Origin of the sequence: Streptomyces sp. NPDC090127 (assembly GCF_044746945.1) — a bacterium.
Classification (GTDB): domain Bacteria; phylum Actinomycetota; class Actinomycetes; order Streptomycetales; family Streptomycetaceae; genus Streptomyces.
Genome location: NZ_JBIVDE010000002.1, coordinates 757,556 through 872,898, shown reverse-complemented (window position 1 = coordinate 872,898; position 115,343 = coordinate 757,556). Strand labels below are relative to the sequence as shown.

The 115,343-nt window shown below is 73.6% G+C and carries 75 protein-coding genes, 1 tRNA gene, 3 pseudogenes and 1 riboswitch (1 of these 80 cut by a window edge); of the genes and pseudogenes, 46 read left to right on the top strand and 33 right to left on the bottom strand.

Annotated features, from left to right (window positions below; all coding sequences use genetic code 11):
- From scpA to ACIPPS_RS09390, 5 genes and pseudogenes are all read right to left on the bottom strand, one after another.
- Positions 1–1,829, bottom strand: partial view of a methylmalonyl-CoA mutase gene (scpA, locus tag ACIPPS_RS09410; protein WP_401428809.1) — the 5' portion only. It extends 346 nt beyond the left edge of the window; the window shows 1,829 of its 2,175 coding nt (coding positions 1–1,829); it begins with the start codon at positions 1,827–1,829; its stop codon lies off the left edge, out of view.
- A complete protein-coding gene (locus tag ACIPPS_RS09405) occupies positions 1,829–3,637 on the bottom strand; it encodes a methylmalonyl-CoA mutase family protein (RefSeq protein WP_401428806.1) in 1,809 nt (602 codons plus the stop codon). Before ACIPPS_RS09405 ends, scpA begins: the two co-directional genes overlap by 1 nt.
- A 185-nt stretch (positions 3,638–3,822) precedes the next feature.
- A riboswitch (cobalamin riboswitch) is annotated at positions 3,823–3,947 on the top strand.
- 150 nt (positions 3,948–4,097) lie between these two features.
- Positions 4,098–5,348: a cation:proton antiporter gene (locus tag ACIPPS_RS09400; RefSeq protein WP_401428803.1), complete on the bottom strand. Its 1,251-nt coding sequence runs from the start codon at positions 5,346–5,348 to the stop codon at positions 4,098–4,100.
- Positions 5,349–5,353: 5 nt separating this feature from the next.
- Complete coding sequence (locus ACIPPS_RS09395) at positions 5,354–5,839, bottom strand: cation:proton antiporter regulatory subunit (RefSeq protein WP_401429556.1); 486 nt, start codon at positions 5,837–5,839, stop codon at positions 5,354–5,356.
- Between the two features lie 96 nt (positions 5,840–5,935).
- A pseudogene (locus tag ACIPPS_RS09390) lies at positions 5,936–6,166 on the bottom strand (TetR-like C-terminal domain-containing protein); the annotation flags it as partial.
- A gap of 44 nt (positions 6,167–6,210) precedes the next feature.
- Between ACIPPS_RS09390 and ACIPPS_RS09385 the strand changes: the two are divergent.
- Complete coding sequence (locus tag ACIPPS_RS09385; protein WP_401428800.1) at positions 6,211–6,627, top strand: nuclear transport factor 2 family protein; 417 nt, start codon at positions 6,211–6,213, stop codon at positions 6,625–6,627.
- A gap of 102 nt (positions 6,628–6,729) precedes the next feature.
- Here ACIPPS_RS09385 and ACIPPS_RS09380 read toward each other — a convergent pair whose 3' ends face one another.
- The 4 genes from ACIPPS_RS09380 to ACIPPS_RS09365 form a co-directional block, all read right to left on the bottom strand.
- Positions 6,730–8,358 (bottom strand): MFS transporter, encoded by a 1,629-nt coding sequence (locus tag ACIPPS_RS09380; RefSeq protein WP_401428798.1) that lies wholly within the window; start codon positions 8,356–8,358, stop codon positions 6,730–6,732.
- A 76-nt stretch (positions 8,359–8,434) separates the two neighbouring features.
- A complete protein-coding gene (locus tag ACIPPS_RS09375) occupies positions 8,435–9,526 on the bottom strand; it encodes a trypsin-like serine peptidase (protein ID WP_401428796.1) in 1,092 nt (363 codons plus the stop codon).
- Between the two features lie 54 nt (positions 9,527–9,580).
- On the bottom strand, positions 9,581–14,995 hold the full coding sequence (locus tag ACIPPS_RS09370) for a trypsin-like peptidase domain-containing protein (RefSeq protein ID WP_401428794.1): 5,415 nt from the start codon (positions 14,993–14,995) through the stop codon (positions 9,581–9,583).
- Between the two features lie 117 nt (positions 14,996–15,112).
- Positions 15,113–16,009, bottom strand: a complete 897-nt coding sequence (locus ACIPPS_RS09365) for a DNA/RNA non-specific endonuclease (RefSeq protein ID WP_401428791.1) — start codon at positions 16,007–16,009, stop codon at positions 15,113–15,115.
- Positions 16,010–16,114: 105 nt separating this feature from the next.
- Here ACIPPS_RS09365 and ACIPPS_RS09360 point away from each other — a divergent pair, with 105 nt between their 5' ends.
- Positions 16,115–16,927, top strand: coding sequence for a caspase family protein (locus tag ACIPPS_RS09360; protein ID WP_401428788.1), 813 nt, complete (start codon positions 16,115–16,117; stop codon positions 16,925–16,927).
- A 29-nt stretch (positions 16,928–16,956) separates the two neighbouring features.
- Here the strand turns inward: ACIPPS_RS09360 and ACIPPS_RS09355 are convergent, their stop codons facing one another.
- From ACIPPS_RS09355 to ACIPPS_RS09320, 8 genes are all read right to left on the bottom strand, one after another.
- Complete coding sequence (locus ACIPPS_RS09355; RefSeq protein WP_401428786.1) at positions 16,957–20,169, bottom strand: LuxR C-terminal-related transcriptional regulator; 3,213 nt, start codon at positions 20,167–20,169, stop codon at positions 16,957–16,959.
- Between the two features lie 207 nt (positions 20,170–20,376).
- Entirely contained in the window at positions 20,377–22,074 is a 1,698-nt protein-coding gene (locus ACIPPS_RS09350; RefSeq protein WP_401429553.1) for a S8 family peptidase, read from the bottom strand.
- A 541-nt stretch (positions 22,075–22,615) separates the two neighbouring features.
- A complete protein-coding gene (locus tag ACIPPS_RS09345; protein ID WP_401428784.1) occupies positions 22,616–23,617 on the bottom strand; it encodes a GNAT family N-acetyltransferase in 1,002 nt (333 codons plus the stop codon).
- A 339-nt stretch (positions 23,618–23,956) separates the two neighbouring features.
- The gene (locus ACIPPS_RS09340) at positions 23,957–24,865 is read right to left on the bottom strand and encodes a hypothetical protein (protein ID WP_401428782.1); all 909 of its coding nucleotides are present in this window, start codon (positions 24,863–24,865) and stop codon (positions 23,957–23,959) included.
- Entirely contained in the window at positions 24,862–25,869 is a 1,008-nt protein-coding gene (locus ACIPPS_RS09335) for an SPFH domain-containing protein (RefSeq protein WP_401428780.1), read from the bottom strand. The genes ACIPPS_RS09340 and ACIPPS_RS09335 overlap by 4 nt, the downstream gene beginning before the upstream one ends.
- Positions 25,870–25,919: 50 nt before the next feature.
- A complete protein-coding gene (locus ACIPPS_RS09330; RefSeq protein ID WP_401428778.1) occupies positions 25,920–26,594 on the bottom strand; it encodes a MerR family transcriptional regulator in 675 nt (224 codons plus the stop codon).
- 279 nt (positions 26,595–26,873) lie between these two features.
- The gene (locus ACIPPS_RS09325) at positions 26,874–27,956 is read right to left on the bottom strand and encodes a DMT family transporter (RefSeq protein ID WP_401428776.1); all 1,083 of its coding nucleotides are present in this window, start codon (positions 27,954–27,956) and stop codon (positions 26,874–26,876) included.
- A complete protein-coding gene (locus ACIPPS_RS09320; RefSeq protein WP_401428774.1) occupies positions 27,953–28,783 on the bottom strand; it encodes a phosphatase PAP2 family protein in 831 nt (276 codons plus the stop codon). The genes ACIPPS_RS09325 and ACIPPS_RS09320 overlap by 4 nt, the downstream gene beginning before the upstream one ends.
- A gap of 146 nt (positions 28,784–28,929) precedes the next feature.
- Here ACIPPS_RS09320 and ACIPPS_RS09315 point away from each other — a divergent pair, with 146 nt between their 5' ends.
- Both ACIPPS_RS09315 and ACIPPS_RS09310 read left to right on the top strand, forming a co-directional pair.
- Entirely contained in the window at positions 28,930–29,547 is a 618-nt protein-coding gene (locus tag ACIPPS_RS09315; RefSeq protein WP_401428771.1) for a TetR/AcrR family transcriptional regulator, read from the top strand.
- 118 nt (positions 29,548–29,665) lie between these two features.
- Positions 29,666–30,064, top strand: coding sequence for a DUF488 domain-containing protein (locus tag ACIPPS_RS09310; RefSeq protein WP_401428769.1), 399 nt, complete (start codon positions 29,666–29,668; stop codon positions 30,062–30,064).
- A gap of 480 nt (positions 30,065–30,544) precedes the next feature.
- On the opposite strand, the gene ACIPPS_RS09305 is transcribed toward ACIPPS_RS09310, so the two are convergent.
- The gene (locus tag ACIPPS_RS09305; protein WP_401428767.1) at positions 30,545–30,892 is read right to left on the bottom strand and encodes a DUF309 domain-containing protein; all 348 of its coding nucleotides are present in this window, start codon (positions 30,890–30,892) and stop codon (positions 30,545–30,547) included.
- A gap of 262 nt (positions 30,893–31,154) precedes the next feature.
- On the opposite strand from ACIPPS_RS09305, the gene ACIPPS_RS09300 reads away from it, so the two are divergent.
- Positions 31,155–31,231 (top strand) — tRNA-Pro (locus tag ACIPPS_RS09300).
- 73 nt (positions 31,232–31,304) lie between these two features.
- Here the strand turns inward: ACIPPS_RS09300 and ACIPPS_RS09295 are convergent.
- Positions 31,305–32,462, bottom strand: coding sequence for an agmatine/peptidylarginine deiminase (locus ACIPPS_RS09295; protein WP_401428764.1), 1,158 nt, complete (start codon positions 32,460–32,462; stop codon positions 31,305–31,307).
- Between the two features lie 298 nt (positions 32,463–32,760).
- Between ACIPPS_RS09295 and ACIPPS_RS09290 the strand changes: the two genes are divergently transcribed.
- From ACIPPS_RS09290 to ACIPPS_RS09280, 3 genes are all read left to right on the top strand, one after another.
- Positions 32,761–33,342, top strand: coding sequence for a TetR/AcrR family transcriptional regulator (locus tag ACIPPS_RS09290; RefSeq protein ID WP_401428762.1), 582 nt, complete (start codon positions 32,761–32,763; stop codon positions 33,340–33,342).
- 529 nt (positions 33,343–33,871) lie between these two features.
- On the top strand, positions 33,872–35,041 hold the full coding sequence (locus tag ACIPPS_RS09285) for a mechanosensitive ion channel family protein (protein ID WP_401428760.1): 1,170 nt from the start codon (positions 33,872–33,874) through the stop codon (positions 35,039–35,041).
- Between the two features lie 96 nt (positions 35,042–35,137).
- Positions 35,138–35,914 carry a beta-glucanase gene (locus ACIPPS_RS09280; RefSeq protein ID WP_401428758.1) on the top strand — a complete coding sequence of 259 codons (777 nt, stop codon included), beginning with the start codon at positions 35,138–35,140 and terminating at the stop codon, positions 35,912–35,914.
- Positions 35,915–35,917: 3 nt separating this feature from the next.
- Here ACIPPS_RS09280 and ACIPPS_RS09275 read toward each other — a convergent pair whose 3' ends face one another.
- The gene (locus ACIPPS_RS09275; RefSeq protein ID WP_401428756.1) at positions 35,918–37,231 is read right to left on the bottom strand and encodes an ROK family protein; all 1,314 of its coding nucleotides are present in this window, start codon (positions 37,229–37,231) and stop codon (positions 35,918–35,920) included.
- Between the two features lie 190 nt (positions 37,232–37,421).
- On the opposite strand from ACIPPS_RS09275, the gene ACIPPS_RS09270 reads away from it, so the two are divergent.
- From ACIPPS_RS09270 to ACIPPS_RS09255, 4 genes are read left to right on the top strand one after another with little or no spacing between them, the layout of a single operon-like run.
- Entirely contained in the window at positions 37,422–38,738 is a 1,317-nt protein-coding gene (locus tag ACIPPS_RS09270; RefSeq protein ID WP_401428753.1) for an ABC transporter substrate-binding protein, read from the top strand.
- A 25-nt stretch (positions 38,739–38,763) separates the two neighbouring features.
- Entirely contained in the window at positions 38,764–39,762 is a 999-nt protein-coding gene (locus ACIPPS_RS09265) for a carbohydrate ABC transporter permease (protein ID WP_401428751.1), read from the top strand.
- A gap of 43 nt (positions 39,763–39,805) precedes the next feature.
- Positions 39,806–40,645, top strand: a complete 840-nt coding sequence (locus ACIPPS_RS09260) for a carbohydrate ABC transporter permease (protein ID WP_401429551.1) — start codon at positions 39,806–39,808, stop codon at positions 40,643–40,645.
- Between the two features lie 17 nt (positions 40,646–40,662).
- The gene (locus ACIPPS_RS09255; protein WP_401428749.1) at positions 40,663–42,051 is read left to right on the top strand and encodes a GH1 family beta-glucosidase; all 1,389 of its coding nucleotides are present in this window, start codon (positions 40,663–40,665) and stop codon (positions 42,049–42,051) included.
- Between the two features lie 140 nt (positions 42,052–42,191).
- On the opposite strand, the gene ACIPPS_RS09250 is transcribed toward ACIPPS_RS09255, so the two are convergent.
- Positions 42,192–43,211 (bottom strand): LacI family DNA-binding transcriptional regulator, encoded by a 1,020-nt coding sequence (locus tag ACIPPS_RS09250; protein WP_401428747.1) that lies wholly within the window; start codon positions 43,209–43,211, stop codon positions 42,192–42,194.
- A gap of 230 nt (positions 43,212–43,441) precedes the next feature.
- Here ACIPPS_RS09250 and ACIPPS_RS09245 point away from each other — a divergent pair, with 230 nt between their 5' ends.
- From ACIPPS_RS09245 to ACIPPS_RS09230, 4 genes are all read left to right on the top strand, one after another.
- Complete coding sequence (locus ACIPPS_RS09245) at positions 43,442–45,631, top strand: discoidin domain-containing protein (RefSeq protein ID WP_401428745.1); 2,190 nt, start codon at positions 43,442–43,444, stop codon at positions 45,629–45,631.
- Positions 45,632–45,738: 107 nt separating this feature from the next.
- Positions 45,739–47,925 (top strand): discoidin domain-containing protein, encoded by a 2,187-nt coding sequence (locus tag ACIPPS_RS09240; protein ID WP_401428743.1) that lies wholly within the window; start codon positions 45,739–45,741, stop codon positions 47,923–47,925.
- Positions 47,926–47,961: 36 nt separating this feature from the next.
- On the top strand, positions 47,962–49,047 hold the full coding sequence (locus ACIPPS_RS09235; protein WP_401428741.1) for a DUF1996 domain-containing protein: 1,086 nt from the start codon (positions 47,962–47,964) through the stop codon (positions 49,045–49,047).
- A gap of 64 nt (positions 49,048–49,111) precedes the next feature.
- The gene (locus ACIPPS_RS09230; RefSeq protein WP_401428739.1) at positions 49,112–51,550 is read left to right on the top strand and encodes a glycoside hydrolase family 3 C-terminal domain-containing protein; all 2,439 of its coding nucleotides are present in this window, start codon (positions 49,112–49,114) and stop codon (positions 51,548–51,550) included.
- Positions 51,551–51,564: 14 nt separating this feature from the next.
- Here ACIPPS_RS09230 and ACIPPS_RS09225 read toward each other — a convergent pair whose 3' ends face one another.
- From ACIPPS_RS09225 to ACIPPS_RS09215, 3 genes are all read right to left on the bottom strand, one after another.
- The gene (locus ACIPPS_RS09225) at positions 51,565–56,544 is read right to left on the bottom strand and encodes a hypothetical protein (protein ID WP_401428737.1); all 4,980 of its coding nucleotides are present in this window, start codon (positions 56,542–56,544) and stop codon (positions 51,565–51,567) included.
- A 75-nt stretch (positions 56,545–56,619) separates the two neighbouring features.
- Positions 56,620–59,709, bottom strand: coding sequence for a caspase family protein (locus ACIPPS_RS09220; protein ID WP_401428735.1), 3,090 nt, complete (start codon positions 59,707–59,709; stop codon positions 56,620–56,622).
- A gap of 38 nt (positions 59,710–59,747) precedes the next feature.
- Positions 59,748–60,617 carry an alpha/beta fold hydrolase gene (locus ACIPPS_RS09215; RefSeq protein ID WP_401428733.1) on the bottom strand — a complete coding sequence of 290 codons (870 nt, stop codon included), beginning with the start codon at positions 60,615–60,617 and terminating at the stop codon, positions 59,748–59,750.
- 207 nt (positions 60,618–60,824) lie between these two features.
- Here ACIPPS_RS09215 and ACIPPS_RS09210 point away from each other — a divergent pair.
- From ACIPPS_RS09210 to ACIPPS_RS09155, 12 genes and pseudogenes are all read left to right on the top strand, one after another.
- Positions 60,825–62,644: pseudogene (locus ACIPPS_RS09210) on the top strand (ABC transporter ATP-binding protein).
- A gap of 451 nt (positions 62,645–63,095) precedes the next feature.
- Positions 63,096–63,404: a hypothetical protein gene (locus ACIPPS_RS09205; RefSeq protein ID WP_401428731.1), complete on the top strand. Its 309-nt coding sequence runs from the start codon at positions 63,096–63,098 to the stop codon at positions 63,402–63,404.
- 6 nt (positions 63,405–63,410) lie between these two features.
- Entirely contained in the window at positions 63,411–65,519 is a 2,109-nt protein-coding gene (locus ACIPPS_RS09200) for a BTAD domain-containing putative transcriptional regulator (RefSeq protein WP_401428729.1), read from the top strand.
- A 5-nt stretch (positions 65,520–65,524) separates the two neighbouring features.
- Entirely contained in the window at positions 65,525–68,077 is a 2,553-nt protein-coding gene (locus ACIPPS_RS09195) for a TOMM precursor leader peptide-binding protein (RefSeq protein WP_401428727.1), read from the top strand.
- A 115-nt stretch (positions 68,078–68,192) separates the two neighbouring features.
- The gene (locus tag ACIPPS_RS09190) at positions 68,193–70,082 is read left to right on the top strand and encodes a TOMM precursor leader peptide-binding protein (protein ID WP_401429549.1); all 1,890 of its coding nucleotides are present in this window, start codon (positions 68,193–68,195) and stop codon (positions 70,080–70,082) included.
- A gap of 257 nt (positions 70,083–70,339) precedes the next feature.
- A complete protein-coding gene (locus ACIPPS_RS09185; protein ID WP_401428725.1) occupies positions 70,340–71,929 on the top strand; it encodes a SagB family peptide dehydrogenase in 1,590 nt (529 codons plus the stop codon).
- A gap of 13 nt (positions 71,930–71,942) precedes the next feature.
- Positions 71,943–75,077 carry a lantibiotic dehydratase gene (locus ACIPPS_RS09180; protein ID WP_401428723.1) on the top strand — a complete coding sequence of 1,045 codons (3,135 nt, stop codon included), beginning with the start codon at positions 71,943–71,945 and terminating at the stop codon, positions 75,075–75,077.
- Entirely contained in the window at positions 75,074–76,141 is a 1,068-nt protein-coding gene (locus ACIPPS_RS09175; RefSeq protein WP_401428721.1) for a lantibiotic dehydratase C-terminal domain-containing protein, read from the top strand. The genes ACIPPS_RS09180 and ACIPPS_RS09175 overlap by 4 nt, the downstream gene beginning before the upstream one ends.
- Positions 76,138–77,262: a metalloprotease gene (locus ACIPPS_RS09170; protein ID WP_401428719.1), complete on the top strand. Its 1,125-nt coding sequence runs from the start codon at positions 76,138–76,140 to the stop codon at positions 77,260–77,262. The genes ACIPPS_RS09175 and ACIPPS_RS09170 overlap by 4 nt, the downstream gene beginning before the upstream one ends.
- A 14-nt stretch (positions 77,263–77,276) precedes the next feature.
- Positions 77,277–78,260 carry an ABC transporter ATP-binding protein gene (locus ACIPPS_RS09165; RefSeq protein WP_401428718.1) on the top strand — a complete coding sequence of 328 codons (984 nt, stop codon included), beginning with the start codon at positions 77,277–77,279 and terminating at the stop codon, positions 78,258–78,260.
- A gap of 69 nt (positions 78,261–78,329) precedes the next feature.
- Positions 78,330–79,085, top strand: a complete 756-nt coding sequence (locus tag ACIPPS_RS09160) for an ABC transporter permease (protein WP_401428717.1) — start codon at positions 78,330–78,332, stop codon at positions 79,083–79,085.
- The gene (locus ACIPPS_RS09155) at positions 79,082–81,157 is read left to right on the top strand and encodes a TOMM precursor leader peptide-binding protein (protein WP_401428714.1); all 2,076 of its coding nucleotides are present in this window, start codon (positions 79,082–79,084) and stop codon (positions 81,155–81,157) included. Before ACIPPS_RS09160 ends, ACIPPS_RS09155 begins: the two co-directional genes overlap by 4 nt.
- Positions 81,158–81,249: 92 nt before the next feature.
- Here the strand turns inward: ACIPPS_RS09155 and ACIPPS_RS09150 are convergent, their stop codons facing one another.
- On the bottom strand, positions 81,250–81,426 hold the full coding sequence (locus ACIPPS_RS09150; RefSeq protein ID WP_015609023.1) for a thiazolylpeptide-type bacteriocin: 177 nt from the start codon (positions 81,424–81,426) through the stop codon (positions 81,250–81,252).
- Between the two features lie 219 nt (positions 81,427–81,645).
- Here ACIPPS_RS09150 and ACIPPS_RS09145 point away from each other — a divergent pair, with 219 nt between their 5' ends.
- A complete protein-coding gene (locus ACIPPS_RS09145; protein ID WP_401428712.1) occupies positions 81,646–82,881 on the top strand; it encodes an amidohydrolase in 1,236 nt (411 codons plus the stop codon).
- Complete coding sequence (locus tag ACIPPS_RS09140) at positions 82,878–83,153, top strand: hypothetical protein (RefSeq protein ID WP_401428709.1); 276 nt, start codon at positions 82,878–82,880, stop codon at positions 83,151–83,153. Before ACIPPS_RS09145 ends, ACIPPS_RS09140 begins: the two co-directional genes overlap by 4 nt.
- 234 nt (positions 83,154–83,387) lie before the next feature.
- Here ACIPPS_RS09140 and ACIPPS_RS09135 read toward each other — a convergent pair whose 3' ends face one another.
- On the bottom strand, positions 83,388–84,389 hold the full coding sequence (locus ACIPPS_RS09135) for a LuxR C-terminal-related transcriptional regulator (protein ID WP_401428707.1): 1,002 nt from the start codon (positions 84,387–84,389) through the stop codon (positions 83,388–83,390).
- A 530-nt stretch (positions 84,390–84,919) separates the two neighbouring features.
- Here ACIPPS_RS09135 and ACIPPS_RS09130 point away from each other — a divergent pair.
- From ACIPPS_RS09130 to ACIPPS_RS09120, 3 genes are all read left to right on the top strand, one after another.
- A complete protein-coding gene (locus tag ACIPPS_RS09130; RefSeq protein ID WP_401428705.1) occupies positions 84,920–85,786 on the top strand; it encodes an alpha/beta hydrolase family protein in 867 nt (288 codons plus the stop codon).
- A gap of 142 nt (positions 85,787–85,928) precedes the next feature.
- Complete coding sequence (locus tag ACIPPS_RS09125; protein WP_401428703.1) at positions 85,929–89,045, top strand: LuxR C-terminal-related transcriptional regulator; 3,117 nt, start codon at positions 85,929–85,931, stop codon at positions 89,043–89,045.
- 342 nt (positions 89,046–89,387) lie between these two features.
- Positions 89,388–89,960, top strand: coding sequence for an antibiotic biosynthesis monooxygenase (locus tag ACIPPS_RS09120; RefSeq protein ID WP_401428701.1), 573 nt, complete (start codon positions 89,388–89,390; stop codon positions 89,958–89,960).
- Between the two features lie 32 nt (positions 89,961–89,992).
- Here ACIPPS_RS09120 and ACIPPS_RS09115 read toward each other — a convergent pair whose 3' ends face one another.
- Complete coding sequence (locus ACIPPS_RS09115) at positions 89,993–90,916, bottom strand: ketopantoate reductase family protein (RefSeq protein WP_401428699.1); 924 nt, start codon at positions 90,914–90,916, stop codon at positions 89,993–89,995.
- A gap of 208 nt (positions 90,917–91,124) precedes the next feature.
- Here ACIPPS_RS09115 and ACIPPS_RS09110 point away from each other — a divergent pair, with 208 nt between their 5' ends.
- The 4 genes from ACIPPS_RS09110 to ACIPPS_RS09095 all read left to right on the top strand — a co-directional run bounded on the left by ACIPPS_RS09110 (position 91,125) and on the right by ACIPPS_RS09095 (position 96,218).
- Positions 91,125–92,528 (top strand): ROK family protein, encoded by a 1,404-nt coding sequence (locus tag ACIPPS_RS09110; RefSeq protein ID WP_401428697.1) that lies wholly within the window; start codon positions 91,125–91,127, stop codon positions 92,526–92,528.
- Positions 92,529–93,087: 559 nt separating this feature from the next.
- Positions 93,088–94,581: an ABC transporter permease gene (locus ACIPPS_RS09105; protein WP_401428694.1), complete on the top strand. Its 1,494-nt coding sequence runs from the start codon at positions 93,088–93,090 to the stop codon at positions 94,579–94,581.
- Positions 94,582–94,638: 57 nt separating this feature from the next.
- The gene (locus ACIPPS_RS09100) at positions 94,639–95,337 is read left to right on the top strand and encodes an ABC transporter ATP-binding protein (RefSeq protein WP_401428692.1); all 699 of its coding nucleotides are present in this window, start codon (positions 94,639–94,641) and stop codon (positions 95,335–95,337) included.
- Between the two features lie 152 nt (positions 95,338–95,489).
- Positions 95,490–96,218, top strand: coding sequence for a CDP-alcohol phosphatidyltransferase family protein (locus ACIPPS_RS09095; RefSeq protein ID WP_401428690.1), 729 nt, complete (start codon positions 95,490–95,492; stop codon positions 96,216–96,218).
- Here ACIPPS_RS09095 and ACIPPS_RS09090 read toward each other — a convergent pair.
- On the bottom strand, positions 96,199–96,702 hold the full coding sequence (locus ACIPPS_RS09090; protein ID WP_401428688.1) for an adenylyltransferase/cytidyltransferase family protein: 504 nt from the start codon (positions 96,700–96,702) through the stop codon (positions 96,199–96,201). The genes ACIPPS_RS09095 and ACIPPS_RS09090 overlap by 20 nt on opposite strands.
- 195 nt (positions 96,703–96,897) lie before the next feature.
- Between ACIPPS_RS09090 and ACIPPS_RS09085 the strand changes: the two genes are divergently transcribed.
- The 3 genes from ACIPPS_RS09085 to ACIPPS_RS09075 are packed head-to-tail and all read left to right on the top strand — an operon-like array spanning position 96,898 to position 101,137.
- Positions 96,898–98,103, top strand: a complete 1,206-nt coding sequence (locus ACIPPS_RS09085; RefSeq protein WP_401429547.1) for a glycosyltransferase family 4 protein — start codon at positions 96,898–96,900, stop codon at positions 98,101–98,103.
- Positions 98,100–99,836, top strand: coding sequence for a lipopolysaccharide biosynthesis protein (locus tag ACIPPS_RS09080; protein WP_401428686.1), 1,737 nt, complete (start codon positions 98,100–98,102; stop codon positions 99,834–99,836). Before ACIPPS_RS09085 ends, ACIPPS_RS09080 begins: the two co-directional genes overlap by 4 nt.
- Positions 99,833–101,137 carry a hypothetical protein gene (locus ACIPPS_RS09075; RefSeq protein ID WP_401428683.1) on the top strand — a complete coding sequence of 435 codons (1,305 nt, stop codon included), beginning with the start codon at positions 99,833–99,835 and terminating at the stop codon, positions 101,135–101,137. Before ACIPPS_RS09080 ends, ACIPPS_RS09075 begins: the two co-directional genes overlap by 4 nt.
- On the opposite strand, the gene ACIPPS_RS09070 is transcribed toward ACIPPS_RS09075, so the two are convergent.
- Positions 101,110–102,615, bottom strand: a complete 1,506-nt coding sequence (locus ACIPPS_RS09070; protein ID WP_401428681.1) for a hypothetical protein — start codon at positions 102,613–102,615, stop codon at positions 101,110–101,112. The genes ACIPPS_RS09075 and ACIPPS_RS09070 overlap by 28 nt on opposite strands.
- A gap of 159 nt (positions 102,616–102,774) precedes the next feature.
- Between ACIPPS_RS09070 and ACIPPS_RS09065 the strand changes: the two genes are divergently transcribed.
- Complete coding sequence (locus ACIPPS_RS09065; RefSeq protein WP_401428678.1) at positions 102,775–103,311, top strand: WcaF family extracellular polysaccharide biosynthesis acetyltransferase; 537 nt, start codon at positions 102,775–102,777, stop codon at positions 103,309–103,311.
- The gene (locus ACIPPS_RS09060; protein ID WP_401428676.1) at positions 103,308–104,447 is read left to right on the top strand and encodes a glycosyltransferase; all 1,140 of its coding nucleotides are present in this window, start codon (positions 103,308–103,310) and stop codon (positions 104,445–104,447) included. Before ACIPPS_RS09065 ends, ACIPPS_RS09060 begins: the two co-directional genes overlap by 4 nt.
- A 16-nt stretch (positions 104,448–104,463) precedes the next feature.
- On the opposite strand, the gene ACIPPS_RS09055 is transcribed toward ACIPPS_RS09060, so the two are convergent.
- The 3 genes from ACIPPS_RS09055 to gmd form a co-directional block, all read right to left on the bottom strand.
- The gene (locus ACIPPS_RS09055) at positions 104,464–105,156 is read right to left on the bottom strand and encodes a hypothetical protein (RefSeq protein WP_401428673.1); all 693 of its coding nucleotides are present in this window, start codon (positions 105,154–105,156) and stop codon (positions 104,464–104,466) included.
- Positions 105,157–105,235: 79 nt separating this feature from the next.
- Entirely contained in the window at positions 105,236–107,947 is a 2,712-nt protein-coding gene (locus tag ACIPPS_RS09050) for a DNRLRE domain-containing protein (RefSeq protein WP_401428670.1), read from the bottom strand.
- Between the two features lie 186 nt (positions 107,948–108,133).
- Positions 108,134–109,147: a GDP-mannose 4,6-dehydratase gene (gene gmd, locus ACIPPS_RS09045; RefSeq protein WP_401428668.1), complete on the bottom strand. Its 1,014-nt coding sequence runs from the start codon at positions 109,145–109,147 to the stop codon at positions 108,134–108,136.
- Between the two features lie 125 nt (positions 109,148–109,272).
- On the opposite strand from gmd, the gene ACIPPS_RS09040 reads away from it, so the two are divergent.
- Positions 109,273–110,241, top strand: a complete 969-nt coding sequence (locus tag ACIPPS_RS09040; protein ID WP_401428666.1) for a GDP-L-fucose synthase family protein — start codon at positions 109,273–109,275, stop codon at positions 110,239–110,241.
- 22 nt (positions 110,242–110,263) lie between these two features.
- Here ACIPPS_RS09040 and ACIPPS_RS09035 read toward each other — a convergent pair whose 3' ends face one another.
- On the bottom strand, positions 110,264–111,754 hold the full coding sequence (locus ACIPPS_RS09035) for a sugar transferase (protein ID WP_401428663.1): 1,491 nt from the start codon (positions 111,752–111,754) through the stop codon (positions 110,264–110,266).
- A gap of 300 nt (positions 111,755–112,054) precedes the next feature.
- On the opposite strand from ACIPPS_RS09035, the gene ACIPPS_RS09030 reads away from it, so the two are divergent.
- From ACIPPS_RS09030 to ACIPPS_RS09020, 3 genes and pseudogenes are all read left to right on the top strand, one after another.
- Positions 112,055–113,053, top strand: a complete 999-nt coding sequence (locus ACIPPS_RS09030; RefSeq protein WP_401428661.1) for an LCP family protein — start codon at positions 112,055–112,057, stop codon at positions 113,051–113,053.
- A 135-nt stretch (positions 113,054–113,188) separates the two neighbouring features.
- A complete protein-coding gene (locus ACIPPS_RS09025; protein ID WP_401428659.1) occupies positions 113,189–114,721 on the top strand; it encodes a glycoside hydrolase family 71 protein in 1,533 nt (510 codons plus the stop codon).
- Between the two features lie 43 nt (positions 114,722–114,764).
- Positions 114,765–115,250: pseudogene (locus tag ACIPPS_RS09020) on the top strand (hypothetical protein); the annotation flags it as partial.
- Positions 115,251–115,343: the final 93 nt, after the last annotated feature.

Below are 115,343 nucleotides of genomic sequence, written 5' to 3'. Positions count from 1 at the left end.
ACCTTCTGGCCGCGGTCGTGGCCGTCCTGGCCCATCTTGGCGACCAGGATGCGCGGCCGTCGGCCCTCGGCCTCCGCGAAGGCGTCGACCAGGGTGCGGGTGCGTTCGACGGACGGGGACTGCCCGGCTTCGTTGCGGTACACACCGGAGATCGTACGGATCTGGCTCGCGTGCCGCCCGTACACCTTCTCCAGGGCGTCGGAGATCTCACCGACCGTCGCCTTGGCGCGCGCCGCCCGCACGGCCAGCTCCAGCAGGTTGCCCTCGCCGCCCGCCGCCCGGGTGAGCGCCTCCAGCGCGTCCCGGCACCCCGTCTCGTCCCGCTCCTCGCGCAGCCGGCGCAACTTGGCGATCTGCCGGCTGCGTACGGAGGAGTTGTCGACCTTGAGCACGTCGATCTGCTCGTCGGAGTCCACCCGGTACTTGTTGACGCCGATCACGGGCTGGCGCCCGGAGTCGATGCGCGCCTGGGTGCGGGCCGCCGCCTCCTCGACGCGCAGCTTGGGGATGCCGGCGTCGATGGCCTGCGCCATGCCGCCCGCCCGCTCGACCTCCTCGATGTGCTTCCAGGCGCGGCGGGCCAGGTCGTACGTCAGCTTCTCCACGTACGCGCTGCCGCCCCAGGGGTCGATGACCCTCGTCGTACCGGACTCCTGCTGGATGAGCAGCTGGGTGTTGCGGGCGATCCGCGCGGAGAAGTCGGTGGGCAACGCGAGCGCCTCGTCGAGGGCGTTGGTGTGCAGCGACTGGGTGTGCCCCTGGGTCGCCGCCATCGCCTCGACGCAGGTCCGCGTCACGTTGTTGAAGACGTCCTGGGCGGTCAGCGACCAGCCCGAGGTCTGCGAATGGGTGCGCAGCGAGAGCGACTTGGCGTTCTGCGGATCGAACTGCCGGACCAGCTTGGCCCACAGCAGCCGGGCCGCCCGCATCTTGGCGATCTCCATGAAGAAGTTCATGCCGATGGCCCAGAAGAACGACAGCCGAGGCGCGAACGCGTCCACGTCCAGGCCCGCTTCGCGGCCGGCCCGGATGTACTCCACGCCGTCGGCAAGCGTGTAGGCCAGCTCCAGGTCGGCCGTCGCGCCCGCCTCCTGGATGTGATAGCCGGAGATGGAGATCGAGTTGTAGCGCGGCATCCGCTGCGAGGTGTACGCGAAGATGTCGGAGATGATCCGCATCGACGGCTTCGGCGGATAGATGTAGGTGTTGCGGACCATGAACTCCTTGAGGATGTCGTTCTGGATGGTCCCGGCCAACTTCTCGGGCGGCACGCCCTGTTCCTCCGCCGCGACGATGTACAGCGCGAGGACCGGCAGCACCGCGCCGTTCATCGTCATCGACACCGTCATCCGGTCCAGCGGGATGCCGTCGAAGAGCTGGCGCATGTCGTAGATCGAGTCGATCGCGACGCCCGCCATGCCGACGTCACCGGTGACGCGCGGGTGGTCGCTGTCGTAACCCCGGTGGGTGGGCAGGTCGAAGGCGACCGAGAGGCCCTTCTGACCGGCCGCCAGGTTGCGCCGGTAGAAGGCGTTGGACTCCTCGGCCGTGGAGAAACCGGCGTACTGACGGATCGTCCAGGGCTGGTTGACGTACATCGTCGGGTACGGGCCGCGCAGGTACGGCGCCATGCCCGGGTACGTGCCCAGGAAGTCGAGGCCCTCCAGGTCCTGACCGGTGTACAGCGGCTTGACCGCGATGCCCTCCGGGGTCTCCCAGAGCAGGTCGTCACCACCGGCGGCCTTCTTGACGGCCGCACGCCATTCGTCGGCGCTGCCGTCGGCGGCCGGGGTACCCAGCTCGATGCCGGAGAAGTCGGGGACGGACATCAGGACACTCCCATCCGGTCAAGGGTGGCGGCGAGCACGGCGACCGCGTCGCAGCCCGCGAAGACATAGCCGTCGACGCCGGCGTACTGCCCGGGCCGGCCGGCGAGGAACACCTGGCTCGCGCCCTCGGCGGCGAGCTCCCGCGCGCGTTCCTCCGCCTGTTCCTCGTAGAGCGCGTCGCTGGAGCAGAGGCAGGCCTCGCTCGCCCCGCTCTGCGCGAAGGTGCCCTCGGCGACGGCCTCGATGCCGCCCGCCTGGAAGAGGTTGGCGGCGAAGGCGGCCCGGGCGGTGTGCGCGGAGGCGGGGCCGAGGGTCGCGAGGAAGATCCGGGGCCGGGCGCCGGTCGCGGCGAGGTGTGCGTCGGAGCGGGCCCGCAGCGCCTCGAACGCGTCGTCGCGCCGGACCCGGGGGAGCCCGCCGGCCGGCGGCTCGGGGGCGGGCTCGCGGACGACCGGGTTCTCGGCGAGGTTCGGGAACTCGCTGACGCCGGTGACCGGTTCGCGCCGCTTGGCGAGCTTCGCGCTGCGGGCCGACCAGGTCTCCGCGAGGCGTTCGCCGACCGTCCCGGACCGCAGCGCGGCGGCCATGCCGCCCGCACGCTCGATCGTACGGAAGAACTCCCAGCCCGCGTGGGCGAGTTCGTCCGTCAGCCGCTCCACGTACCAGGAGCCGCCCGCCGGGTCGATGACCCGCGCGAGGTGCGACTCCTCGATGAGGATGGTCGAGGTGTTACGGGCGATGCGCCGCGCGAAGCCGTCCGGCAGGCCCAGCGCGTGGTCGAAGGGGAGCACGGTGACGGCATCCGCGCCGCCCACCCCCGCGGCCAGCGTGGCCACGGTCGTCCGGAGCATGTTCACCCAGGGGTCCCGGCGGGACATCATCACCGGGGAGGTCACCGCGTGCTGCCGCTGCGCCCCCGCGCCGCTCGCCCCGCTGGCCTCGGCCACCCGGGCCCAGAGCCTGCGCGCGGCACGGAACTTGGCGACCGTGAGGAACTGGTCGGCGGTGGCCGCGTACCGGAACTCCAGCTGACCGAGGGCCTGTTCGACGCTCAGGCCCGCTTCCGTGAGCCCGCGCAGGTAGCTGACGCCGGTCGCCAGGGAGCACCCCAGCTCCTGCGCCGCCGAGCCGCCGGCCTCGTGGTACGGCAGCGCGTCCACGGTCAGCGCGCGCAGGCCCGGGTACTCCTCGGCGCAGCGCCGCGCGAGCGCGACCGCGGGGGAGACGTCGTACGGACGGCCCGTTCGGGCCTCCAGGCCGAGCGGGTCCGCGCCCAGGTTGCCGCGCGCCGCCTCGGGGGCGACGCCCCGCTCCTCGTACAGCCGCAGCAGCTCCCGCGCGGCCTCCTCCACGTCCCGGCCCGCGTCGAGGACGACAGGGGCGAGGTCGAGGTAGACGCCGTCGAGGACCTGGCCGAGGCGCCCGAGCGGGATGCCGCCCTCGCCGACGACCAGCCAGAGCGAGGTGACGCCGTTCTCCAGGTCGGTGAGGACCGTCGCGGAGTCGGCGACGGTGTGCCGCTGGCGCACGTCCCAGCCGTCGACGGTGTTCCCCTCGGCGCGGCCGGACCGTACGAAGGGCGCGAAGCCGGGGAGGCCCGGCTCGGGGGCGGTGTCCTCGGCGGCGTAGAGAGGACGGACGCGGAGCGCGTCCTCCAGGGTGGTGGAGAGGGCGTCCTCGGCCGCCGGGCCCTCGACGTCCTTGCCCGACTTGCGCAGCACACCGGCTACCAGGTGCTGCCACTGTTCACGGGACGCGTCGGGGAATTCGGCGGCTAGGGCGAGCCCGTCGTCGGGAAGGACTGTCATGCTCGGATGTTAGGGCAGCTCAACAAAGGTGCAGCAGTCCACACCGCTGTGACCTTGCCCATTGCGGGAAGGTCTTGAAGCGCCGACGGAATCCGTTCTAGGGATGAGTCCGGCGGTGATCGCCTCGCGTCCGGATTTACTAGGGCGTCCAACTATATGGTCGCGGAGAAGGCCCGCGACGCGGGGAAGGCGGTGCGATTCCGGCGCGGTCCGGCCCCTGTGACCGGGGAGTACGCCGTCGAGCGGCACACCACTGCCGAGTCGGATGTCGGTGAGGCGGACGGCGCGCGCTGATCCCGGAGTCAGGACAACGACCCCGGGACGGCGGGCTTTCGCCTCTCGACGAGCCCGCCCCGGAGCCCGTCGGGAGGCCGACCGCGAGAACCGTCGGGTAATCCGTCGGGTCATCCGCCGGGAACCACCCCTCCCTCGCCCGTCCCTCCGCACCTGACGGACGGGCTCACGACCTCCCGGCCGAGCCGTCGTCCACGGGCTCCAGGGCCTCCTCCGGCGGGGCTCCGACGGTCGCCGCCGTGGCGGCGGGGGTGCGGCGGAGCCGGCCGGCGAGGAGGGTGGCCACCGGTTCGGTGTAGCGGGCGGTGAGTGGACCGAGGACGACCAGGACCAGGACGTAGGCCGTGGCCAGTGGGCCGAGCGCGGGTTCGATGCCGGCGGTGACGGCGAGGCCGGCGATGACGATGGAGAACTCGCCCCGGGCGACCAGCGTGCCACCGGCCCGCCAGCGGCCCTTGACGGAGATCCCGGCCCGCCGGGCGGCCCAGTAGCCGGTGGCGATCTTCGTCGCCGCCGTGACCACGGCGAGCGCCAGCGCGGGCAGGATCACCGGCGGGATGCTGGCCGGATCGGTGTGCAGGCCGAAGAAGACGAAGAACACGGCGGCGAACAGGTCCCGCAGCGGGCTGAGCAGATGGTGCGCGCCCTCGGCGACCTCCCCCGAGAGCGCGATGCCGACGAGGAAGGCGCCGACGGCGGCGGAGACCTGGAGCTGCTGGGCGATGCCGGCGACCAGCAGGGTCAGACCGAGGACGACGAGGAGGAGCTTCTCCGGGTCGTCGCTGGAGACGAAGCGGGAGATGACCCGGCCGTACCGGACGGCGACGAAGAGGACCGTGCCCGCGACGCCGAGGGCGATGGCGAGGGTGAGGCTGCCGGCGGCCAGGCTCACGCCGGCGAGCAGGGCGGTGACGATCGGCAGGTAGACCGCCATGGCGAGGTCTTCCAGAACCAGGATGCTGAGGATGGCCGGGGTCTCGCGGTTGCCGAGTCGGCCGAGGTCGCCCATCACCTTGGCGATGACGCCGGAGGACGATATCCAGGTGACGCCGGCCAGGACGACGGCGGCGACCGGCCCCCATCCGAGCAGCAGCGCCATCCCCGCGCCGGGCAGGGCGTTGAAGGCGAAGTCGACTACCCCCGCCGGGTATTGGGTCTTGAGGTTGGTCACCAGGTCGGTGGCGGTGTACTCGAGCCCGAGCATCAACAGCAGGAGGATCACGCCGATCTCGGCGCCGATCGCGACGAACTCCTCGCTGGTGCCGAGCGGGAGCAGGCCGCCCTCGCCGAACGCGAGGCCCGCCAGCAGGTAGAGGGGTATCGGGGAGAACTGGAACCGGCCGGCGAGGCGGCCGAGGAGACCGAGCGCGAGGATGATCGCGCCGAACTCGATCAGGAAGACGGCGGAGGAGTGCATGGCGCTCACTCCCGGCCGAGGATCGCGGCGGCCGCCTCGACGCCCTCACGGGTGCCGATCACGATGAGGGTGTCCCCGCCGGCCAGCCGGAAGTCCGGGGCGGGCGAGGGGATCGCGTCGGCCCGTCGCAGGACCGCGACGATCGACACGCCCGTCTCGGTGCGGGTCCGGGTCTCGCCGAGTGCCCGCCCGTTCCAGTGCGAGTGCGCCGACAGCTCGATCCGTTCGGCGACCAGGCCCAGGTCCGTGGTGGAGAGCAGGTTGGGGCTGTGGTGCGAGGGCATCAGCGCGTCGATCAGCGCCTCCGCCTCCTTCGAGGTCAGCTTCGCCGACAGCGCGCATGCGTCCGGGTCGTCGCGGCGGTAGGCGTTCAGCGTCCGGCTGCCGTCCCGGTGGGCTATCACCGACAGTCGGCGGTGCTCCCGGGTGGTGAGGTCGTAGCGGACCCCGATGCCGGGGAGCGGCGTGTTGCTCATGCGTGGAACGGGCACGGGAAACCCCCATGGACGTGCTGGCGCCGGACAGGGGTACGAGAGGCGACCCCGGAACGTCAGCCTATCGAGGGGCCCCGGCATCAGCGTCGCGATCTCGTTCTCGAACAGGGTCTGCGGAACCACGTCCTCCATCCCCGCGAAGTGGCCCGCGAGTTCGAGCGAGAGCACGCCGTGGAGCCGGGTCCAGAACGCCATCGCCGTGGCGAACGGGTCGGCCGCGCCTCCCGACTCGCCTGCCCGGAGCAGCGCCCGCATGATCTCGTCGGCGATGCCCGTGATCTCGGCGACTGTCCTCGTCGCTGGACAGCGCGCCGGGGCGGCCATACCCTCGACCCACCTATTCAACTAGTTGAGTAATGCGAGGGCGCATGCACCCGTTCCGCGAGGCCGTCGAGAACCGCGACGCGGCCGCCATCGAGGCCCTGCTCGCCGACGACGTCGTCTTCACGAGCCCCGTGGCCTTCAAGCCGTACACCGGCAAGGCGATCACCGCCGCGATCCTCCGGGGCGTGATGCGCGTCTTCGAGGACTTCGTCTACGTCCGCGAGATCGAGAACGCCGACGGCCGCGACCACGCCCTCGTCTTCACCGCGACGGTGAACGGCCGCCGGATCCAGGGCTGCGACTTCCTCCACGTCGACGAGGAGGGGCGGATCGACGACTTCACCGTCATGGTCCGGCCGCTGTCCGCCGCCCAGGCGCTCGCCGAGGCGATGGGCGCCCAGTTCGACCGGATCGGGCGGGAGGCGGCGGGGGAGACGGGCGCGCGGACACCCGGGGAGTGACGTGACGGGTGCGGGCCCCACGGAACCGCCCCCGTCCCTCACCCCGCCGCCCCTCCGCCGGTACCCGTACGGCCCCGAACCCAGTCCGGGCGCGTCCCGGACTCATCCGGTCGGCGCGCCGGGTTGCGCCTCCGGGACGCGGCCGGTGAAGAACAGGGCCAGGACGGAGGTGAGTGCGAGGACGGCGAGCGCGGCACGCAGTCCGTCGAGGCGGGCGTCCTCGTTCGCGTCCAGCGCGGCCTGCTTCACCTCCGGGGCCGCTCCGGCCTCGTCGAGTGCGGTGGTGAGCTGGGCGTCGGAGAGGAAGGGCACCCCGCTCTCCAGGCTGACCGTAGCCTGGCTCTTGACCTCCGCCGGGACCGCCGGGTTGTCCTGGACACTCGTCAGGAACGAGGTCGTGAGCGAGGCGATCATGATCGAGCCGGCGAGCGCCGTGCCGATCGACGCGCCGAGGTTGGTGACGGCGTTCTGCAGTCCGCCGACCTCCGCCGTCTGCCGGTCCGGGACGGCGGACACGGTCACCGCGCCCAGTTGCGAGGCCAGCGCTCCCACCCCGAGCCCGACCAGCACCAGCGGCACGGTCACGACCTCCGCCCCCGCGTCCGCGTCCAGGGCCGCCATCAGGACCACCGCGCCCGCGAGCAGCGCCAGGACCCCGAGCCGTACCACCCGTCGCGGCGACACCTCCGGCAACAGCCGGGGAATCAGGACGGCGGCGGCCAGCAGGGCCAGGGAGAGCGGCAGCAGCCGCGCGCCCGTGGCCAGCGCCGAGAGCCCCAGGGCGACGGAGAGGTACAGCGGTACGACGAAGAACATCCCCATCTGGACCAGGTACTGGAAGAAGAACATCGTCAGGCCGCCCGTGAGCTGCCGGTTCTCCAGCAGGACGGGCGGGACGAGGGGCTCGCGGTTCCGCTTGACCAGACGGACCTCCCACCGCAGGAAGAGCCAGATGAGGAAGAGGCCCGCCAGCATCAGCCAGACCACCGGAGAGAGGGAGAACCAGGCGGGCGCGTCGGGCTTCGGCCGGAACCAGCCCCACTCGCCCGAGCGCAGCACGCCGAAGACGAAGACCCCGAGCCCCAGGGCCGAGAGGGCCGCCCCGACGAGGTCGATCCTGGGGTGCTCCCCCGTCGGGGCGTCGGCGACGCGGCGGGCGAGGGCCAGGATGGCGAGGACGATGAGGACCTCGCCGGCGAAGACCCAGCGCCAGGAGAAGTACGTGGTCGCGACGCCGCCGATCAGCGGCCCGACGGCGACCGCGACGGCGCTCGCGGCGGCGACGAGACCGTACGCGGCGGGGCGGCGCTCCGCGGGGAAGTTGCCCGCCACGAGGCCGACGATCGCGGGCAGGATGAGCGAGGCGCCGATGCCTTCGAGGAAGGCCCAGCCGACCAGCAGCACGGGCAGGTTCGGCGCGAGCGCGGTCGTCAGCGAACCGCATCCGTAGATCACGCAGCCGATCATGAACGCGCGTCTGCGGCCGATCAGCACCCCCACCTTGCCGCCGGGGATCATGAACATCGCCATCACGAGGGTGTACGCCGTGATCGCCCCCTGGATGCCGGTCACGGTCGTGCCCACGTCCTCGGCGACCGTCGCGATCGAGACGTTCATGACGGAGCTGTCGAGCGCCATCAGGAACTGCCCGGACGCGAGCGTCAGGAGGACGAGTCCGGCCGCTGCCGGAGCCTTCGGTGTGCCCAGGGCCGAGTCTGCGCGTGCTGCCATGCGCCCATCGTCGCCACGGCCGCGGCCCGGAAGGCCCGCGACGCGCCGCAGTGAGCCGCCGCCGCGCGCGCGTCCTTCAGACCCAGTTGACCTCCGCCCGCCCGAGCAGGGGGTCCTCCAGCAGCTCCCACAGCGGGACGGCGAAGTTGCCGAGACGGTAGCGGCCGCCGAAGTGCAGGCCGAGGACGCGGTGGTCCGTGAGGTCGAAGACCGGGGAGCCGCTGTTCCCGCCGAGGGTCGAGCAGTCGTGCTTCATCACCAGTCCACCGGGGGTGAACTCCGTGGCCGTGCCCGGCTGGAGGCGCTTGACGTTGTAGACGTCCATGAAGATCCGCCGCATCGACTCCGGCTCGTTGCGCCGCCCGTCCCAGGCCGGGTAGCCGACCACGTACACCGGCCGCCCCGGCAGGTCGGCGGGGGCGTCGGCGGCCACCGCGAGCGGGGTGGGCAGGGGCGCGCCGTCGGGGGGCGCGATCCGCAACAGCGCCATGTCGACGTCCGGATGGATGCCGATCACCTCGGTCACCTCGTACGGGAGCGGTCCGGCGGGCGTCACCGGCGCCCCGTCGCCGCCGGCGCCCCCGGTCAGCTCCTCGCCCGGGTCGACGCGCGCGGACATGCCCTGCTGGAATGACCAGCCCGCGTCCTCGGCCCGGCTGAACTCCACCGCCACGTGCCGGTTGGTCATCACCGTGCGCGGGCCCACCAGGAAGGCCGTGCCGACCCAGTCCAGGCTCGGATGGCCGGTCACCTCGACCCGGCCCACGCGTGCGATCGACTCGCGGATCGCGGCCCGCCCGGCATCCAGGACGGACCAGTCGCCGTCCTGCGCGGCGAAGTCCTGGCCCTGCACGAGGATCGCCGGCCTGCCCTCCAGGAGGACGATCGCCTCCACTCCGAAGTACTCGTCCTCGTCGATCTCGTCGGCGCGATGCGCGGCCAGCTTCTCGAGACCGGCCACCCCGGCCTCCAGGACCCGGGCCCGTTCCTCCTGCGCGAAGCGCGAGATCTGGCCCGCCGGCGCCTGGTCCGACGGCAGCTCCTCCACCGACTCGGCGATCTCCGCCTCCAGCTGCCGGCGCACCCGCGCGGCGACGCCCGACAGGTCGCCGAATACCTGGTCGGGGTCGGTCGCGACCGGTGATCCGTACGCGTGCATCGTCTCCATCTGCGGTCACCTCCGTCTTCCTCGCTCGCTCCTGCTCGTCCCCGGCCCCCACGGTCACGCGGCCCACAGATGGGTCTCGGGACCCGGCACCGACTGCGCGCCGGCGATCTCCTCGTACAACTCCGGTACGGTCTCCCGCAGATGGGCCAGGATCCGGCTCATCTGGGTGCCGACGTTCACAAAAGCCGTCGTCCTGCCCTGGTAATGGACCTCGTCGACCCGGCGGGTGCCCCGGTGGAGCGCCACCACCGTCCAGTCGTCCGTGAAGACCGGCGAACCGGACGAGCCGCTGCGGGTGTCGGTGAAGTAGCGCAGGTCCCGCTCGTCCGCCTCGAAGACCAGGTTGTTGCGCAGCGCCACCCGCTTGGGCTGCCCGCCCGGGTGCTGGATGATGTTCACCGCCACCGGTTCGGAACCGTTCAGGAGCAGCGGGGCGGTCGCGACCCGGAGCACCGGGCGGGCCGGCAGTCCGGCGGAGAGCCGCATCAGCGCGAAGTCGAGGGTCTCGTCCCAGGCGACGAGGGCGCCCGCCGTGGCCTCCGTCGTCTCCGCCTCGTCGGCGCCGTAGTCGAAGCGCGAACGGGAGCTGCGGACCTGGAGCTGCAGGTCGTCGTCGGCGACCCGGAGCCGCACCCCCGGCGAGCGGGTACGGGCGTTCACCACATGGTGGTTGGTGATCAGCAGCTCGGGCGTGATGAGCCAGCCCGTGCCCGCGTGCGGGTAGGCAGGCTGGAGCGGCCGGCCGCCCTCGAACGGCGGGACCTTCAGCCGGGCCACCGACGCGCCGGCGAGGACGCCGCCGTGCAGGAACTCGAACGGCACGGTGTCGTCCCGGAAGATGATCTCCTCCTTGGTCTCCGCGGGCAGCGTCCCCGGCGGCAGGTCCGGCTCCCCGGCGGCGTCCCGTGCGACGTCGTCCAGCGCACGCTGGAGCACCGCGAGCGGAGCCGCGTCGACGGTCTGGGCGATCGCGTTGTGCAGCCAGACCTCCAGCGGAACCGTCCCGTCGATGAGCCGCTCCACCTGGTTCATCACGTCCAGGTCGGAGTGCATCTGCCGCAGGGGGGTGTCCATCGCCGGCAGGCTCGCCCGGAAGTGCGCGCTCGTGCCCGCGAACAGCAGCCGCCGCAGCCCGTTCTCGGCGAGCCCCGCGTCCAGGGCCGCGTTGCGGACCCGGACGAGATCCTCGGCGGAGAGGTACGGGACCGTCCGGACCGCGCCCTCGGCCGCGTCGGGCGGTGGCTGCGACCAGATGCCCCTGCTGTCACCGCCGGCCGTGGGCTCCGCGGTGGCCGGGCCGCGGGCCGGGGTGTCCGCGTCCATGGCGGCGGCGACGCCCTCGACCAGATCGCCGCTGCCGTCGCGGAGCATGAGCGCCCGCCAGGCGACGCTGTCCAGCGTCCCGCGCTCGCGCGCCTGGCGCAGGGCGTGCTCCACCTCGGCGCGCGTCATCCTGGCCGCGCCCGCGGCGGGATGGCCGTCGACCGCTGTCCCCGCGCCGCTCACGGCCGCTGCCGCCGTCCCCGCGCCGTTCGCTGCCGCTGCCGCCGTCCCCGTTCCGCTCGCTCCCCAGGCCGCCGTCCTCGCTCCGTTCGCTGCCGCGTGCGCCGGTCCCGCTCCGTCCGCGGCCCAGGTCGCCGTCGCGGTCCCGGGCGTCCGCATCGCAGCCGGGTCCGCAGGGGGCGAGCCGGCCGCCGAGCGGAGGATCCGGGCCAGCGGCTCGCGCAGCTGCGGTTCGTCGGTCATCGCGGTGTCGATCCAGCGGGCGAGGGCGTCGATGACGGCCTCGTCGTCCGCCGGCAGCCCGACCAGCCGCAGCGTGTGCTCGAGGAGCTGAGGATCGGCCCGCGAGGCCGTGGCGGCCGCCGCCCGCGCCAGGGCGGGCTGCCGGGCCAGCTCCTCGTCCGGCATGCCCCGCAACGTACGGGCGAGACGGGCGTCCATCTCCGTCGAGCCCTCGTCCGAGAGGGCCGCCAGGCGCGAGCGGGCCACCAGGACGCCCATCGACTCGTGCGCCAGGCCGAGCCCGGCCGCGACGTCCTCCGCCTCCTGGAGGTCGTGGTCGGCGTCCGTGAAGTCACCCTCGTCCTGGGCGAGCCGGGCGGAGAGCTGGAGCAGTTCGAGGCGGATCTTCGCGCACCCCGCCTCCGCCGCCAGGTCCACGGCCCGCTCGGCGGTCTCCCGGGCCTCCGCGACCCGTCCCGACCGCGCCAGGGTCTCCACCAGCAGCCCGTGCAGCCTGCTGCACGGGGTCCAGGGCCGACGCTCGGCGAGCCGCTCCACGGCCGCCTCCACGTACCCCTGGGTGAGCAGGTCCTCGACCTCCCGGGCGGCGATCCGCTCCCAGTCCTCCTGGTCGGCATCGGCCATGATCCGGTCCGGCACGTGGCCGCCGAGCTTCCCCAGCAGGAAGGCGGCCGAACGGGGCGGCATGTCACGGTCCGCGCCGGTGAGGAAACCGGCCACGCCGGACTGCCAACGCCGCTCCACCGCGCGGGGGTCCTGACCGAGCCGCAGCCGGTGGTAGAGCTCCTCGGCCCGCGCGGCGGCGCCCTCGCGGGCCGCGTAGAACTCCACCGCGCGCTGGTCGACGGCCCGCATCAGGTCCGTCCGCGCGCTGTCGGAGAGCCGCAGCATGATCGAGCGCAGATCCGCCCGGTGCCGTACGGCCTGCGGCCCGGCCGGCTCCATCAGGTCGAGTCGCGAGACCAGCCGCCCGAAGAGCGAACGCGCCTCCTGCGCCGACCCGATGTCCAGACCGGCCGGCTCGGCCAGGACCTCCTGGACCAGCTCCGGAGTGATCACCCGCAGCGCGAGACCCGCTTGGACGAGCGCGCGGACCGCGTCGTCCGCGATGTGCTTGAGGATACGGTCGTACAGCGTGCCCTGGATCAGCATCTGGTCGACCTGGTGGTGGAAGTACCGGCGGCGCGAGGGCAGCGTGCGCAGCAGGTCGCCGAGCGAGTCGGAGCCGGCGCCCAGCAGCACGGTGGTCCGTGCGGCGAGCTTGAGGCTGAGCGGATGGCCGCCGATCCGGTCGACGAGGTCCCGGGCGACCGCCTCGTCCGTGACCCCGCAGGAGGTCAGCAGGGCCACGGACGCCTCCTTGTCCAGCTCGCCCAGCTCCATGGTGCGCGGCGCGAGCACCTTCGCCGGATGGTCGATGGGCGCGCGCCCGGAGACGAGGAACCGCAGCCGGGGGTACGCGGCGCGCAGGGCCGTCCAGATGGCCCACATCCTCGCGATGACGGGGGAGCCCCGGTACTGGGCCTCCTCGAAGGAGTCGAGGGCGATCACCAGCGGCGGGTCGTCCCCGCCGACCGGTGTGCCGACCGCCCCGGCGACCAACTCCGCCACACTGCGGGCCAGTTCCTGTTCGCGGGCGCTGGCCCGGGAGTGGAACCCCGCCGAGTAGTCGCGGCCGAGGGTCGCGCGGGTGGCGGAGAGTTGGTACAGCTCGTCGAGCTGGTTCCGCTCGCCGCGCTGGGAGGCGGCGGTCTCCTCGCACTCGTCGGCGAGGGCGTCGAACGCGGCGCGCCGGCCGGGGTACTGGACGCCGAGCTGGCGGGCGATCTCGGCGAGCACGGTGGCCGGCTCGTGGATGGAGAGCGTCGGCCGCTCGAAGTCGATGGAGGCGAAGGGGAAACCGGTGGGCGACTCGCGCAGGCTCTCGACGAGGAAGGTCGCGAGCAGGGTGCTCTTGCCGATGCCGCCCACGCCATGGAGGAGGACGGGCGGCTCCGCGGGCTCGGCCGGCAGCGCGATGTAGGCCCGCAGGGCGTCGAGTTCGCGCTGCCGCCCATGGATCGGGCCCGCCATCAGCCGCTCGAGCGGCTGGAGCAACCGGGCCCGCTCCAGCCGGTGTTGCAGCTCGTCGACGTCCGGCAGGCCGGTCGCGCCGGGGATCATGCGCAGCCACAGGACCGCGCGCAGGGTGTCGCACAGCCCCTCGACGCCCAGTCCGTCGAGGCCGGCCGGGGCGCCGGACAGCAGGGCGAGCGCGGCGCGCTCGGTGCCCGGACCGTCGGGGACGGCACCGATGGCCGCCGCCAGGGCGCGCCGGGCGGCCTGCGGGCCCGCGAAAGCGCTCAGCGTCTCGTCACGCACCTCGGGCTTGAGGACCCAGGTCGGTGTGGGGTGCGTGGCCAGCGCGGTGCAGTCGTCGACGAGGGCCAGGACGGCCCGCCCGCTGGGGCCGCTCTCGTCGGGAAGCCGCAGCCGGGCGGGATCGAACTCGTCCAGGAGGCAGGCCGCCTCCCGGTAGGCCCTGCGCAGCTCCGGCAGCGTGGGCGCCGCGGGCTGCGGCTGCGCGGCCGTGCTCCGCATCGCCCGCAGGAGCTGATCGGGGGCGTCGTCGCCGGGGGCGAGCGCGCGGGAGAGCCGTACCGTCTCCTCCACCGCCGTACAGACCCGGCGCATGTGACTGTCCGTGGGATCCGCCGCGTCGACCGCGCGCAGCACTCCGGCCACCGCCACGTCCACCAGGCGCCCGAGCGCCGTCGGGTCCTGCGCGGGCAGTGCCTGGCCGAAGAACTCAGCGAAGAACGTGCGCAGATCGTCCTCGCTCGCCACCAGCGCCGTGTCCCGGCACATGGCGCTCCGTATGTCGTACGGGAGTTGACGCATCGTCGGGGAGTAGCCCAGCAGGACGAGCCGGGGAACGGCGTCCTGCCGTACCGGTGTGTGCTCGTAGACGGCCAGGGCGAGCTTGCCGACGCAGTCCCAGACGTCGGAGGTGGCGTCGAGCTTGTCGCACTCGTCGAGCACCAGCCAGAAGCGCTCCTCGGCCGTCGTCGCCCAGCTCACGATCCGGTGCACGGCGTCGTCGATCGAGGGCAGTGGATCGTTCAACTGCGTGGGATTCAACGGCGACCGCTCCGCTCCGGGGCCCGCCACGAAGTCCGTGAGCCGCTCCACGAGACGGGCCGCCGTCGAGGTCCGCGAGAGCGTGATCCGTACCGGACGGAACCCGCAGTGCTGTCCGAGATGGCGGATCAGGCGGTACGAGTACGAACGTCCGCTGTCCGGCTCGCCGTCCACCACGAGCACCGTCTGCTCCGGGTCGGCGACGAACCCCCTGAGCTTCTCGCGCAGCCCGTCCCGGCCGATGAAGACCTCGGTGCCGTTGGCGAGCACCAGCGTCCGGAACGGGTCACGCGCCGAGCGCAGCAGCTCCTCGTCCTCCCGCAGCCGTCTCAGCAGACTCCGCGCCTCGGCGTTGCCCGCCGCCGTCAGCGCGTCGAGCCCGGTCAGGGCGTCGAGCAGCGCCCGCTGATGGGCGATGTCCCTGCGCGCCGCGCCCACCACCATGCGGGCGTTCGCGTCGCGGTCCGGAGAGAGCACGAGATCCGCGACGAAGTCCGACGAGAGCCCTGCGGCCCGCAACCGGGTGGCGGGGTCCGGGGTGTCGAGAAGGCACTCACGCACCCAACTGGTGACGAGTCCCCATTCCGTCTCGGTGAGCGGCATACCGCACCTGCCCGGCGGTCCCGACTGGCCCCGTCTGTCATCGTTTCACCGGGGGAGGGCGGTGGCAAACGGGCGACGGACCGGGCGGGCGCGGCTCGGCCTCCGCGTGCCCGGCGGTCAGCTCTGCAGGACGATGTCGTCGAAGGACTCCAGCCGTCGCCAGCGGTCCTCCGGCGCCCGGAACGGCGGCATCAGATCGACGTCCGGCAGCGGCCCGAACTCCAGCTCGGTGAGCTCCGCGACGTCCGAGACCGGCACCTGGTACGTCCGGAACGGCCCGAGCGGCGGCGGCGCACCGGCCTTCGCGCCGGACAGCGCCCGCTCCGCGTCGCGGCTCAGGTCCGGACTCTGGTCGAGGACGTACGCGGTCGACGCCAGCGCCCCGTCCTGCATGAACGCCGCCACCTTCCAGAAGCGCAGCGGCACCTGGACACCCCGGTAGGGCGGGTCGGAGTCGTGCAGCACCGGACCGGTGAGCACCGTGAGCCGCCGGTCGAACTGGGCCGCGTGGTCCAGGAGATGGTTCTCCAGACCCTGCCAGAGCTGCTTGCCCTGGTTGAACACGTCGGACTGCGGCGCCGCGTTCGTGTAGTGGAAGGTGTCGGTGTTGGCCCGGGCCGCGACCGCCGCCGTGCCCCACACCGGATCGAGCCGGCGCACCAGGTGGCCCCGGTCCAGGCTGTTGTTCCGGTAGACGTCGTTGCCCGCCTGCTGCTCCTCGGCCAGCCGCGGGTCGAACTCCCAGACGTCGTCCCTGGGCAGGTCCTCGACCAGCTCCCCGCCCTCGATGCAGACGGCGGTCGAGGCGGCCAGCCGCCGGTCGGGCCGGAAGACCACGGTGAAGTGCGTGTACGGCAGGATCACCGTCTCCACCGAGGCGCGCACGGGCAGCGGCAGCGGCACGGTCGGACCCAGGAAGTCCTCCTCGTAGCCGGTGCGGTCGGCGAACGAGTCGCGGCGCTGCCCGCCCGCGCGCGGGTGCGGTGGAGAAGGCGAGGGATCGGTGGGTTCCATACGATGTAAGTACCGCGCCCGAAGGGTCGCGCTCGGCACCGGGCGCAGAGGCCACTCGATCAGCCGCCCCGGTGCTCCTCCCCACCCTGTCCAAGGAGGCACCCCATGCCCGCCGGACTCTCCGTCCACCTCGGACTGAACACGGTCGACCCCGGCCGTTACGAGGGCTGGGACGGCGCCCTCGTGGCCTGCGAGAACGACGCTCGGGACATGGCCGCGCTGGCCCGCGCCGCGGGCTTCGCCGACACCGTCCTGCTCACCCCCGACTGCACCGTCGACCAGGTCACCGCCGCGCTCCAGGAGGCCGCCGGGAGACTCGCCCCGGGCGACGTCCTGCTCTTCACCTACTCGGGCCACGGCGGTCAGGTACCGGACGCCACCGGGGACGACGACGAGCCGGACGCGCTCGACGAGACCCTCGTGCTCTACGACCGGCAGTTCCTCGACGACGAGGTGAACCGGGAGTTCCGGGGCTTCGCGGACGGCGTCCGGATCGTCGCGCTCCTCGACTGCTGCCACAGCGGCAGCGGCATCGAGCTGCCCGGCTCGTACCCGCCGGAACCCCGCGTGCGCATGATGCCCGTCTTCCGCCAGCAGGAGATCTACGCGCGGGACCAGGGCTTCTTCGAGGAACTGCGGCGTTCCCTGGCGAAGGACTCCCCGAACGGAGAGGCGGCCGAGGCGCGGGCGCTGCTGATCTCGGGCTGCCAGGACAACCAGTACTCCGCCGACGGCGACGTCAACGGTGCCTTCACCGCGGCCCTCCTGGAGGTCTGGGACGAAGGCGCCTTCCGCGGCGGCTACCGTTCCTTCCACCGCGCCATCCAGAGCCGACTGCCGGCCACCCAGAGCCCCAACCTCTACACGACGGGCAGCCCCCCGCCCGCGTTCCTGCGCCAGCGGCCCTTCACGATCTGAGGACGGAAGGGGGCGGCGCGGCGGGGCTCTCAGCCGCGCAGGGCCGTCGCCAGCTGCGCCCGGGAGCGGACGTCCAGCTTCTGGTAGATCCGGGTGAGGCGCGCCTCGACCGTCTTCACGCTCAGGTACAACTTGGCCGCCGCCTCCTGGTTGCTGGCGCCCTGCCCCACCAGGTGGGCGAGCCGCAGCTCCGCGTCGGTCAGCGAGGAGAGTGCCGGCAGGGAGTCCTCACCGGCCGGCGTCTCGCGCGTCAGCGCCAGCCAGGGAGCGGCACCGGCCCGCTCGAACACCGCGGCCGCCGCCTGCAGCGCGCTCTGCGCCGCCGAGCGGCGTCTACGTCTGCGCTCCACCCGGGCCAGCGAGACCAGCGCGCGCCCGTGCTCCAGCGGCAGCCCCGCCTCCGAGAACCGCTCGGCCGTGCGCACGAGCAGCTCGGCCGCCTCGTCCGTCCGCCCGCACCCGGCGAGGTGCAGGGCGTACGCCCGGTCGCAGCCCAGGAGTACGGTCGTACGGCCCAGGCTCTCGGCCACCGGACGCACTTCGGCCAGCAGCTCCACCGCCGCCTGCGCGGCGTCGTTGGCGAGCAGCGCCTCCGCCAGCTCCTCGTGCCAGCGCAGCATCGACGGGTCGACCGTCGACTGCGCCCGCTCGTTCGCCTGCACCCGGCGCAGCGTCTCCAGGGCCGAGGCGACGTCCCCGTTGACCAGCTGGACCCGGCCGAGGGCGTAGAGACTGCGGGAGAGGAAGACCCGGTCGCCCTCCTCCTCGGAGGCCTGGACGCTGCGCCGGGCGTAGCTGGCGGCCCGGGCGAAGCTCCCGCCGGCCGTCTCCGCGAGGGCGAGCGTGTACCAGGCGGGCCCGGGGGAGAGGCCCGCCTCCAAGGTCAGCGCGAGCGACTGTCCCGCGTGCACCAGCGCCGCCGGGCAGGCCCCGATCCGCGCCTCGATCGCGGCGAGCGTGGAGAACAACTCGATGGTGTCCTCCACCGAACCGCGTCGCTGGACCAGCGGCAGCAGCGCGTTCACCTGGTCGCGGGCGTCGGCGAGCCGGTCGTCGAAAAGTGCGTGACGGATCGTCAGGATCTGAGCGGCGTTGCGGATTCCGAGCGGACGCTCGGCCATCTCCAGCCCCCGCGCCTGCGCCAGGACCGACTCCGCGTCCGACGCCCCGAGCGCCCGGTCCATCCGCGCCTGTACGGTCAGGGCCTGCGCCGCCGTCCGGGGATCGCCCACCGAGGCCGCCAGCGCGGCCGATTCAACGGCGGCGGACCGTGAGCGCAGCGGATCGCCGTCCGCCAGCACGTATTTGACGGCCAGTCGGAGCAGCACACCCGCCCGCAGCGCGGTGTCGCCCTCGGAGTCCTCCATCGCGTGCACGTACATCTCGTCCAGACCGGTCAGCCCCTGCCCCGCCGTGTCCAGGACGGCGAGCCGGGCCCGGACCCGGTCGGACGGGGCCGCGTCCCGGGCCAGCAGATCGGTCGCGGCCCGCATCGCGAGGTCGGCGCGGGCTGCCCTGGCGGCCTCCTCGGCGGCGTCCACGAGCCGGGTGATCCGCTGCGCCGCGTTCCGGACGGGCGTCGATTCGGCGGCGAGCAGGGCCAGTTCGGCGGCGAGCGCGCTGTTGCCCCGCCGCCGGGCCAGATCGGCCGCCGCGGCGACCTCGGCGGCCAGCGCCTCGTCGGGGACGTCGGTGGCGAGCGCCCGGTGCCGTACCGCCTCGACCGAGTCGTCCACGACCCCGGCGAGCGCCGCGTGCCCGGCGCTGCGCTCCGCCCAGCAGGCGTCGTGCACCAGCGTGGAGGGGAGCAGCCCGGCGGTGAAGGCGACGGTGCCGTCCTCGGCCAGCGACACCAGGTCGGCCCGCTCGGCGGTCGCGAGGTCCGCCTCCGCGTTGGGCCGCCCGGCCCGCCGGATCAGCGCCGCCGTCGGCCGCAGCGCCAGGGCGGCGAGCAGCAGCGTCTCGCGGACGGCGGGCGGCGCGGCGCCGAGCAGCTGCCGCGCCAGATCGCGGGCCCGGCCGGACAGCGTCAGCGCCTCCGCGTGGTGGACGGGGGTGCGCGCGTCGGCCAGCGAGCGGCCCACGGCGAGGGCGAGGCGGGGGTTGCCGCCGCTCGCCTTGTGGATGCGGCCCGCCATCCGGGACGGCAGCCGGTGGTGGATGAGGAGTTCGGCGATCTCGTCGGCGTGCAGCGGCGGGACGAGCAGGATGTCGGCCTCCGACGGCACCCAGAGGCGGGTGTCGTGGCCGTCGTCGGAGCCGTACGCCTCGGGGGTCTCGACCGCGATGACCCGCAGCGCGGGCGGGGCCAGGTGGAGGGCGAAGCGCAGCAGGTCGGCGCTGTCGGCGTCGATGTGCTGCACGCCGTCGACGACGAGGAGGGCGGGGCCGCGGGCCGTCGTCAGGGCCCGCAGGATCTGCGCGATGCCGAGGCGCAGCGCGATCGGGTCCCAGCCGCCGTCGTGCAGCGGCGCCTCCCGGCAGAGCATCGCGACGGCGGTCCGCTGGGGGCCGGGCAGACCGTCGAACACCCCGGACGCCAGGCCGGCGCGCGGGCCCGCCGGCGAAAGCCCCGTGGACGCGGCCTGCCGAGCGGCCGGGTCGGTGGAACCGGCCGCGGACATCGAGCCGATCGGCGCGTGCGAGCCGGCCGGGATCATCGGACCGACCGGGGGCGTCGAACCCGTCGGGGCTGTCGCGCCGGTGGCCGTGGTCGTCGACGCGGGCGTCGTTTTCGCGCCAGTCCCGGCCGAGGAGCCGGTCGCGGTCGTCGAGCCGTTCCCGGTCGACGAGCCGGTCGTGGACTTCGAGCGAGCCGCGGTCTTCGAGCGTGCCGGGGCCTTGCCGCCTGCCTGGCCGGACGAGCCCGCCGACGGCTTCCCGCCGGCCCGGCCTGCCGGACCGCTCGGCGCCGGCGCCGTCGCCTGGGCGGCGAGCCCCGACCAGGTCACCGTCGCCGCTGCCGAGGCCACGAGGGCGGCCGCCACCGCGCCCGGTATCTCGCGGTCGGCCGGCAGGGTCGCCAGCCACAGGACCGTCTCGCCGCGGGCCTCCGCCCGGGCCGCCTCCGCGAGCGCGACCTCGGTCTTGCCGACGCCGGCCGTGCCGGTGAGGAAGGCCCGGCCCCGCGAATTCAGGACACGTTCGAGCCGGGAGAGCAGCTCCTCGCGGCCCACCGGCGCGGGAGAACCGCCCACGCCCACGGGGCGCAGCGGGAGGTGCGGCACTGGTGCGGTCGTCACCTGTCCACCCCTCCCCCTCCGGCACTCGGGCCCGGCCCGTGAGCCCCGTGGGGCAGAGAATACGGAGCGTACCGGCGCAGTCCAGGCCCGTTGTCCGGCATACGGACAACGGACCGCGGCCCCCACGCCAGGACGCGCCCGTGGTGTAGACCACGAGCGCGTCGCTGACCAGCAATGATGCTGTTGTGGGGGGTGGTTCAGGTGGGCCTAGAAGGTCAGGGTCCAGGAGTCGATGTAGCCGGTGTCACCCGTGGCCACATCGCGGACCTGAAGCTTCCAGGCACCGTTGGCGACCTCGCTCGACGCGTCGACCGTGTACGTGGCCACGACGTTGTCGGCGCTGTCGGAGCCGGAGGAGGCCTTCAGATTGCGCACCGTGCCGTCGGGGGCGACCAGGTCGACGACCAGGTCCCCGCGCCAGGTGTGCTTGATGTCCACGCCGACCTTGAGGGCGGCGGGGGCGTTGCCGGTGCGGCCGGTGACGGAGATCGTGGACGACACGGTGGTGTTGTCGGCGATCGTCACATCGGTCGCGTTGGTGAAGACGGTGCCCGTGGGCGGCGTCGTGGTGGTGACGGCGTTCACGGTCTTCGTGGCGTCGGCGATGCCGGTTCCGCAGCCACCGGTGCAGGTGCCGGGCAGCGGGCGGGCGTTGGTCTTGATCGCGGACTCGATCTCGGCCGGGGTGAGGCTCGTCTTCGCCGACTTCAGCAGCGCGGCCAGGCCGGCGATGTGCGGCGCGGCCATCGAGGTGCCCTGGTAGGGGGCGTAGTTCTCCGCCGACTGGGTCGTCGCGCCGGAGTTCAGCGTGGAGAGGATGCCGTTCTGGGGGGTCGTGATGGTCCCCGGCGTGTCGGTCGCGCGGCGGGTCTCGCCGCCCGGCGCGGCCACGTCCACGATGGAGCCGAAGTTCGAGTAGAACGAACGGTTGCCCTCGCGGCTGGTCGACGCCACGGTGATGACGTTCGCGCAGTTCGCGGGGGTGAAGCCGGAGGTGTTGGCGTTGCTGTTGCCCGCGGCGACGACGACGGTGGTACCGCGCGAGACGGCGCCGTTGATCGCGTTCTGGTAGACGCTCGGGCAGGTGGAGCTGGAGCCGCCCAGGCTCAGGTTGATCACCTTCGCCGGGGTCGCGTTGGCGGCGATGCCCGGTACCGAGCCACCGGACGCCCAGGTGATGGCGTCGGCGATGTCGGCGGAGGAACCGCCGCACTTGCCGAGCACCCGCACGGGCTGGATCTTCGCGTTGTACGCGATGCCCGCGATGCCCTTGGTGTTGCTGGTGACCGCACCGATGGTGCCGGCCACGTGCGTGCCGTGCCAGGAGGAGTTGGAGGCCTTGGAGCCGAGCCCGCACTCGTTGTCGGTGGCGTTCCAGTCGCCCTCGTCCTTGGCGTTCGCGTCACGGCCGTTGCCGTCGCGGGCGTCGGCCGAGTCGGAGATGAAGTCGTAGCCGTTGACGACGTTGGCGGCGAGGTCGGTGTGGGCCGCGTAGCCGGTGTCGATCACGGCGACGGTCACACCGGAGCCGGTCGTCTTGTCCCAGGCGGTCGGGACGTTCATGCCGCCGGTGGCCTCGAAGAGGTCCCACTGCTTGGCGTACTCGGTGTCGTTCGGGGTGACCGCCATCGCGTAGGCGCGGATGTCGGGCTCCACCGAGGCGACCTGCGGGTCGGCGCGGAACGCGGCCATGACCTCGGTGACGTCCTGCTTGGTGGCGCTGCCACCCAGGTCGACCAGCGCGGCACCGCCGGCGAGGCGGCGCTCGAAGGCGAGGCGCTCACCGGTCGCGGCGCCCTTGGCGGCCGCGTCGGTCTGCGCGGCGGCGTTGGAGCCGGCCTCCGCGGTCCTGGTCTTGTAGGTGACGATGACCTTCTCGACCGGGGCGCTGGGCAGCGCGGTCATCGTCTGCGCGGCCGGAACCGGCTTCGGGGTGGCAGCGGCCGGAGCGGCGGCGAACGCCCCGGTGGAAGTGGCAGCGGCGCCGATGATCGCGGCGCTCGCGACCACGACGGATATGACTCTCCGCCTGGAACTGTTCAATGTGTTCCCTTTCAAGCACGACGTGGGTGCGGAGCAGTGGCGGCGGCGCGGGAGCCACGGGGCGAAGTGGGGTCGCGATCCGTCGTTCCCTTGGGCTTGGGGAGCCCGTGCGCCGCCACCGGCGACGCGACGGCCCGGGTCAAGGCCGCCACCGGCGGACCCTATCCACCGCTCCACATGGACCTGACAGGTGGGTGGCGCGGAGGATGGTTTCTGCCGGTGCGGCAGACAGTAGGGAACGCCGAGATGAACCCGATACGGGGAAAACCCTTGTCGCCCCCCGAGGGGGTCGGGGAGGGCGTGAGGGTGCGCGGGGGGTTGCGGGGCCGGGGGAGGGGCAGTGCGCGGGGGCGGTCTGCCGCCTCGGGCCGGTCCGAGGGGGGTGGCCGGCGGCGGCGGAGCGTCAGCCGAGTTCGAGGGTGGTGACGCCGAAGACGCGCTCCTGCGCGATCGGCGGGACCGGCGCCGTGTACATCCGCGCAGTCTCGAACGTCGGCTCCAGGCCGCGGTCGCGTGCGAGGCGGGCCGCCGCCGGATTGGCCTCCGGCATGTCGACCGCGATCCGCGCGGAGCCGAACGCGCGGGCCTCGGCGGCCAGCGCGTCGAGGAGGACGGCCGCGTCGGCGGGCGTGTCGGCGAAGAGCGGCCCGATCCGAGCCTCGTCCTCGGCCGGCCGCACCACGCCGTACCCCGTGAGGCGCCCGCCGACGACCCGCGCCAGGGCCCGGTGTCCGGGCGTGGTCAGCCACGGCACGAGGAAGCGCGGGCGCTCCGCGTGGTGACAGGCACTGTCGTACGCGGCGAGGGCGGCGGCGTCGACGTCGTGGACCGGCACGACGGAGGGGTCGGGTGCGCCGGGGAAGCTCAGGGCGGCCGGGGTGCCGGGGGAGCCCGGGGCGGCCGGGGTGCCGGGGGAGCCCGGGGCGGCCGGGGTGCCGGGGGAGCCCGGGGCGGCCGGGGTGCCGGGGGAGCCCGGGGCGCCGGGGGAGCCCGGGGTGCTCGGCTCGCCGACGTACCGTGCCGTGCGGTGGGCGGAGGAGAAGCCGGAGCGGCGGTAGTTGTCCTGCTGGTCCGGCACCCCGTCGAGCCCCACGGCCCGGTCGCCCGCGTGGGCGAGGCCGGCACGCCAGGTCGCGAGCCCGTGGCCGAGGCCCCGGAGGTCGGGGCGGACGAGGTAGAAGCCGAGGAAGGCGTACCGGTCGCTGTAGTTGACCACGGAGACGGCGGAGACGGGCTCTCCGTCGATGCGCCCGAGGAAGAACCCCTCGGGGTCCTGCGCGAAGAACGCCGCCGCGTCCGCCACCCCCGGGTTCCACCCCTCGTCGACGGCCCACCGCCGCACGACCGCCCAGTCCTGGAGCGTCGCGGTGGAGACCTGCAGGGAGCCGGTGGAGGCGAGGGGCATGAGGTTCCTTCGGCGGCCGAGGGACATCAGAAACCGGTCAAAGCGCCCCGAGCATAGCGAGCGCGGGACCCGCCCGAGCACCGCTGCGACGCTTTCCGGCCGCAGGCCAGAGCGAGGGAGACACCCCACGAGGGACCACCCACGGCTCGCCCCGGGCGCCACCTCAGGCCCCGCCGCTCGTGGCGTAGGAGGTGCCGCGCGTGCCACCTCACGCCCCACCGCTCGTGGCGTAGGGGGCGCCCCGCGTGCCACCTCATGCCCCACCGCCCGTGGCGTAGGGGGGGTGCCCCGCGCGCAACCTCACGCCCCACCACCCATGGCGCAGGGGGCGCCCGGCGCTCACCCCACGAGCCGGAGCCTCGTGTCGGCGACGCCCACGCGGATCGTCTGGCCCCACGTCAGGTTCAAGGTGTCCGATTCCATGCCGTCGCCGAAGGCGACCAGGCGGTCCGACTCCACCGTGAGGCGGAGGGACGTGCCGGGCGTCAGGACGCCCTCCACCCGCGTCGTGCCCGTGGTCGGCGAGGGCCAGGCCTCGCGGACGAACCAGGCGAGGCGGCTCGCCGTCGGGCCGGGGAGAGCGAGGGAGCTGGAGCGCTCGTGCCACAGGGAGCGCAGCCATCCCGTCGCCCCGGTGCCCGTACCGACCAGCACGCCCGACGACGCCTGGGGCTCCGGCGCCGCCTCCGGACCGCCCTCGACCGCGAGCGTGTACCGCGCGGTCTGGTGGGTCGGCGGACCCAGATAGACCTCGTTCAGGGCGAGGAGCCGCTGCGCGTCGTCCGTGACCGCCTCCACCATCGTGAGCTCGTCCACCCCGGTCCGGGCGGCCGACGCGGCGGCCGACGTCAGCAGGCGCCCCGCGTCCGCCGCGCGGTGCCGGACGAGGACGCCCGGATTCCGGCCCGGGTCGGTGTCGACGCCGACGACCGGCTGCCCGGACAGGTACTTGGCCGCGTTGGCCACCAGGCCGTCCTGCCCGACCACCACCACGACGTCCTCGGGGCCGAACAGGAACCGGTCGAGGTCCGCCCGTTCCACCCGCGCCTGCCGCCACGACAGCGGCACGGCCGCCGCCACCTCCGCGAGCCCGCGCCGGTTCCGCTCGTACCGCTGTCGTACATCCTCGATGCTCCGGCCCCGGCTCGACAGGAAGAACGCGGCCTGCCCGTGCGTACCGTGCCGGGCGAGCAACTCCTCGTACTCCGTGGTGCGGTGCACGAGCACCGCGCGCGGCGCCAGGCTCACGACGACGCCCCGCCGCCGCCCAGCCTGCCGAGCAGCGCGGTCAGGACGTCCGGGGAGACGGTCACGCTCTCGATCCGCGGCAGGTTCTCCGCCGCCCGGGTCGCCGCGAGGGCGTGCAGGGTGCCCGTCTCGACCTCGCCGTGCACCCGGAGCCACGCCGCCTGGGCCTGCGCCCGTGCCTCGCCGACCTCCCGCGCCGCCTCGGCCTCGGCCCGCGCGAGCCGGACCTTCCGTACCGCCTCCGCCTCCGCGCGTACGGCGTCGGCGGCGGCGCTCTCCTCCGCCTCACGCCGCGCGTTGGTGCCGCGCTGGTCGACGAGCCGTTCCTCCTGCCGGGCGAGTTCGATCTTGCTGGCGAGCTCGTTCTCGGCGATGGTCCGCTCGCGCTCGACGGCCACGGCCCGGCGTTCGTAGGTCGCCCGGTCCGCCTCCTGCTGGATCTGCTCGCGCGCCGGGGTGCGCAGGGCGCGCTCGACCTCCGGCTCCGGACGGATCGCCACCACCCGCACCGCCACCACCTCGATCCCGGTGGCGGGCAGCCGCGGTTCGGCCGCGAGCCCGGCCGCGATCCGGTCCCGTACCGCCGCCACCCCGTCGACGAGCGCCGCCGCCAGCGGGGTGCGGGCGAGGACGTCGAGCGCGTGCTGCTGGGCCGTCTCCGTCAGCAGCGTGGCGATCTGCTCCAGTGGCGCGCCGCGCCAGGCGCCCGTGTCCGGGTCGATGGAGAAGTCGAGCCGGGTGGCCGCCGCCTCCGGCTCCCCGATCCGGTACGTGACGGTGGACTGGACGCTCACGTCCTGGAAGTCCGCGGTGCGGGCGTGGAACGCCATCGCCAGCTCACGGTCGTTGACCGGCACTTCGGAGAGCGCGGCGGAGAGCGAGCGGTACCAGAAGCTGAGCCCCGTCCCGTCGTGGACGAGGCGTCCGCGCCGGTGGTGGCGGATGTGGGCGGTCGGTGCGGACCGCAGATGGCGCCAGCCGGCGCGGCGGGTGATGTCGGCCATGGGAACTCCCCCTGTCGTCAGTTTGACGATAGGGTTCCGGTCGCTTTTCGTCAAGGTGACGAAAGTGGGGTTTCCTGGGGTGGTGGGATCCGGTGCAGACGGGCAGAGACGTCCTCGTGCGCCAGGCGGCGCAGGGCCAGCAGGATCGGCTCGTACAGCACGGTGTACGCGACCGCCGCCTCCATCGCCTCCTCCAGGACCGGGCATTCCTCGATCACCGTGTACTCCTCGGCGGCGATCGGGTGCATCACGTCGGCGTACCGCCGGATGTGGTCGGCGCCGCCCCGGTAGCCCAGGGTGCGGAGCGTCAGGACCGCGCGGGTCAGCGCGGCGAGCGCGGGCGCCTCGTCGTACACCTGCCAGCCCATCTCGGTGAGCAGCCCGCGCATCTCGGCGAAGACCTCGTCCCAGAGGGCGCGCTCCGGGTCGGCGGGGTCGGGCGGGGAGATCTGCGGCCCCAGCATGTACTGGGCGATGCCGATGCGCTCGTGCCGCCCGAAGGCGGGGTCGTCCGCGACCGCCAGCACGTCCCGGGCCTGCTGGATCGTCATCCCGCCGACCGTGAGCAACGCCCGGACGAGCCGCAGGCGGCGCACGTGCTCCTCGCCGTACTCCGACTGTCGGGCGGTGACAGGGGTGCCGGGGGGCAGGAGTCCCTCGCGCAGGTAGTACTTCACGGTGGCCACGGAGGCGCCGCCGCGCTCGCTCAACTCGGAGAGGCGCAAAAGGTCTTCACCGTTCCCATCGTCTCGACACGGCTACCCGGAGTTCTACTCTCCCGTCCCAGGATAGTTCGGCTATCCAACAAGCGGAGGCGACAGACCGCGAGCAACGGGCATGGTGCCGCTGGGTGGTGGGGCGCTGCGAGCCCCGGAGCGGAATCGGGGTCCGGGCGGCGAGGTGGGCGGATGGCCGTGCGGCGGTGCGGTCGTGCGGCGGTGCGGCCGTGCGGTCGTGCGGCGGTGCGGCCGTGCGGCGGTGCGGCCGTGCGGTCGAGTCGGCCGTCAGCCGACGACCGCCGGGGTGGTGGCCTGGGCGGCCTCGTCGGTACGGGAACGGGAGGTGGGGAACGGCTTTCCGGAGGCCACGACCGGGGATGGCAGCGGCGGAGGGGGTACGGGGGCGGTGACCGCGACCGGAACGGTGACCGGCGCCGAGGAGGGGGCCGGGGCCGGCGGCGCGGAGGGGGCCGCCGGGGAGGGGGTCGGCGCCGTGGAAGGGGCCGGGCCCGCTCCGGTCGTCAGGAGCACCACTCCGCGTGCGGCGACCAGTGAGGCGGCGGCCGCTACCAGCCAGCCCCACACACCCGCGCGGAACGTCTCGCCGAGCAGCGCCACGCCGATGACGGCCGCGGCGGCCGGGTTGGAGAGGTTCACGACGGCCAGCGGGGCGGCGAGGCCGCCCCGGTAGGCGGTCTGCGAGAGGAGCAGCCCGCCCACGGCGAAGCCGGAGATGAGCAGGGCGACGAGGGCCGTCTGCCACCAGGCGGGCGTCCCGCCGGGCAACTCCCGCGCGAGCGCGGCGGTGAGCGTCTGCGTCAGCGCGGAACCCACGCCGGAGGCGATCCCGGAGGCGGTGGCATGCCCGAGCCCCCGCCCGAGGCGGCGGCGCCGGGACCCGAGTCGGCCGTTCGATGTCAGTGCCGCGATCAGGAAGGCCGTCGCCGCCGCGACGATCAGGGCCTCGCGGAGCGTCAGGGCGTCGCCCGGGGTCGCCGGGCCCGTGACCGAGATGAGGGCGACGAGACCGGCCAGGGTCCAGAACGCGCCGCGCCACTCCGCGCGGGTGACCCGGCGCCGGGCGCAGTACGCGCCGAGGGGCAGCGCCGCCACGAGGGTGAGCGCGCCCAGCGGCTGAACGAGCGTCAGCGGGCCGTAGTGGAGCGCGGCCACGTGCGCGAGCGCGCCCGCCGCGTTGAGGCCGACCGCCCACCACCACTGGCCGCGCGCGAGCAGTGCGCGGAGTGCGCCGCGGCCGCCGTCGGACGCGGAGGCGAGCCGGGACTGGGCGACCGCGGCGAGGGCGTACCCGGCCGCGGAGACCAGCGAGAGCAGGACGGCGAACACGGTGGAGTCGAGGCCGCTCATCGCAGCGCCTCCGCCGGACGGGGCGCCCGCGCGCGGGGCACGGCGGCCCGGGCGACGGGGGTCGCGCCCGGCGGCCGCACGACCGCGAGCGCGACGCCGAGCAGCGCCGCCGCCGCGAGCGCGTCGAACCAGTAGTGGTTGGCCGTGCCGACGATGACCAGCAGGGTCAGCGCCGGATGCAGCAGCCACAGCCAGCGAAGCCGCGTGCGGCCCGCCGCGATCAGGCCGATCGCGACCATCAGCGCCCAGCCGAAGTGGAGCGAGGGCATCGCGGCGAACTGGTTCGCCATCGAGTCCGTCGCGGGCGTCGCGCCGTACACCGACGGCCCGTACACCCGGGCGGTGTCGACGAGTCCTGTCCCGGTCAGCAGCCGGGGCGGCGCCAGCGGCATCAGCAGATGCAGCGCGAGAGCGGCGGCGGTGAGGAGGGCGAGGACCCGGCGGGACCAGACGTAATGGGCGGGCCGACGCCAGTAGAGCCAGCCGAGGAAGGCGAGGGTGGCCGGGAAGTGCACGGCCGCGTAGTAGGTGTTGGCGGCCCGGACGAGCGGCTCGCCGTGCATGAGGAGCGCCTGGACCGAGCCCTCGCCGGGCAGATGGAACGCCCGCTCGACGTCCCAGATCCGGTCGGCGTTGTGGAAGGCGCGCAGCTCGTGACCGTTGGCGAAGAGCCGGCCGCACTTGTAGACGAGGAAGAGCGCGGTGACGAGCAGCAGCTCGCGCAGCAGGGGCGGTCTCGGAGTGGTGGCCGGCGGCGGCCCGTCGGCGGGTCTCGGCTCCGGTACGGCGGGACGTGTCCCCCGCATCCCGCGTATCCCGGCAGCCATCGCACGGCCCCTCTGACAGTCAAATCGGCAGCAAACGGAGGAAGCCTAGATCCGATTTCATCGAGACGCAACCGTCTCGATACGTTTGCGTCTCGATTGTGCACCCCCTACTCTCGTATGTGCAGAGAGCTGTCCGGGAGGAAGCCATGTCCACGCAGGCCGCGACCGCCGCCGCCCGCCGCAGCAAGATCACCCCCGAGCGGGAGACCGAGCTGTACGAGGCCGTGCTCTGTCTGCTCCGGGAGGGCGGCTACGACGCGGTGACCATGGAGGGGGTCGCCTCCCGCACCAAGTGCGGCAAGGCGACGCTCTACCGCCAGTGGGGGACCAAGCCGAAGCTCGTCACGGCCGCCCTCGCCAAGCAGCGGTGCACGTTCTTCGCCGGTATCGACACCGGCACCCTCGCCGGCGACCTCCGCGAGGCCGCGCACGTCGCCGCGACCCGCCGCGACCGGGACGCCGAGCTGATGGAGGCCGTCAGCCAGGCGTACGTCCAGTACCCCGACCTGCGGGCCGCGCTCCGGGAGACCGTCATCAGCCCCGAGGTCGCGGCCCTCGACGAGATCCTCCGGCGGGCCGTCGAGCGCGGCGAGATCGACGGGGACAACCCGGCCATCGGCTTCGTCGCCCCCTGCTTCCTGGGCATGCTCCGCATCGAGCGGCTCTTCGAGGAGCGGTTCGCCGACGCCTCGACCATGCGCGTGTTCGTCGACTCCGTCCTGCTGCCCGCGCTGATGCCGGCGCCGCACCACACCGAGAGCTGAGCGGCCGCCCCCTGCGGCGCCCCGGACCGTGCGGCGCGCTCTGGACCGTGCGGCGCGCTCTGGACCGTGCGGCGCTCCGGACCGTGCGGCGCTCCGGACCGTGCGGCACCCTGGATCCATGGCTTCCCGCGCCCGCGACGTCCGCGACGTCCGCGACGTCCGCGTCCGACGGATCTACGAACCCCCGTCCCCCGACGACGGCGTCCGCGTCCTCGTCGACCGCCTCTGGCCGCGCGGCCTGGCCAAGGCGGACGCCCGCGTCGACGCATGGCCCAAGGCCCTCACACCCTCCACCGGACTCCGCCGCTGGTACCACGGCTCCGATGACGAGGACGCGTACGCCGAATTCTGTCGTCGGTACGCGGACGAGCTTGCCGAACCCGGGGCCGCCGAGGCCCTCGACCAGCTGCGGAGCCTCGCCGACCAGGGTCGGATCACCCTCCTGACCGCCGCCAAGGACCCGTCCGTCAGCCATACCTCCGTACTCGCACGCGAGCTGGGCGCTTCCCGCCCGTAGCGCCCTGCGCCCCGACGTCCTGCCGTCGCCCGCCGACTTCGGCGTCCCCGCCCGCGCTCTCGCCCCACCGTCGTCTCCACGCGACGGCGCCGCCCCACCGGCGCCATCGCGTCCCCATCGAGCCGGCCCGTCGTGGTCGCCGGCCCGAACTACCCGCAGGCGCGACCGTCTTCGTCGCCTACGGCTCCGCCGACCGCGACGAGGCCCGCCACCGGTATGCCGACACCTTCGGCCTCACCCGGCCCGCGAGCCCGACCCGACACGACGGCTTCGGTCACGGCGCCCACGGGTGTCCGGGCTCCCCGCTCGCCCGCACCCAACTCCCGCTCGCCCAGGAGCTGTTCACCACTCGCTTCCCCGGCCTACGGCTGCGCGAGGACTGGGAGGTCTTGATGCCTCCGACCGACCCTGATCCACCGCGCGCCCGCGGAGTTGCCGGTCGCCTGGTCGCCTGGTGACCTACCCCTCCCGGGCGCCGCGTCACTCCCCGAGCAGGCGCGGTGCCTCGGCGGCGGCGTCCGTCACCTCGTCCGCACGGCCCGCCAACGCGCGGGCCCACCGGACGACTCCGTCGACATCGAGCCCGTACGGATCGCTCTGCCCGGAGATCCGCGCGGCACCCCGCAGCAGCAGCCGCGCACCGCCCGCCGCGTTGCCCCGTGCGGCGTGCGTGAGCCCCACCGCCAGCTGGGCGAGCCCCTGCCACAGGTCCCGTTCACCGGCGGGGCCGCTCTTCCAGGCGTCCTCGAAGACCTCGTGGGCATGGAACGGCATCCCCGCGTCGAGCAGCCGTTGTGCCTCCCCGACCGTCTCGGCCGGTGCCCTCACGACACCCTCCGGCTGTCTCGGCACCCCCTCGGCCCCGTACGGCAACGGCCGCCCAAGCCCGTCCCGGGGCCGCCCACTGCGCGCCCGCCCCTCGGTGTCCCGGTCCCTCGGCATCCTGTCCACCCGCCCATTCTCCCCCCGGCCCGTCCGGCCTGCGCGAACGCCTCCCGCCACGTGCCCGGGGGTGCGTCCCGCCGTCGCACGGAGTGAGGTAATGTTCTCTTGCACGACGCCACCGGGGACAAACCGGGGGCACGGGCACCGGGACGTGGCGCAGCTTGGTAGCGCACTTGACTGGGGGTCAAGGGGTCGCAGGTTCAAATCCTGTCGTCCCGACCATGCGGAAACGCAGGTCGGAGGCCGTATCGGAGAAATCCGGTGCGGCCTCGAACTCGTTGTGGGGCCGTCCGGGTCACCTCCCCGGCTGGTCGTGCGTCGCGCAGTGGATCCCACCGCCGCCGGAGGCGATGGTGTCGATCTGCACCTGGACCACGTCCCGGTCGGGGAAGTGCTCCTGGAGGATGGCCTTCGCCCGCGCGTCGGCCTTCCGGTCGCCGAACTTCGGCAGGAAGACGGAGTCGTTGGCGACGTAGAAGTTGGCGTACGTGGACACGAAGTCGTCGCCCTCGCCGGTGATCCTGTCGAGGTCGGGCTGCGGCAGGTCGATGATCTCGAAGCGCCGGCCCCGCGCGTCGGTCGCCCTGCTCAGGACCGAGCGTGCCTGGTCGGCCGAGCGGGACCAGGAGTCCGGGGGAGTGCCGGGGAAGGCCTGGTCGAGCAGGACCACGCCGGGAGCGGTGAAGCGGACGAGGCTGTCGACGTGCGCGTCGGTGATGTCCTCGCCACGGACGCCCGCGAGCCAGACGACCTTCTCCACACCGAGAGTCTCGACGAGTTCGTCCTCGATCTGGTCCCGGCTCTTCCCACGGTTGCGGTTGTCGTTGACGATCGAGCTCTCGGTGATGAGGAGCGTGCCCTCGCCGTCGGTCTCGAAGGAGCCCCCCTCGGAGACGAGCGGCGCCCGCTCGCGCGGGACGCCGTACCGGGCGAGCAGCGTGCGGCCCACCTGGGCGTCATGGGTGTGCTCCTGCTTCCCGCCCCAGCCGTTGAAGCGGAAGTCGACCCCGACGACCTTCCCTCCGTCCTCCACGAAGACGGGAACGGTGTCGCGTGCCCAGAGGTCGTCGACGGCGAGCGGGACGACCTCGACCTGGCTGCCGCAGGCCCGCTGGGCCACCGCCACCTGATCCGGGCGGGCCATCATCACGACCGCCTCGTACTCCCCGACGGCCCGCGCGATGCGGGCGATGTCCTCCCGTACGTACGGCAGATCGCCCTCCCAGACCGAGGCGAGCGCGGGCCAGGACATGAAGGTACGGGCGTGGCTCTCCCACTCGGCGCCGAAGCGACGCCCCCCGTCGGGGGCCGGAGTGCGGGCGGGAGCGGTGGCCGCGCCCCCGCGCACGGACTCCTCGGAGCGGCCGCACGCCGCGGCGCCGAGGCCGAGGGAGGCGCCGATTCCGGCGAAGGCGCGCAAGGCCGCGCGGCGGGAGGGGAGGAAAGGGGACACAACGTGCTCCGATCGTGGGCTGGCGAGATTACCGGCGGCGGTCGGCGGATCGCGGTGACGCGGCGCGGTGACGGAATCGAGGGCCTCGGCTTCATGCCGTCGGCGGGGCGCGGGGCGGCTTCGGCAGAGGTGTGAGTGGGGGTGGCCGTGCTCCCACTCTGGCACTGACTGAAATTTCAGTCAAATAGCGAGACGGCCGGCATACGCGGCCCGTGCCGCCGCCCGGCGCAGCAGCCCGGCCAGGTCGCCGAAAGGTGTGGCGGATGGAACGTCCGACCGTCCGGATAAAGTGCGACGCATGGCGTCTCGCAGTGCTCAGATCCTGGAAGCGGCCGCCCGGGTGATCGCCCGGCGCGGGGTCCGCGGCCTCCGCGTGGAGGAACTGGCGGAAGAGGCCGGGGTCTCCACCGGCCTGATCTACTACCACTTCAAGGACCGCACCGGAATCCTGCGTCACACGCTGGAGTTCATCAACGACCGCGCCGAGAGGTACACCACGGCGCAGGACGCGGAGGCGGAGCCGCTGAGCCCCCGCGAGGAGCTCGACCGGGTGCTGCTCCTGGAGCTCCAGGACGCCCCGGAGGTACGGGAGAACAGCACGGCCTGGGGCGAGTTGCGGGCGAGCGCCGTCTTCGACCCCGTCCTGCGGGAGGATCTCGCGAGGGCGACGCTGGTGTGGGTGCAGGAGGTCGCGGCGCTCCTCGGTCAGGTGCAGCCGCTGGCGCCGGCGGCGACGCTCGCGGCGGCGGCCGAGCGGCTCACGGCCCTGCTGGAGGGCCTGAGCATGCGCTGGCTCAGCGGTGGGCTCACCGTCGGCCACGCGCGCGTGCTGATGGCGGACGCCATCGAGGTGGAGCTCACCCGGCTGCGGCAGCCCTAGCCTCCGTAACCCCGTACTGCGCCCGCGGGGAGTCAAGGCGAGATGCGGCCCACTGGACTGACTGAAACGTCAGTCAGTGCCCTAGGCGAAGCAGGTACGCCGGTGTCGCCCGGGCCGTCGCCCGCCTAGAGCCCGTCACGACGGCCGCCCCGCCCGGCTTCGCCGAGGACGCTGCGCCCGCCTAGAGCCCGTCACGACGGCCGCCCCGCCCGGCTTCGCCGAGGACGCTCGCAACCGAGGCCTGAACAGACGAGGTGTCCTCGTCGCGGCAGGAGCGACCGCCGCAGGCGCCGCCCTCGCCACGACGACCCAGGGCTCCCCCCCCGGGCCGGGGCGGGCGGCGGCGGCATCCACTGCGTCACGCGGCAGCAGCCCGCCGTGTAGGCGCGGCCCGGGGGCCCGCCCTGCCACGTGCGTGCCGTGAGAACGGGCGGGCCCTCGTGCGGATGCCCGGGGTTTGCCGAGCGGATTGTCGGTGAGGCGAGGGAGACGGTCCTGTAGACACCTACGACTCATCGACTGAGGAGCCATGGAGAGCCTTCTTCGACTGGCGCTCGTGCTCGGCGGCTCGGCGCTCGTGACCTTCGCCGCCGTGCGGGTGGCCGACCTGCTGATGCGGCACGCGAACACCCGTCACCCCGAGACGCCACTCTGGGGTCTGCTGCGCAGGTGCCGCTCACCGCTGTACGTCGTCCTGTTCACCGCCCTGCTGAGGGGGAGCTACCAGGCGGTGGACTGGGCGCCGGTGCGGGACCACCGGGCGGTGATCGCCCACGTCCTGATGCTGTGTCTGATCGGTGGCGGCGCCTGGCTGGCGATACGGGTGGCGTCGGCCGTGGTGGAGTCGTCGTACGCCCGGTACGCCGGCCGGTCCCGCGACCCCGCCCGGCTGCGCCGGGTCCGTACCCAGGTCACGCTCATCATGCGCGTGGTCGCCGTCGCCGTCGGAGTGATCGCCGCCGCCGTGGCGCTGGTCACCTTCCCGTCCTTCCGCACCCTCGGCACCTCCCTGCTCGCGTCGGCCGGGATCATCGGCATCGTGGCCGGCGTCGCGGCGCAGTCGACGCTCGGGAACCTCTTCGCCGGCTTCCAGATCGCCTTCGGCGACATGGTGCGCATCGGCGACACCGTGGTGGTCGAAGGCGAGTGGGGGATCGTGGAGGAGGTGACGCTGACCTTCCTCGCCGTACGGACCTGGGACGAGCGCCGGGTCACGCTGCCCGTCTCGTACTTCACCTCCCGTCCCTTCGAGAACTGGTCGCGCGGCGGTCCGGAGATCACCGGAACGGTCTTCGTCCACTGCGACCACACGACCCCGGTCGCGTTGATGCGCGCCCACCTGCGGGAGTTCCTGGAGTCCTGCCCCACCTGGGACCGCCGGGGCTGGGACCTCGTCGTCACGGACACCTCGCCCACGGGGATCTCGATCCGCGCGCTGGTCACCGCCCGGGACGCCGACGACCTGTGGGCCACGCGCTGCGCGGTGCGCGAGGAGCTCGTCGCCTGGCTCGCCCGCGAGCAGCCGCAGGCGCTCCCGCGCGTCGCCACCGGACCGGTGCCGGGCACGCTGGCGGGGTGGGAGCCCGGCCAGGAGCCCGAGCCGGAGGAGGCGCAGGGGCCGGATCCGGAGCAGGCGAAGGAGCGGGCGCGGGAGGAGCGCAAGCGCAGGGAGCATCCGTCGCCGTCCTACACACGGTGACGAGTTCTCGCCACGAAGTTACTCTCCGTGCATGGCGGCTGTCGGTGAGGGCAGGAAACGAAGGCACGCACTTCCTTTCCGCACCGAGGAGCCGCCATGTCGCCGCCGCCCGGACCCCCGCCTTCCACACCGCCTTCCACCCCGCCTTCTACACCGCCTTCCACCCCGCCTTCCACGCCGCCTCCCGCCCCGCCCTCCACGCCGCCTCCCGCCCCGCCCTCCACCCCGCTCTTCACCGCGGACTTCGCATCGCGTGAGCAGTGGCTCGCGGGCCACTCGTGGGCGTATCCCAACGGCGGACCGGTCAACACCGCGGACAACAAACTGGACCACCTGGTGGAGGACCCCTCCTACAGCCGCTCGGGGGTCTTCCGCGCCACCCGTCGACCCGACGGGCTGTGGGACAGCGGACTGCTGACGACGGAGGGCAGCCCGCAGGCGTTCGAGGTGCGTGCGGGGGACGTGCTGGAGGCCCGGGTGCGGCTGCCGGAGGAGACCGGGGCCTGGCCGGCGATCTGGACCTGGCGGGACGGTGGGCAGGAGGTCGACGTCTTCGAGTACCACCCCGACAACCCCGACCTGCTCGAACTGTCCAACCGCGTGGCCGGCACCCACCGCTACCACCGCTCGCCGTCGGTGCGGCCCGGCGGCTGGATAGATCTGCGGACCGAGTTCGGGGCGCGGTCGGTGGTGTGGTGGCTGGACGGCGAGGAGGTCTTCGCCGACGGGCGCGGGGTCGGACCTTCCTGGCACGCCTACCTGATCGTCAACCTCTCGGTCTGCGCCGGTCGTTACCACCCGGCGCCGGACCGCTCGACGCGGGAGATGTCGTTCGAGGTGAGCGGGTTGGAGGTGTTCCGGGAGGGAGGGTGAGGGTCAGGACGTCACGCGGTGCTGGAGGGCCGGTTGCCAGGTCGGGACCGGGTCCTCCGGCGGGGACTCGGTGCGCCGGCCACCCCGGGCGAAGAAGGCCTCCAGGGGCAGGATCGCCGCGCCCACGGTGACGGCGTCCGGGCCGAGCGTCCCCAGCTCGATACGGGTCCGGCCGGCCGGGTAGCGCAGGGCGAAGGCGTTCGCGTGGGGCCTGACGGTCTCCAGGAAGCGGGAGCCCAGCTGGAGGCCCGCCCAGCCGCCGACGAGGATGCGTTCGGGCTGGAAGAGGTTGATCAGGTCGGCGAAGCCGGCGCCCAGGTACTCGGCGGTCTCCTCCAGGACGGCCAGCGCCGTCGCGTCGGGCTCCGCGTCCGAGCCGTCCGGCGGGTAGGCGGCGGCGAGCATCGAGGTCAGCGCCGTTTCCTCGTCCGCTCCCGTGGGCGGCCTGCCGCCCGCCTCACGCCAGCGGTCGAGGAGCGCCTCTGCCCCCGCGTACGCCTCCAGGCAGCCTTGGGAACCGCAGCGGCATCGGCGCCCCCTGACCCGTACGGTCAGATGGCCCCACTCGATCGCGCGGCCGGACCCCATGCCCTCGCCGATCACGCAGGCGCCGACACCCGAGCCGAAGAGCACGACGACGGCGTCGGCCACGCCGCGACCGGCGCCGAACCACATCTCGGCCTGGCCGAGCGTCTTGGAGCCGTTGTCGATGTGGTACGGCACGCTCTCGGGCACCGCGCCGGTCTCCCGGAGCAGCCGCTCCAGCGGGACGGCGTCCCAGCCGGTGGTCTGGCCGTGCACCACGGCGCCGTCCTCGGGCGTGTGCGCGACGATGCCGGGGACGCCGATGCCGACGCCGAGCAGGCGCTCCGCGGGCACGTCCGCCGCGCGCAGGACCTCGGTGATGCCGTCGCGCACGTGGTCGACGACGATGCCGATCTCGTACCGGCTGTGCGGGCCCGGGCCGTCGGAGGACAAGGGCCTTTCCACGCGGGCGAGTTCGGTCAGGGCGAGGTCGAAGAGCTCCACCCGGATGCGGGTCTCGCCGACGTCGATGCCGATCATGCAGCCGCTGGCCGGGCTGACGCGGAGCAGGGTGCGGGGGCGGCCGCCCGCGGAGTCGACGCTGCCGGCCTCCTCCACGAGGCCCTCGGCCAGGAGCTCGCCGACCACGTTGCTGACGGAGCCGGAGCTCAGCCCGGTCGCCGGGCCGAGCGTCAGACGGCTCTGCGGCCCGTCGAAATACAATCGTTGCAGGACCGCGGTGCGGTTCTCCCGCCGCAGGTCACGCACCGTACGGCTGCTCTTCGCTCGCACTCTGCCCCCTGTTCCAGAAGTCTCTGATCGCAAGATACCCCTGCCGGGGCCCTTGACGCGACCTTCTCTCGGTATTTAACTCACGTCCTAAATTAAGCCGGGAGGGTGCACGGGGCGAGCGTGGGACACGTTTCGCCCGCCCCACCTCCTCCCCGGACTCCGTCACTCCCCGAAAGGGCCTTGAGGAGCCATGCGCAGAATCAGAGCCGCGCTCACCGGTGCCGTCACCCTCTCCCTCGTCCTCACCGCCGCCGCCTGCGGAGGCGGCACCTCCGACGGTTCCGGCTCCAACTCCCAGCCGAAGACCCTCACCTACTGGGCCTCCAACCAAGGCTCCAGCATCGAGGTCGACAAGAAGGTCCTGCAGCCCGAACTGGACCAGTTCGAGCGGGAGACGGGCATCAAGGTGAAGCTGGAGGTGGTGCCCTGGTCGGACCTGCTCAACCGGATCCTCACCGCGACCACCTCCGGTCAGGGCCCCGATGTCCTCAACATAGGCAACACCTGGAGCGCCTCGCTCCAGTCCACCGGAGCCCTGCTGCCGTGGGACGACAAGCAGTTCGCGCAGATCGGCGGCAAGGACCGCTTCGTCGACTCCGCGCTCGGCTCCACCGGCGTCCCCGGCCAGGACCCCGCCGCCGTCCCGCTCTACTCCATGGCGTACGCGCTCTACTACAACAAGAAGATGTTCAAGGACGCGGGCGTCGAGAAGCCGCCCGCCACCTGGGACGAGCTGGTCGCCACCGGCAAGCGCCTGAGCAAGGACGGCAAGTGGGCCATCGGCGTCGAGGGCTCCAACCTGTCCAACAACATCCACCAGGTCTTCGTCCTCGGCAAGCAGCACGGTGCCGACTTCTTCACCGCCGACGGCAAGGCCGACTTCACCTCCGACGGGGCCGTCGCCGCCGTCAAGCAGTACGTCGACCTCATGGCCGTCGACAAGATCGTCGCGCCCGGCAACGCGGAGTACGCCCAGAACCAGTCGCTCAGCGACTTCGCCAAGGACAAGACCGCCATGGTCCTGTGGCAGACCCCCTCGCAGACCTTCGCCTCCCAGGGCATGAGCGAAGACGAGTGGGGCGTCGCCCCGGCGCCGGTCGCCTCCGGCGCACCCGGACAGGGCACCTCCGTCAACTCCATGGTCGCCGGCATCAACATGGCCGTCTTCAAGAACACCAAGAACCTCGACGGCGCCACGAAGTTCGTGAAGTTCATGACCAGCGACGACGAGCAGAAGATCCTCAACCAGGCCTACGGATCCGTCCCGCCGGTCAAGGCCGCCCAGCAGGACCCCGCGTTCGGCGGCCCCTCGCTCAAGGTCATCCGGGACACGCTCGCCACCAGCGCCTCCGCCCTGCCGCAGGTCCCCGAGGAGTCCCAGTTCGAGACCGTCGTGGGCACCGCGGTCAAGCAGCTGTTCGCCGACGCCGCCGCCGGCCGCCCCGTCACCACCGAGTCGGTGAAGGCCGCGCTCGAAAAGGCCCAGCAGCAGATGCCGAAGAAGTAGGCACGGAAGTAGCCACGGACCACTCATGACCTCAACCGTCACGCCCCAGGCAGGGCCGCGGACGGTGCGGAAGACCCCGCCCGGAGAGGCGCGCACCCCGCGCCGTCGCTCCGGGCGGCTGCGCCGCATCTCGCTGCCGTACCTGCTGCTCCTGCCCGCCCTCGCCCTCGAACTCCTCGTCCACCTCCTGCCGATGCTCATCGGCATCGCCATGAGCTTCAAGGAGCTCACCCAGTTCACCATCCGCACCTGGGGCGACGCGCCCTGGACCGGCCTGGAGAACTACACGCTCGCGATCGACTTCGACGCCCCCGTGGGCCAGGCCCTGCTGAAGTCCTTCGTGACCACGTGCCTGTTCACCGTCGCGTCCGTCGGACTGTGCTGGCTGCTCGGCACCGCGGCCGCGGTCTTCCTCCAGGAGACCTTCCGCGGCCGGGGCCTGCTGCGCGCGCTCTTCCTCGTGCCGTACGCCCTGCCGGTCTACGCCGCCGTCATCACCTGGGCGTTCATGTTCCAGCGCGACAACGGGCTGATCAACCACGTCCTGCACGACCAGCTCGGCATCGGCGACAGCCCCGCCTTCTGGCTCATCGGCGACAACAGCTTCTGGGCCCTGCTCATCGTCTCCGTCTGGAAGGGCTGGCCGTTCGCCTTCCTCACCGTGATGGCCGGCCTGCAGAACATCCCGCGCGAGCTGTACGAGGCCGCCGCCCTGGACGGCGCCGGGGTGTGGCAGCAGATCAGGCACATCACCCTGGCCTCGCTCCGGCCGGTCAACCAGGTCCTCGTCCTCGTGCTGTTCCTGTGGACCTTCAACGACTTCAACACGCCGTTCGTGCTCTTCGGCAAGGCGGCGCCCGAAGCGGCCGACCTGATCTCCCTGCACATCTACCAGTCCTCGTTCCAGACCTGGAACTTCGGCACCGGCTCGGCGATGTCCGTGCTGCTGCTGCTCTTCCTGCTCCTCGTCACGGGCGTCTACCTGCTGATCACCAGCCGAGGAAGGAAGTCCGGCGATGTCTGACCTCGCCCCGCGCGCCGCCCGGCGACGGGCCCCGCGCTCCCCGATGGCCGCGCCCCGCTCCTTCCTCTGGACCCGGCGGATCTTCCTCACCCTGCTCACCGGCTTCGTCCTGCTGCCGGTGTACGTGATGATCTCCAGCTCCCTGAAGCCGCTGGAGGACGTCTCGGAGAAGTTCCAGTGGATCCCCTCCGGGATCACCCTGCGGCCCTACGTCGACATCTGGGAGACCGTCCCGCTCGCCGACTACTTCGTGAACTCCCTCGTGGTGGCGGGCGCGGCGACCGTGTGCTCCGTGGTGGTCGCGGTCTTCGCGGCGTACGCGGTCAGCCGCTACGGCTTCCGCGGCAAGCGGGTCTTCACCGTGACCGTGCTGTCCACGCAGATGTTCCCCGGCATCCTCTTCCTGCTGCCGCTGTTCCTCATCTACGTCAACATCGGCAACGCCACCGGGATCGCGCTCTTCGGCTCGCGCGGCGGCCTGATCCTGACGTACCTGACCTTCTCGCTGCCGTTCTCCATCTGGATGCTGATCGGCTACTTCGACTCGATCCCCCGCGACCTCGACGAGGCGGCCAAGGTCGACGGCTGCGGGCCGCTCGGCGCGCTGTTCCGGGTGATCGTCCCGGCGGCGATCCCGGGCATCGTCGCCGTCGCCGTCTACGCGTTCATGACCGCGTGGGGCGAGGTCCTCTTCGCCTCCGTGATGACCAACGACACCACCCGCACCCTCGCCGTCGGCCTCCAGGGCTACGCCACCCAGAACGACGTGTACTGGAACCAGGTCATGGCGGCCTCCCTCGTCGTCAGCGTCCCCGTCGTCGCCGGCTTCCTCCTCCTCCAGCGCTATCTCGTCGCCGGCCTCACCGCGGGTGCGGTCAAGTGACGCTCGATTCCCCACCGATGTCAGAGAGGTCCTCCGTGTCCGACTCCACCGACGCCCGCACGCTCGACCTGAGCGCCTTCCCCGCCGGTTTCTCCTGGGGCACCGCGACCTCCGCCTACCAGATCGAGGGCGCCGTCGCCGAGGACGGCCGTGGCCCGTCCATCTGGGACACCTTCTCCCACACCCCGGGCGCCATCGACAACGGCGACCACGGCGACGTCGCCTGCGACCACTACCACCGCTGGCCCGAGGACATCGCCCTGATGCGCGACCTCGGCGTCGACGCCTACCGGCTGTCCATCGCCTGGCCCCGCGTCCTGCCGGCCGGCGACGGCCCCCTCAACGGGCCGGGCCTGGACTTCTACGACCGGCTCGTCGACGGCCTCCTGGCCGCCGGGATCACCCCGTCGGTCACCCTCTACCACTGGGACCTGCCCCAGGCGCTCCAGGACCGCGGCGGCTGGGCCGAGCGGGAGACCGCCGAACACTTCGCCCGGTACGCCGGCATCGTCGCCGCCCGCCTCGGCGACCGGGTCCCCCAGTGGGCCACCCTCAACGAGCCGCTCTGCTCGGCCTGGATCGGCCACCTCGAAGGGCGCATGGCCCCCGGCCTGACCGACCTCACCGCCGCCGTCCGCGCCTCCTACCACCTGCTCCTCGGCCACGGCCTGGCCACCGAGGCCGTCCGCGCCGCCGCCCCCACCGCGCGGGTCGGCATCGTCACCAACCACTCCACCGTCGCGCCCGCCTCCACCCGGCCCGAGGACATCGCGGCCGCCACCCGCATGGACGGCCACACCAACCGCTGGTGGCTCGACCCGGTGTACGGCCGCGGCTTCCCCGCCGACATGCGCGAGCTGTACGGCGTCGAGCTGCCCGAACGGCCGGGCGACCTCGCCACCATCGCCACCCCGCTCGACTGGCACGGCGTCAACTACTACTTCCCGGTCACCGTCGCCGACGACCCCGCGGGACCCGTCCCGTACGCCGCCGAGGTGCGCCTGCCGGACGTGCCGCGCACCGGGATGGACTGGCAGATCGACGGCGACGGGCTCGAAGCCCTCCTGCTGCGGCTCACCGACGACTACGGCGCCCGGCAGCTGTACGTCACCGAGAACGGCTCCGCCTTCCCGGACCGCGTCGGTCCGGACGGGACGGTCGACGATCCCGAGCGGACGGCGTACCTGGAGGAGCACGTGGCCGCCTGCGCCCGCGCCGTGCGCAAGGGCGCGCCGCTCGCCGGCTACTACGCGTGGTCCCTGCTCGACAACTTCGAATGGGCCTACGGCTACGACAAGCGCTTCGGCCTCGTCCACGTCGACTACGCCACCCAGCGGCGGACCGTGAAGGGGAGCGGGCGCCGGTACGCGGACATCATCCGCGCCCACCGGGGCCTGACCGACTGACCGGTCCGCGACCCGGGGACAGGCCCCCGCCGGGGGGCGGGAGCCCGTCCCCGGGCCACCGGCACCGAGGGCGGCAGGCCTCTCCCGTGGCCATCGGCGCGGAGGGAGGGAGCCTGTCCCCGGGCGCCTCCGTGCGCCGCTCAGGACGAGTCGCGTACGAGGAGTTCGGGTTCGAAGACCAGCGAGGCGGGTTCCGCGACCGTGCCCTGAAGGCGTTCGGTCAGCAGCTCCGCCATCGCCGCGGCCATCCGTTCCACCGGCTGCCGTACGGTCGTCAGGGCCGGGCGGCAGGCCACCGCCGCGCTCGAATCGTCGAAGCCGACGACGGAGACGTCACCCGGGACCGTCCTGCCTCGCTCGCGCAGGTACTGGCAGGCGCCCTGGGCCATCAGGTCGTTCGCGGCGAAGACACCGTCGAGGTCCGGGTGCTCGCGCAGCAGACGCGCCATGGCCTGGGCGCCGCTCTCCACGGTGAAGTACCCCTCGGTCGACGGCGGCTCGGGGATCCCGGCCGGTGCGAGGGCCTCGCGGAAGCCGCGCAGCCGCTCACGCGCCGCGGGCAGGGTCTGCGGGCCGCAGATCGTCACGATCCGCCTGCGCCCGCGCGCGAGCAGGTGCCCGGCCGCGAGGCGGGCGCCTTCGGCGTTGTCGAGGTCCACGTGGTTCACCCGCTGCTGCCCCGCGGGCCGGGCGAAGTGCACCGCCGGGATCCCGGCCTCCGCCAGCATCCCGGCCAGCGGGTCGTCCGCCTGGACCGACACCACCAGGGCGCCGTCGGCGCTGCCCTGCCGCAGATACGCGACGACCTGCTCCCTGGCCGTCCCGGACTCCGCGAGGAGCAGCACCGGATGGATGGCGCGGGCGCGCAGGAAGCCCAGCGCCCCGTCGACGACCCGGCCGAAGAACGGGTCGGAGAAGACGCGCGCCGTGAAGGTCTCGCCCGCCCCCGACAGGATCAGCGCGACCGCCTCGGTGCGCCGGGTCACCAGCGACCTGGCCGCCAGATTGGGCGCGTACCCGGTCCTGTCGATCGCGCGCAGGACGGCCTCCTGGATGCCCGGGTCGACGTTGCGGACCCTGTTCACCACCCGTGACACGGTCGCCCGTGACACCCCGGCCTCGCGCGCGACGTCTTCCAGCGTCGGTCCCCTTCTGCCCACACCGCACCTTAACGCCCCCTCCCCCTCCGCATTCCGGTGCCCGGCGTCCCGCCTCCCGGGGCGGTCCGTCCCCGCCTTGTCGGCAGCCTCGCGGCATCAAACCCCTTACATGCGCGCAGACTTAAGGCAAGTCGAAAGAAAAGTCGTGTCAGAGTTATTGACCGTCAGATTCGGGGCCGTGCAGGGTGTCGGAGAGCGCTCTCCCGCCCGTTCCCTTCAAGGAGCCCCGCATGTCTCCCCTTGGGCAACACCCACCCCTCACCCCGCGCAGACGCGGACCCGCGACCGCCCGGCGCGGCATCGCCGCGGCCGTGGCCACGGCTCTCGCCGGCGCGCTGCTCGCCCTGACCCCGGCCACCGGCGCACAGGCGGCGCCCCTGCCGGTCTCGCAGGGCAAGCCGGTCACCGCCTCCAGCGCCGAGCAGGGCGGCACCACCGCCGCCGCGGCCGTCGACGGCGACCTCGGCACCCGCTGGTCCAGTGCCTTCTCCGACAACCAGTGGCTCCAGGTCGATCTCGGCGCGCCGACCGCGCTCTCCCGGGTCGAACTCCGCTGGGAGGCGGCCTACGCCAAGGCGTACCGCATCGAACTCTCGACGAACGGAACCGACTGGACGACCGCCCACTCCACGACCACCGGCGCCGGCGGCACCGAGGTCGTCACCCTCTCCGGCACGGCACGCCACGTCCGCCTGCAGGGCGTCACCCGGGCCACCGGATACGGCTACTCGCTCTGGGAGTTCCAGGTGTACGGCACCGACGGCGGCCCGGTGATCCCGGGCGGCGGCGACCTCGGGCCGAACGTGCACGTCTTCGACCCGTCCACGCCCGGCATCCAGGCCAAGCTGGACGAGGTCTTCCGGCAGCAGGAGTCGGCGCAGTTCGGCCCCGGCCGGCACGCCTTCCTCTTCAAGCCCGGCACCTACAACGGGCTCAACGCGCAGATCGGCTTCTACACCCAGATCGCCGGTCTCGGGCTGCGCCCCGACGACACCTCGATCAACGGTGACGTGACCGTCGACGCCGGCTGGTTCAACGGCAACGCCACCCAGAACTTCTGGCGCTCCGCCGAGAACCTCGCCCTCAACCCGGTCAGCGGCACCAACCGGTGGGCGGTCTCCCAGGCCGCCTCCTTCCGCCGCATGCACGTCAAGGGCGGCCTCAACCTGGCGCCCAACGGCTACGGCTGGGCCAGCGGCGGTTACATCGCCGACAGCAAGGTCGACGGCCAGATCGGCAACTACTCGCAGCAGCAGTGGTACACCCGCGACAGCTCCATCGGAGGCTGGTCGAACTCCGTCTGGAACCAGGTCTTCTCCGGCGTCGAGGGCGCCCCGGCCACCGGCTTCCCCGAGCCGCGCTACACCACCCTCGACACCACCCCGGTCTCCCGCGAGAAGCCCTTCCTCTTCTGGGAGGGCGGGGAGTTCAAGGTCTTCGCGCCCGCCAAGCGGACCAACGCGCGCGGCACCACCTGGGCCAACGGCGCTCCGCAGGGGACCTCGATCCCGCTGAGCAAGTTCTACGTCGTCAAGCCGGGCGCCACCGCCGCCACGATCAACGCGGCCGTCGCCCAGGGCCTGCACCTGCTCTTCACCCCGGGCGTCTACCACGTCGACCGCACCATCGAGATCAACCGGGCCGACACCGTCGTCCTGGGCCTCGGGCTCGCCACGATCATCCCGGACAACGGCGTGACCGCCCTGCGCGTCGGTGACGTCGACGGCGTCCGGCTGGCCGGCTTCCTCATCGACGCCGGACCGGTCAACTCCCCGACGCTCCTGGAGGTCGGCCCCCAGAACGCCTCGGCCGACCACGCCGCCAACCCCACCACCGTGCAGGACGTCTACATCCGCATCGGCGGGGCCGGCGCGGGCAAGGCGACCACCAGCATGGTCGTCAACAGCGACGACACGATCATCGACCACACCTGGGTCTGGCGCGCCGACCACGGCGAGGGCGTCGGCTGGGAGACCAACCGGGCCGACTACGGCGTCCGCGTCAACGGCGACGACGTGCTCGCCACCGGACTGTTCGTCGAACACTTCAACAAGTACGACGTGGAGTGGTACGGCGAGCGGGGTCGCACGATCTTCTTCCAGAACGAGAAGGCGTACGACGCCCCGAACCAGGCCGCCATCCAGAACGGCTCCACCAAGGGGTACGCCGCCTACCGCGTCGACGACTCGGTCACCACCCACGAGGGCTGGGGCCTCGGCAGCTACTGCTACTACAACGTCGACCCGACCATCCGCCAGGCCCACGGCTTCAAGGCCCCGGTCAAGCCGGGCGTGAAGTTCCACAGCCTGCTCACCGTCTCGCTCGGCGGCAACGGCCACTTCGACCACGTCATCAACGACATCGGGGCGCCCACCGCCGGCAGCGACACCATCCCCTCGACGGTCGTCAACTTCCCCTGACCCACCCGCCGGTGCCCGCCGTGCCGCACGGCGGGCACCGGCCCCCCAGGCCCCCCAGGCCCCCCACGCCCCCTCGGGCACACCCATCCAGCGTCCCTGGAGCCGCCATGCCACGCACCGTCCCCCCGTCCGCGCCCCCGCACCCACGCGGACCGTCCGTCCGAGCGGCCTCGCTCGTCACCCTCGGCGCGCTCCTCGCGTCGTCCCTGGCCCTGGCGGCGGCGCCCGCCGCCGGCGCCGCCGAGACCCTGCTGTCGCAGGGCCGCCCCGCCACCGCCTCGTCCAGCGAGGGCGCCGCCTTCCCCGCCTCCGCGGCCGTCGACGGCGACCTCACCGGCACCCGCTGGGCCAGCGACCGCAGCGACCCGCAGTGGCTCCAGGTCGACCTGGGGCGCAACGTCACCCTCAGCCGTGTCGTCCTCACCTGGGAGGCCGCGTACGGCAAGGACTACGCGATCCAGGCCTCCGACAACGGCACCGACTGGCGCACCCTCAAGACCGTCACCGGCTCCGACGGCGGCACCGACGAGGTCGCCGTCACTGGCACGGGACGGTACGTCCGGATGCTCGGCGCCCAGCGGGCGACCGGCTACGGCTACTCGCTCTGGGAGGTCCGGGTCTACGGCGACGAGGGCGGCACGCAGCCGCCCGCCGGCGGAGCCGTCCGCGTCACCGGCGGCCAGGGCGACTGGCGGCTCACGGTCGGCGGGCAGCCCTACACGGTGAAGGGCCTCACCTGGGGTCCCGCCATCGCCGACGCGGCCCGCTACATGCCGGACGTGCAGTCCATGGGCGTCAACACCATCCGTACCTGGGGCACCGACGCCGGCACCAAGCCCCTGCTCGACACCGCCGCCGCGCACGGCATCAAGGTCGTCAACGGCTTCTGGCTCCAGCCCGGCGGCGGCCCCGGCTCCGGCGGCTGCGTCAACTACGTCACGGACACGACGTACAAGAACACCATGCTCACCGAGTTCGCCCGCTGGGTCGACACGTACAAGACGCACCCCGCCACGCTCATGTGGAACGTCGGCAACGAGTCCGTCCTCGGGCTGCAGAACTGCTACTCCGGTACGGAGCTGGAGGCGCAGCGCAACGCGTACACGACGTTCGTCAACGACGTCGCCAAGCGGATCCACCAGATCGACCCCGACCACCCCGTCACCTCCACCGACGCGTGGACCGGCGCCTGGCCCTACTACAAGCGCAACGCCCCCGACCTGGACCTGTACTCGATGAACGCCTACGGCGACATCTGCGGTGTGCGCCAGGACTGGGAGGAGGGCGGCTACAACAAGCCGTACATCATCACCGAGACCGGCCCGGCGGGGGAGTGGGAGGTCCCCGACGACGCCAACGGGGTGCCCGACGAGCCGACCGACGTCCAGAAGGCCGACGGCTACACGGCGGCGTGGAACTGCGTCACCGGCCACCAGGGCGTCGCCCTGGGCGCCACCCTGTTCCACTACGGCATCGAGCACGACTTCGGCGGCGTCTGGTTCAACCTGGTCCCCGACGGCCTCAAGCGGCTCTCGTACTACGCGGTGAAGAAGGCGTACCGAGGCAGCACCGCCGGCGACAACACCCCGCCGGTGATCAGCGGCATGACCGTCACCCCGTCCGGGAGCGCCCCGGCCGGCGGCGAGTTCACCGTCCGCGCCGACGTCCGCGACCCCGACGGCGACCCGCTCACGTACAAGATCTTCCTCAGCGGGAACTACGCCAACGGCGACAAGCGGCTCGTCGAGGCACAGTGGCGCGCCACCGGCAACGGCACCTTCGCCGTCACCGCTCCGCAGAAGCTCGGCGTGTGGAAGGTGTACGTCCAGGCCGAGGACGGCCGCGGCAACGCCGGCATCGAGACCAAGTCCGTCAAGGTCGTCGCCCCGCCGGTCAGCGGCACCAACCTGGCCCTGAACCGGCCCACCACCGCCTCGTCCTCCCAGGCCTCCTACGGCGACTGCCCCTGCCCGCCGCAGAACGCCACCGACGGCAACGGCGCCACGCGCTGGGCCAGCGACTGGAGCGACCCGCAGTGGATCCAGGTCGACCTCGGCTCCGTCCGCTCCGTCCGGCGCCTCCAGCTCGTCTGGGACCCCGCCTTCGCCCGGGCGTACGAGGTCCGGGTCTCCGACGACGGCGCCACCTGGCGCACCGTCCACACCACGACCACGGGCGACGGCGACGTGGACACCGTCGACGCGGCGACCACCGCGCGGCACGTGCGGCTCCAGCTGACCGCCCGGGGAACCGGCTGGGGCTACTCGCTCCACGAGTTCGGCATCTACGGCTGAGGCACCTCCACCCTCACTCCCACCCAGGAGAACCCCATGAGAACGCGATCGAGATCCCTGTCCGCCGTCTTACTCGCCGTGGCGCTGGCCACCACCGCCCTGGGTGCCGGCACCTTCGCCGCCGCCTCCGACGGCGGCGGGCAGGCATCCTCCCACGCGACGTCGGCGCACGCCGGACACACGAAGGCACTGGCCGCCCAGCCGACCGCCGACGACCCCGACGGCGACGGGTACATCCCCGCCGTCCCGGCCGTCACCGGCGTGACGCCGTCCACGGCCACCCCGCCGCAGGCCTACTTCCACGAGTTCCAGGCCAACTGCTCCGTCACGCACACCGCCCCGGACGACCCGATCGTCTACCCGGGCCAGCCCGGCAGGTCCCACGACCACACGTTCATGGGCAACACCTCCACCAACGCCGCGAGCACCACCGGCACGCTCTACGGAGGGACCACCACCTGCAAGGCGCCCGCGGACGCCTCCGCGTACTGGATGCCCTCGCTCTACAAGGGCGAGCAGAAGATCCTGCCCGTAGGCCCGCAGGTCATCTACTACAAGGCCGGCGTCACCGACTACCGCAGTGTCCGTCCCTTCCCCAAGGGGCTGCGGTTCGTCGTCGGCAACCCGATGCAGAGCGCCCAGGAGTTCCGCGGCCACAAGGGCTTCGTCGAGGGCTGGGAGTGCGGTGACAGCTTCTTCAACACCGACATCCCGGCGAGCTGCCCGAGCCGCCCCGACGTGCAGCTCAACCTTCGCATGCAGGCGCCCAGCTGCTGGAACGGGCTGTACCTGGACACGCCCGACCACCAGAGCCACATGGCGTACCCGGTGGTCAAGCCCGGCACCAACGACAACATGTGCCCGGCCTCCCACCCGGTCGCCCTGCCGATGGTCGAGTTCAAGATGGCATGGCCGGTCAACGGCGACATGAGCCAGGTCCGCCTGGCCAGTGGCCGCGGCTACTCCTTCCACTACGACTTCTTCAACGCGTGGGAGGAGCGCACCCTCAAGGCGATGGTCGACCACTGCATCGTGGGCGGCCTCCAGTGCGACCCGCGCGGGTACGACCAGAACAACCCCGGCCGCGGCGCGGTCCTGAACGCGGAGTACCGCCTGCCCTGACCGGGCGGCCGCCCCGGGGCCCGGCCCCGGGGCGGAACACATCACACGAACCCGAGGGTGGGGGATGAACGACGAGGACCTCGACCGCCTGGTCGGGAAGCTGAGCACCGGACAGAAGGTCCGCCTGCTGACCGGCGCCACCACCTGGCGCACCGCCGCCGAACCGGCAGTCGGACTGCGCCCGGTCGTCACCTCCGACGGCCCGGCCGGGGTCCGCGGCGAGGCGTGGGACGAGCGGAACCCCTCCGCGCTGCTGCCCTCGGCGTCGGCGATCGGCGCCCTGTGGGACGAGGAGCTGACCGAGGAACTCGGCGGCCTCCTGGCCCGCGAGGCGATCCGGAAGGGCGTCGACGTCGTCCTCGCCCCCACCCTCAACCTGCACCGCACACCGCTCGGCGGCCGCCACTTCGAGTGCCTCTCCGAGGACCCCGAACTGGCCGGCCGCACGGGCGCGGCGCTCGTCCGCGGCATCCAGGCCCACGGCGTGGCAGCCACCGCCAAGCACTACGTCGCCAACGACTCGGAGACCGACCGGCTCACCGTCGACGTACGCGTGTCGGAGCGGGTGCTGCGCGAGGTGTACCTCGCCCCCTTCGAGGCGGCCGTCGCGGCCGGCGCCTGGGTGGTCATGGCGGGCTACAACGGTGTCAACGGCTCCACCATGGCGGCCAGTCCGCTCCTGACCGACCCGCTGAAGACCGACTGGGGCTTCGACGGGGTGGTCCTCTCCGACTGGGGCGCGCTCCGCTCCGTCGACGAACCCGCCCGCGCGGCCCTCGACCTCGCCATGCCGGGGCCGGGCGGCCCCTGGGCGGAAGGGCTCCTCCAGGCCGTCGAGGACGGCCGGGTGCCGGAGGCGGCCGTCGACGCCAAGGTACGGCGCCTGCTCCGCCTGGCCTGGCGGGTCGGGGCGCTGGAGGCGCCGGAGCGCCCCCGGAACCCGCCCGCGTCCGCCCCCCGCCCCACCCGCGCGCTGCTGCGCCGGGCGGTCGCGGCGAGCTCCGTCCTGCTGCACAACCGGGACGTGCTCCCGCTGGACCCCGGCCGACTGACCTCCGTCGCCGTGATCGGCACGCACGCCGCGCACCCCCGACTTCAGGGCGGCGGCAGCGCCGGAGTCTTTCCCGAAGCGGCGGTCACACCACTGGACGGCATCCGCGCCCGGCTGCACGGGAGAGCCAGGGTCACCTACGCCCCCGGCCCCGCACCGCACGCCCCACCGGCCCCGCTCGGGGTCGACCGGTGCCGAGACCCCGCCTCGCGCCGGCCCGGCGTGCTGCTGCGGCTCCTGGACGCCGACGGCCGGGAACTGGCCGCCGAGCACCGGCTCTCGGGCCGCCAGCTGGAACCCGACCTCGTCCCCGGCGCGCACACGGTGGAGATCAGCGCGCTCCTGACGCCCGAGACCTCGGGGACGTGGACCTTCGCCGTCGGCGGCTTCGGCCGGATCTCCCTGACCGTCGACGGACGGACGGTGCTGGACGGCGACTTCCCGCAGGACGTCGACGACCCGGCCGTGGTCCACGTCAACCCGCCGCTCAGGCCCGCCCGGGCGACGCTCCGCGCGGGGCAGGTGGCCCACCTGGTGGCCCGGCGCGAGCTGGTGCCCGGCGCGGGCCGCGCCACGATCGTCGCCGCCGCCCCGCCGGAACCCGACGCGACGGTCGCGCTCACCGCCGCGGTCGAGGCGGCCCGCGCCGCCGACGCCGCGATCGTGGTCGTCGGCACGACGGAGCACGACGAGACGGAAGGGTACGACCGCGCCGACCTGCGTCTCGCCGAGCCGCAGAACACCCTCGTACGCGCGGTGGCGGCGGCCAACCCCCGGACGGCCGTGGTCCTGAACAGCGGCGGCCCGGTCGAACTCCCCTGGCGCGAGGAGGTGGGGGCGCTGCTGCTCAGCTGGTTCCCCGGCCAGGAGGCCGGGACGGGTCTCGCCGACGTCCTCCTCGGCGCCGCCGAACCGGGCGGGCGGCTGCCCACCACCTGGGCCGCCTCCCTGACCGACGTCCCCGTGTCCACCACCCGGCCGGTCGACGGCCGCCTCGCCTACACGGAGGGCCTGCACATCGGCCACCGGGCCTGGCTGCGCTCGGGCCGCGCGCCCGCCTACTGGTTCGGGCACGGCCTCGGCTACACCACCTGGGAGTACGACGCCGTCCACGCCCCCACCGACAGCCCCGCGGGCGCCCCCGTCACCGTCCACGTCCGGCTCCGCAACACCGGCCCCCGGGCCGGCCGCGAGGTCGTCCAGATCTACCTCGCCCGCCCGGACTCGCGGTTCGACCGTCCGTCCCGCTGGTTCGCGGCCCACACCACGGTCCACGCCGCCCCGGGCACCGGCGCGACCGCCACCGTCCGAATCCCGGCACGGGCCTTCCGCCACTGGTCACGGCAGGCCGCCGCCTGGCACACCGAACCGGGCCCGTACGAGGTCCTGGTGGGACGCTCGGCCGGCGACATCCGCGCCCGGACGTCCGTCACGGTCCACGACGAGCCCTGACCGGCCCCCCACCCCTACAGGCCGAGACCTCCGTTCGGGGTCGGCCCGGGCGGCGGGGGCTTGGGGCAGAGGCGGTTCACCGCGGCGCGCAGTTCCGGCTCGCAGGGGTGGTGGGAGAGGCCCGGGCCCTCGATCCGCTCCCGGAGGCGCGGGGCGATCAGCGGGCTCGCGAAGTAGTCCCGCAGGACCGGGGTGGTGTCCGCCTCACGGGCGAGCAGGGTGACCAGCTCCGGGCTCGCCGAGGTGGCCTCGTGCCAGTGGGTGTCGAGCGGTCCGCCGGCCGGCAGCAGACCGGCGCGCGCCGCCGCGATCAGCACCCGGCCGGTGTCCTGGGGATGCCACTGCTGGTCGCCGGTCCGCTCGAAGCAGTCCACGGCCTCCGCGACCGTCCTCTGCGACCACTCCGAGCGGGGCAGCCAGGTGGCCGCCCAGGCCACGGCGGACGTATGGGCCACGATACGGGTCGGCAGCGCCGGGACCACGTCCGGGAGGTGGCGCTGTGCGGAGCACTCGTGGAGCGCCTGCGCCGCCCATCCGATGCCCAGCCAGTGCGCCTCCGCGTCCACGACCAGATGGCGCCCCGCCACCTGCTCGATGTGCCGCCCCACCGCCTGGGCCAGCGAATCGGCGGACCGGTTCGCCCGGTGGATCACCTTGAGGAGCTTGCTCCCCTGGTGCAGCCCCAACGCGCTCGCCAGGACGTCGACGTTCAACCCGAGCACGTGGTCGAGGATGTCGTGGAACGCCTTGTGCGCACCGGTCAGCCACAGGGCCTGGAGCAGTCCCGGGATCTCCTGCATGTCCGACCGCAGCGTCAGCCGGAGCCGGTTGATCAGCCGGCCGACGTTGACGCTCGCGGCCAACTGCTCACCCCACTGCGGCTCCCACATGTGGGCGAGCGTCAGCATCTCCGTCACCGCCCGCGGGCTGGCGAAGAGATGCATCGTGGACTCCAGCCGATTGGCGACCAAGGTGTGCATCCACTCGGTCTCCTCGGTCCGGTTGGTCACCCCGAGCCGGGCCAGGGCGCGCCCCACATGGCCCTGGGTCAACGGGTCCTGCTCGAACTTGAAGGCCTCGACCAGTGTCAGCCAGCGCCGCCGTTCGTCCCGCAGGGCCGCGAGTTCCGCCGTGCCCAGGCCCGGCTTGCAGCGCTCCACCTCGCTCAGCAGCTCCGCGGTGAGGGGCGGATGCACCACGCTGCGCAGGACGAGTTCCCGCAGATGGGACAGGTCCTGCCCGCCGTGCGGCCGACTCAGGCTGTCCACCGTCGTCGCCGCCTCGCTCGGATCCAGCGTGCGGAGCTGGCCGAGCGTGGTGGTGAAGGCACCGATGCTCCGGCCGACCTGAAGCCGCTCGGCCCAGTCCCAGTGGGGGTGCTCCTCCCCGAAGTAGTGCAGGACGACCCGGTTCGCACCGACCGTGCCACCGGCCCGCAGGGTCGCCGCCATCACATGGAGCCGCTGCGCGACGCTGCTCGCACTGCTCCGGAGCGGGGCGCGTACGGCCTTGTTCATCTCGAGCCGCTTCGCGTAGTCCACGCCGATGTCGGGGACGAGCGCGAGCCCCAGCCGGTGGGTGTGCACCATGCTCTCCGGGTCCAGGCCGACCTGCGACATCCGGTCGCACAACACCTTACGGTCCAGGCGCTTGGCCAGTTCCTGGAGGAACGTCTGACCGAAGTACTCGTCCTGGATGAGGAGCATCGCCAGACGCGGGCCCCAGGGCCGTGCCGTGCCGCGCTGGGCATGGATGCTGGAGACGACCAGCGAGAGCGCCCCCTCCTCGATGTCCTGCCGGTAGTCGGCGCCCGCCTCCCACAGCCCGCGCAGCAGGTGGTAGACGATGGCGGGCCGGCGCTCCCGCCGCATGACGTTCTCGACGAACTCCTGGCCGATCTCGGAGGCGAGGAGGTAGCTGAACCGCTCCTTGGTGGCGCAGTACAGGTCGTCCACCCGGCTGACCGCGCTGAGCAGCATGCCGGCGCCCCGCGCGTCCTCGAAGCCGCGGACGGTCTTGGCCAGTTCACGGGCGAGACCGGCGTCCGCGATCAGGTCGCCGTCCCGGTTCTCCTGGTACAGCAGCGTGCGCAGCGTGCCGCCGTGGATGTTGCGGACGGTCGAGATGAGGATGGCCGCCTCGGCGGGCGGCGCCGCCTTCACCACGGGAACCAGGGTGCGCCCGAACTTCAGGTGGTTGAGCAGCCGGTTGCAGAGCCCGCGGTTGCTCTGCGCCAGATCGAACAGCGCCTGGCTTATCTGGATGGCGTCCGAGTGCGCCAGAGCGGCCTGGAGCTGCGACTTGTACTGCTCGATGATCTGGTCCCAGTCCCGAGGGCCGTCGAAGTGCAGGCGCAGCGAGATCCAGGAGAGGATCGCGGCGAGGGACCGGTCCTTGGTGGGCGCGGAGTTGATGAGGAACTGCGCGGGCTTGACGAGCGGGCGCAGCGCCGACGCCGGATTGTCCTGCCGGGCCTGCCGCGACCGGGCGAAGATCAGATCGTCCATGCGCCGTACGGCGATGAGGTCCCGGTGGTTGGCGGGATCGGCGTCACGGACCAGGAGGTCGGTGCGCTGCTCGAACCAGTCGCAGACCGTCGCCGTCGGAGTGGTGCCCTCGCCCGCGAGCTTGAGCAGGGCGTTGACGAGGTGGTACCGGTCGGTGAGGCTGGAGGGCCGGCCGAGGACCGCGTCCAGGCCCCGCGCGCCGACCCACGCGACGAGGTCCGCCAGCACGCTCTGGTCCAGGCGGAACTCGTCGTCCCACAACGCCGTCAGCCCGAAGGTGAGGTCACGGACCGTCAGGTCGTCGACCTGCGTGAGGCGTTGCAGTACGGCGGGCAGGGCGGCGGCGGTCCAGTCGGCGTCACTGTTGCGCCGGCACAGCCGCAGCACCGCCAGGGCCTTGCGCGGATGCGCGGTGGCCGCCCAGTCCCTGATCGCCTCCCGGACCGACGTGAGTTTCAGCAGCTGTTCGAGCCGTCCGGAGGCGTAGGCGGCGCACTTGCGCAGCAGCGCGTCCAGCCGCGGCTGGTTGTCGTCCCGGAGGAGGCCCAGGACGTACGGTTCGAGATGGTTGGGGAAGGCGTCCAGGCCTCGGGGGCTCGCGGTGGCGAGCAACGCCTCGGCCCGCACGGTGCTGGGGATCCTCGCCAGCCCGTGGTGGACGACGACGCCGAGAGCCCGACGCGTCTCCTCGGGAACGGCCCGCACCTGCGCGAGCGGGACCCCGTCGTCCAGCCACGACACCGCGGCCAGCAGATACACCGCGGCGCGGGCCTCGGCGTCGAGGGCGTCACAGACGGCCTGCGCCCGTGCCCGTACGAGGTCGGCGCCCAGGCCCCGCTCCGGAAGCGACCCGGCGGAGGCCGGCTTGGCGTCGGGTTCCTCGCGCAGCAGCTCGCCCAACAGGCGGAGGTCCCCGTGGCACGCCTCGACGGCCAGGCCGACGGCCGCCGTGTCGTCGGCGCGGACCCGGTACTCGCCGGGAGCCTGGCGGATCATCCGCCGGGCCAGGTCGGGGACCTCCTCGGGCGGGACCAGCGTGACGTAGGCGGTCACGCCGTGGTTCTCCCAACGGGTGGTTGCCCCGTCGACGTAGCGCGTCAGCGCGAGCACGCCCACCTTGAGCTCGCCCAGGCACTCCAGGGCCTCGCCGATGTTGCCGTCCTCCAGGGCGTGCAGGTCCTCCAGGACCACGAGCACCTTCCGCCGTCGGGTGTCGAGGCCGGTGGCGGTGAGCGCGGCCCGGACCACGGGCAGCAGGTCGCCGTCCGAGGGCAGCTGACGGCGGTCGGGGGACAGGACGACGGTCTGCCAGCCGGCGCCCTCCAGCTTCCGCACCACCTGCTGGGCGCACACCGTCTTGCCGCTGTTGCGGGGGCCGGACTGGATCACCCGGGACAGCGGCCGCTGGTGGTACCGCTTGAAGAGGAAGGAGGACTTGTCCACGTCGACGAGCCGCTCGTCGGCCGGACCGCTCCACCCCGACGCGGAGTCGCCGGTGGCGGTCGCGTGGAGGACGCGCCACTCCTCCTCTTCGAGGATCCGCGCCGCCCGGCGGCCCACGGCGGCGTGCCACTGCTCGCCCCAGAGCAGGCGGACCGCTCCTGACAGGGTCGGTTCGGGGTCGGACTCGACGGTGCCGGCCCGGTGCAGCCGCCAGCCGTCGGTGTCGCGCCACAGGACGTCGAGCCCGGCCGCGGCGGCGGCGACCATGGCCTGCTCGATCTCCGTGGGCGGCAGCCACTCACCGTCCTGCGAGATGCCCGCCAGAGCGAGCACCCCCAGGGCGCCGAGGTCCGGCAGACCGCCCTCGGCGGCGATCCAGGACAGGGCGACGGCGGCCGGGACGGAGTCCGGTGCGACCGTCGAGGGGCTGAGGACGTACGGGGCGTCGAGCCGGGGGTGGAGCTCGGTGGAGCGCCTGGCGCCCACCGTCGCCACGAGGGGCCGTGCCGCGTGCAGCCCGCGGTCGATCGCCGCAGGATCGGGGAGCGGCGACGCGGGCGGGGTGCCGTCGCGTGGCGCGAGCACGACGTCCGCGCCGGCGATGACGTACCAGTCGTCCACCGGCGCCAGCAGCAGGGGCACCCCGCCCACCGGCGTCGGCCGGGGCAGGTCCACGCCGGCTGCTGCCACCCGGTCGGCCCGGGTCACCAGCTGGTCGAGCTCGGCCAGCAACTCGCCGTCGAGCTCGCCGAGGAGCTCGCCCAGGTGGGTGGCGCCCGCGTCCGCGTACTCGAAGAGCAGCGCCCCGGGGCCGATCGGCCTTCGTTCCTCCGAGAAGTCGAAGGGACGTCGAGGCAGCGGGATCTTCTTGTCCAGGGACCTCTGCCCGAGGTCGAGGACCATCCGGAGCCGGGACTCCACACGGACCGGGTCGGCCGATGTCGCCGTCAGGTCCGTGGCCAGCGCATGGAGCGCCATGTGCAGTTCATGGGTCAGGGACGAATCCTTGCTGACAGCGGACGAGATCACGTTCTCATGGCTCACACTCGACTCCTCGACTCCCCGTGTGCGTGCTGGTGCTGCGTGCTGCGTGCTGCGTACTGCCCGGTGACGTGCTGGTCAGGGGGTGATGCGGACCAGGCCCGCGACGGTCCCGACGACGATCTGGCCGTTGTGGTGCAGGTCCACCGAGTGGATGTCGAGCCCGATGTCGACGTGGCGGACCGGGCCCGAACCGGTGGCGGGCGACAGTCGGATGTCGCCGCCGACGCCCGCGCTGACGAGCACCTGCGCCTCACCGACGGTGCACAGCCGCAGTTCGCTGACGCCGCTTTCGTGCTCCGCGATCCACCGATGGGTACGTCCGTCCCAGTCCGACCACCAGACGGAACCGTCGCCGGCCCCCGTGTAGATGCCGTGGGCATCGGAGGCGATCTTCATCAGACCGCGTTTCTGCGGCGGTTCGAAGGTGTGCAGGCGTCGCCCGTCGCCGCTCCACACGGCCACCTGTGACGCGGTGCGCGCCGCCACCCGGACCCCGCGCTCGGTCGCCGCGGCGGTGGCTCCGCCCAGCCGGAGCCCCGGTTTGTCGACGCGCTCCCCGGTGGCGCCCCCGCTCCGCCACTGCCACCCCTCGCTCCCGGCGATCAGCAGGTCCTCCCCGACCTTGACGCAGGTGATCAGAGGGCAGTGGAGGTCCAGTGGCGTGATCTCCTGCCCCCTCCCGTCCAGAAGCGCGACCCAGGCCCCGCCCGTGATCTCCCCGGCGAACAGCGCGGGCTGCCCGGCGAGGTCGATGACGGAGGAGGTGGTGACCCTGGGCGGGACACGGCCACCGAGGGCGCGTCCGATCTCGGGTTGGAACACCGTCCAGGCGGTGTCGTCGGCCCCTCCCGGCCGGTGGAAGACGGTGTTCCCGGTCAGCGCCAGTTCCCCGCCGTCCGGAAGACAGTGGACCGTCTTGACCCCCCGGTCCTCCGGGACGTCGTGGTCGTCGGGCTTCCGGCGCAGGGCGGCCGGACGGCAGTCGACGGCCACGGCCTGCCAGCCCAGGGCGTACGAGCGGGCCCGTCGGGCGAGTTCGTCCAGGGCCCGCACCTGGGCGTGCAGCGCCAGCCGCGCCAGGGTGTGCCCGTCGGGCCGCCAGCGGGCGCCCATCAACTCCCAGCAGAGCGCACGGACGTTGGCCACCCGGTCCGTGGTGGACTCCTGGAGGAGGCCGAGGGTCCGGTACAGCGACTCGCCGTTCATCGCCAGCAGGAACTCCGGATCGTCCAGGAACTCGTCGAGGATGCCGGCCTGCCATGCGTGGTGCGGAAGGTGCTCACGGGTGTACCGGTCGGCGCCGGACCAGTCGCGCTGTCCGGAGGGCAGCACGGGCAGCTGCTCGGTCATGGCCTGGACGAACACCGCGTGGTGTCTGCGTGTGTCGGCCGAGTCGGCCAGATAGCCGGCGGTCGGAGGGTGGCTGAGCCTCCATCCGTGACTGTTCATGCCGTCCTCCGGGACATCAAGGTAGTCCCTCGCCTCTCTGCACACGTCCATGATGGCCGCGGCCCCCGCTCCGGGTCTGCCGGACGCTCGGACCACGGCCGCCCAGAGCCGCCCGTCGGCCGGGAGCCCGTCACCCTGGGCCAGGGCCACCGGGAGGAGCATCTCCCGGGCCCACCGGGGGTCGTCGTCGTCCAGCTCGCGACTGAGTCGGTCCAGGGCGTCCAGGAACAGGTCGGCGTTGGACCGCTCGGCCTGGACCCTGGCCGTCGCGGGGTCCTGCGTGCTCGTGTCGACGGCGAACAGGTAGGCCCGGAGCCAGGAGTGCCCGGCCGCCGCGGCCGTGGCCAGCGCGATGTCCCGTATCGACCGGGCGTTCGTCGTCGACCACCGGGTGTTCCCGCGGTACTTGAGGACGTGCTCGACCAGCGCGACGACGTCGGCCCGGTGGAAGTACGCGTCCGTGTCGAGGTCGACGACCCGGCCCTCGAAGCCGTCGGGCACCTCACTGCTGGCCATGACGACCCGGGTCCGCGGCTGCGCCGCGAGGGGCGCGATCAGGGTGCTGTAGAGAAGCTCGGGCTCCTGGCTCGCGTCCACGGAGTCGAAGACGAGGCGCAGCCCCCGGTCGCCGAGGGCCTCCACCAGGCCGACGCTGTCCTCCTGATCGGTCCGGCCGAGGGGGACCAGCTTGGACACCACGGCGTCCACACTCTGGCCGCGCACGTCCAGCAGCACGTCGACGCATCCGCCGGGCGCCGCCGAGGGCGCCCGCGTCCCCGTAGGGAGCGGCTGCTCCGTGGACGACGAGACATGGATCCAGTCCAGCAGGACGGACTTCCCCGAGCCGGGCCGGCCGGTGACCACGAGCGGCGCCCCCGGCTCCGAGGGGGACGGCGCCTCGGCCAGGTAGGAGATCACGTCCCGTACGGCTTCGACGCGTCCGCAGAAGGCCCATCCGCTGCCGTCGTTCGCCTCGGGCGGCCGCCGCACCGGGCGACGCGGGTTGTAGCGCGGATTGGGGAAGGCCCGGGTGTCCTCCCGAGGGGGCACCCAGTCGGGTAACTGGGGTTCCCTGGGGTTCTCGGACCCCTTCTCCATGCGGACCTTCAGCTCCGCGAAGAGTTTGTAGGCGCCCAGGTGTTCGTCGTCCTCGCCGGCGCGGGTGTTGCGCAGCGCGCCCGCGAAGGAGTCGACGAAGTGCATCTGCTGCGCGTCGGTGGTCCGGTCCGTGGAGCTGATCAGGGTGAGCAGCGGCATGTCGGCGCCCTTGTCGAGCTGCTTGCGCGCCTCCTCGCCCAGCCGGTTGATCGCCAGCCCGGACAGGCAGGTGTCGAACAGGATGACCACCTCGCGGGGGCGGGCCTTCCCGCCCCCGATGAGGGGCGTGATGAGCTGGGCGACGTCCAGCATGCTCGTCAGCTCGGCCGCCTTGCTGTCGTGTGCGGCGAGCAGGATGTCTCCGTTGCCGACGTCGACGCCATGTCCCGAGTAGTAGAACAGCAGGATGTCGGGGGGCGTGCCGTCGTCGCCGTCCAGTGCCTGCTCGAAGCCGCGCGCGAGGTCGTCGACCTCGGGGTCGGTCCGCGAGCCGTGGTGGATCGTGAACCCGGCCTCGACCAGGACGGCCCGCATCATCCGCAGCTCGTCCGGCACGCGCGGCAGCGGCTCGAACCCCGCCCCGAAGCCACCGGTCCCGGAGACGAGCGCGACCCGCACGAGCTCCCTCGACCTGGTGACGGGGTACGACGGAGCCGTCACCGTTCGGTGGCCGACAGCGCGGTCGCGACGGCCTCGGCCACCTCGTCGGTCGTGAGGTAGCGGAGCACGGAGTGGCTGCCGAAGGCGTACTTGCCGGGCTTGTGCCAGGGCAGGTTGACGACGGGCCGGTCGTCGACGTCGCCGAAGACGGGGCCGAGATGCTTCACCAGTGCGATGGGGTCGTCCTTGGCCGCCACATTGACCCAGCGGGCGACCGGGGGCAGCGCGTCGCCCCGGGACGGCGGTGTCGGCAGCAGCCGGTCCTGGACCGCGCGCAGGCCCAGCGGGGAGCCGACGCTGATGAAGGTGTGCACGTTCCACTCGGGGTGGGCGCGGAGCGCCTCGTAGGCCACGACGGAGCCCAGCGAGTGGCCGATGACGACCCTCGTGTCCGGCGTCACGACCCGCTCGAACCGCTGCTGCGCACAGGCCCGTACGGTGTCGGAGGCGTCCAGGTAGCGACGGACCTGGCGGATCATCCAGATGACGGTGCGGCCCATGGGCCTGCCGAGCCCTTCGTGCCGCTCCAGGCGGCGCAGGGCGATCTGACCGAGCCCTTTTCCGCCGGTCGCGGGGGCGTCGGTGCCTTCGGCGAACGCCTCCAGCAGCTCCAGTTCGAGCGGGTCGCGCACGTCACCGATCTGGAACGCCGGGATGTCCTCCAACTCGTCTGCCACGGTGGCGCTCTTGCCGCCCCGGCTGCGGAAGCAGCTGCCGTAGTACACGGCGGCCACGTCGACCGGTTCCGGCACCGGGTGCGCGGCGTCGGTCATGCCGACCCGGAGGGCTTCGTACCACTCGGTCAGCATCGTCTCGGCGTGCTTGTACTGGTAACCGATCCCGTGGCAGATGACTACACGTGACATGGTGCCCCCCTACATCCCCGGCCGAGCGGTGCCCGTCCCACCGCCGACGACCTGAGGAACCATCATGCCGCATGGGCGCGTGACCGGATAACCGCTGAGCGTGATCAACTGCCCGCATTCGTGCGGGCCGTAAAACACGTGGACCGCGCGGGGGCCGGCACGGAAGACTTTCTGGCTCACCTGTCGGTCCGAAAGTTCAGGGTTGGGATGGAATCGCGTCAATCGCCCGAAGGGACCCCGAGCAGGGGTTCCGTCTTCCTCGCTCTCCGCCACTACGGACGGGAACTGGCCCGTCTCCGCCGCTGGACGGTGCCGGCGATGCTGCTGCCCGCACTCGGCAACGTCGGCATCCAGTACATCGCTCCGCTGGTCGTCGCCAAGCTCGTCGGCCGGATCGCCGGGGACGGCGGCGCCGCCCTCGGCATCGGCCCGATGCTGCCGTACGTCCTCACCTTCGCCGGTGTCCTGCTGCTCTCCGAGGCGCTGTGGCGCGTCGGTCTGCACTGCCTGAACCGTCTCGACGCCCGGGGCATCGAGCACCTCTACGTCGTCGGAATGAGGGAACTCTTCGCCAAGGACTCCTCGTTCTTCCACGACAACTTCGCCGGATCGCTGACCAAGCGGGTCCTCAGCTTCGCCTCCCGCTTCGAGGAGTTCGTCGACACGCTCACCTTCTCGGTCATGGGCAGCTTTGTGCCGCTGGCGTTCGCGTCGGTGGTGCTGTGGCAGTACGACCCGCTGCTCGTCGTGGGGCTGCTGACGATGATCCTGGTCACGGCGGTCGGCGTGACCCCGCTGATCCGGCGCCGGCAGGCGCTGGTCGCCCGGCGCGAGCAGGCCATCGCCCGGGTCTCCGGCCACGTCGCCGACAGTCTGATGAACATGGACACCGTCCGCTCGTTCGCCGCCGAGGAGCGCGAGGCCGCCGAACACCGGTCGCGCGTCGCGGAGTCCCGCCGTCTACCCTGCGGTCCTGGGACTACGGCAATCTGCGCATCGACACGCTCGTCGCGCCGATGTCCGTCCTGACCAACGTCCTCGGGCTGCTGCTCGCCCTGTCCTTCGGCGGGGGAGAGATCGGAGTCGAGGCGGTCATCGTCGCCTTCACGTACTACGCCAACGCCACCCGGATCATGTTCGAGTTCAACCAGATCTACCGGCGTCTGGAGAGCTCGATGACGGAGGCCGCGCAGTTCACCGAACTGCTCCTGGTACCACCCACGGTCCTCGACCCGCCGGTCCCGGAGCCGCTGGTCGGCGGGGCTGCCGACGTGCGCTTCGAGCGGGTGACGTTCTCCCACGCGGGCGGGAAGCCGCTCTTCAAGGGGCTCGACCTGGCGGTCCCCAGCGGCGCGAAGTTCGGTCTCGTCGGCCGCTCCGGCGGCGGGAAGACCTCGCTCACCCGGCTGCTGCTGCGGATGACGGACATCGAAGGCGGGCGGATCCTGATCGGCGGACAGGACATCAGCCGGCTCCGGCAGGCCGAACTGCGCGGCCAGATCGCCTACGTACCGCAGGACCCGGCGATGTTCCACCGCTCGCTCCGGGAGAACATCGCCTTCGCCCGGCCCGGCGCCACCGAGGCGGACATCCGCCGCGCGGCCGAGGCGGCGCACGTCACCGAGTTCGCCGACGCGCTGCCCGACGGCTTCGACACCATGGTGGGCGAACGCGGGGTGAAGCTCTCCGGCGGCCAGCGCCAGCGGGTCGCCCTCGCCCGGGCGATCCTGCGGGACGCGCCGATCCTGCTGCTCGACGAGGCCACCAGCGCCCTCGACTCCGAGAGCGAGATCCTCGTCCAGGACGCGCTGTGGCGGCTCATGGAGGGACGTACGGCGCTGGTCGTGGCGCACCGGCTCAGCACGGTGGCCACCATGGACCGGCTCGTCGTCCTCGACCGGGGGGAGATCGTCGAGCAGGGCACCCACCAGGAGCTGCTCACCACAGGCGGCGCGTACGCGAAGCTCTGGCAGCACCAGTCGGGCGGCTTCCTCGACGACACACCCGCGGGGGTCGACGCGGGCTGACGGCGGGGGGCGGGAGGGCCTTGGTCGGGCGGGGCCAGCGGGCGGGGTCCGCGTCCGGGGTCCGGGGTCCGAGTCCGGGTCCGGGTCCGGGGTCCGAGTCCGGGGTCCGCGTCCGGGTCCGGGGTCCGAGTCCGGGTCCGAGTCCGGGTCCAGGTCCGGGGTCCGCGTCCGGGGTCCGAGTCCGGGTCCGGGTCCGGGGTCCGCGTCCGGGGGAATCGGCCGGGGGGTGGTGGCCCCCTGGGCCGGGTGCGGGGCCGTCCGCCCGGCCTTGGTCCGGACCTTCGGTCCTGGTGGGGAAGGCTCCGCGGGCGGGGTGACACCAAGCTGACAGGGCGCGTCAGCTTGCTGTCACGCGGGGGCGCACCATCAGGCCGGGTCCGCTGGCATCGTCGGGACCGCCGGATCCGCTCCGGCGAGGCGGAGGAATCCACCAACAGGCCCAGGGGGATCCATGGACGCACATCCGTGTACGAAGAAGGCCGGCGCGTGGACGCGGGCCGCTGCCGCACTCGCCCTCACGCTCGGCGCGCTCACCCTGTCGGCCGGAACCGCCGCCGCCGGGCCCGCGACCGAGCCCGCCGCCACCACCCAGCACACCCCGGGCCCGTCCAGCGGTCACCCGACCGGGCCCGTCGCCGGCCTCCCGACCCCGAGCGAAGCCGTCGCCGCGCTCTGCGCCGAGTGGGAGGCCTTCGCCGCCACGCTGCCCTACACCGTCGCACCGCCGCCGGTGTGCAAGCTGGTCAACGGCTGGGACTAGGACACCGTGCGGTTCCAGCTGCTCGGGCCGCTGAGCCTGGCGGACGGCACCGAGTCCGTCGTCCTCGCCCCGTCCCGCCCCACCAACCTCCTCGCCGCGCTGCTGCTCCACGCGAACGGCGTCGTCTCGGCCGACTACCTCCAGCAGGCCATCTGGGGAGAGGATCAGCCGGCCACCGCCAAGGCCGCCCTGCAGACCTGCGTCATGCGCCTGCGCCGGCTCTTCGTCAAGCACGGCGTGACCCGGACCCCCATCGAAGCCGTCCCCGGCGGCTACCGGATCGAGGCCGGCCCGCGCACCCTCGACCTGATCGGCTTCCGCGACCAGGTCGGCCGGGCCGCCGCCGAGCGCGACCCGGACGCCGAACTGCACCTGCTCAAGGACGCCCTGTCGCTCTGGCACGGCGCGCCCCTCGCCAACGTGCGCTCCGACGTGCTCCACCGCGACGTCGTCCCGCGCCTCGTGGAGGAACGGCTGCGCGCGGTGGAGCGCGTCTGCGATCTGCACCTGGCCCTCGACCGCTGCGGCGACGCGCTCGTCGACCTCTGGGACGTCACCCGCGCGCACCCCGGCTACGAGCGCTTCCACGAGCAGCTGATCGAGGCCCTCTACCGGACCGGACGGCAGGCCGAGGCGCTGGCCGAGTACCGGCGGATCAAGGAGTACCTTCTCGACGAGTTGGGCGTGGACCCCTCCCCGGCGCTGCGCCGGCTCGAACTGGCCATCCTGCGCGGCGACGACCTGGGCCCCGCGCGGTCCGGACCGGCCGCGTCCGGACGCCTCTCCCTCCCGGCCCCGACCCAGGCCCCGGCGCCCACCGCCGAAGCCGGTCCGTCGCTCGTGGCGCCGGTGCCCGTGGTCCCCTCCTTCACCGGCCGCGCCGCCGAGGTCGCCGCCATGACGGCCCGGCTCACCCAGCCGCGCGACGAGGCGGTGACCGTACTGGTCTCCGGGGCCCCCGGCATCGGTAAGTCCGCGCTCGCCGCCCACGTCGCCCACCTGGTGCGGGACGCCTTCCCCGGCGGCCGCCTCCTGGTGCGCATGACCGACCCGCACGGCGCGCCCCGCCCGCCGGGCGAGGTCGCCGCCGAGGTCGCGGCGGCCCTGCGCGACCGGCGGCCGGAGGACCGGGCGCTGCTCGTCCTGGACGACGTGACCGACGCCGAACAGGTGCGCCCGCTCCTGCCCGTGGGCCCCGGCGGCGCGGCCGTCGTCACCAGCCGTATGGGGCTCGCCGGGCTCATCGCCACCCACGGCGGCTGGGTCCACCGGCTCTCGGTCTTCGCCCCCGAGGAGTCCCACCGACTGCTGCACACGGTCCTCGGCCCCGAGCGCGCCGAGGCCGAGCCGGACGCGGTCCGCCGGCTGGCCGAGCTCTGCGGGCACTTCCCCCTCGCACTGCGCATCGCGGCCGCCCGCCTGCTCACCCGGCCCGAGCTGCGGCTCGCCGACGGTGCGGACTGGCTCGCGGGCGACCCTGTCGGTCGGCTGGCGCTGCCGGACTCCCCGGACATGTCCGTGGACCGGGTCCTGGCCGGCGCGCTCGGCCGGCTCGACCCCCGCCTGGCCGAGCTCTTCGGCCGGTTGGGCGCGCTGCCCGCGGAGTTCAGCGCCGAGGAGTGCGCGCGGGGGAGCGAAGAGGCCGAGGGGGCGGCGGGGCCTGCGGGGCCCGCGAGGTCGGCGGATCGCGCGGATCGCGCGGATCGCGCGGAGGTCGAGGAGGTCGAGGAGACGCTGGAGCGGCTCGCGGACTCCGGGCTCCTGGAGGCGGGGCCGCCCGGCCCCTACCGGATGCACGACCTGCTGCGCCGCTACGCGCGGCGCAGCGCGGAACGCAGCCGCGCAGAACGCGGCGCTGACCCCAGCGCCCCACACGGCACCGGCCGCAGCGCGGAACCCGGCGCAGAACGCGGCGCCGCACGGGGCGGCGATCACGGCGCCCCGCACGGCACCGACCGCAGCGCGGAAGCCGGCGCTGACCCCGGCGCCCAGCACAGCACCGACGGCAGCACCGATCGCAGCACCGATCCCAGCACCGAACGCGGCACCGACCCACGCGCTGATCGCATGGCCGACCGCAACGCCGAACGTACGCGACCGACAGAGAAGGTGTGAGGCACATGGCTGAGGCTGAGGCTGACATCGCCGGCACGGCGTCCGCTCCCGGCGGCGCCCCCCGGCCCGCCCCCGCCCCCGACGCGGCGTTCGACGCGCTCGCCGGGACCCGCCCCCATATGCGCCGCGACGTGCTCTTCACCGAGACACCCGCCGGAGTCCTCTTCCACAACGCCGACGGCGGCTTCCACCTCACCGGCAAGACCGCCTACCGCTTCGCCGCTCTCGTGGCCCCGCACCTGACGGGCGGTCACACCCTCGGCGAGCTGTGCACCGGCTTCGGCCCGGCCCAACGGGCCATGGCCGCCGTCCTGGTGGGCACCCTCTACGCACGCTCCTTCGCCCGCGACGTACCCGAGACCGAGGCCGGGAGCGGCGCCGAGGCCCTCGTCGCGGCAGCGGGGGACCGGGGCGGGGAGCAGGACGCCGAAGCGGTCCTGCGCGAGTTCGCGGCGCAGATCGCGTACGTCGACCACTACGTCGACGGCGCCCCCGCCCGCTTCGCCCGGTTCCGCCGCACCCGGGTCGCCGTCCTCGGCGGCGACGAGACCGCCCGCTGGTGCGGCCTCAGCCTGGTCCGCAACGGCTGCGCACACATCGGTGTCGGCGCGGACCTGCCGGAGGTCACGGCGGAGGCGGCCGACGCCGGAGCGCGCGGCTGTCCCGTACGGGTCGAGCGGATCGCCCCCGACGCCGACTGGGCGGACCTGGCCGACTACGACGTCGTGATCGTGACCGGTGCCGGGGCCGCCGGCCGGACCCACCGGCTGCTCGACGCCGGCGTGCCCCGGGGCCGTACCCTCATCCCCGCCTGGACGTTCGGCGACCGGTCCGTCATCGGTCCCCTCGCCACCGCCTCCACCACCGGCTGCTGGTCCTGTGCCGTGCTCCGGCTCGGCGCGAACACGGACGCCGGAGCCGCCGCCGAGCTGTGGGCGGAGGTGGCCGGCGGTTCGGTCCCTGGCGTCGGCTCGCCCGCCCCCGCCGACGGCGCGCCGCTCGGCGGACCGCTGACCGGACCGGTGGCGGCGATGACGGGCAACCTCCTCGGGTACGAGGTGTTCCGCCTCACCACCGGCGCGCTGCCCGCCGAGACCTCGGGACAGGTGCTGCTCCAGGACCTCGCGTCGCTGGACGTCGTCGCCGAACCGCTCCACCCGCACCCCCGCTGCCGCCGCTGCTCATCGCTCACCGGCACCGGCGCCGAGACCGGCACCGCCGCCGAGACCGGCACCGAGGCCGGCACCGGCACCGAGTCCCGGGCCGGCGGCGTGGGCATGGGCGTCGATTCCGGCGAACGGGAGGCCGCGCCCGCCACGCTGACGCTGCCCGTGACCGCGAGCGTGCGGACCGCGCGCGAGGCGGAGGACGAGGTCGACCGCCTGAACACCCTCACCGCCGCGCTCGTCCGCCCGCACGCCGGCGTCTTCCGCCGCTACGAGGACGAGGACCTGACCCAGACCCCGCTGAAGATCAGCCGGTTGGAACTCTCCCTCGGTCACGGTGTGCGCCGTCGCGTCGCCGCCTTCGACGTGCACCATCTGGCGGGCGCGCGGACCCGGGCCCTGTACACGGCGGCGGAGGCGTACGCCGAACACGTCGCCCTGCCGGGCGGCGCGACCGCCGCGCCGGAGTCCGGTGCCCCCGCCGTCCGCCTGCTGCCCGACGCGCTGACCACCGGCGGCGGTACGGGAACGGCCGCCGACGCCGTCAGGGCGTGGGCGAGCGCCACTTCGCTGCTCACCAAGGAGAGCGTGGACGTCCCCGAGGCTGCCGTGCGCACCTTCGGGCCCGCCAACCGCGACCGCGCGCACCTGGCGACCGGCGCGGGGGTCGGCGCGGGCGCGTCGGCCCAGGAGGCCGCGGGCCGCGGGCTGTTGTCGGCCCTTGCGCACGACGCGCTGGTACGGGCGGTACGCGGGGAGACCCGGGTGGCGCGCGTGGCGCTCCCGCCCGTGGACACGGACCCGGTCGGCACCGACGACCCCGAGCTGGTGTTCCTGGTGCGGTCCGCCGCCAACCTCGACGTCACGCCGGAGCTCCTCGACCTCGGCGAGGACGAGCGCTCCTCGGCGTACGCGGTGCTGGCCCGCGAGGCCCCTGGCGGCGGCTCCGACAGCCGTGCGGGCGACGACTCCAGCCGTGCGGGCGACGACTCCAGCCGTGCGGGCGGCCGGTGGGCCGTCGGCGCGGGCCTCTCGCGCCGCGACGCGGTCTGCGACGCACTGCGGGACCTCCTCGGCCAGGCCCAGCTCGCGGCGGAGGACCCGTCCGAGGACATCGACCTCGGGCTGCCGCTCGTGCTCGACCTCGCCCCGGCCACGATCGCCGTCACCGACACCGCGGAACGCCCCGCACAGGGCGGTGCGGATCGCGCGGCCACCACCTTCGACGCCGTGCTCGACCGCTTGCGGACGTCCGGCCGGGACGTGCTGTACGTGCCGACCACCCCGGCCGACCTCGCGGCCTGCGGTGTGAGCACGGCCCGCGTCCTGGTCACCGTGGCGCCCGTGTCCGCCGCACCGACCGAGGACGGCGCCGCCGATGCCCACCACTGAAACGTCCGCGCCCGACGACGTAGGGGCGCCGTCCGCCCGGGAGTTGGCGCGGCTCGTACGCCGGACCCTCACGGGCCACGCCCCGACGCCGGACCCGGACGGCACGGGGGTGGACATGGCCGGCGGAGACGCGCCCGCAGGCATGGCCGTGGACGCACGCGGGGCTGTGGCCGTCGACGTGGCGCCGATCGGCGTACGCGACGCGTTCCGGAGCGCCGGCCGGACGGCGACCGGTGTCCCGGTCCGCTTCTACGGACGGCAGGCCGTCGTCGGTCCCTTCCCCGGTGGTGCGCACGGCCGGCCGGCCTGCGCCACCTGCCTGGAGCGCCGCTGGCAGGCCGTCCGCTCCGTCGCTCTGCGCGAGGCGCTGGAGCTCGGTTCCGGCACCCGCGCGGCCGGCGAGTCCCCGTACGTCACCCCCTTCGCCGCCGACGCGATCGCCGGTCTGATCGCGGCCCGGCAGGCGGGCGGCGGCCCCGAGGAGCGGGTCTTCCCCGCCGTCCACCTGGTCGACCTGACGACCCTGCGGGTCCGCCACTACCCGCTCGTCCCGGACCCCGAGTGCCCCGCCTGCGGCCAGGTGGAGGAGGACACCGCCGCCCGCGCCGTCCTCGACCTGCGACCCGCGCCCAAGCACCACCCCGGCGGATTCCGGGTCCGGGACATCGGTGACTACGAGCTGCCCGTCGAGCCGTACGCCAACCCCGTCTGCGGGTCGCTCGGCCCGTCCGTGGTCCAGGACGTCGCCTCGCTCTCCACCTCCGCCACCATCGGCTGCTTCTCCATGCGCTCGGGGGAGTACCTGCGCGAGACCTTCTGGGGCGGCCATGCCGACACCTTCGCCGAGAGCGTCCGCATCGGTGTCCTGGAGGGGCTGGAACGGTACGCGGGGATGCGCGCCCGGGCCAAGCGCGCAGGGGTGCGCGACTCGCTCGACGGGCTCACCGCGCGCGGGGTCCGGGCCCTCGACCCGCGCCTCTGCGGGCTCTACTCGGAGGCCTTCCACCAGGCCAACCCACGTGTGCGGCCCTTCACACCCGACCGGAACCTCCCCTGGGTGTGGGGCTACTCGCTGCGCGACCGCGAACCCGTCCTCGTACCCGAGGTCCTGACGTACTATCACGCTCCCGGTCTGGAGAACCGCTTCGTGCAGGAGTCCTCCAACGGTTGCGCCTCCGGCGGGAGTCTGGAGGAGGCCGCCTACTTCGGCCTGATGGAGGTCGTCGAACGGGACGCCTTCCTCCTCGCCTGGTACGGGAAGGTCGCGCTGCCCGAGATCGACCCGCGCTCCAGCACCCGGCGGGCCACCCGCCATATGGTCGACCGGCTGGCGATGTACGGCTACGAGGCCCGGTTCTTCGACACCCGGATCACCTTCCCCGTGCCGGTCGTCACCGGCGTGGCCGTCCGCCCCGACGGCGGCCTCGGCCGGATGTGCTTCGGCGCGGGCGCCGGCCTCGATCCGGAGGCCGCGCTCGCGGGCGCGCTCTGCGAGATCGCCACGGACTCCGTCAACCTCCAGGGCCGCACCGAACGCGACGAGGAGCGGCTACGGGCCATGGCGTACGACTTCGACAAGGTGGCGGCCCTGCACGACCACCCGTTGGCGTACGGCATCCCGGAGATGGGCGACCACGCCGACTTCCTGCTCGGGGAGCCGGGCGCGCCCCGCCCGCCCTGGCGGTCCCTCGCCGAGGTGTACGGGGACGGCCGGGTCCTGCCGGTCTCCGACGACCTGCGTGAGGACCTCCAGGTGTGCGTGGACGCGGTCGCCTCCGCCGGGTTCGACACGATCGTCGTCGACCAGACCATGCCCGAGCAGCGACGCCTGGGCCTGACCACGGTGAGCGTGATCGTGCCGGGCCTGCTGCCGATCGACTTCGGCCACACGCGCCAGCGGGCGCTCGGGATGCCGAGGCTGCGTACCGCGCTTCGGGAGGCCGGCCTGCGCGAACACGACCTGGTTCCCTCGGACTTCAACCCCGCTCCTCACCCCTTCCCCTGACCGGGGGGCGGCGCGTGGGCCGCGGGGCTCCTGCCGCGCACGGGACCCGCTCCCGCTCCCGGCCGCCCGCCGGACCCGTTCCCGTGGCGCGCGAACCCCGCCCCCTGAGCCCCCGACTCCCGAGCCCCGACACCCCTAGCCCCGTCCCCGAGCCCCCGACACCCCGCCCCCGAGCCCCCGACACCCCGCCCCCGAGCCCCGACCCCGCCCCCGACACCCCGCCCCCGAGCCCGCGACCTGCGACCAAGGAGTGACCCATGGGGTACGCCCACGACTACGCCGCCGCCATCATGCGGCGCGGCCGGGTCCCGATGCCCCCGGCCGACCACGTTCCGAACTGGGCCGACGCCCCGCGCAAGACGAAGTTCTACCCGGGCGTCGACAGCCTCCCGCTGCCCGACGCCGACTACCCGGCCGACGCGGCCCTCGACCTCGGCCTGGGACAGCCCGAACTCCCCGATGAGGAAAGCGCGTTCGACCTCGTCACGCTCTCGGGCATGCTGCGCGACTCCTACGGGCTCACCGGCCGCAGGCTCGGCGTCCAGGCCAACACGGACCTGAGCGCCCTGCCCTCGTACCCGCTCGCCAACTGGTCCCGGGGCACCGCCTCCGGCGGCGGCCTCTACCCGGTCGGCGTCTACTGGGTGTCCGGCGCCACCGGACCCGTACCGCCCGGTGTGCACTACTACGCGACCCGTCACCACGCGATGCAGCGCCTGCTGACCGGTGACGTCACCGGTGAGGTGCGCGCGGCGCTCGGCGAGGGGGCGCCCGGCCCCGGCCTCACCGACCAGTACCTGGTCCTCGGCGTCAAGTACTGGCAGAACGCCTTCAAGTACAACAGCTTCTCCTTCCACGCCGTGAGCATGGACATCGGGACCGTGCTCCAGACCTGGCGGATGTGGGCCCGGGCGCGGGGCCTGGAGATCGAGCCGGCCCTGTGGTTCGACGAGGAGCGGCTCGCCCGGCTGCTCGGCGTGCGGTCCGAGGAGGAGGGCGTCTTCGCCGTCGTCCCGCTGCGCTGGACGGGCACACCGAGGCAGACCGGACCCGCCGCGGCCTCGGTGCGCCGCGCCGACGTCGAGCGGTCCCGTACCGTCCTCACCTTCGAGGCGGTGACCGGTATGCAGGCCGCCACCTCCCGGGACGCCGCCGACCGGCCCGCCGTGGGCGCCCTCGCCCCGGCCGCCGTCGCACCCCCACGGGCCGGCCTGACCGAGGTCCCGCTGCCCGCGCCGCGCCCCCTGACGACGGACGTCCGCACCGCCCTGCGCCGACGGCGCAGCAGCTTCGGCCGCTTCGACGCCGGGCGGCCGGTGGCGCCCGATCAGCTGGCCGCCTGCCTGGCCGCCGCCGCGTCCGCCTCCCGGCTCGGCGGCGACACGGGCTGCGTCGGAGAGCCCGCGACGACGCGGCTGTACGCGTTCGTCAACCACGTCGAGGGGCTCGCCCCGGGCGGCTACGCCTACGACCCGGAGGCGGGCGCCCTGCGGCGCGTGACGGAGGGCCGCCCCGGCGCCTTCCTCCAGAAGAACTACTTCCTGGCCAACTACAACCTGGAGCAGGCCGGAGCCGTCCTGGTGCCCGCCATGCGCACGGCGGCGGTCCTCGACGCGGTGGGCGACCGGGGCTACCGACTGGTCGGCGCGACCGTCGGCGCCGTGTCCCAGGCCGTCTACACCGCCTCGGCCGCGATGGAGCTGGGCTGCGGGGTGGCCCTGGGCTTCGACAACATCTCGTACATCGAGGAACTCGGCCTCGAACGGACGGGCGAGTCCCCCCTGCTGATCATGCTCATCGGCAACGAGCGGCCCTTCCCGGCCGACTTCCGGTACGAGATCGCCTGAGGGGGAGGGGATCATGGCGCCGTTCGTGATCCGGGTGGCCGGGCTGCCCGTGGAGACCGTGCGAGAGCTGCGCTGCCCCGGCAGCCGCCGCTGGGCCGACGAGGTCGCCGCCGCGACCGACGCGCTCCGCGCGGCGGGCGAGACCGTCGGCGATCGGCTGCACGGACTGGTGGGGCGGACCGAGGACGGTCAGGAGGACGTCCGGCGGCGGCTGCTCGCGCTGCGGCGCGCCGTCTTCAACGGCCGACCGCCCCAGGACCCGCAGGGCGCACGGGAGTTGGTGGCCTCCCTCGACGTGGAGACCGGCCGCGCCCTCGACGCGTGGCTGGTCGACCACCGCCGGCTCGTCGACCGCCACGCGCAGGGCGCGGCGCTGCTCGCCGAGGAGACCGGCCGCGCCCGCGCCGCGCTGGGCCGCCTCGTCGACGAGGAAAGGCTGCGCAAGGCCCTGCTGCTTGCCTCGCCCGTTCTGTACGGCCAACTGGACGCGTATGTACGGGCGGTGGAGGTGCCGGGCGGGGGATCCGGCGGGCACGGGGGAGGTCCCGGTGCTCCCGGCAAGAAGCAGCGCAAGATCGAGCGTTCGCTGCTGTCGTATCTCTATCGGACCGTCTGCAAGACGAGCCCGTTCTCCACGTTCACCGGCGTCGCCCTCGGGGAGTTCACCGAGGACGGGGACGGGTTCGCCGTCCGCGTGGACGACGAGTGGACCGGGCACGCCCGCCTGAACGTGGTCGCGCTCGGGCGGCTCGCCGAGACGATCGCCGCCGACCCGGTCCGCCTCGCCGACCTGCCCGTCTCGCTCGCCAGCGGCTGGGGGCGGGACGACGACCGGGTGCGGTACGTCCGCCGCTGGGTCACCGCGGGCGACGACGACACGGCCGTCACCTTCGACGCCGTACAGGACCGGCTGTTCTTCCTGCGGCGCAGCGGCACGCTGGAACGGCTCCTCGGCCTCTTCGAGGAGCGCGGCACGCTGCGGCACGGCGAACTCGCCGCCTGGCTGGCCGTCGAGCACGGCGCGGTCTCGGGACCGGGCGAGGGGGAGGGCGACGACGAGGGCGAGGGCGAGGGCGACGACGCGGAATGCGGTGCCCCGGCGGCCGGCTCCGACGACGTCGAGCGGTATCTCGGCGCCCTGCTGGACGTCGGCATGCTCCAGGTGCCGGTCCTGCGCACGGAGGTCCACGACACCGATCCGCTCCGCGCCTTCCAGCGGTCCCTGCGCGCCGTCGGGCGCCCCTGGGCCGACGAGCTGGCCGCCGAGCTGGCAGGGCCGGTCGAACTGGTGGACCGGTTCGCGCGGGCCGCCCCGGCCGAGCGCCCCGCCGTGCTCGCCGCCCTGCGCGAGCGGCTGCGGGAGATCCAGCGGGCGCTCGGGGCCGAGGAGGGCCGCGTCCCGCAGACCGTGCTCTACGAGGACGCGGCTGCGGGCACGGCCACCGGCCCCGACGCCCAGGCCTGGGCGCGGCTCGCCGACGGCCCGCTCGCAGCGGTCGAACGCGTCCTGCCCGCCTTCGACCTGACGCTCCCTCAGCGACTTATCCTCAAGGGCTTCTTCCTCGCCCGGTACGGAAGGGGCGGCCGCTGCGACGACCTGCTCAAGCTGGTCCACGACTTCCACGAGGACTTCTTCGAGCAGTACATGTCGTTCACCGCCAAGCGCACCACCTTCGACGCGGAGGGCCGGTACGTTCCCGAGGAGAACTGGCTCGGGCAGCCGGAACTGAAGGCGCTCGACACCGCCCGTACCGCGTTCGTCGAGCGCATGCGAAACCTGTGGGAGAAGGCCACGTCGGCCGGGGCGGGCGAGGTCGTCCTTGACGACACCTCGATGGCGGAGATCGCGGACGAACTGCAAGGCCTCACAGCGCACTTCGCGCCGATGAGTCACCACCTCCAGCTCGCCGACCGGCCGGGCGGATCTCCGCTCCTCGTCCTCAACCGCTCCTACGGCGGCCTGTCCTTCCCCTTCAGTCGCTTCACCCAGCTCTTCGACGGGCTCGCCGAGCGCCTGCTCGACAACTCCGCCGCCGTCGTGCCGCCGGGCGCGGTCCTCGCCGAGGTCACCGGAGGCCCGGTGACCAGCAACCTCAACCTGCACGGCCGGCTCGTCCCGTACGAGATCGTCTGCCCCGGCGAGACCGGCACCCTGGAACCGGAGTGCCGGATCGACCTGGACGACCTGTCCATCGAGCACGACGAGCCCACGGACCGTCTCGTCCTGCGGTCCAGCCGCCTCGGGCGCGAAGTGATCCCCGTCTACCTCGGCTACCTCGTGCCGCTGGCCCTGCCCGAGCTCGCCCGCACGCTCCTCCTGCTCTCGCCGACCTCCATGGCGCCGCTGAACGTCTGGGGCGGCGTGCCCGAGGGTGAGCCGGCCGCCGGGGTGACCTCCCGGCCGCGCGTCCGCCACGGCGACCTGGTCCTGGCCCGCCGCAGCTGGAGCGCGCCCGCCGCCGTGCTCCCGCTGCGGGCGACCGGCGACGGGCCTTCGGCCGACGCGGACTGGTTCCTCGGCTGGCACCGCTTCCGGCGCGCCCACGGGCTGCCGGACCGGGTGTTCGCCACCGTCTCGGACAGCGGCGCCCGAGGGGCGACCGGGGCGAAACCGCAGTACGTCGACTTCGACAGCGCCCTGTCGCTGGCCGCGTTCGAGGCCCTGCTGAAGAGCGAGCAGGCCCGCGTGGTCTTCCGCGAGGCCCTGCCGGACGAGGACGAGCTGCACGTCACCAGCGGACGCGGGCGCCACGTGGCCGAACTCTCCGTGGAGACCCTGCCCACCGCCGACCGGCCCGGCCCTGACCCCGCCGACCGGACCCGCCCTGACGCTGCCGACCGGCCCCGCCCTGACCCTGCCGACCGGACCCCGCCGCCCGCCGACCGGACCCGCCCTGACCCTGCCGACCGGGCCGCGCTGACCGCCGACCGGCCCCGCCCTGACCCTGCCGACCGGACCCGCCCTGACCCTGCCGACCGGGCCGCGCTGACCGCCGACCTGACCGTGCCTCCCGCCGACCGGACCGCGCCGCCCCCCGACCGAACTCCGCCGCACTCCGCAGAGGTGCCGGCCTCGTCCCCGGGCGCCTCCCCGTCCACGTCCGTGGCCCCTGCGCCGCCGCAGTCCCGGAAGGGGAACTCCCGATGACCGCCTCCACCCCGCCCGCGACCTCCCCGTCCCTCACAGCGGCGGGGCAGGGCGCCTGGCAGGCCACGCACGTCTTCTACGCCGCCAACCCCCGCCCCTTCCTGCTCCAGTGCGTGCGCCCGCTGGTGGCCGAGCTCGCGGCGGACGGGCTGCTGGGGAACTGGTTCTTCATCAACTACTGGCTCCAGGGCCCGCACGTCCGACTCCGGATGCGGCCGTCGTCCCCGGCCGCGGAGGCCGAGGTCCGCCGCCGCACCGAGCGGGCGATCGACACCTTCCTCGCCGAACGGCCGGCGCTGTACGAGGTGGACTCGGGCTTCCTGCACGACTTCTACAACACCCTCTTCGAGATCGAGTTCCCCGGCGCCGAGCGCGCGCCCTACGTCGACGACGACGGCCGGATGATGCTGCGGCCCAACAACTCGCGCTGCGCCGAACCGTACGAGCCGGAGTTCGGCAAGTACGGCGGCCCGGCCGGGATCGAGCTGGCCGAATGGCACTTCCGCCACTCCAGCGAGCTGGTCGTGGACGCGTTCCGCACCAAGAACCTGCATCTGCGGACCGTGCTGCTCGGCACCTCGGCCCAGCTGATGATGGTCATGTCCGCAGCCTTTTTGCCGGACGAGCGGGAGTTGGCCGACTACCTTGACAGCTACTACACGTTCTGGCACACGGCGTTCCCCGGCACCGGCTTCATCGGGAGCGAGGAGTACGACCGCAACTACGCGGCCATGGCCCCGGACCTGACCGCGCGGTTCGCCGCCGTGCGCGCCGCCGTGGCGGCCGGCGCACGGCGGCCGGTCCGGCTGCCCACATTCCTGGGCGGCTGGGCCGACCACTGCCTCGAACTGCGCGACCGTGCGCAGCGGCTCGCGCGCGACGGCGAGCTGGTCTTCCGCTCCTGGGACGGCGAGCGGGACGAGCGGGTCACCGACCCGGCGGTCGCCCTGCCGCTGCTCCTCTCCCCGTACATGCACATGACCAACAACCGGCTGCACGTGACCATCCGCGACGAGGCGTACCTCGCCCACGTCCTGGGCCGCTGTCTGCGGGAGTCCCCATGACGGCAGAGGTCGACTACCGGCCGGCGCTCCGCGACGGAGTGCTGGTGAGCGATCCCTTCCTGCGCGGCGCGGCCACCGTGCACCTGATCAAGGACACCGTCGGCGGCCAGTCCTTCAAGGTCGGCGTCAAGGAGTCCTTCCTGATCTCCCGGATGGACGGCAGCCGTACCCTCGGCCAGCTCGGCGAGGCGTACGCGCGGGAGTACGGACGCCGGCTCGGCGACGCCCACTGGCACCGGCTGCTCGGCATGCTGGGCACCCGCGGCCTGCTGGCGGGCGCGCCGAAGACCGCGCCCCCGGCCCCCGATGCGCCCCCGGCCCCCGCCGCGCCCCCCGCCCGGCGTCTCCTGGCCGGCAGTATCCGGCTCGTCGCGGACGCCGACGCGACCACCGCCCGCCTGTACCGCGCCGTCGGCTTCCTGCTGCACCCCGTGTGCCTGGTGCCGCTGCTCGCCGCCGTCCTCGCCATGGAGACCGCCCTCGCCGTGCGCCTGGGCGACGCGGTGCTCGCCGCCCGGGACCTCTTCCTCAACCCCGTGCTGCTGGCCGCCACCGGCGCCCTCCTCTGGCTGTCCACCGCCCTGCACGAACTGGCCCACGGGGTGGTCGCACGTCATTTCGGCGGACGAGTCGGCGAGATCGGGCTGCGCTGGCGGCTGCCAATGGTGATCATGTACTGCACCGTGGACAACTACCTCTACCTCCGGACCCGTTGGCACCGGATCGCGACGGCCGTCGCGGGCGCCGTCGTGAACCTCCTCTTCCTGCTGCCGTTCTGGGCCCTGGAGCTCTGGGCACCGCTGGACGAGGCCACTTCCGACGCCGTGACCGGCCTGCTGCTGCTCGGCAGCGTGCAGGCGTTCGCGATGCTCGTCCCGCTGCCCCCGCTCGACGGCTACAAGATCGTCAGCCAGTGGGCAGGGGCGACCGAACTCGCCGCCTCCAGCCGTGACTTCCTCCGCCTGGCCGTGCGCCGCGCCCCGGCCGCGGCCGCGTACCCGGGCCGGGCCCGTACCGTCTACACCGCCTACGGACTGGGCACCCTGCTCGTCCTCGGAGTCCTCGCCGCCTCGGCGGCGGCACTCGTCCACCACCTTCTGACGGCGGCCCGAGCCGCGTGACCAAGGAGCGCACCATGCCCCCCACCACCCCGTCTCCCGCGCAGGAGAGCGCGGCGACCCGCGAGACGACCGAGCCGGGCCGGGGCGCGGCGCGCCAGGACGCGGCGATCGTGCTCGACTCCGTCCACAAGCGGTACGGCCCCAAGCAGGCCGTCGACGGCATCTCGCTGACCGTGGCGCGCGGCGAGTTCTTCGGGCTGCTCGGCCCCAACGGCGCCGGGAAGACCACCCTGATCGAGATCGTGGAGGGCCAGCGGCACGCCGACTCCGGCACGGTCGCCGTCTTCGGCGAGAACCCCTGGCCGCGCAACGTCGGCCTGCTGCCCCGGATCGGCGTGCAGACCCAGACCTCCGCCTTCTTCGTCCGGCTGACCGCCCGCGAGCACCTGGAGACGGTCGCCGCGCTCTACGGCGCCGGCCGGGGCGCCGTCGACCGGGCTCTGGACTCCGTCGGCCTGACCGAGCACGGCGCCGTCCGTGTCGAGGACCTGTCCGGCGGCCAGCGGCAGCGGCTCGCCATCGCCTCGGCCCTGGCGCACGAACCGGAGCTGATCTTCCTGGACGAGCCGACGGCCGCCCTCGACCCGCAGGCCCGCCGCGCGCTCTGGCAGGTCCTGCGCGACCTCAAGGGCGCGGGCCGCACCATCGTCTACACCACCCACCACCTCGACGAGGCCGAGGCGCTCTGCGACCGGGTCGCGATCATCGTGGACGGACGGGTGCGCGCGCTCGACACCCCGGCCCGGCTCGTCTCCGCCGGCAGCCCCACCACCCGCCTGGTCATTCCCGCGGGGCGGCTCTCCCCGGAGGCCGCGCGGGCCATCCCCGGCGTCATCGGCGTCACCGAGGAGCCGGACGCCGTCGTCCTGGAGACCCTGGACGCGGGACCCGTCCTGGCGGCGGTCGGCGAGATCGCCGGACTACAGGGGATCCGGACCCGTACCGCCAGCCTGGAGGACGTCTACCTCCAACTGACCGGCGACGCGCCCCGGTCGTAGCCCCGCACCGCCCCGCCCTGCCCACCGGGCGGGGACAGAGCTCAGAGAACGGACACGGAGACACACCGCATGAGCGCATACGCCGCACTGACCCGAGCGGGCTACCGGGCCTACACCCGCGACAAGACCACCCTCTTCTTCACCTTCGCCTTCCCGCTGCTCTTCCTGGTCGTCTTCGGGCTGATCTTCCACGGCAAGGAGGTCGAGCAGAGCGGCCAGCCGTACATCAACTACATCGCCCCCGGCGTGCTCTCCTGGGGCGTCGCCAACGCGGCCGTCTTCGGCGTGGGCTTCGTCCTCATGCAGTGGCGCCGCGACGACATCCTGCGGCTCATCCGGATGACGCCCGTCCGGCTGCCCGCCGTGCTCGCCTCCCGCTACTGGCTCGCCGTCGTCATCGGCATCGTGCAGACCGCGCTGTTCGTCGGGGTGGCGCTGCTGCCGTGGTTCGGGCTGCGGCCGGCCGGCTCCTGGCCCCTCGTGCTGCCGGTCCTCGTGCTCGGCATCACCGCCTTCCTCGCGCTCGGCGTCATCGTCGGCTCGTTCGCCAAGACCCCCGAGGCGGTCGCGGCGGTCGCCAACTGCCTGATGATCCCGATGGCGTTCCTCTCCGGCTCCTTCTTCCCGCTGGACGCGATGCCGCAGTGGATGCAGAGCCTCGCCCACGCGCTGCCGCTCTTCTACCTCAACGACGGCGTCTCCGCCGCCCTCACCGGCAACGGCTCGGGCGGCGACATCGCCGTGGCGTGCGCCGTCCTCACCGGCGTCGCCGTCGTGCTCGGCGCCCTCGCGTTGAAGACCTTCCGCTGGAGCGACAAGTCATGACGACCCAGGCGCCGAGCACACCGTCCACGCCGAGCACACCGTCCACGCCGGGCACGCCCACCCGGCCGACCCCCACCCGGCCGACCCCCACCGGCGGCGCGCCCGAGGGCGCGCCGCTGGAGGAGGCCCGGGCGCTGCTCCAGCGCGAACTGTCCGACCGCCACCGAGCCGCCTCGGCCGTCACGGCTCCGGCGCCCCCCGGGGCCGGTCTCCCGGACCCGCTCGTGGTCCCCCTCGGCGCCGCCGACACGCTGGGCTTCGGCCGCCCCGACCCGTATGCCGCCCTGCGCCCCGCCGCGACCGTCCACCTCACCGCGCGGGCCGTGCTGCTCGGCCCGTGGGGCGGCCGGGCCGGAGCCCGGGCCTGCGGGCAGTGCCTCGCCATGCGCTGGCAGCGGCTGCGCAGCCGCTCCGAGCGGGAGGCGCTGGAGCTCGGCCACACGCCCCACGGCGCCGCCGCCTGGCCGGTCTTCACCGACTACGCCCTGGACGCCGTCTGGGCCGCGTACCGGGCGACGCTCCCCGGCCTCCGCCCGACGCCCGCAACGGCGTCCGGGCCCGACGGGGAGCTGCCCCAGGTCACCCGGGTCGACCTCGCGTCGCTCGCCACCGCGACCTTCCCGCTGCTGCCCGAGCCGCTCTGCCCGTCCTGCGTGCGCGAGCGCCCCGACACCGCCGAGTCGGCCCGGATGACCCTCGGCCCGGCCCCCAAGCCGGACCCGTCCGGCTACCGGCTGCGCTCCCTGGGCTCGTACCCGCTGCCCACCACCGCGCTGGCCAACCCGGTCTGCGGCGCCCTCGGCTCCGACGTCTGGATCAACCCGGTCTCCACCACCACCGCCCCGGTGGCCGGCACCCACTTCGTGCGGGGCTACGCGGGCCTCAACGACGTCACCTGGAGCGGCCAGGCCAACAGCTACGGCACCAGCCGTACGCTGGCCCATCTGGAGGGCCTGGAGCGCTACGCCGGCACCCACCGGCGACGCGGCACGGCGCCCGTCACCGCCTCGTACCACGGCCTGGTCGCGGCCGGCACACCCGTCCTCGACCCCGCCGCGTGCGGCCTCTACGCACCCGAGACGTACGAACGCGACCATCTCGTCAGCCCGTTCGCCCCCGACCGGGCCATCCCCTGGGTGTGGGGTCACTCGCTGCGCTCCGACGCGCCGGTCCTCGTCCCGGCCCGCCTGGCGCACTACAGCGCCGGCGTCGACGCCGACAACTTCGTCTTCGAGTGCTCCAACGGCTGCGCCACCGGCGGAAGCCTCGAAGAGGCCATCCTCTACGGCCTGTTGGAGCTGATCGAGCGGGACGCCTTCCTGCTCGCCTGGTACGGACGCGCCCGGCTGACCCGGATCGACCTCGCCACCTGCCGCGCCCCCGCGATCCGTTCGATGATCGACCGGGCCGCCCTGCACGGCTACGACGTCCACGCCTACGACACCCGCATGGACCTCGCCGTCCCCGTCGTCACCGCGCTCGCCGTCCGCCGCGACGGCGGCCCCGGGGCGCTCTCCTTCGCCGCCGCGGCCGGCTTCGACCCCGAGGGCACCGTGGACTCCGCGCTCTCCGAGGTCCTCACCTACATCCCGCACCTGCCCTACCAGGTCGCCGAACGGGTCGACGAACTGGAGGAAATGGCACGGGACTTCACCCAGGTCCGGCACCTCAAGGACCACGCCCAGCTCTACGGCCTGCCCTCGATGACCATCCACGCCCGCGAGTACCTGGAGCCGGCCGGCGTGCTCCCGCTCGGCGACGTGTTCCGCGACTGGGAGTCGCTGCGCCCGCGCACCGGGGACCTGATGGACGACCTGCGGCTGCTCCGCGACGACCTGGTCCGCGCCGGACACGACGTCATCGCCGTCGACCAGACGACGCCCGAGCAGCGCCGGATGGGCCTGCACACCGTCGCGGCTATCGTGCCCGGCCTGCTGCCCCTCGACTTCGGTTGGACCCGCCAGCGGGCCCTGCTCATGCCCCGGCTGCGCACCGCCCTGCGGGCATCCGGCAGACGCGCCACCGATCTGCGCGAGGACGAGATCAAGGCCGTGCCGCACCCGTTCCCGTGACCTGCCTCCGTACGGCTGCCGCACGCGCGACAGCCCCCGCCCGCGCGGGATTCTCCGCCGGGTGGGGGCTGCCGAGCGCGGGATCCGTGGGATCAGGCGCTGCAGGAGGTGGTGCTGGTGGTGCTGGAGCAGGTGGAGGTCGAGGAGGACGAGGTGCACCCGGCGAGGACGACCTCGACCGCGTCCGAGTAGTCCGAGATCTCGAAGGTCTCCGACTCCAGCTCCAGGATCTCGTCGGCGAGGGTCGCGAGCTCCGTCTTGGGCGCCATGGTGTTCTCCTTCGCGTCACCGGGGTCCACCGGCTGCTCCGGCGGCACTCCCTTGCGATGCCTCATTCCAGCCGGGCCCGCTGTCAGATCGGCCGTCGTGGCGCTGTCAGTTCGCTGTCACCCGGTGACAGCGCCCCGCAGGCCACGCTGACCGGCCCGTACCGCACCCTCGCGAAGAGCAGGACGCCCGGCCGACCGCATCCCCGGCAGGAGACAGACATGGACACCAGCCCCGTCACCGAGGTGCCCGCGGAGGAGCTTCGGCCCGCCCTCGAGCTCTACCTCGACCTGCACACCCACCCCGAGCTCTCCGGCCACGAGGCACGCACCGCCGACCGCTTCGCCGCCTGGCTCGAGCTGCACGGCTGCACCGTCACCCGCGGCGTGGGCCGGGGTCACGGCGTCGTCGGTGTGCTGCGCAACGGCCCCGGGCCGACCGTGATGCTCCGCGCCGAACTCGACGCCCTGCCGGTCACCGAACGCACCGGCCTGCGGTACGCCAGCACCGTCCCCGGGGTGATGCACGCCTGCGGCCACGACCTGCACCTGGCCGCCGCCGCCGGGGCACTCGCCCGCCTCGCCCGCTCCCGCTCCGCCTGGCGGGGCACCGTCCTGGTCGTCGGCCAGCCCGCGGAGGAGACCCTCCAGGGCGCGCGGGCGATGGTCGCCGACGGGCTGTACGAGCGGTTCGGCACCCCGGAGCTCGTCCTCGCCCAGCACGCGGCCCCGCTGCCCGCCGGGACGGTCGCGCACGCGGACGGGCCGGGGCCGCTGATGCCCGCGAGCACCGCTCTGGAGGTCGTCGTCCACGGACGCGGCGGCCACGGCGGCGCCCCGCACCTGTCCGTCGACCCCGTGCTCGCGGCCGCCGCCACCGTCGTACGGCTCCAGTCGGTCGTCGCCCGCGAGACCGCGCCCGCCGAGCCGGTCGTCCTCACCGTCGGCTCCCTGCGGGCCGGGGACCGGGCCAACGTCATTCCCGACCGCGCCGAACTGGCCATCTCCACACGGGCGTTCCGGGCCGAGACGCTCGACCGGGTCGACGCGGCGGTCGAGCGGATCGTCCGCGCCGAATGCGCTGCCTCCGGCTGCCCGAGCGAGCCGGAGTTCACCGTCACCGCCCGCTCGCCCGTCCTCGTGCCGGACGCGACGGCGACCGTAGCCCTGCGCCGGGTCCACGAGGCGGCGCTCGGCGCGCGCCGGGTGACCCGCACGCCCCCGCTCACCGCCACCGAGGACTACGCGGCCTTCGGCACGGACGGCGTCCCCCTCGCGTACTGGCTGCTCGGCACCGTCGGGGCGGGCCTCTGGCGCCGTGCGCGGGAGTCGGGCGAGCCGGTGCCGCCGAACCACGCGCCGGAGTTCGCCCCCGACGTACGGACCGCCCTGCCGACCGGCATCACGGCCCTGACCGCCGCCGCCCTGCACGTCCTCACGGCTGGAGAGGAGACATGATCGTGACCGACCACGCGATCCGGTACGTCGACGTCGTGGCCGTACGCCACGACGGCACCGCCCCGGCCGGCCCGACGACGGTGATCCGCCTCCTCTGCCTGCTGCCGGGGCACTGGTCCTGCGCCCCGGAGGTGTCGGCCGACCGCATCAGGCTGCGGATCGCCCTGGACGAGGACGTCGTCCGCACGGCCGTGCACGGCACGGTGGCCGCCGTCCTGGCGGACGCGGCCCTGCACGGCTGGTCGGTGGCGGGGGGAGGGGCTGCGGCCTGAGGGGTCCGCTCGGGGTCGGGAGGGTTGAGGGTTCGCTCGGGGCCGGGGAGGGTGATGGTCCGCGCGGGCCGGGGGGTTTGAGGGTCCGCGCGGGCCGGGAGGATTGACGGTCCACCCCGGGCCGGAGTCCCGGGGGTCCCGCTCCGGCCCGGAGGGTCGCGGGGACCCCGGCTCTGGGCCGGAGGGCCGCGAGGACCCCGCTCCTCCCGGCCGGGAGGCCGGGAGCGGGCGCGTTCAGATCCAGCCGCGCTCGCGCGCGAGCAGCGCGGCCTGGGCACGGCTGTTGGCGCCCAGGGTCTGGAGCAGTTCGGCCACGTAGCGCCGATAGGTGCGGACCGAGACCTCCAACTCGCGTGCTCCCGCCTCGTCCTTGGCGCCGGTGCACATGAACGCCAGCACCTGTCTCTCCCGCTCGGTCAGCTCCTGGCCGCCCGGTCCGGAGCCGTCGGGACGCGCGGCGGAGGTGAGGTCGTCGGCGCCCTCCCAGATCTTCTCGAAGAGCGCGATGATGTTGGTGACCAGGCCGCTCTGGTGGGCGAGCAGCGCGCCGCGAGCGGTGTTGCGGGGATCGAGCGGCACGAGCGCGGTGCTGCGGTCGTACACGATCATCCGCTCGGCGGTGTCGCCGGTGACCCGTATCTCGGCGCCGTGGGCGGCCAGTTCGCGGAGGTAGTCGGCCGTCGGCCGGTCCTCCAGCGCGGCGCGTACGACGACGTTGCGGATCCGTACCCCGCGCCGCAGACACCGGAGGTCCAGCGGCCGGGAGCGGGCGATGTTCTCGGGGGAGAGCCGGGGGGACGTCTCGACGGCCAGGATCTCGTCGCGGGCGAAGAAGGCGAGATCGTCGATCCGGTTGCGGATGTTCGCGAGGCCGTCCAGCTGCTCGATGCCGACGGAGGTCTCCGTACGGGCCGAAGTCTCCGCGCGTAACCCGTCGATGACGTGCCGGGATCGGGTGACGCGCTGCAACTCCCGGTGCAGTTCGGTGAGTCGGTGATCGGTCAGCCGGGCGAGCGCCGCCTCGGGCTCGGCCGGGGAGACCCGGCCGTCGGCCCGCTCCGGGTGCAGCAGCCCGAGGGCCCGCAGCCGCGCGAGGCAGGCACGGGTCTCCCCAGGGTCGGTGTGCAGCAACAGATGGACGTCGTCCGCGGGGGTGCCCGGATTGCGGAGGAAGTGGCGGTACAGCTCTTCCTCCAGAGCCGACACTCCGAACACGGCCATCTCGTTCTCGGCCACGTGCGCATCGCCCCCTGTCCCTCATCCACGGTGGCGGAGTGCGGATCTCGCGGGCCACCGGTGTGGTCGTGGGAACACTAGATGATCGCACCGCGAACCGTGACCGGCTCGGACCGGAGCGTGTACGAAGCGTCGGTGAATTGTGGGTGGTTCCCCCGGGATGGGCCACTGTGCGCGGCACCGACGAGTCTTCGAGCCGCGGGGAGAACGGGACGATCCGGGAGCGGTAGGCGGGGCGGCTGGCGTCGAACCGGCGTGTCCCGGTTCTGGAGACCGGTGCGTCTGCCTCTGCGCCACGGCCCCGCCTTGCGGCCGACCCTGGACCAGCCGCCGGTGGCGGAACATCGTCGCCCGCCGTGGGCGCCACCCGATCGGGCCCGGATCCGGAGGCCGGTCGTTTCGCCGATGCCTCGATCCGTCGCCGGCCGGACAGTTGCCGGGCCGGTCGATACCGAGGCGGCGGCCGACCCCCCGGCCGACGTCGCGCATCGACACCCTGACGCAACACGACACGAGAGGACGACTCCGTCGTGAAACGACACCTCGCCGCAGCGGCAGCCCTGGCTTCCCTGGCCTTCCTGGCCGGGCCCGCCCCCACCGCGGGCGCCGCGGACAATCCCTACCAGCGCGGACCGGCCCCCAGCGTGGCCTCCATCGAGGCCGCGCGCGGTTCGTACGCCGTCTCCCAGACCAGTGTCTCCTCCCTCTCCGCCACCGGCTTCGGCGGCGGCACCATCTACTACCCGACGTCGACCAGCGACGGCACCTTCGGCGCGGTGGTGATCTCGCCCGGCTTCACCGCGTACGAGTCCTCCATCGCCTGGCTGGGCCCGCGTCTGGCCTCGCAGGGCTTCGTCGTCTTCACCATCGACACCCTCACCACCCTGGACCAGCCGGACAGCCGGGGCCGTCAACTCCTCGCGGCGCTGGACCACTTGACGCAGCGCAGCTCGGTCCGTACCCGCGTCGACGCCTCCCGCCTCGGTGTCATGGGCCACTCGATGGGCGGTGGCGGCACCCTGGAGGCCGCCAAGACCAGGCCCTCGCTGAAGGCGGCGATCCCGCTCACCGGCTGGAACACGGACAAGTCCTGGCCCGAGATCAGCACACCGACGCTGGTCGTGGGGGCGGACGGAGACACCGTCGCGCCGGTCGCCACGCACTCGGAGCCGTTCTACACGAGTCTGCCGGCGTCCCTGGACAAGGCGTATCTGGAGCTCAACGGCGCGACCCACTTCACGCCGAACACCTCCGACACGACGATCGCGAAGTACAGCATCTCCTGGCTCAAGCGGTTCATCGACAACGACACCCGCTACGACCAGTTCCTGTGCCCGCTGCCCAGGCCGAGCCTGACGATCGAGGAGTACCGGGGCACCTGCCCGCTCGGCTCCTGACGGAGGGCCGTCGCCCCGCCCTGGGCCGGAACGGCGGGCGGGGCGACGGTTGTCCGCGTGCACAGCGCGCGGCCCGCAGGTGTGGGCGCAGGCCCAACACGAGGCCCTTTCCAGGGACCTTACCGGCCAGTACCGTGACGGCGTGAGGGGAGCGACGACGTCCGCAGCCGCGCAGCGGCTGTACGACCGTACGTCCGAACTCGCCGCGGTGGCGGCGCTTTCGGCGCGAGCCGCCGACGGTACGGGCGGGGTCCTGCTGGTTGCCGGGGGCCCCGGGATGGGCCGTACGGCACTGCTCGACCGGGCGGTACGGGACAGCGCGTCGCGCGCCCACCGCGTGGCCGCGCCGACCGGCAACCGGGTCCCCTGGAGCGGGGTGCGGGCCCTGCTGTCCGCCCTCGCATCGACGCCCTCGGCCGCGCGCCGCGCCCTGCGGGTGGCACGAGGCCCCGAAGGCCTGGCAGGAGCGCTGACCGGCCTGCGCGCGGGCGAGCCCCTGCTGCTCTGCCTGGACGACCACCATCTCTGGGACGCCCACTCGCGGGCCGCCCTCGACGCGGTGTGGCGCGCGGGCCCGGCCCCGTGGGCGTGGGTCGTCTCGTCGGCGGGCCACCACCGGCCTCCCGAGGTGCCCGGAGCGCGGCTGTTGCGCCTGGCGCGATTGAGCCGCGAGAGCGCGAGCGCCCTGCTCGACGACCTGTGCCCCCAGCCCCTGGCCGCCTCGGCACGCACCCGGCTGCTCGACGCGGCTCGGGGGCACCCCGGGGTCCTGGCCGCCATGACCGCGCGGCTCTCCACGGCGCGGGCGAGTACCGGGAGCGACCTGCCGGCCTCCGTCACCGCCGACGAGGTGCTCACCGAGGTGTACCGGGGCCTGCTGGACTCCCTCCCCGCCGCCTGCGGACGGGTGTTGACGCTCACGGCGATCGCGGGTGAGGCGAGCCGGCGGGAGGCGGAGCCCGAGGATGTGCGCCTGGCCGTGGTGGGTCACGACGACGTGCGCCCGGTCGCGGTGGGTCACGACGAGGTGGGGCGGGCCGCGGTGGGGTGTGACGATGCGCGCCCGGCCGCGGTGGGTCACGACGAGGTGGGGCGGGCCGCGGTGGGTTGCGACGATGGGCGCCCGGTCGCGGCGCGGTCCGACGAGGTGGGGCGGGCCGCGGTGGGTTGCGACGATGGGCGCCCGGTCGCGGCGCGGTCCGACGAGGTGCGCCCGGCCGCGGTCGGCCACGATGACGTGCGCCCGGTCGACCCCCGAGCCGTCCTGGCCGCCGCGCGCGCCGTGCGGGCGTCGACGGAAGCGCTCCACCGGTTGATTGCCGACGGGCTGGTCCGGGAGACCCGCGAGGGGCTGCGGTTCGCCGACCCGCTGCTGCGCCGCGCCGTCCTGGGCGCCGTACAGCCGGCCCGGCGCGAGGAACTGCGCGCCCTCTTCGTCCCTCCCGCCGAGGTCGCCTCGGTCGCCCCGCCGCGTACGGCCGCCGCGCCCACCGATGCCGCGTTGGCCCGCGGGGCCGGTCACCGCGCTCACCGGCTCCGGGCCACCGAGGAGGTCCGGGCGCTGTCCCGCGTGGTGCGCGGGCGGGCGGAGTTCGCGCGTGGGCTCGCCGGGCTGGCCGACGGCCCGGTCGGCGACGCCCATCACGTACTGCTCCTGGCCGCCTCGTTGCTGCGGGACGGGGCTCCCGAGGAGGCGGCCGACGCACGCTTCCTCGCCATGGAGGCGGCCTGGGCCGCCGGGGACCCCGACGCCTGCGCGGCCGCGCTCGGCGGTACGGCAGGCGGGGTCGACCTTGCCGCCGTGGCGGCGGCGACGGCGGTGACGGCGGTGACGGACGTGGCCGACCCGGCCGACGCTGCCGACACGACCGACCCGGCCGACCCGGCCGGTGAAGCCGGCCCCGGCCCCGCTGACGAAGCCGACGCGGCCGAAAGGGACTTCCGCGACGGGATGTGCGCGGCGCTGGCCCTTCGGCTGCACGAGGCCCGCGGCCCGCTCGCCCGTGTCGTGGCCCGCGACGGCGCGGCCGACGAACCGCGCCATCTCCTGCGCGCGGGAGCCGCGGCCCTGGTGCTCGGAGACGCCCAGGCCGCCGTACGCGTACACGCCCGCGCACTGGCCAAGGTGCGGGCCGAGGGCCGTACCGCCCTGCTTCCGAAGGTGCTCGAACATCTGTCGTACGCCGAACTGAGGGCCGGGCGGCACGACCGCGCCGCCGCCCATGCCAGGGAGGGGCTGCGCACGGCGGAGTCCATGGGCCAGCGCAACGTGGCGGCCCACCAGCACGCCGTCCTCGCGCTGGCGGCCTCGGTCGCGGGGGACGCTCGCGCCGTCGCCGAGCATGCCGGCCGAGCGCTCGTGACCGCCCGGCCGCACGGACTCGTCCAGGCGACGACTCTCGCCGAGTGGTCCCTGGCCCGGGCCGAACTGGGCAGCGGGCTCGCCGCCCAGGCCGCCGCTCGCCTCGCCCCGCTCGTCGGTCCGGGGCCGCGCAGCGGCCATTTCGCGCTCCGGATGCTGGCCGTGCCCTGCTTCGTCGAGGCCGCCTGCGCGGCGGGCCGAGCGGCCGACGCCAGGGCGGCGACGGAGGAGTTCGCCGTCTGGGCCGGCCTCGGGCTCGACCCCCAGGCGCCCGCCCAACTGGCGCGCTGCCGTGCCCTGTTGGCGGGATCGGATGATTCGGCACGCTGGTACGGAGAGGCCGTACGGCACCACGAGGAGACCGGCAACGACTTCGAACGTGCGCGGACCCTCCTCGCGTACGGCAAATGGCTGCGCCGCCGTCGGCGCCCGGTGGAGGCCCGGGGGCCCCTCAGCGACGCACTCGTCACCTTCGAGCGGGCGGCGGCAGGGATCTGGGCCGATCAGGCCCGGGCGGAGCTCCGCGCGACCGGCGGCGCCGCGAGCCGCCCGGGCTGGGCGGGCCGGTCGGGCCGGTCGGACCTGTCGGGCGCCGCGGGGGCCGAAAGCGGCGCCGGGGCCTCGGGCGACGCCGGGGCCGTGGCGGAGCTGACGCCGCAACAGCAGCGCATCGCGCGCCTGGTGGCGGCGGGGGCGACGAACCGCGAGATCGCCGACCGCCTGTCGCTGAGCCCCCGCACGGTGGACCATCACCTACGGAACGTCTTCGTACGGCTCGGCGTCCGCTCCCGCGTCGAACTCTCAGGCCTCTTCACCCACGAGACCGGCGGCACCCGCGACGCGCGCGCCGGGCGGGGAGGCCGGTTCGGGTATCGCCCTCGCCTCGGAGGAGATTGACGCCCCGGGCTTCGTCACCGATCCGCCTCCCTTAGTCCTTGAGGAAGTGATTCCATCCGGTGTCGACGCTGCACATGTGCACGCCCTGGGCGGCGAGTTCGGGCCCGCTGGTACGGGTGAGCATGTTGAGCGCCGCAGGAGCCGGGGTGAAACCGGGAGTGGCCCCGGCGCCGCCGGGGAGGGATCGTCGACGGGCAGGGCGCGCAGTTTCCCGGCCGTACGGTGGAAGGCGACCACCTCGTTGCTGCCGGGCGCCCCGTCACCACCGGCGCCGTGTCACCCGAACGGGTGGCGGGACCGCGTACAGTGGGGGCGGGCGCGGTGTGATCACGAGGAGTACGAGTGACCGCGGTGAGTCTTGAGCACACCACCGTCCCCGCCGACACCGGCGAGGTGACCCTGCTGATAGCCCGCCGGGTGGAGCCCGGCCACGAAGCCGCCTTCGAACGGTGGGCGCGAGGCATCCTCGAGAGCGCGGCCGCGTTCCCCGGCCACCTCGGCTACGGGCTCTTCCGCTCGTCCGGAGGCGACGCCCCCTGGTTCCTGGTCCACCGGTTCCGGGACGCGGAAGCCTGCCGCATCTGGCAGGAGTCGCCGGAACGAGCGGCCTGGTTCGCCGACTGCCGGGGCCACCACCACACCGAGATCGCCCGGCGGAAGCTGACCGGCATGGAGACCTGGTTCGCCAAGCCGGGCTCGACACGGCCCGCGCCGCCCCGGTGGAAGATGGCGATCAGCGCGACGCTCGCCATCTACCCGATCTCGCTCCTCGGCAGCTACTTCCTGGTGCCCCACCTGACCGCGCTGCCGCTGGTGCTGAGCAGCGCGGTCATCGCCGGCGTCTTCAACGTCCTGATGACGTACGTGGCCATGCCTGCCGTGAGCCGCCTCCTGAGAGGCTGGCTCGCCCGTTAGCACCGCGGCGTGTCCGCAGCGGGCGCGGACGATCAGCCGGCCGTCACCCGTGCCTGGTGGACGCGGAGGTGGAGGGTGGCCAGGTCGAGGAGTGGAGTGGGCACCGCCAGGGCACGCGCGCGTGCCACCAGATCGCCGAAGAGGTGCTCGACCTCCGTCGGCCGTCCGCCCACCAGGTCCCGGTAGAGCGAGGGCACCATGGGCGAACCGGTCGCCGTCACGATGCCCAGCGTCGCCGCCCGCTCCTGCTCCGGTACGGGATGCCCGGCCGCGGCCGCCACGGCCGCCGCCTCGTCGAAAACCGCCGGGCCCAGCTGCGCGCCGCCCGGCACGGCGTTGACCTCGCCGACCGTGCCGCGCATCAGGCTCGTCACCGCGCCGAAGGTCGTGATGAAGACCCACTTGTGCCACATGGACGTCAGCACGTCCTCCGGCACCAGGACGTCGATGCCCGCATCGGCCAGCACGGACCGGATCTTCTCCACGCGCGCGGTGGGGGCCCCGTCCTGCTCGCCGACCGTCAGATGGGCGAGCGGCGCCAGGCGGACGATGTCCCCGTTCTCGTCGAGGGTGGTGACCACCTTGGCGACGCCGCCGAGGACCCGCGCCGCGCCGAAGCGGGCGTTCAGTGCCTCGACGTGGGCGAGACCGTTGAGCAGCGGCACGATCGCCGTCTCCGGACCGACGGCGGGGGCGACGTCCGCCATCGCCTGCTCCAGAGCGGTGGACTTCACCGAGAGCAGGACCAGGTCGTACGGAGTGGCCAGCGTGTCGGCCGTGACCAGGCGCGGCGCGCAGGACCACGCCTCGCCCCGGCCGACGAGACGCAGACCGCGCTCGCGCAGCACGGTGGCGCGGCCCGGCCGGACCAGGAACGTGACGTCCTGCCCGGCACGGGCCAGCAGGGCGCCGACATAGCCTCCGGTGGCTCCGGCGCCGACGACCAGGATCTTCATGAGTGCGGACCTCTCGGGGAGCGTTGTCGTCGTCGGCACGGGGGAAGCCCTGGCCGCCGTAACAGCGGGGGAGGGCTCGCGGCCGACGGTAGCGCAGACCGTTCGGTGAGTGAACTGTTCCTCGGGAAGGGGATGGCAGGCGACGGCAGGGGACGGAGGGGCGATGGGGTGAGGGAGAAGGTGCGGGTGGGGATTAGGCTCGGCGACGATGAAGACGACCCCACAGAGCCGGGAGCCCAAGGCCGACAAGGCGAGCGTGCGGCGGCACAACCTCAGCCTCGTCCTGCGGACCGTCCACGACGCGGGGGAGACGACCCGCGCGGCCGTCGCGGCGCGCGTCGGACTCACCCGCGCCGCCGTCTCGTCCCTGGTCGAACAGCTCATGGAGCAGGGCTTCCTGGTCGAGTCGGGCAAGACCTTCAGCGGGCAGGCGGGACGGCCGGGAACGGTCCTGAAGCCGGCCGACACCGGTCCGGCCGGGCTCGGTGTCGAGATCAACGTCGACTACGTCTCCGTGTGCGTCGTCGACCTGGCGGGTGCCGACCGCGTCCGGATGACCGAGTCCCTCGACAACCGCGCGGCCGAACCCGCCGAGGTCCTCGCGCGCGCCGCCGGGCTCGCGTCGCGGGCGCTGCGCGACGCGTCCGAGCGGGACCTGCGCCCGGCCGGGGTACGGCTCGCCCTGCCGGGCCTCGTCTCGTACGGAACCGTCCACCAGGCCCCGAACCTCGGCTGGAACCGAGTGGCGGCCGACCGACTGTTCGACGAGGCCCTCACCGCGCTGCGGTCCGGGGCGACGGGCGTGGCGGGTGGGGCTGGTGAGCCGGGCGAGGCGGGTAAGGCGGGCGAGCCGGTCCTGCGGGACGCGGCGAGCGAGGCGGGTAAAGCGGGTGAGCCGGTCCTGCGGGACGCGGCGGGCGAGGCGGGCGCGGCGGGCCGAACCCGTGCGGGGGATCGGCTCGGCGCGGCCGGCGTGGCAGGCCGGACGGGGCCGCCGCTCCCCGTCACCTCGGACAACGAGGCGAACGCGGCGGCACTGGCGGAGCTGTGGTTCGGCGCCCTCGCCGACGTACGGAGCTTCCTGTACCTCACCGGCGAGATCGGTGTGGGCGGCGCGATCGTCGTCAACGGCGAACTGCTGCGCGGCGCCCACGGCTTCGCCGGCGAGATCGGCCACCTGCCCGTGGCCGCCGACGGCCCGCTGTGCCGCTGCGGCTCGCGCGGGTGCCTGGAGCAGTACGCGGGCCAGGCGGCGCTGCTGCGTGCGGCGGGCGCCACGGGGGTGGAGGAGCTGGCACGCGCCGCCGACGCGGGGGAGCCCCGGGCGGTGGCCGCCGTGGAGGAGGCGGGCCGGATGCTCGGCCTCGCGCTCGCCGGTGCGGTGAACCTGCTCGATCCCGAGGCCGTCGTCCTGGGCGGGATCTACCCCCGCCTGATGGCCCGTCTCGGCCCGGCCGTCGACGCCGAACTCACCCGCCGCGTGGTCTCCGGCCTCTGGCCCCCTTCGGCGGGCCGCCTCCGCGCAGCCTCACCCGCCACTCCGGCCTCCCGCGGCGCGGCCGCGTACGTCATCCGCGAGGTCCTGAAGGACCCCCTGGCCTACGCACCCTGATCCGGACCCCGACCCCGACCCCGACCCCGACCCCGCACGCCCACGCCTGGCCGCTCACCCGGCCCGACCCCCGCCCGCCCACGCCCGTCCCGGCCCGCGCCCGCGCGCGGCCGCCCAACCGGCCCAGCCCCGAACCGCCCCGACCCCGGCCCTGCCCGCACGCCCACGCCTGGCTGCCCTCCCGGCTCGACCAGCGCCCGCCCACACTCGTCCCGGGCCCCGCGCCCACCGGCCCAGCCCCGAACCGCCCTCGACCTGCCTCACCCCGAACCGCCCTCGACCTGCCTCACCCCGAACCGCCCTCGACCTGCCTCACCCCGAACCGCCCTCGACCTGCCTCACCCCGAACCGCCCCCCGAACCCGCCCCGCCTCGGCCCGCGCCCGCCCGGCCGCCCGCCCGCGCCCCCCCCGCCCGCCGTCCCGCGCCCGCCCCACCTCCCCCCAGTTACCCCCGCCGTCCCCACCCCGTCCCCCCCCGCCCCCCGCCCCCCTCCACTCTCATCCCACTCTCACGCAGGCCTTATCCAGCCATCACGGCCCGCCCCTAGCTTCGCGCACATGTTCTTCACCTACCTCCGGCGCGAGCTGCGCCGTCGCAGAAAGGCGGCGCTCGTCGTCGCCTCCGGGCTCGCGCTCGGGATCGCGTTGGTCATCGTCGTCAACTCCGTGGCCTCCGGTATGAAGCAGGCCCAGACCCAGGTCCTGGAATCTCTCTACGGTCTGGGCACCGATCTGACCGTCACCAAGGCCCGCGAGGAGCCCAAGGCCGGTGAGCCGGCGCAGCGGCCGCGGTTCCAGTTCGACGCCAACGAGGACGGCGAGGAGCAGAGCAGCGACCGGCTGATGGTCCAGGGCTTCCAGACCCTGCCCGCCTCCACCGTCGCCACCGTCGCCAAGCAGAGTGGTGTCGCCCACGCCGTCGGCGGCCTCAGCCTCACCAACCTCAAGATCGACGGCGAGTTCAAGCGCGGCGAGTTCAAGCAGACGCAGCCGGCCCAGCCCGGCGGCCCGGGCGGCGGCACCGAGGGAGGTGCAGGCGGCGGCGCCGGCACCGGCGGCGGCGGGCGCGTCGAGGGCGGGGGCGCCGCCTTCGACGTCAACTCCTTCAGCCTCTACGGCACCGACGTCACCGCCCCCGACCTCGGCCCCCTCACCACCTCCACGATCTCCAAGGGCCGTACGTTCCGGACCACCGAGACCGACGCCAAGGCCGTCGTCGTCGACAGCGCGTACGCCAAGCAGGAAGGCCTCGACGTCGGCGGCACCCTCACCGTGAAGGCGGTGACATTCGCGGTCATCGGCATCGCCACCGCCGACAGCGGCCAGGCCGCCGCCCAGGTCTACCTGCCGCTCACGCAGGCGCAGACCCTGTCCGACTCCAAGGACAAGATCACCACCGTCTACGTCCAGGCGGCCGACTCGACGCGGATCGAGGCCGTCAAGACCGCCATCCAGAAGAGCGTCGCCGGCACCACGGTCACCACCTCCGCCGACCTCGCCGAGACCGTCTCCGGCTCCCTCGACACCGCCGCCGACCTCGCCACCGACGTGGGCAAGTGGCTCTCGTACGCCGTCCTGGTCGCCGCCGTCCTCGTCGCCGGACTGCTCACCTCCTCCGCCGTCAGCCGCCGCGTCCGCGAGTTCGGCACGCTCAAGGCGCTCGGCTGGAAGAGCGGCCGGGTCACCCGGCAGGTCATGGGCGAGGCGCTCGTCAACGGCCTCATCGGGGGCGCCCTCGGCATCGCCGTCGGCCTCGCGGGCGCGTACCTGGTGACCGCCGTCAGTCCCACCCTCACCGCCGAACTCGGCGGCGGCGCGGCGAGCGGCGGCGGCCCCGGCGGGGGCCGGATGTTCGGCGGCCCCGGCGCCACCGCGGTCCGCGACGCCGCGGCGGGCAACACCCTGGACATCGCCCTCACCGCGCCGGTGAGCGTCACCACCGTGGGCCTCGCCGTCCTCCTCGCCCTCGGCGGCGGGCTCGTCGCGGGCGGCTTCGGCGCCTGGCGCGCCTCGCGCCTGCGCCCGGCGGACGCGCTGCGCCGCGTCGAGTAGCCGAGCAGCCGCCCCGCCGGTTAGCCGAACCCCCTCAGATATCGCAGGAGTTGCACCATGTACGAACTCACCGGCGTCACCAAGCAGTACCGCAGGGGCCATGAGCGGGTCGACGCGCTCGACGGCATCGACCTCACCATCAGGGAGGGCGACCGCCTGGTGATCCAGGGACCCACCGGCGGCGGCAAGTCCACGCTGCTGCAGATGCTGGGCGGTCTTGACCGGCCCACCTCGGGCAGCGTCGTCCTGGACGGCGTCGATCTGGCCAAACTGCCGGAGAGCAGGCTGACGGCCGTCCGCAGCCAGAACATCGGCTTCGTCTTCCAGTCCTTCAACCTCATCCCCACGCTCACCGCCCAGGAGAACGTGGAGACCGCGCTCGTCCCCATGGGCATCAAGGCGGCCGAGCGGCGCGGCCTCGCGGCTCAGGCGCTGGAGTCGGTCGGCCTCGGCGAGCGGCGGGCGCACCTGCCGTCCGAGCTCTCCGGCGGACAGCAGCAGCGCGTGGCGATCGCCCGCGCCCTGGTCAAGCGGCCCAAGGTCCTCCTCGCCGACGAGCCGACCGGCAACCTCGACGAGTCGATGCGCGACGAGATCGTGGACCTCCTCGAAGGGCTCTGGAAGGAACACGGCCTGACCTTCGTGATGGTCACCCACGACAGCGCCATCGCCCGCCGCGCCCCGCGCCTGGCGACGATCCGCAAGGGCCGGATCACCATCAAGGAGAACCGCCACGCGGACGCTGTGGACGCCTAGCGGGTCCAGAGGGTGGGAATCCGGCCGTCCCCGCCCGGACGACGGCCGGGCGACCCTGGTCACGGACACCCCCCGGCCCTGTCATGATGTGCGCCACCATCACGCACAGCTGTACGGCGAACGGCCGTGCGCAACATGACCCGGGGGGGTTCGTGGGAACGGGAACGATCGGCACCGCGCTGACCGAGCTGAGTTCGGCCCAGAAGTCCGCGAAGGGGGTCTCGCTCTACTCCCGGTTCGTCAACCGCCCGGTGGGGCGCTTCCTCGCGGCCGGCTCGTACGCGGCCGGGCTGACACCCAACCAGGTCACTCTGGTCAGCGCGGTGTTCAGCTTCGCGGCGGTCGCCGGAGCGACCCTCGGCACACCGTCGTGGACGCTCGGGCTGCTGGTCTGGCTCGGTCTGGCCGTCGGCTTCGCCTTCGACTCCGCCGACGGGCAGCTCGCCCGGTTGCGCGGGGGCGGCAGCCCGGCGGGGGAGTGGCTCGACCACGTCGTGGACTGCGCGAAGATCACCGCGCTGCACATCGCCGTACTGATCGCCTTCTACCGCCACCCCGGCCACTTCGGCACGGACGCCGACGGCTGGCTCCTGGTCCCCCTTGGCTTCCAACTCGCCGCCGTGCTCACCTTCTTCGGCGGCATCCTGACCGAGAAGCTCAAGCCCCGACCGGCGGCCGGTACCCCGGCCGCCCAGCCGTCGACGCTCCGCGCGGTGGCCCTCCTCCCGGTCGACCACGGCGTCTTCTGCCTGGTCTTCCTGCTCATCGGCGGCGGAACGGCGTTCCGCTGGACCTACACCGCGCTCGGCGCGGCGAGCGCGCTGTTCCTCGTGGCCTTCCTCGCCAAGTGGTTCCGCGAACTCAGCGCAGCCCCTCGCTGACGCCGGCGATCCCGCCCATGCCGGTCCCGGCGCCCGCGCCCGGCTCGGCCTCCTGCGTCAGGAGGTCGAGCGCGCGCCGGAGCTGGGTGCTGGAGGTGTGCATTGTGTACGGGAAGTAGACGATCTCCACCCCCACCCCCGCGAAGTCCCTCTCGAGCCGGTCCCCCTTGGGCGTGCCGCGCCAGTCGTCGCCCTTGAACAGCACGTCGAACCGGACCTGCTTCCAGGTCTCCAGCTTGTCCGGCACCGTCTCCACGAAGGCCGCGTCGACGTACTTCACGTTGCGCACGATCTCCAGGCGCTCGACCAGTGGGATCACCGGCCGACGGCCCTTGGCCAGCTCCGCCATCTCGTCCGAGACCACCCCCGCCACCAGGTAGTCGCACTGACTGCGTGCGTGGCGGAGGATGTTGAGGTGCCCGATGTGGAAGAGGTCGTAGGCCCCCGGTGCGTAGCCGACGCGGTACGGCCTTCCTGCGGTCATGTGCCAGTCCCCCCAGGTGCGTTCGCGCTCCCCAGCGCGAAGGAGCTCCGACGATAGCGTGCACGTTCCGTTGAGAGTGGGTGAACGACTAGGGTGAAGTCCGGTGCGCGTACGGGGGAGAGGGGCGGTCGCGTGGGCGGAGTGACGGTGGGGGAGAGCGGACCGGACGCACCGGCCGGGCGCAGGCGCCTGCTGATGGTGTCCACCAACTACGCCCCGGAGCACGCCGGAATAGGCCCCTACGCCACCCAGATAGCCGAGCACTGGGCGGCGAGCGGCCACGAGACCCACGTCCTCGCCGGCATGCCGCACTACCCCTCCTGGTCCCTCGACCCGGCCTACGCCAGGACCTGGCGGCGTACCGAGGAGCGCGCCGGGGTCGTCGTCCACCGCAGGCGCCACACCGTACCGCCCCGCCAAACAGCCCTGAAGCGCGCGGCGTTCGAGGCGAGCGTGCTCGCCCACGGTCTCCTCGCACCGCCCTCGATGGCGCGGCCGCACGCCGTCCTCGCCCAGATGCCCAGCCTCGCGGGCGGCATCATCGGCGCCCGCCTGGCGACCCGTTGGCGTGTTCCGTACGTTCCCGTCGTCCAGGACCTGATGGGCGCGGCCGCCGCCCAGAGCGGCATCCGGGGCGGCGACCGCGCCGCCGCGCTCGCCGCCCGCGCGGAGACGTACGCCCTGAGCCGCGCCACGCTCGTCGGCGTCATCCATGAGACCTTCGTCGACAAGGTCGCCGCCCTGGGCGTCGACCGAGGTCGCATCCGGCTCGTCCCCAACTGGTCCCATGTGCAGGGTCCTTCGGGCTCCCGCGCCGAGACCCGGCAGCGGCTCGGCTGGGCCGACGGCGAGACGGTGGTCCTGCACTCCGGCAACATGGGCCTCAAGCAGGGGCTCGACGTCCTGGTCGAAGCGGCCCGACGCGACCCGAAGACCAGGATCGTCCTCCTCGGTGACGGCAACCAGCGTTCTCACCTGGAGCAGTTGGGCGCCGGCATCCCCAACCTCGACTTCCTGGACCCCGTCGGCGACGACGAGTTCCCCGACACCCTCGCCGCGGCGGACGTCCTCGCCGTCACCCAGCGCGCCTCGGTCCTCGACATGAGCGTGCCGTCCAAACTGACCTCGTACTTCGCCGCCGGACGTCCCGTCGTCGCCGCCGTGGCCGCCGAGGGCGGCACCGCCCAGGAAGTCCTCCGCTCCGGCGCCGGAGTGCTCGTACCTCCGGAAGATCCCGACGCGCTGCTGGCCGAGATCCGTAGACTCGGCGGGGATCCGACGGCCGCCGAAGCGCTCGGCGCCCAGGGGCCCCGCCATGTCGCGGCCCATCTGACCCGAGCGGCCGGTCTCGCCCGGATCGACGCACTCATCGACGAGGCTCTGGGGGGTCCGGGCACGTGACACACTCGCACGTCACCGCGGTGGAGGACGACGAACCGGAGCTGCTGCGCGACCAGTTCCGCCAACTCCTTCGCTACCGCGCGATCATCGGCGCCGGCATCGGCCTCGGGCTGCTCGGCGGCGTCTGGTTCGGCATGTCGAACGCCGACACCTACGTGGCCACCAGCCAGGTCGTGCTGCGCGCCCCCGTCAACGACCCGTTCAACCCCAGTGTCTCGCAGGACAAGACCCTCAACATGGGGTCCGAACGGCAGACCGCCCTCAGCAGCAGCGTCGCCGAACAGGCCGCGAAGAAGCTCGGCTGGACCGGCACCATCGGCAAGCTCCAGAAGGACCTCCAGGTCACCAACCCGCCGCAGAGCCAGGTCCTCCAGTTCACCTACACCGCCGACACGCCCCAGGCCGCCGCCGACCGCGCCAACGCCGTCACCCAGTCCTACCTCCAGCTGCGGCAGAAGCAGTGGACCGACGTACGGGCCACCATGCTCGCCGGGCAGCAGCGGCAGCTCGACGAGGTGGCCAAGAAGCACGACCAGAAGACCAAGGAACTCGACCGGATGGCGGACGGGGCGGCCCGCGACGCCGAGTACGGCGTCAAGACCAACCTGCTCAACCGCATCAACGAACTCGACGCCCGGATCAGCCAGCTCAAGTCCCTCGACATGTCCGCGGGCACCGTCATCCGCGTCGCCACCGCCCCGGGCTACTCCGACGGCCCCGGACTGCCGATGAGCCTCGGCCTCGGCGCCCTCGTCGGCGTGGCGCTCGGCCTGCTCGCCGCCTGGGTCCGGCTCGTCTTCGACCCCTCGCCGCGCTCCGCGGGCGACGTCGCCCGCGCGGTCCGCGCCCCCGTCCTCGGCACCCTGCCGCGCGGCGCCACCGACGTCCTCCTCGCCGACGACCACACCGACGCCAGGGCCGCCGAGGAGTACCGTTCCGTCGCCTTCCGGCTCGCCTACGACCAGCGCTTCGCCGACCGCCGACGCCTCCTCGTCGTCGCACCGCGCGGCTCCAACCAGGCCGCCGTCGCCGTCGCCTCCCACCTCGCCGCCTCCTTCGCCGAGACCGGCAAGGACGTCCTGCTCATCGAGGCCGACCTGCGCGACCCCACGCTCAAGGGCCGGCTGCGCGCCCACGCCGCCATCGCGCCGCGCTGGACCAGCCCGGCGGAGAGCATGGACAACGAGGAGAGCGGCTGGCCCGGCATGCGCCAACTCATCGTCGACGCGGGCGAGTCCGGCTCCTTCGGCCTGGTACCGGGCGAGCGGGTCCGGAACGTGGCCCGCGCCCTCACCGGCCCCCGGGTCACCCGGCGCATCGCCGAGGCCGACTCGCCGAACTCCACCGTCGTCGTCCTCGCCCCGCCCGTCCTCAACTACGCGGACGCCCTCGCGCTCGTCGACCGTGTCGACGGCGTCCTCGTCGTCTGCGACCCGCGCGCCGTCCACCGTACGGACCTCCAGCGCATCCGGGAGCTGATCGCGGGCGCGGGCGGTACCGTCCTCGGTGCCGTCGTCCACACCGCGGGCCGCCGTCGCCGCGCCGGCAAGGACCAGGGCGGCCGTCGTGGATCCGGCACGGCCGGACGGTACGCGCCCCCGCCCGGGTCCGACGAGTTCGCCGCCGAGCCCGAACAGATCGTCCTCGGCGACGGTACCGACACCGTCGCCCTGCGCTCGCTCCGCGCGGAGGACCTGCGCGGCGACCGGGACATCCGCGCGGGCGACCGTTGAGACGTGCCGTCACCGTCGCCGCCTCGGTCCTGGACCAGGCGGCGGCGAGCCTCACCAACATCGCCGTCCTGGTGATCGCGGCGCGCGCCTCCAGCGCGGACGGCTTCGCCGCCTTCTCCATGGTGTACATCGTCTTCACCGTGCTCCTCGGCCTGGGCGCGGCCTTCGTCGGCCAGAGCGTCGTCCTGGAGAAGGGCGAGGAGCACGAGGTCGGCGCGGCGGTCCGGTCCGCCGTCGCCTTCACCGCCGTCGCCTCCACGGCCGTCGGGGTCCTCCTCGTGGCGACCGGCGCGGTCATCGACGGCCTCGCCGGAGCCGCCGGCCCCGGGAGCCCCACGGAACCCTCCGGCCCCACCGGGCTCGGCGGAACCACCGGCCTCGCGGTGCTCGCCCTCGGCGCGGTCCTCCCGATCGTTCTCGTCCAGGACGGCCTGCGCTACGGCTTCTCCGCGCTGCGCCTGCCCCAGCGGGCCCTCGCCGCCGATCTGCTCCGGCTCGCCTGTGTCGTACCGGCGCTGCTGCTCCAGCCGTACGGCACCTCACCGGCCCGCCTCGTCCTCGTCTGGGGGCTCTCCGCGCTGCCCGCCGTCCTGCTCGGCCTCGCCCTGCTGTACCCGTCGGTGAGGAACCGGCGCGGCACACCCCGCGGGTATCTGCGCCGGGGCCACCTCGGCCGCCGGTTCGCCGTCGAGTTCGCCGTCGGCAGCGGCTCCAGCCAGCTGGCCGTGCTCGGCCTCGGGCTCTTCGCGAGTCCGCTCGTCGTCGGTGCGCTGCGCGGCGCGACCACCCTCTTCGGCCCGCTGAACACGCTCTTCACCTCGGTCAACGCCTTCGGCCCCCCGCTGCTCGGCCGGACCGGCTCCCGCCGCGCGACGGTACGGGCCGCCGCCGGCCTGGCCGCCGTCCTCGCTCTCGCCGCGCTCGGCTGGGCCGCCGTCCTGTACGCGCTGCCCGACCGGGTCGGCCGCCAACTCCTCGGCGCCACCTGGGAGTCCACCGTCGCGCTGCTCCCCGCCACCGGTACTCAGTACGCGGTGATGGCGGCGGGCACCTGCGCCCTGGTGACCCTGCGCGTCCTCAGCCCCCGCGCCACCCTCTCCGTCCAGGTGGTCTTCTCGCTGCTCTCGGTCGCCCTGATGCTCGTCGGGCACGCCCTCTGGGGCGCCGCCGGCGCCGCCTGGGGCCTGGCGGCCGGCTCGGCGCTGAAGGCCCTCGCGGCCTGGGCCCGGGTGGCGCGCACCCGGCCCGAGCCCACCGCGCCCCGGGAGGAGGATCAGCGCAGCGCCGCGCCCCTGTCCTGACGCCAGGTGGTGACCAGGGCGATGCAGATCAGCGCGATCGCCACCCGGCCCGAGGCCTGGAGCAGCGGGCCGCGCAGCAGGATGAAGGAGTACCCCGCCACCAGCGGGACCACCAGGGAGATCAGACTGCCCGGCGGCGCCCTGCGCGTGCCCCGGCGGGCGAACCGCCCGTCCACCCGGGCCGCCGCGTAGCCGAGACCCGCCATACCGGCGGCCATCCCCACGGCACCGAAGTCGATCCACAGCTCCGCCCAGACGGGGGAGGAGAGATTGGTGTTGACCGTCCCCATCCACTGTCCGACCATCACCCCCGTGTCCCGTGGCTTGCCCGCCCACACCGAACGCGGCACCGCGAAGAGGACGGAACCGGCCAGCTGACGCCCGTACCGGTGGCGGCTGCCGGAGTTCACCAGGGTGATGGTGTTGGCGAACATGCCCACCTGGTCGTAGTCCTTGAGCGCGAGCGGCTCCAGGACCGACGTCGTCTCCACCGGACGGTAGTTCTTCTCGTCGTACCGGAACCGGTCGGAGAACGGGAAGACGATCAGCGCCATCACCACCCCCAGACTGAGCGCCGAGCGGTACATCGCCGCGCTGACCGGGAAGACGGTGAACAGCAGCGAGAACATCACCGTCAGGAACCAGTACCGCGGGTTCGAGATCGGGTTGTTCACCACCAGGTTGAGCAGCACGAGCGCCCCGAAGACCGCGACGACCATCGGGCGGCGCCGGGCCCGCCGCGAGGTCACCAGCCAGCGGCAGTACACCAGCAGCGCGAAGAGCGCGGGCACGGTCCCGAAGCCGCGCAGGAACGCCTGCCCGGCCTGCGAGTCGGCCTGGGAGACCCCGGCCTCCTCGATCCCCGCGATGATCTCCTGACGGCTGGAGAAGAACACGGCGGGCCCGCCGAGCTTCACGACGAACAGACCACTGCACACGAACGCCAACAGGACCAGCAGATACAGCCGCCGCCGGTGCACCAGCGCGGGCCGCACCTCGCCCCGCCGGGACGTCCCGGCGCGCCCCCGGGCCAGTAAGGCGCCCACGTCGAACGCCGCGCAGCCGACCAGCACCAGGGCCACCGCCGTCGTCAGGTCCGAACGCGGACCCACCACCGGCGTCGGCACCCGGCCGAGCACCGCCTGGGCGAGCGGCGCCACCCCCATCGCCATGTAGACGAAGAGCCAGAACGACCCCTGGAGCAGCTTGCGCCGACCGGTGAGGATCATCGCCGAGAGCCGCGCCCCGGCGTACATGGTCAGGGCGATCTGGAGGTAGTACGCGGCGTCGTGCACGCCCGCGCCGGGCTGGATCGCGACCAGGAGCGGCAGGAAGACCGTGAAGCCGAGCACGAGCGGGATCGACAGGGCCCGCGACAGCAGCGTGCGCGGCGACACGGCGGGCGCCAGCAGCAGCGGCGCCGGTACGACGGGTTCCGGCCGCGCCGGGGTCCGCGTACCGCGCCCATCGGTCGTCATCGCGCCCCCTGAAGCCCCGGGAACCGCGGCTCCCCGGCCGTCGAAGTCCCCACCCCGGCCCCTCACTTCGCGCCAGTCTACCGACGCCCCCCTGTCACCTCGCGGCAACCGTTAGTCTGAACGCCGGGCGCCTGGGGAGGCGCCGGTGGGGGTGAACTCATGCGGAATCTACCGGCCTTCACGCTGGCCGGATACGACAAGGGCCGCGGCATACTCGTGCAGGCCCTCTGGTTCGCGGTGATGAACACGGTCTTCATGGCCTGGTTCTGCCCGGCCCGGCTGCGCGTCGCGCTGCTCCGCGCCTTCGGCGCGACCATCGGGGACGGCGTGCTCGTACGGCATCGCGTCAGGATCCTGTGGCCCTGGAAGCTGACCGTCGGCGACCACACCTGGATCGGCGAGGGCGCCTGGCTGCTCAACCTGGAGCCCATCACCCTCGGCGCCCATGTCTGCGTCTCCCAGGAGGCGTTGCTCTGCACCGGCAGCCACGACCACCGGGCCGCCGACTTCCGCTACCGCAACGCCCCGGTCACCGTCGAGGACGGCGCCTGGATCGCGGCCCGCGCCACCGTCCTCGCCGGCGTCACCGTCGGCCGCCACGCGGTCGTCGCCGCCGGTACGACGCTCCACACGGACCTCCCGGAGCTCACCCTGCACACGGCCGCCGGCCGCCGGCTCGTTCCGGTGCCCGCGTGAGCCGCCTCAGGGTCCTGCACGCGGTCACGCTGCACAGCCCCACCCACGCCTTCGGCGGCCCGGTCAGGGTCGCCGTGAACCTCTCCCGGGGCCTCGTCGCACGCGGCCACCAGGTCCGGCTGACCGCCCTCGCAGACGGCTTCCCGGGCGCTCTGCCGACCGACGTCGACGGCGTGCCCGCCCGGCTCTACCGGGCCCGCTCCGCCCTCCCGCTGGGCTTCAGCGGCATCACCTCGCCCGCCCTGCTCGCCGCCGCCGGCGCACTGGTCAAGGACGCCGACGTGGTCCACGTCCACCTCGCCCGCGACCTGGTGACACTGCCCGTCGCCCTGGCCGCGCTCCGGGCCGGCCGGCCCCTGGTGCTCCAGACGCACGGCATGGTCGACCCGAGCGCCAAGCCGCTCGCCAAGCTCCTGGACGCGGTCGCCGTCCGGCGCGTGCTGCGGGGAGCCGCCGCCGTCCTCCATCTGACCGACCGCGAGCGCCGCGACCTGGACGCGGTCGTCGGCAGCCCCCTCACCGGAGCCGTACGCCTGGTCAACGGCGTACCGGCGCAGGAGCCACGACCCGCACCGACCGGCCCGCCGCGCATCCTGTACGCCGCCCGGCTCCAGGCGCGTAAACGGCCGACCGACTTCGTGGCGGCCGTCCCGGAGATCCTGCGCCACCACCCCGACGCCACCTTCGTGCTCGCGGGACCCGACGAGGGGGAGCGGGCCGCCGTGGACGCGCTCGTCGCCGAACTCGGCGTCGGCGACCGGGTGAGCCGCCCCGGGGCGCTCACGTCCGAGCGGATGCTCGACGAGCTGCGCCGGGCGCACGTGTACGTCCTGCCCTCCGTCGACGAGCCGTTCCCGATGTCCGTCCTGGAGGCCCTCTCGGTCGGCACCCCGGCCGTCGTCACCACCTCCAACGGGCTCGCCCGGGACATCGCGGAAGCGGGTGCGGGCCGGGTCGTCGAGGACGCGGCGGGCCTGGCCCCGGCCGTCCGCGCGCTCCTGGAGCCCGGCGCACAGGACGCCGCGTCCGCGGCGGCCCGGAAGCTGGCCGCCGAGGCCTTCTCGATGGACGCCGTCCTGGACACGCTGCTCGGGGTCTACGAGCGGGCGGCGGCGACCGCGGCCGCCCGCCCGTAGACCCCCGTGGGCGTCGCTACGCGGGCAGCCAGGCGTAGCACCCGCTGGAGGTGAACTCCCGGGCGCCGACGGGCACGTTCGCCCGCACCGGCCCCTCGGAGCCGTTCGCCGGGCCCTCGGCCAGGACCTTGCCGTCCGCGCCGAGGGCCTGCCATACGCAGGCCGGGTTGGTGGTCAGGGCGCGGTAGCTCCCCGCCTTCGGGGCCTTCACCGTGCCCTCGCCGAAGCCGGTCCTCGCGGTCGCGAGCAGCGGCCGCTGAGCGGTGCACAGGTGGGTGATGACCGCCTCGGCGTCCGGGACGTCGCCGACGAGGATCGCGCCGACCGCCGCGTCCTTGTCCCGCTTGGCGGTGCGCTCCAGGCGTTGGCAGGACTCCTGGCCGGTCTGGAGCACGGCGGCCGGGTCGGTGTGCTGCGGCACACGCCCGCTCAGGTACTCCTTCTCCTTCTCCGTGAACGATCCGGTGACCGGCTTGAGCGCGGAGTCGGGGACGACCGGACCCTTGGTGGCGGACGGCGTGGGCCCGGTCGGCGCCACCTCGGCCTGCCGGTCGGGGACGGCCGCCGACCGGGTGGGCCCGGCCGCCCGCGGCGTTCCGTCCGGGGCGGCGCCCCCGCCCTTCCCCTCGGAGGAGCAGGCGGTCAGGGCGAGCAGCGCGGCGAGCACGGCCGCCGCGGCTGCCGGGCGCCGGTGAAGAGGTCGACGCATGAGGGAACTCCCGTGGTACGTCGGATGCGGGGCCCGGTCGGCCGGGCCCCGCATCCGGTGATGGAGGGACGGCGACCGGTTACGGCGCGCCGAAGGTGAGCACCAGCTGCGGAGTGCCCTCCGCCGCCGTCGCCTCGGACGACCAGAGCCAGAGCGGGTCCGTCCCGGTGCTGGTCAGCGCCAGGCTGTACGAGCCGCCGAGCGCCGCCGAGACCGCCGAGGTGTTCAGCGTGGCCGAGTAGACGACCGAACCGTCCACCGCCCCGCCGAGCGTCCCGACCGCACTCGCGCCGAGGGCGGGCCGGTTGTTGTACGTCACCGTGTCCTCGGCCCATGCCCCCGTGACCGGTACGACCGACACGGAGTCGGTCGAGCCCGCACCGGTCATCGTCGTCGTCTTCACCGCGAGCCGGGCGCTCTTGAGGACCTTGCCGGCCGGAGCGGCCGGCAGCGGGAACCGCAGGTACGACTCGTACGCCGAGGTGCCCCGGACCGCCAGCGAGCTGGACGTGGCGTAGTTCGTGCCGGGCGCGCCCGCGTTGGCGTAGGTGTCCTCCGAGGCCGTGACGGTGGTGACCGTGTCGGCCGGGGCGGACGCCAGGCTGTGGTGCTGGGCGACCTGGGTGCCGGTGAGCGCCGAGGGGTAGACGGCTGCCTCGTCGATCTGACCGGCGAAGAAGGTGCTCGTCGGACGCAGCGGCCAGCTGCCGAGGTTGTCGGCGCCGACGTGCCAGTAGCCGTCGAACTGCTGGTTGGTGGTGACGCTGTTGGAGCCGGCCAGTTTGCCGTCGATGTACAGCCGCATGCCCTCCGGACCCTGGGTGCCCACGGCGTGGTGCCAGGCGCCGTTGTTGTACGAGCCGAAGGAGGTCAGCGTGCGCGCTGACCCGTTGTACACGCCGAACACGATGTTGCCGGAGTTCGTCATGTACAGGTGCTTGTCGTAACTGGTGCTGTTACGCGTGGTGTTGTTGCCGAAGCCGATCAGCTTGCCGCCGCGGTTCGTGGTCGTCTTGAACCACGTCTCGATGGTGAAGGGGCCGGTGACGGTCTGCCGCCGGTCGCTGTGGATCTGCTCGTCCGTGCCGTTGAGCGCGACGGCCGTGGAGGCACCGGAGACGGCGCCCGGGGTCTGCCGCAGCGCCGGGGCGTTGACGTACAGGCCGCTGTTGTCGGCGTTGGAGGAGTCGGCCGCGTACGGCGTGGTCGACTCGTCGAAGCGCCAGTACAGCGAGGCCCCGTCGGCGATCACGCGGGAGGCGTACGGCTCGGGGGAGGTCGGCACGGTCACGGTGGACGCCGCCGAGAGGGCGCTGGTGTTGCCGACCGCGTCCTCGGCCGTCACCCGGTAGCTGTAGGTCTGGCCCGGGGTGACTCCGGTGTCCTTGAACGACACCTGGGGGCGCGCCCAGTGCAGCGAGTCGCCCTGGACGGTCGCGATCGGCGTCGCGGCGCCGTTGCGGTAGACCTTGTACGTCAGCCGGGAGTCGTCCAGGTCGAGGCTGGAACGCCAGCGGACCTGGACCGCGTTCGGGCCGACGGCGGCGGCGCCGGCCACCGGGACGGTCGGCGCGCCGGTGTCGGGGCCGGAGGCGAAGCGGGTCAGCCCCTGCGCGGGAGCTCCGTTGGTGGTGGTGAACTCTCCGCCCACCCAGAGGTACTTGGTGGCGCCGCTGCCCGAGATGGTGAAGGCGCGCGGACCGATGCCCTCGCCGATGCCGTCGTTGGTGTCGGGGAACCAGCCGAGCTTGCCGGTCGACGTGGTCGGCTGGGCGAGCAGGTGGTAACGGCGCCCGTCGGGGAACTCGCCGACACTGGCGCAGTCGTGCGCGTGCGAGGCGCTGTAGAGCACGCCCTGATGGACGCGGACGGCCTGGGTGGCACCCAGGCAGGTGTCCCGCCAGCGCTGCTCGAAGTCCGACAGGTTCAGGGCTATGCGCCCGTCGAAGCCGCCGGTGCCCTCGTTGGCCGTGTAGAAGCCGGTGGCGTCCGTCTCGATGTCCTTGACGACGGAGCTCGTCTGGATGAAGCCGGGGTACGCCTTGGTCACCGCGCCGGTCGTGGCGTTCACCACGGCCAGGGCGTGCGAGTTGGCGCCGTTGACGGTGAAGAAGTCGCCGCCGAGCAGCACGTGCTGTCCGTTCGGCGTCACCTCGATGGCGCGGCCCGGCTCGTCGGCGTTGGCCGTGAACGGCAGCAGCGCGCCGGCGGTGGTGATCGCCGCGAAACGCTGCCGGGTCTGTCCCTCGACGGTGCCGAAGTCCCCGGCCGCGTAGATGGTGGTGTCGGTGACCGCGAGGGCCCGCACGGTCGCGGGGAAGCTCGGGGTGAAGGCGGGCCTCGGCGCGCAGGTGGCGATGTCGATCGCGGCGAGGCTGGAGACCGGGGTGCCGTTGACGGCGCCGAAGTAACCACCCGCGTACAGCGTCTTCTTGTCCGGCGAGACCACGAGGGTCCGCACGGTCGCGGTGCCGCTGCCGACGGTGAAGGAGAGGGTGCAGTCGGTGGGCGCGCCCGTGGCCGCGTCCATCGCCGCGAAGTTGACGGCGCTCCGCGGAGTACCGGTGCCGCCGTCGGGCGGACGGACCTCGGAGAAGGTCCCGCCGACGAAGACGGTGTCGTTCGTCTCGGCCAGTGCCCAGACGACACCGTTGGTCTGCCAGGTCGGCAGATCGTCCGCGGTGAAGGCCACCGGCGGCGTCAGGGCCGCGGCCGTCGGGGCCAACGAGCCCCCGGCTCCGGCCGCGACGGTCAGGACGAGGGCAGCGGTGAGCCCCCAGGATCTACGCATGTTCCCCCCAGGCGTGATAGCCCAGTCATTGTGGCGTGAAGTGGTGCATCTGCCATGTGATGAATGGGAACTGTACGACGAAGTGACAACCCGATAAGGCCACTTGGCCAATCCCGTGCCGTCCGGCCCCGAGGCCGCCAGGGTCGCCACCGCTCCGTGGGCCCCTGGCGGACCGGAAGCCGCAGGTCAGCGGTCGATGCGCACGGTCGCCCCGGCCAACTGGTCCTCGATGAGCCGGACATCGGCGTCCACCATGATCCGGGCCAGCTCCTCCACGTGGACGGCCGGCGTCCAGCCGAGCAGCTCCCGCGCCCTGCTCGCGTCGCCGATCAGGGCGTCCACCTCGCTCGGGCGCTCGTACTTGGGGTCGTACCGGACGTGCTCGGCCCAGTCGAGCCCCGCGTGCGCGAACGCCGTCTCCACGAACTGCCGTACGGTCGAGGGGACTCCGGTCGCCACCACGTAGTCCGTCGGCTCGTCCTGCTGGAGCATCCGCCACATCGCGTCCACGTACTCGGGGGCGTACCCCCAGTCCCGTACGGCCTCGAGGTTGCCCAGATACAGCCGGTCCTGGAGGCCGGCCCTGATCCGGGCGACGGCGCGGGTCACCTTGCGGGTCACGAAGGTCTCGCCCCGGCGCGGCGACTCATGGTTGAACAGCACTCCGTTCACGGCGAACAGGCCGTACGCCTCGCGGTAGTTGACCGTGGCCCAGTACGCGAAGACCTTCGCGGCGCCGTACGGGCTGCGCGGATGGAACGGCGTCTGCTCGTTCTGCGGCGGCGGGGTCGCGCCGAACATCTCCGAGGAGGAGGCCTGGTAGATCCGGGTGTCGATGCCGCTCGCCCGGATCGCCTCCAGGAGCCGCAGCGCGCCGAGACCGGTCACGTCGCCCGTGTACAGCGGGGCGTCGAAGGAGACCCGCACATGCGACTGCGCGCCGAGGTTGTAGACCTCGTCGGGGCGGATGTCGCGGAGGAGGTTCACCAGCGCCACACCGTCCGAGAGATCCGCGTGGTGCAGGACGAAGGAACGGTTCGCCTGCTGCGGGTCCTGGTAGATGTGGTCGATCCGCTCGGTGTTGAAGCTCGACGAGCGGCGGACCAGGCCGTGCACCGTGTAGCCCTTGGACATCAGCAGTTCGGCCAGATACGAGCCGTCCTGCCCGGTGACGCCGGTGATGAGTGCGGTCTTGCCCATACGTGCTGCCCCTCCCTGACGGACCGGCCCCCGGCCGGTCCGTGTCATGCGGATATGGTGTGTTACAAGCCTGAAGTGCCGATCTGCCGTACTACGGCCCCGGTCGGCCTGGCATGATCCGGGACATGACTGAATCGACGAGCGCCTCGCTGAGCGCATCGACGTCGTACCTGCCCGAGCGGGCCCGGATATTCGTCGCGGGCCATCGCGGCCTCGTGGGCTCCGCGATCGCCCGCCTGCTCACCGCCGACGGACACGAGGTGATCACCAGGACCCGCGCCGAGCTCGATCTGCGCGACGCCGAGCGGACCGCCGCGTTCCTCGCCGAGTCCCGTCCCGACGCCGTCGTGCTCGCCGCCGCGAAGGTCGGCGGGATCATGGCGAACAGCACCTACCCGGTGCAGTTCCTGGAGGACAACCTCCGGATCCAGCTGGCCGTCGTCGCCGGCGCGCACGCCGCGGGCGTCCGCCGCCTGCTCTTCCTCGGATCCTCCTGCATCTACCCCCGGCTCGCCCCTCAGCCCATCACCGAGGACGCCCTCCTCACCGGCCCGCTGGAGCCCACCAACGAGGCCTACGCGCTGGCGAAGATCGCCGGGATCGTGCAGATCCAGGCGTACCGGAAGCAGTACGGAGCGCGGTACGTCTCCGCGATGCCGACCAACCTCTACGGCCCCGGCGACAACTTCGACCTGGAGAGCTCGCACGTCCTGCCGGCCCTGATCCGCCGCTTCCACGAGGCGCGCGAGGAGGGCAGGGACGAGATCACCCTCTGGGGCTCCGGCACCCCGCGCCGGGAGTTCCTGCACGTCGACGACCTCGCCGCCGCCTGCGCCGTCCTGCTCGACCGCTACGACGGCGACGAGCCGGTCAACATCGGCTGCGGCGAGGACCTCACCATCCGCGAACTCGCTCAGACCATCGCCGAGGTGACGGGCTTTCAGGGCAGGATCGCCTGGGACACGAGCAAGCCCGACGGCACCCCGCGCAAGCTCCTCGACGTCTCCCGGCTGACCGGGCTCGGCTGGAAGCCGGCCGTCGCGCTGCCGGACGGGATCGCCGCCACCTACGCCTGGTGGCGGCGACAGCACTGAGGCCATGTGGCGGCCGGGCCCGTCAGTACGCTCCGCGACCGTCGACGACGGCGCGGAACGTACGGGCCATGACATCCACGTCGCTGGTGAACGACCAGTTGTCCACATAGTGCAGATCGAGCTCCACGGTCTCGTCCCACGACAGGTCCGAACGGCCGCTGATCTGCCACAGCCCCGTCATCCCCGGCCGTACGGCGAGCCTCCGCAGCTCCACGTCCCCGTACCGCGCCACCTCCTCCGGCAGCGGCGGGCGCGGCCCGACCAGCGACATCGAACCGAGCAACACATTGATCAGCTGCGGTAGTTCGTCGAGGGAGGTGCGCCGCAGGAGCCGGCCCACGCGGGTCACGCGGGGATCGCGGCGCATCTTGAACATCAGCCCGTCGTGCTCGTTGGACCGCTCCAGCTCCGCCTTGCGGGCGTCGGCGTCCAGGAACATCGTGCGGAACTTCCACATCACGAACGGCGCCCGGCCCTGGCCGACCCGCACCTGCCGGTAGAACACCGGGCCCTGCGAGCCGAGCCGCACGGCGGCGCCGATCGCGAGGAACACCGGGGACAGCAGCAGCAGACCCAGCGCGGCCCCCGCCCGGTCCATCACGGACTTCAGGACGGGCTGGACCCCGCTGCGCAGCGGCGGAGCGACCCGGAGCAGGGCGAGCCCGGCCGCCGACGTGGTCTCCAGGCGCTTGACCGCGCACTCCACCAGGCCCGGCGCCAGGGCGAGTTCGGTCCCGGCGTCGTGCAGCCCCCAGGACAGACGGCGCAGTCGCTCGCCCGCCATCCCGGGTCCGGCCGCGACGAGCACGACGTCCGCCTCCAACTCGCGTGCGGCGGTGAGGACATGGCAGGTGTCGCCGTCGGCGCTCTCCGGCGGCAGGACTCCCAGGCGCGCGGCGACCGGAGCGCCGGTGCGGACCGGGCCCTCGCCGATCGCGACGACGCCGACCACCACGTACGGGTGCTCGGTCCGTCCGGCGAGATGCTCGGCGACGTCACCGGCCGCCGTGGGCTCGCCGAGGAGCAGGACGCGGGTGACCACCTGCGCCTTCCGGCGCGCGGCGACCAGGTGTCGCCAGGTCAGCTTCGAGCAGGCCAGGGTGAGCACCGGGGCCGGGAGCAGCACGGCGAGGCAGAGCAGCGCCGGGTGGCGCAGATCGGCGGCGGCCCGCAGGACGGCGAGTACGCCGAGCAGGATCAGCCAGTCGTGCAGGACGGGCAGGCTGCCCCGCGACTCCCCGAGGTCACGCCGCGTGTACCTCCGGCGCAGGGCTCGAACGGTCACCCAGGACAGGGCGGCGACGAGAGCGCCGGTGTAGGCGTTCGGCTGGCGCTCGACAGCGAGGGTCAGCGCCACCGGCACGCCCACCCCCAGGGCGTCGACGGTCAGTGCGACGACCGGGTACCAGCCCGCCTTCGTACGGGAGCGTGTCGAGGCGGCCGGTGAACCGGCAGCGGATCCAGTGGAGTTGGTCTCAGTGGTGCGGGCATGCCACATGTACCCCCCAGGCACGTGTCGACGTTCGCCACCTTGCCCGTCGACCCCCTGACCGACGAACAAGCGTCGCAACGCCGGAACAGTACGACATACACGCGCACGTCCGCTGCAGTTCACGCGAACGACCTCAGAAGGTGATGGCGAATCCATCTCGTGACATCGCGACCGGTGTGGACACGGCCGCCCGCATGATACGTCTGTGCCGAGGGAGTTGGCGCACGTCGGACCGGTGGTCGAGGGGGCGGGCAGGTGTCGGAGGGGGACGGGGTCGGTATGGAGGGAAGCGCTGCGGATGTGGCGGAAAGCACACCATCCGTGACCACGCGTAAGCGTCGAGTGAGCCCGAAACGCGTCCTGTTGGGCGCGCTCGCCCTGCTCGGCATCGGGATCCTGCTGGCGGGCGGCGCCGGCTGGTGGGCGGTCGAGCACTACACCGGCAAGGTCGACCGCATTCCGGACGCCTTCCCCACCCACGTCCCGTCCGCCGAGCAGCCGGCCCCGTCCAAGGGCGGCCTCACCTTCCTCCTCGTCGGCGTCGACAGCCGCTCCGACCTGCCCACCACCGGGCGCGACGCCAAGGCGCCGTCCTGGCGGTACGGAGCCCAGCGCAGCGACACGATGATGCTGGTCCACCTCCCGGCCGACCACACCGGCGCCTACGTCGTCTCCCTGCCCCGCGACTCCTGGGTCGACATCCCCGGACACGGCACCGCCAAGCTCAACGCCGCCTTCTCCTGGGGCGGCCCGCCCCTGCTCATCGACACCGTCCAACGCCTCACCGACGTCCGCGTCGACCACCTCGGGATCATCGACTGGGAGGGCTTCAAGAAGCTCACCGACACCGTCGGGGGTGTCGACCTCCGGGTCGACGGCACGGTCCGCCACATGAACGGCGAGCAGGCCCTCGTCTACGTACGCGAGCGCAAGAACCTGCCGCGCGGCGACCTCGACCGCACCCAGCGCCAGCAGAACTTCCTGCGCGCCGTCCTCACCAAGACCATGACCACCCGCAACCTCACCAACCCCGTCCGCGCCGCCGACCTGCTCGACGACCTCACCGCGAGCGTCAGCGTCGACGACCGCCTGAGCGACGCCGACCTGCGCGAACTCCTCTGGGACAACAAGTCCGTCCGCCCGGGCGACATGGTCTTCATGAACGCCCCCGTCGCCCGCACCGACACGATCAAGGGGCAGTCCGTCGTCCTCCTCGACACCAAGGAATCCGACGCACTGTGGGCGGCGATGCGGAACGACACCCTTGCCGCGTACGTCGCCGCTCACCGCACCGACCGGCTCGGAAGCGGTACGCGCTAGAACGGTCGCAGCCGTCCGCCACATGCTCGACGGTGGTTGTCCCACCGCCGGTCATGGGCTGTACTACAGCCAGCCCGCGCGGCCGCGAACCCGTGCGGGGCCCGGCGAGCGGCTCCACCGACCTTAGGGACGCCCATGGCTGACAGGTCCTCAGACCGGACCCATCGGGCGCCCGGACGGCACAGAGCCGCCCCGGGGCTCGCCCTCGCGGTGCTGCTCCTCGGCGCCTGGGCCGGCATCGGCACCGCGGGCGCCCTGCGCGCCGGGGGACCCGCCGACGCGGGGTCGGCGCCCCCTGAGGCGTACAGCACGGCCCTCCCCTTCGACCTGCCCCCGCCCGCCGAACTGCGCCGCTCGCCCAAGCTGGTCTTCGCCCACTACTTCACCCCCTACCCCCTCTCCCTCGACAACGAGCCCGCCGACCGCGACTACTACACGCGCAACTACCTGACCCCGGACGGCGAGAAGGGCAAGCACAGCGCCTACGGAGGGCTGCTCCGCGACCGCCCGCTCCCGGCCGCGCCCGAGACCGGCGACTGGGAACTCGCCCACCTGCGCCAGGAGATCCGCACCGCCCGCGACGCCGGACTCGACGGCTTCACCCTCGACCTGCTCTCCGAGAGCGGACGCCACCGCGACCGCGCCGAACTGCTGCTCGCGGCGGCCCACGAGGAAGACCCCGGCTTCCGGATCCAGCTCATGCCGGACATGACGGCACTCACCGATGCCACCCCGGTCTCGCTCGCCGACCACCTGGCCGAACTGGCCCGCCACCCTTCGGCGCACCGGCTGGCGGACGGCCGGCTCGTCGTCTCCCCGTTCAAGGCCGAGGAGAAGGACCCCGACTGGTGGCGGGCGATGATGCGCGAACTGGAGAGCCGGCACGGCATCAGGACCGCGCTCGTCCCGCTCTTCCTCGACTTCACCCCGGACCGCGAGAGCTACGCCGCGATCAGCCACGGCCTCTCCGCATGGGGAGCCCGCAGCCCCGACCGCCAGTCCGGAGCCGCGGCCGACGCCGAACGGGCCCATCAGCTCGGCAGGATCTGGATGCACCCGGTCTCCGTCCAGGACGCCCGCCCGAACCAGGGCGTCTACGACGAGGCCGGCAACACCGAGACGCTGCGCGCCAGTTGGAACGCGGCCATCTCATCCGGAGCCGACTGGGTCCAACTCACCACCTGGAACGACTACTCCGAGGGCACCCACCTCGCACCCTCGGCGCACAACGGCCACGCCTACCTGGACCTCTCCTCCTACTACCTGACCCGCTTCAAGACCGGCGCCTGGCCGACGATCCTGCGCGACACGCTCTACCTCACCGCCCGCGTCCAGTTCGTCGACGACCTGCCGCCGACCACGCGCCAACCCCAGGTGATACGGCCCCGCCCGGGCACCGCCACACCCCGCGACGCCGTCGAGGTGCTCTCCTTCCTCACCGCCCCGGCCGACGTCCGTACCCGAACGGGCACCACGGCGAGCGGCCACCGCGCGCCGGCCGGCGTCCACGCGCATCTGCTGCCCCTGCGCACCGGACACAGCTCCGCGACCGTCGTCCGCTCCGGCACGACCACGACCACGGTCCGCAGCCGCTTCCCGGTCCAGCGCCCGATCGACCGCCAGGATCTGCAGTACTACGCGGTGACGAGCGGCCGTGCCCAGCGCTGAGCCGGACGCCGCCGCTGTCAGTGGCGAGCCCTACCGTGGGGGCATGACGACGCATCGGGGGACCTTCGAGGCGGCGACGGGCGACGCCCCGCCGCTGCCGGAGGGAGACGTGGAGCAGAGGTCACGTGAGGTGCGGGCGGCCGTCGAGGGGCTGCTCCAGATCCGGCGGCTGACCGGCGGCGAGGGCGCGGGCGGGGACGCCCGGCAGCGGCCCGCCGAGTGGGAGCGAAGACGGCCCGTCCGGGCGGTGGCCCTCGCCCTGGAGGCGGCGGGCGTCACGCCCTCGGCGGTGGACGCCACGGGCGCGAGGGTGGCGACGGGGTACCGGGTCACGGCAGGGGAGCGGCCCGGCACGGCCGTCGTGGAGTGGGTGGGCCCGCCCGGCGGCGGGGCCGCCCAGGCGGAGGAGTCCGCCCTCGGCGCGTGCGTGCCCGCACTGGAGCGGCTCGGCTGGGAGGCACTGCTCTACCGGGGACTGCGCCGCAGACGGTACCTGGAGGTGGAGCCGCTGAGCGGCGGGGCGGGGGCCCCGGGGCCCCGGGCCCCCACAAACCCGCGCGGTAGCCGCCCGCGGGGGGGGGGCGGGGTGTGGGGGGCGAGTGCAAGGGGGGGGGCGCCACGC

Bases quoted from the DNA above. Each gene is read 5' to 3' on its own strand.
- ACIPPS_RS09405 (WP_401428806.1), bottom strand. From the start codon at position 3,637: ATGACAGTCCTTCCCGACGACGGGCTCGCCCTAGCCGCCGAATTCCCC.
- ACIPPS_RS09400 (WP_401428803.1), bottom strand. From the start codon at position 5,348: ATGCACTCCTCCGCCGTCTTCCTGATCGAGTTCGGCGCGATCATCCTC.
- ACIPPS_RS09385 (WP_401428800.1), top strand. From the start codon at position 6,211: ATGCACCCGTTCCGCGAGGCCGTCGAGAACCGCGACGCGGCCGCCATC.
- ACIPPS_RS09380 (WP_401428798.1), bottom strand. From the start codon at position 8,358: ATGGCAGCACGCGCAGACTCGGCCCTGGGCACACCGAAGGCTCCGGCA.
- ACIPPS_RS09375 (WP_401428796.1), bottom strand. From the start codon at position 9,526: ATGGAGACGATGCACGCGTACGGATCACCGGTCGCGACCGACCCCGAC.
- ACIPPS_RS09370 (WP_401428794.1), bottom strand. From the start codon at position 14,995: ATGCCGCTCACCGAGACGGAATGGGGACTCGTCACCAGTTGGGTGCGT.
- ACIPPS_RS09365 (WP_401428791.1), bottom strand. From the start codon at position 16,009: ATGGAACCCACCGATCCCTCGCCTTCTCCACCGCACCCGCGCGCGGGC.
- ACIPPS_RS09360 (WP_401428788.1), top strand. From the start codon at position 16,115: ATGCCCGCCGGACTCTCCGTCCACCTCGGACTGAACACGGTCGACCCC.
- ACIPPS_RS09350 (WP_401429553.1), bottom strand. From the start codon at position 22,074: ATGACCGCGCTGCCCAGCGCCCCGGTCGAGAAGGTCATCGTCACCTAC.
- ACIPPS_RS09345 (WP_401428784.1), bottom strand. From the start codon at position 23,617: ATGCCCCTCGCCTCCACCGGCTCCCTGCAGGTCTCCACCGCGACGCTC.
- ACIPPS_RS09335 (WP_401428780.1), bottom strand. From the start codon at position 25,869: ATGGCCGACATCACCCGCCGCGCCGGCTGGCGCCATCTGCGGTCCGCA.
- ACIPPS_RS09325 (WP_401428776.1), bottom strand. From the start codon at position 27,956: ATGAGCGGCCTCGACTCCACCGTGTTCGCCGTCCTGCTCTCGCTGGTC.
- ACIPPS_RS09320 (WP_401428774.1), bottom strand. From the start codon at position 28,783: ATGGCTGCCGGGATACGCGGGATGCGGGGGACACGTCCCGCCGTACCG.
- ACIPPS_RS09315 (WP_401428771.1), top strand. From the start codon at position 28,930: ATGTCCACGCAGGCCGCGACCGCCGCCGCCCGCCGCAGCAAGATCACC.
- ACIPPS_RS09310 (WP_401428769.1), top strand. From the start codon at position 29,666: ATGGCTTCCCGCGCCCGCGACGTCCGCGACGTCCGCGACGTCCGCGTC.
- ACIPPS_RS09290 (WP_401428762.1), top strand. From the start codon at position 32,761: ATGGCGTCTCGCAGTGCTCAGATCCTGGAAGCGGCCGCCCGGGTGATC.
- ACIPPS_RS09285 (WP_401428760.1), top strand. From the start codon at position 33,872: ATGGAGAGCCTTCTTCGACTGGCGCTCGTGCTCGGCGGCTCGGCGCTC.
- ACIPPS_RS09280 (WP_401428758.1), top strand. From the start codon at position 35,138: ATGTCGCCGCCGCCCGGACCCCCGCCTTCCACACCGCCTTCCACCCCG.
- ACIPPS_RS09270 (WP_401428753.1), top strand. From the start codon at position 37,422: ATGCGCAGAATCAGAGCCGCGCTCACCGGTGCCGTCACCCTCTCCCTC.
- ACIPPS_RS09265 (WP_401428751.1), top strand. From the start codon at position 38,764: ATGACCTCAACCGTCACGCCCCAGGCAGGGCCGCGGACGGTGCGGAAG.
- ACIPPS_RS09260 (WP_401429551.1), top strand. From the start codon at position 39,806: ATGGCCGCGCCCCGCTCCTTCCTCTGGACCCGGCGGATCTTCCTCACC.
- ACIPPS_RS09255 (WP_401428749.1), top strand. From the start codon at position 40,663: ATGTCAGAGAGGTCCTCCGTGTCCGACTCCACCGACGCCCGCACGCTC.
- ACIPPS_RS09245 (WP_401428745.1), top strand. From the start codon at position 43,442: ATGTCTCCCCTTGGGCAACACCCACCCCTCACCCCGCGCAGACGCGGA.
- ACIPPS_RS09240 (WP_401428743.1), top strand. From the start codon at position 45,739: ATGCCACGCACCGTCCCCCCGTCCGCGCCCCCGCACCCACGCGGACCG.
- ACIPPS_RS09235 (WP_401428741.1), top strand. From the start codon at position 47,962: ATGAGAACGCGATCGAGATCCCTGTCCGCCGTCTTACTCGCCGTGGCG.
- ACIPPS_RS09230 (WP_401428739.1), top strand. From the start codon at position 49,112: ATGAACGACGAGGACCTCGACCGCCTGGTCGGGAAGCTGAGCACCGGA.
- ACIPPS_RS09215 (WP_401428733.1), bottom strand. From the start codon at position 60,617: ATGTCACGTGTAGTCATCTGCCACGGGATCGGTTACCAGTACAAGCAC.
- ACIPPS_RS09205 (WP_401428731.1), top strand. From the start codon at position 63,096: ATGGACGCACATCCGTGTACGAAGAAGGCCGGCGCGTGGACGCGGGCC.
- ACIPPS_RS09195 (WP_401428727.1), top strand. From the start codon at position 65,525: ATGGCTGAGGCTGAGGCTGACATCGCCGGCACGGCGTCCGCTCCCGGC.
- ACIPPS_RS09190 (WP_401429549.1), top strand. From the start codon at position 68,193: ATGGCCGGCGGAGACGCGCCCGCAGGCATGGCCGTGGACGCACGCGGG.
- ACIPPS_RS09185 (WP_401428725.1), top strand. From the start codon at position 70,340: ATGGGGTACGCCCACGACTACGCCGCCGCCATCATGCGGCGCGGCCGG.
- ACIPPS_RS09180 (WP_401428723.1), top strand. From the start codon at position 71,943: ATGGCGCCGTTCGTGATCCGGGTGGCCGGGCTGCCCGTGGAGACCGTG.
- ACIPPS_RS09175 (WP_401428721.1), top strand. From the start codon at position 75,074: ATGACCGCCTCCACCCCGCCCGCGACCTCCCCGTCCCTCACAGCGGCG.
- ACIPPS_RS09170 (WP_401428719.1), top strand. From the start codon at position 76,138: ATGACGGCAGAGGTCGACTACCGGCCGGCGCTCCGCGACGGAGTGCTG.
- ACIPPS_RS09165 (WP_401428718.1), top strand. From the start codon at position 77,277: ATGCCCCCCACCACCCCGTCTCCCGCGCAGGAGAGCGCGGCGACCCGC.
- ACIPPS_RS09160 (WP_401428717.1), top strand. From the start codon at position 78,330: ATGAGCGCATACGCCGCACTGACCCGAGCGGGCTACCGGGCCTACACC.
- ACIPPS_RS09155 (WP_401428714.1), top strand. From the start codon at position 79,082: ATGACGACCCAGGCGCCGAGCACACCGTCCACGCCGAGCACACCGTCC.
- ACIPPS_RS09150 (WP_015609023.1), bottom strand. From the start codon at position 81,426: ATGGCGCCCAAGACGGAGCTCGCGACCCTCGCCGACGAGATCCTGGAG.
- ACIPPS_RS09145 (WP_401428712.1), top strand. From the start codon at position 81,646: ATGGACACCAGCCCCGTCACCGAGGTGCCCGCGGAGGAGCTTCGGCCC.
- ACIPPS_RS09140 (WP_401428709.1), top strand. From the start codon at position 82,878: ATGATCGTGACCGACCACGCGATCCGGTACGTCGACGTCGTGGCCGTA.
- ACIPPS_RS09115 (WP_401428699.1), bottom strand. From the start codon at position 90,916: ATGAAGATCCTGGTCGTCGGCGCCGGAGCCACCGGAGGCTATGTCGGC.
- ACIPPS_RS09110 (WP_401428697.1), top strand. From the start codon at position 91,125: ATGAAGACGACCCCACAGAGCCGGGAGCCCAAGGCCGACAAGGCGAGC.
- ACIPPS_RS09105 (WP_401428694.1), top strand. From the start codon at position 93,088: ATGTTCTTCACCTACCTCCGGCGCGAGCTGCGCCGTCGCAGAAAGGCG.
- ACIPPS_RS09100 (WP_401428692.1), top strand. From the start codon at position 94,639: ATGTACGAACTCACCGGCGTCACCAAGCAGTACCGCAGGGGCCATGAG.
- ACIPPS_RS09090 (WP_401428688.1), bottom strand. From the start codon at position 96,702: ATGACCGCAGGAAGGCCGTACCGCGTCGGCTACGCACCGGGGGCCTAC.
- ACIPPS_RS09085 (WP_401429547.1), top strand. From the start codon at position 96,898: ATGGTGTCCACCAACTACGCCCCGGAGCACGCCGGAATAGGCCCCTAC.
- ACIPPS_RS09070 (WP_401428681.1), bottom strand. From the start codon at position 102,615: ATGACGACCGATGGGCGCGGTACGCGGACCCCGGCGCGGCCGGAACCC.
- ACIPPS_RS09065 (WP_401428678.1), top strand. From the start codon at position 102,775: ATGCGGAATCTACCGGCCTTCACGCTGGCCGGATACGACAAGGGCCGC.
- ACIPPS_RS09055 (WP_401428673.1), bottom strand. From the start codon at position 105,156: ATGCGTCGACCTCTTCACCGGCGCCCGGCAGCCGCGGCGGCCGTGCTC.
- ACIPPS_RS09050 (WP_401428670.1), bottom strand. From the start codon at position 107,947: ATGCGTAGATCCTGGGGGCTCACCGCTGCCCTCGTCCTGACCGTCGCG.
- gmd (WP_401428668.1), bottom strand. From the start codon at position 109,147: ATGGGCAAGACCGCACTCATCACCGGCGTCACCGGGCAGGACGGCTCG.
- ACIPPS_RS09040 (WP_401428666.1), top strand. From the start codon at position 109,273: ATGACTGAATCGACGAGCGCCTCGCTGAGCGCATCGACGTCGTACCTG.
- ACIPPS_RS09025 (WP_401428659.1), top strand. From the start codon at position 113,189: ATGGCTGACAGGTCCTCAGACCGGACCCATCGGGCGCCCGGACGGCAC.